The organism is Zafaria sp. Z1313, assembly GCF_050563205.1.
Classification (GTDB): Bacteria; Actinomycetota; Actinomycetes; order Actinomycetales; family Micrococcaceae; genus JAZDCJ01.
On the sequence record NZ_JBNWUK010000010.1, the window covers coordinates 1 to 105,034 of the forward strand.

Genomic DNA, 105,034 nt, shown 5'->3' on the forward strand with positions numbered 1-105,034 from the left:
CACCACGTATGAGCCGGTGGTCGCGGGGTCGTTGACGGCGTCGTTGGCCGCGTTGGATCCGGAGGTCGCTGCGGGGATCGACGCGGAGCTGTCGCGGCAGCGGGGCGGTCTGGAGATGATCGCTTCGGAGAACCACACGGCGCAGGCGGTGATGGCGGCGCAGGGTTCGGTGTTGACGAACAAGTATGCCGAAGGGTACCCGGGGCGCCGGTACTACGGTGGGTGCGAGCACGTGGACGTGATCGAGTCGCTGGCGATCGAGCGGGTCAAGGCGCTCTTCGGGGCGGGTTTCGCGAACGTGCAGCCTCATTCGGGGGCCCAGGCCAACGCGTCGGTGATGCACGCGCTGATCCGTCCCGGCGACACGGTGCTGGGGTTGAATCTGGCCCATGGCGGGCACTTGACGCACGGGATGAAGATCAACTTCTCCGGCCGCTTGTACACGATCGTCCCGTACGGGGTGGACGAGTCCAGCTACGAGGTGGACATGGACGAGGTCGAGGCCCTGGCGTTGGAGCACCGGCCGAAGCTGATCGTGGCCGGTTGGTCGGCGTATCCGCGGCAGCTGGACTTCGCCCGCTTCCGGGCGATCGCGGATGCGGTCGGGGCGTACCTGATGGTGGACATGGCGCATTTCGCGGGCCTGGTCGCGGCGGGGCTGCATCCCTCCCCGGTCCCGCACGCGCACGTGGTGACCTCCACGACGCACAAGACGCTGGCGGGCCCGCGCGGCGGAATCATCCTCTCCAACGATCCGGAGATCGCCAAGAAGGTCAACTCCGCGGTGTTCCCGGGCCAGCAGGGCGGGCCGTTGGAGCACGTGATCGCGGGCAAGGCGGTCGCGTTCAAGATCGCCGCGGGCGAGGAGTTCGCCGAACGCCAGGCGCGGACCCTGGCCGGGGCGCGGATCCTGGCCGAACGCCTCACCCGCCCGGACGTGGCCTCGCGGGGGATCAGCGTCTTGACCGGGGGCACGGACGTGCACCTGGTGCTGGTGGACCTGCGGGACTCGGTGCTCGACGGGCAGCAGGCGGAGGATCTGCTCGCGTCCGTGGAGATCACGGTGAACCGCAACGCGGTCCCGTTCGATCCGCGCCCGCCGATGGTGACCTCGGGGCTGCGGATCGGGACCCCGGCCCTGGCCACACGCGGCTTCTCCGAGGCAGCGTTCGCCGAGGTCGCGGACGTGATCGCCGAGGCCCTGATCGCCGGGACCGACGAAAACGGTGCCGATCCGGAGACCCTGGCCGGCCTGAAGGAACGCGTCGAGGCCCTCGCCACCGCCCACCCCCTCTACCCGGACCTGCCGAACCTCGAAACGATGGGAGCCTGACCATGGCCGACCTGCTTCCGGAGCACCCGGACTTCCTCTGGCGCAACCCCGACCCCAAGCCGGGCTACGACGCCGTCATCGTCGGCGGCGGCGGCCACGGCCTCGCCACCGCCTACTTCCTCGCCAAGAACCACGGGATGACCAACATCGCGGTCCTGGAACGCGGTTGGCTCGCGGGCGGCAACATGGCCCGCAACACCACGATCATCCGCTCCAACTACCTGTGGGACGAATCCGCCGCGATCTACGAGCACTCGCTCAAGCTCTGGGAGCAGCTGCCGGAGGAGCTCGAGTACGACTTCCTCTTCTCCCAGCGCGGCGTCATGAACCTGGCCCATACCCTCGGCGACGTCCGCGAGTCCCAGCGCCGCGTCAACGCCAACGTCCTCAACGGGGTCGACGCCGAATGGCTCACCCCGGAGCAGGTCAAGGAACTGTGCCCGATCATCAACATCGGCGACGACATCCGCTACCCCGTCATGGGCGCCACCTACCAGCCGCGGGCCGGCATCGCCAAGCACGACCACGTCGCGTGGGCCTTCGCCCGCAAGTGCGACGAGATGGGCGTGGACATCATCCAGAACTGCGAGGTCACCGGATTCATCAAGGACGGCAACCGCGTCATCGGCGTCGAGACCTCGCGCGGTCGGATCAACGCCGGCAAGGTCGGCCTCGCCGCCGCGGGCCACTCCTCCGTCCTCGCCGAGTTGGCCGGGTTCCGCCTGCCGATCCAGTCCCACCCCCTGCAGGCACTCGTCTCGGAGCTCTTCGAACCGGTCCACCCCACGGTCGTCATGTCCAACCACGTCCACGTGTACGTCTCGCAGGCGCACAAGGGCGAACTCGTCATGGGCGCAGGCGTCGACACCTACAACGGCTACGGCCAGCGCGGCGCGTTCCACGTGATCGAGGAGCAGATGGCCGCCGCGGTGGAGCTGTTCCCCATCTTCGCCCGCGCGCATCTGCTGCGCACATGGGGCGGGATCGTCGACGTGACACTCGACGCCTCCCCGATCGTCTCCACGACGCCGATCGACGAGCTCTTCGTCAATTGCGGCTGGGGCACCGGCGGCTTCAAGGGCACCCCCGGCGCGGGCTACGCGTTCGCCCACACGATCGCCACGGGCGAGGCCCACCCCCTCAACGCCCCGTTCTCGCTGGACCGCTTCGAGACCGGGCACCTCATCGACGAACACGGCGCCGCCGCCGTGGCCCACTAGGAAGGACGGCCATGCTACTGATCGACTGCCCCCACTGCGGACCCCGCGACGAGGTCGAGTTCCACTACGGCGGCCAGGCGCACGTCGCCTACCCCGCCGCGCCGGAAGAGCTGAGCGACCGCGAATGGGCGGAGTACCTCTTCTACCGCGAGAACCCCAAGGGCCTCTTCGCCGAACGCTGGCAGCACTCCACGGGGTGCCGCAAGTGGTTCAACGCCGTGCGCGACACGGCCAGCTACGAGTTCAAGGCCGTCTACGCCATGGGCGCCGAACGGCCCACCGTCTTCGAAGGAGGAAGCAAGTGAGCACCGCACGCCTGGACGCCGTCCGCGCCGCCGGCCACGGGATCGACCGCACGCGGGAGGTCTCCTTCCGCGTCGACGGCCTGGACTACACGGGGTACGAGGGCGACACGCTCGCCAGCGCCCTCGTGGCTTCGGGCCGCCTTGACTGCGGCCCGTCGATGTACCTCGGCCGTCCCCGCGGCATCATGAGCGCCGGAGTCGAGGAGTCCAACGCCCTCGTGACCGTCCGCTCGCGCTTCCCCGGCCACGTCGACGAGTCCATGCTCCCGGCCACCACCGTGGAGCTCACCGACGGGCTCGAGGCGCGGTTCCTGAGCGGCCTCGGGACCCTCGACCCGCGCAAGGACGAGGCGGTGTACGACCGCAAGTACGTCCACGCGGACGTCCTCGTCGTCGGCGCCGGCCCGGCCGGCCTCGCCGCGGCCCGCGAGGCCGCCAAGACGGGGGCCCGCACGATCCTGATGGACGACCAGCCCTCCGCCGGCGGCTCGCTGCTGTCCTCCCGCGGCGAGTCGATCGACGGCGTGGACGCCCTCGAGTGGGTGTCTTCCACGCTCGACCGGCTGGCCGGGGCGGAGGACTTCACCTACCTGCCCCGCACCACGGTCTTCGGCAGCTACGACGCGAACTACCTCGTCGCCGTCCAGCACCGTACCGACCACCTGCCGGCCCGCGAGCGCCGCGGCGTCTCCCGGCAGCGGATCTGGCACGTCCGCGCCTCCCGCGTGGTCCTGGCCACGGGCGCCCACGAGCGGCCGATCGTGTTCGCCAACAACGACCGGCCCGGCATCATGCTCGCCGGTGCCGTGCGCTCCTACCTGAACCGCTACGCGGCCGCCGCCGGGCGCAATGTCGTGGTCGCGACGACGAACGACTCCGCCTACGCCCTCGTCGAGGACCTGCACGCCGCCGGCCTCGGCACCGCCGTCGTCGTCGACTCCCGCCCGGCTCCTTCCCCCACGGCCGCGGCCGTGCTCGAGGCGACCGGCGTGCGCGGGGTCTTCGGCTCCGCCGTCGTGGACACGGCCGGCGCGGGCACCGCCGGCCGGGTCAGCTCCGTGGACGTGTCCCGGATCGACGACGCCGGCCGGCCGAGCGGTGCGGTCGAGACCGTCGAGGCGGACCTCCTCGCCGTCTCCGGCGGCTTCTCCCCCGTGGTCCACCTGCACAGCCAGCGTCAGGGCCGGATCGTCTGGAACGAGGACATCGCGGCGTTCGTCCCGGGCTCCCCCGTCGCGGAGCAGGAGCTCGCGGGCGCGGCCACGGGCTCCTACTCCCTCCACGAGGCGCTCTCCCAGGGCGCCCTCGCCGGCCACCGCGCGGCCCGGGCCGCGGGACGCCAGGCGCCGCTCGTGGTGCCCTCGGCCCCGGCCGGCGACACCGGCCCCGTCCGGCCCCTGTGGCTGGTCCCGGGGCTGACCGGCGAACCGGCCGGCTGGTCCACGCACTTCGTGGATCTGCAGCGGGACCAGACCGTGGCCGACGTGCTGCGCGCGACCGGCGCCGGCATGCGCTCCGTGGAGCACGTCAAGCGCTACACCTCGATCTCCACGGCCAACGACCAGGGCAAGACGAGCGGTGTCAACGCCATCGGCGTGATCGCGGCCGCCCTGAATGAGCCGGACCTCGGCTCGATCGGCACGACGACGTTCCGGGCGCCGTTCACGCCCGTCGCGTTCACGGCCCTCGCGGGCAGGCAGCGCGGCGAGCTGTTCGATCCCGCCCGGATCACCTCGATCCACCCGTGGCACGTGGCCCGCGGCGCCCTCTTCGAGGATGTCGGGCAGTGGAAGCGCCCCTGGTACTACCCGCGGCCCGGCGAGGACATGGACGCGGCCGTGCTGCGCGAGTGCGCCGCCGTGCGGGAGTCCGTGGGGTTCATGGACGCCACGACGCTGGGCAAGATCGAGATCCGCGGCACGGACGCGGGCGAGTTCCTGAACCGCGTCTATACCAACGCGTTCAAGAAGCTCGCCCCGGGCATGGGCCGGTACGGAGTGATGTGCACCCCCGATGGCATGGTGTTCGACGACGGCGTGACCCTGCGCCTGGACGAGGACCGCTACTTCATGACCACGACGACGGGCGGCGCCGCCAAGGTCCTCGATTGGCTCGAGGAGTGGCACCAGACGGAGTGGCCGGAGCTCGACGTGGTCTGCACTTCCGTCACGGAGCAGTGGGGCACCGTCGCCGTCGTGGGGCCGAAGTCCCGCGCCGTGATCGCGAAACTGGCCCCTGAGCTGGACCTCGACAACGAGTCGTTCAAGTTCATGGCCTTCCGCGAGACGACGCTGGCCAACGGGATCCCCGCGCGGATCTGCCGGATCTCCTTCTCCGGCGAACTGGCGTTCGAAATCAACGTCGAGGCGTTCTACGGGCTGGCCGTCTGGGAGGCCGTCGCCGAGGCCGGGGCGGAGTTCGGGATCACTCCGTACGGCACCGAGACCATGCACGTGCTGCGCGCCGAGAAGGGCTTCATCATCGTCGGCCAGGACACCGACGGCACGGTGACGCCGCAGGACGCCGGCATGGACTGGGTCGTCTCCAAGGCCAAGGACTTCATCGGCAGGGGCTCGTTCGCCCGCCAGGACACCTCGCGCACCGACCGCAAGCACCTCGTCGGCGTGCTCCCCGTGGACGCCGCCACGCGGCTCCCGGAGGGGGCGCAGCTCGTCACGGCGGGCACGCCCATCACGCCGGCGGAGGCACCCGTGCCGATGATCGGCCACGTCACCTCCTCCTACCTCTCCGCCACCCTGGGCCGCCCGTTCGGCCTGGCCCTGGTCGACAACGGCCGCCACCGGATCGGCGAGGTCGTCCAGGCCCCGCTCGACGGCCGGCTCGTCGACGTCGAAATCACATCCCCCGTCCTCTACGACCCCGAAGGGAGCCGTCGCGATGGCTGAGAACACCCTGACCGCAACCGCCGGCACGGCGCGCACCGCCGACCACGGAACCCCCACGACGCCTGACACCGTTCCGGCCCCCGCCCCGGCCTCCGCGCTCGACGCCCTGCGCTCCTCGCCCGCGGCGCACCTGGCCGCCCAGATGGCCGCGGCGGCCGTGGAGGGCGAACGCGCCGTGTCCCTGCGCGAGATCGCCTTCAGCGTCCAGCTGGGGCTGCGTGCCGTGCCGGGATCCGACTCCGCGGCGGCCCTCGAGCGGGCCCTCGGCGTACCGCTGCCGGCCCGCGCCGGCGAGGTCACGGGCGAGGCCTCGGCTCAGCACGTGCTGTGGCTGTCCCCCGACGAGTTCCTCGCCGTCGACGTCTCCCGGCGCCAGCTTCCGGGCGCCGTCGACGGGGCCGCCGCGGCGCTCGAGGGCCTCCCCGGCCAGGCCGTGGACCTCTCCGCCAACCGCACGGTCCTGGAGCTGTCCGGGCCGAGTGCGCGGGCCGTGCTGGAGAAGGGCTGCCACGCGGACCTGCACCCGCGCGCCTTCGCGGTCGGCACCGCCGTCGCGACCCAGCTCGGGCCCGTGCCCGTCCTGCTGCACCACGCGGGTCCGGACGTGTTCCGCCTGTTCCCGCGGGCCTCCTTCGCCGACTACCTGGTGCGCTGGCTCCTGGACGCCATGGCGGAGTTCGCCGGCGACGAGGTGCCGTAGCCATGGACCTCTCGGTCCTGGACCTGTTCTCCATCGGCATCGGCCCCTCCTCCTCGCACACGGTGGGGCCGATGCGGGCGGCACGGCGCTTCACGTCCGAGCTCGCGTCCGCGGGGCTGCTGACCTCGACGGCGCGGGTCAAGGCGGAGCTGTTCGGCTCGCTCGGCGCCACGGGGATCGGGCACGGTTCGGATGCCGCGGTGGTCCTGGGCCTGGCGGGCTGCGACCCGGAGACGGTCGACGCCGACGCCGCGCCGGGGATCGTCGCCGACGCGGTTCACTCGGGCAAGATCAGCCTCGGCGGGGCCCACGAGGTCGCGTTCGAGCGGTCCCGGGACGTTCTCCTGCACCGGCGGCGCAGCCTTCCGGGGCACCCGAACGCCCTGCGCCTGACGGCCTACGGGTACGACGCCGGGGCGCTGGCCGAGCGCGACTACTACTCCGTGGGCGGTGGGTTCGTCGTCGCGGCCGAGGAGGCCGGGGGCCCGGTCCCCGCGGCCTCCGGTGCGGGGGCCGCGCCGGAGCTCCCCTACCCGTTCGCGAGCGGCGACGAGCTGCTGCGGCGGTGCCGCGAATCGGGGCTGTCGATCGCGGACGTGATGCGCGCCAACGAGTCGGCCCGCGGCGACCTCGCCGACATCGAGGCGGGGCTGCTGCGGATCTGGGACGTCATGCAGGAATGCGTCGAGAACGGGTGCACGCGCACCGAGGCGACGCTGCCCGGGGGACTCAAGGTCCGGCGTCGTGCCCCCGCGCTGCGGGAGCAGTTGCGCCGGCAGGAGGCCGAGCGCACGCTCGAGGACCCGTTGTGGGCCATGGAATGGGTCAACCTCTACGCGCTCGCGGTGAACGAGGAGAACGCCTCGGGCGGGAGGATCGTCACGGCTCCGACCAACGGCGCCGCGGGAATCATCCCGGCCGTCCTGCACTACTACACGCGCTTCGTGGGCGGCGGAGAGGAGCAGGTGCTGGACTTCCTCTTCACCGCCGGTGCGATCGGCATGCTGTTCAAGCGCAACGCCTCGATCTCGGGGGCTGAGGTGGGGTGCCAGGGCGAGGTCGGCTCGGCCTGCTCCATGGCCGCCGGGGCGTTGTGCGCCGTGCTCGGCGGGACGCCGGAGCACGTGGAGAACGCCGCGGAGATCGGGATCGAACACAATCTCGGGCTCACGTGCGATCCGGTCGGCGGACTCGTCCAGGTGCCCTGCATCGAACGCAACGCGATCGCATCGGTCAAGGCCATCAACGCGGCCCGCCTGGCCAGGGCCGGGGACGGGGAGCACCGGGTCAGCCTCGACCAGGCCATCAAGACGATGCGCGAGACCGGCGCGGACATGAAATCCAAGTACAAGGAGACCTCGCGCGGCGGACTCGCCGTGAACGTGGTCGAATGCTGAGACGGAAGGACACCACATGCCCAGCGCGCCCGGGGAGCACATCCTCACCTTCGACAGCCCGGAGCGGCCCGGGATCGTCCACGCCGTGACCGGCGCGCTCCTGCGCCACGGCGGGGACATCCGCGAGCTGAAGCAGTTCGACGACCTGCACCACGGCCACTTCTTCCTGCGCGTCCACTTCGCCGCGGACGGCGACGCCGGGCCGCTGCGCGCGGAGCTCGCGGAACTGGCCGGTTCGTTCGAGGCGCGGTGGGAGCTGCGGCCGGCGAGCGCCCGGCGGCGCGTGCTGATCATGGTCTCGAAGTTCGACCACTGCCTCAACGACCTGCTCTTCCGGACCCGGATCGGCGAGCTGCCGATCGAGATCGGCGCGGTCGTCTCCAACCATCCGGACCACCGGCAGTCGGTCGAGTGGCATGGCATCCCGTTCTTCCACGTCCCCGTCACCGCGGCGGGCAAGCCGGAGGCGGAGGCGAAGCTCCTGGAGCTCGTGGAGCGCTTCGAGATCGACCTGGTGGTGCTGGCCCGCTACATGCAGGTGCTCTCCGACGACCTCGCCCGCCAGCTGACGGGCCGGGCCATCAACATCCACCACTCCTTCCTGCCGTCCTTCAAGGGCGCCAAGCCGTACCACCAGGCGTTCGCGCGGGGCGTGAAGACCGTGGGCGCCACGGCGCACTACGTCAACAGCGAGCTCGACGAGGGCCCGATCATCGCCCAGCAGGTGGTCGAGGTGGACCACACCTTCACGCCGGAGGACCTCGTAGCGGCTGGCCGGGACACGGAGTGCAAGGCCCTGTCCAACGCGGTGCGCTGGCACTGCGAGGGCCGGGTGTTCCTCAACGGGAACCGGACGGTCGTACTGCGCTGAGCGGCCGGGGCCCACGGGCCCCGGCCGCCGACTCCGGTCCGCCTCAGGCGGCCCGGTGATGGTGCTCGCGGTACCCCTCCATGCTCGGCTTGAGGGCGAGCCCGGTGGCCACGAGGGCCACGCCGCCGGCGATCCAGGCCGTCATGGCGGGCATCATGGCGGAGGCGAATCCGCCCATCCACGGGGCGGCGACCAGGGCCAGGGCGATCACGGCTTGTGCCCACTCGATGCCCGGCATCGCCACGGAGGCCAGGTTCGCGACGCCCGCGACGACCAGCAGGATGCCGATGGTCATCAGGAGGCCGCGGGAGGCCCCGGCGGGTTCCATCCACAGCACGGACAACGCGGCGTAGAGCCCGCAGGCCACGACCACCCAGTCCTGCCAACGCGTCCACTTCTTCATGGGTTGTGCAACTCCTCGCTGCTGACCGCCGTTCCGCGGCGGCCGGAGGCGGAACGGCAGTCCCGCCGTGCCTTCAGGGTGGATCCGCGGCCACGGGCTGTCCAGAGGGCGGCCCTACAACTCCTGCGCCCGGAAATGGTGCCGGAGGCTACGATGGCCCGATGACACCGGAACCCTCCCACGACCCGGGGAAGCCCTCGGCTCCGACACCCGCGACGCGTGCGTCCGCGGAACGCCGGATGGCCGTCCCGGCGTGGATCGTCGTCTCGCTGGCCCTCGTCGTGGCCGCCGTCTTCGCGTTCCGCCCCGCGTTGGGCCCCTGGCGGTCCCTGGGCACGGTGGCCGTGATGCTGCTGCTCGTCGGGGCGGCCGTCGTCTTCACCCGCCGGCAGTCGCGCCTCATGGACCGGCACGGGCTGGCCACCGCCGCCGGACGCCCGGCCGGGCCCTACCACTGGTGGGCGGGGCTCGCGTTTGTCCTGCTGGTCCCCTTCAGCGTGCTCTTCGACCCCTCGGACCTGGCGGGGATGTCCGTGAAGTTCGTGGTGCTCGGGGCGGGGCTGTGCCGCGCCTGCCTGAAGGCCGACCGGGCGTGGATCCGCTCGGCCTGGGACCAGGCCACGGGTCCGGCCGCGCGCGGCTAGCGGCGCACGGCGGCCGGGCGGAGGACCGCCCCCGGGTCCTCGGCCCCGAAGCGCAGCAGGCCGTACTCCGCCGGCCACTCCGCCCCGCCGCGCAGGGCCTCCCACGCGAGCCCGGCCCCGGCGTCGTCCTCCGCTCCTGCGAGGTCGAGCGCGGGGACGAGCTCCTCGAAGCGGGCGCGCAGCGCCGCGAACGGCAGGGACGAGACGACGACGATGCGCCGGCTCGTCCGCTCCTGTTCCGCCACGGAGGGACCGTGCCCCCGGCCGCCCGGCGGTGCCTCGGCGGGCACGGCTCAGCGGCCCGAGCGCTGCGGGGCGCTCACCTCGAGGCCGCCGGGACGAGCGTCCACAGGACCACCGCCTCCTCGTCGGTCGGATTGATCCACGTATGCGGCTCGCGCCCGGGGAACGTCACCGAGTCGCCGGCCTCGAGCTCGAAGCGGTCGTTGGAGAAGATGATGATGAAGCGCCCGGAGACGACGTGGAGGACCTCGGCCTCGCAGTCCACGGAGTACAGCTCGGATTCCCCCGCCCCGCGGGGCTCGATCACGGCACGGATGACCTGCAGGCGGCGCTCGGAGCGAGCGGTGAGGAGGCGTTCCTCGATGCCGCTGCCGCCGAGCGAAACCCGGGGCGCCTCCGCGAGGCGGACGAGGTGGGTCTCGGGCTGGGCGAAGAGCTCGCCGACCGAGACGGAGAGCACTTGGCACAGCGTCACGAGCGAGGCGACCGACGGCGAGGTCAGGTCGCGCTCGACGCGGGACAGGAAGCCCTTGGTCAGCCCCGTCGACGCCGCGACCTGCTCGATCGTCATCCGCTGCGCATGGCGGGCCGCCCGGATGCGCGAGCCGATCGCGATCGGCGCGTTGCTGGGCTCAACGGGCAGGGCCTTCATGGGCAGCGCCTCCGGCGGGTCGGACGGGTCTTCGGGGATGAAAGACAGCTTAGGACAATTGACCTGTAACTCGAATCACACTAGCCTGTGTGGCAACAGTTGTTTACCAGTGGTGAAACAGCTCACACCGTTCCCCTCTCGAGAAGACACCCTCCCCATGGAAATCATCAACATCGCGATCGTCGTCGCCTACCTCGCCGCCATGCTGGCCTTCGGCTGGTGGGGGAAGTCGCGCACCAAGAACTCGAGCGACTACCTCGTCGCGGGCCGCCGGCTCGGCCCCATGCTCTACACCGGCACCATGGCCGCCGTCGTCCTCGGCGGCGCCTCCACCGTCGGCGGCGTGGGCCTGGGCTACCAGCACGGTATCTCCGGCGCCTGGCTCGTCATCGCCATCGGCGTGGGCGTCATGCTCCTCAGCCTCGCCTTCGCGCCCGTCCTTCAGCGCCTGAAGATCTTCACGGTCTCCCAGATGCTCACGCTGCGTTACGGCAACCACAACGCCACCAACGCCTCCGGCGTCGTCATGCTCGCCTACACTCTGATGCTCTGCGCCACCTCCACGGGCGCGTACGCCACGATCTTCATCGTCCTCTTCGGCTGGGAGCGCGAGGCCTCCATCGCCGTCGGCGGAGCGATCGTGCTCGTCTACTCCACGATCGGCGGCATGTGGTCCATCACGCTCGCCGACCAGGTCCAGTTCGTCATCAAGACCGTCGGCGTCTTCGCCCTCATGCTCCCCTTCACGATCGCCGCGGCCGGCGGCTTCGGCGGTCTGTCCGGCGGAATCGAGGAGCGCGCCCGCCAGGCCTTCTTCAGCTGGGACGGCATCGGAGTCCAGACCATCATCACGTTCTTCGTGGTCTACACCCTGGGCCTGCTGATCGGCCAGGACATCTGGCAGCGCGTCTTCACCGCCCGCACACCGCGCGTGGCCCGCTGGGGCGGCGCCACGGCAGGTTTCTACTGCGTGCTCTACGGCATCGCCGGCGCCGTGATCGGCATGGCAGCCCGCGTGGCACTGCCCGAGATCGACCTCACCCAGGGCGGCAAGGACGTCGTCTACGCGGAAGTGGCCATGAACCTCCTGCCCGTCGCCGTCGGCGGCATCGTCCTGGCCGCGGCCGTCGCCGCCATGATGTCCACGGCCTCCGGCGCGCTCATCGCCGCCGCGACGGTGGCCCGCACCGACGTCACTCCGTTCGTCGCCGGCTGGTTCGGCAAGAAGATCGAGGTCAACTCGGGCACCAACCCCGAGCACGACGTCCGCGCCAACCGCTGGTGGGTCCTGGGCCTCGGCGTCGTCACGATTCTCCTGGCCATCATGGTCAAGGACGTCGTCGCGGCCCTGACCATCGCCTACGACATCCTCGTCGGCGGCCTCCTCGTGGCGATCCTCGGCGGCCTGCTCTGGAAGCGCGGCAACGGCACGGGCGCCGCCTGGTCGATGGCCGCGGGCACGCTCTTCACGCTGGGGACCATGATCATCCTGGAGATCCAGGGCGACGCTCCCTACGACGGCGTCTACGCGAACGAGCCGATCTACGTCGGCCTCGCCGCCTCCATCGTGGTCTACGTCGCCGTGAGCCTCGCGACCCCGGCCACGAGCCGGGACGTGACCGCGGCCTGGGAGGACCGCGTCGCCGGGCGCGTTCAGACCGAGGGCGTGTCCCTCGAGGAGACCGCCGCCCGCTGACCCGGCCCCGCGCGCCGGCCCCACTGATCCGGCCCCGGCCGCCCGGCCGACGCCCGGGCGCCCCGGTCCGTCACGCTCCGTAACCCCGTTCCCGCACCGCGGGGGCGGGGTTACGCTGTGTGAAGCTTCACGAGACGCGGCGCCAAGCTCCGACTGGCCGCGCACCAACCCCAGGTTCATGGGTGGTTCGGATGAGGAAGCGGCCCGCGCCGGCCGGCACGGGCAAGAGTCCAGCGAAAGGCCCGCCGTGGCGTCCAGCCCGATCCCCGTCCTGCCGATCCTGGACACGGAGCTCGGCACCGTGACGCTCTACGTCGCCGGAGAACGGTACCGGTACCTCGCCGAGGACCCCCACGCCCTGGAACGCGCCCTGGCCAACGCCTGCGCCGCGCCGCGCTGGGACCGCGGCGCCCTCCGGCTCGTCGTCCGGACCGCCGCGGCCGGGAAGCGCCGCGGCGTTCCGGCCACGTTCACCCTCACGGAACCGCCGTCGTCGGAGCAGTGCGGACGCCACACGCGTATACTGGTCGGCTGAAGGGGAGTAGTTCCAGCCCCTCCCCCGCCACGGCGGGCGGAGGAGGCAGCGGACTTGTCGACATACTGGCCACGATGAGCGTGGCCCGGCAATCCACCCGGACCACGGTCCGGGCGAGCGAGACCTTCGGCCCGCCGGTGGCGGTCCGAGGTTCGCCGTACCCAGATCCTCGACCGTCGCCCCCAGGCTCCGCCTGGGCCGACCGACCGAACGAGGATCCATGCCCATCCCCGAACAGCGCGGCTTCGAACCGCGCGACACCGTACCCCACGGCCCCGCCCCGACCGCCGTCCACCGCACTCCGTCCCACCGCGACATCCGCCGCTGGCGCAAGTACCTCGCCGACGAGCGGGCCGAGGGCGCCGTCTACCGCGAGCTCGCGGCCAACCGCGAGGGCGAGGAGCGGGAGATCCTCCTGGGCCTGGCCGAGGCCGAGCTCCGCCACGAACGCCACTGGGCGGCCCTGCTCGGCGAGCACGCCGACAAGCGCACACGCCCCTCGCTGCACCGGATCGTGCTGCGCTTCCTCGCCCGCCACGTCGGCTCCGTGTTCATCCTCGCGCTGGCCCAGCGCGCCGAGGGCAACTCACCGTACGCCGACGACCGCGACGCGACGCGCCAGATGGCCGCCGACGAGGCCGTGCACGAGGAGGTCGTCCGCGGCCTCGCGACGCGCGGAAGGCACCGGCTCTCCGGCAACTTCCGGGCCGCCGTCTTCGGCGCCAACGACGGCCTGGTCTCCAACCTGGCCCTCGTCATGGGCATCGGCGCGACCGGCGTCTCCAGCGCCCTCGTGCTCTTCTCCGGCATCGCCGGGCTCCTGGCGGGGGCGCTGTCGATGGCCGCCGGCGAGTTCGTGTCCGTGCGCTCGCAGCGCGAGCTCATGGAGGCCGCCCGCCCGACCCAGGTCACGCTCTCCGCCGCGCCGGACCTGGACCTGGACGCCAACGAGCTCGTCCTCGTCTACAAGGCCCGCGGCATGAGCGCCGAGGCGGCCGAGCACCGGGCGGCCGAACGCATGGGCTACTTCTCCTGCGATTGCGATCCGTCGTTGTCCCTGCAGCCGGAGAGGGCCGCCGAGGAGGAGGACGAGCCGGACACGATCGGTTCCGCGCTCGGGGCGGCCGCCGCGAGCTTCTGCTTCTTCGCCTCGGGCGCGCTGATCCCGATCATCCCGTACCTCCTGGGCCTGACCGGCCTCGCCGCCGTCGCGGTCTCGGTCGTGCTCGTCGGGGCCGCGCTCATGGGCACGGGCGGCGTCGTCGGCCTGCTCTCCGGCGCATCGCCGGCCAAGCGGGGGCTGCGCCAGCTGGCGATCGGGCTCGGCGCGGCGGCCGTGACCTACCTGCTGGGCCTCGCCTTCGGCACCACGGTCGCCTAGGCCCAGGACGACGCCGGGGCCCCGGCCCCGTGCCCGGGCGGGCTCAGGCTCCCGGGGAGGATCCGGCGTCGTCCGCGTCCCCGCGCCCGTCGGCGAAGTGGGCTGCCAGGCGCTCGAGGGTGCGCTCCATGTTGCGCGGCGTCGTCCGGGTGAAGCCGAGCACCCGCAGCAGCCACTTGTGCTTGAGACGGGAGGCGTCCCAGGTCTCGCGGACCAGGGTCCCGCCCTCGGCGGGCTCGAGCTCGTAGCGCCAGCGGTGCCCGCTGAAGTGGCGCCAGGCGATGAGCCGGCCCTCCTCGAACTCCACGACGCGGTTGCTGATCCGGTACGGGACGCCGAGGCGCATGTCCATGCCGAACTCGGCTCCGGGCCCGAGCCGCTCCGGCGCCCCGCCGCGCGTGGCCCGGACCGTCCCGGAGCCGTCGATCACGGGATGCATCGCGGGATCGGCCAGAAGCCCGAAGACCGCGGCGGGCGGGGCGGGAACGAGGCGCCGCCGGGTGACGTGGAAGGGGGAATCGCTCATGAACCGAGCCTAGCCACCAGACCGGCCCCGCGTCCGCCATCGCTTCGCGTGGCGGACGGGGCCGCTAGATCCGTGCCGCGAGAGGATCGACGCGGACGGGGGCGCCGGTGGCCAGGGACTCCTGGGCGGCGTCGGCCACGGCGGAGGCCGCCACGGCGTCCTCGGGCGGACACGGGTTCTCCCGCTCCCCCAGCACGAGCTCCACGAAGGCCGCCATCTCCTCGCTGTAGGCGGGGGCGAAGCGCTCGGCGAAGGTCTCGTGCGGCGACCCGGACGGGAAGGCGGTCCCCGGCTCGGCCGAGCGCAACGCGGCGCGCTCGTCGAGTCCGACGACGAGCGATCCCTTCGAGCCCTGGATCTCGAGGCGGACGTCGTGCCCGGCCCCGTTGTAACGCGTGGCGGTCGCGGTGGCCACGGTGCCGTCGTCGAGCGTCAGGACGGCCAGCGCCGTGTCGACGTCGCCGACGGCGCCGATGGCCGGGTCCCCGTTGTTGGAACCGCGGGCGTAGACCTCGACCACCTCGCGCCCGATGATCCAGCGGATGACGTCGAAGTCGTGGACCGAACAGTCGCGGAAGAGGCCGCCCGAGGTGGCGAGGTACTCGACCGAGGGCGGGAACATGTCCCCCGTGACGGCGCGCAGCGAGTGGATCCACCCGAGCTCGCCGGCCGCGTAGGCCCGCTTGGCCTCGAGGTAGCCGGCGTCGAAGCGCCTCTGATGGCCGATCTGGACTGTACCCCCCGCCTCGCGGATCTCCCGCAGCAACGGCAGCGACGAGGCCGTGTCTCCCGCCACGGGCTTCTCGCAGAACACCGGTACCCCGGCCGCGATGCCGGCGCGGATGAGCTCGGGGTGCGTCTGCGTCCCCGTGGCCACGACCAGGCCGTCGATCCCGCCCGCGAGGAGGGCCCCGACGTCGTCCGCGTGTCCGGCGCCGAGCCGCTCCGCCGTGGCCCGGGCGTGCTCGAGGGCGACGTCCGTGAGGACGAGCCGCAGCCCGATCCCCCGCGCGGCGAAGCGCTCCCGCAGTCCAAGGATGTTCCGGGCATGCATGACGCCGATGCGTCCGACGCCGGCCAGTCCCAGGGTCAGTGTCCTCATGTCGTCCTTTCGTCGTGGAAGCGGCGGATCAGGCCAGGTTGCGGGCGGCGTCCGGCGCGTGTTCCGACGTTTCCCGGGCCTCGGCCTTGACCTCCTCGGCCAGCTCGCTGTGGCCGCCGAGCTGTTCGAGCTCGTGGGCGAGCTCGGCCAGTTCGGCGCCGCCGGCCATCTGCGCCGTGAGCTCCTCGAGGGTGATGTCCTTCTTCTCGTAGTAGCCGATCGAGCGGCCGCGCTTGAGCAGCAGGAAGCGGTCCCCCACGGGGAAGGCGTGGTGCGGGTTGTGGGTGATGAAGATGACCCCGAGGCCGCGGTCGCGGGCCTGGAGGATGTAGCGCAGCACGACGCCGGACTGCTTCACGCCCAGGGCGGCGGTCGGCTCGTCGAGGATCAGCACCTTCGCGCCGAAGTACACGGCCCGGGCGATCGCCACGCACTGGCGCTCGCCGCCGGACAGCTGGCCGATCGGCTGCTCCACGTCGCGCAGGTCGATCCCCATCGCGGCGAGCTCGTCCTTGGTCACCTGCTTCATCTTTTCTACGTCCAGGCGCTTGAACGGGCCGAACCCCGTGGACAGCTCGGAGCCGAGGAAGAAGTTGCGCCAGATCGGCATGAGCGAGACCACGGCCAGGTCCTGGTAGACCGCCGCGATGCCCGAGTCCAGGGCCTCGCGCGGCGAGGAGAGCCGGCGCGGTTCGCCGAGGATGTTGAACGTGCCGTCGTCGTGCTGGTGCAGGCCCGCGATGATCTTGATCAGGGTGGACTTGCCGGCCCCGTTGTCGCCGAGAACGCACGTGACGCGTCCGGCGTCGACCGCCATCGTCACGTCGCGCAGCGCGATGATGTTCCCGTACCGCTTCCCGACCCCGTCGAGCTCGAGCAGGTGCACGGGGGTGTGGGTCAGCGGATCGGCCTGTCCGGCGAGCAGGGCCTCCTGCTCGATGCGGTCCTTGCGGGTGCCGTGGCTCATGGGGGTTCCTTCCGGGGTGTTCCGCGACGGGGTCTCGGGGGTGCTCATTTGGATTCGGCCCTCTTCTTCACGGCGATGTTCACGATCGTGGCGAGCAGGAGCATCAGGCCCAGGAAGAACTTGAACCAGTCCGGGTTCCACTCGGCGTAGACGATGCCCTTGTTGGCCATGCCGAAGATGAACGCGCCGATCGCGCCGCCGACCGCGGAACCGTAGCCGCCGGTGAGCAGGCAGCCGCCGATGACCGCGGCGATGATGTAGAGGAACTCGTTGCCGATGCCCTCGCCGGACTGGACGGTGTCGAACGCGAAGAGGTTGTGCATGCCGAGGATCCACCCGCACAGGCCCACGCCCATGAACAGGCCGATCTTGGTCCGCACGACCGGCACGCCGACCGCGCGGGCAGCGTTCGCGTCCCCGCCCACGGCGAAGATCCAGTTCCCGACCCGCGTGCGCAGCAGGATCCACGAGGCCACCGCGACCAGACCGATCCAGAAGAACACCGTGATCTTCACGTCCACCCCGAAGATCCCGACGGAGGAGGCGAACACTGCGCGGGCCGAGGCGAAGCCGTCCATCCGCGCGATCGACGGGGTCGAGACCGAGCCGCCGATCAAGCGGGTCAGACCCAGGTTCAGGCCGGTCAGCATCAGGAACGAGGCCAGGGTCACGATGAAGGAGGGCAGCTTGGTCTTGATCAGGATCCACCCGTTCACGAAGCCGACCGCGAGCGAGACGAGCAGGGCGACGACGACGCCGACCCAGACGTTGGTGCTGAAGTACCAGGAGAACAGCGAGGCGGCCAGCGCCGAGGAGATCACCGCGACTCCCGTGGAGAGGTCGAACTCCCCGCCGATCATCAACAGGGACACCCCGACCGCCATGATCCCGATCGTCGAGGCCCCGTACAGCACGGTCGCGAAGGAGGACGGCTGCAGGAAGACCGGGGCGACGACCGCGAAGAACGCGAACAGGGCCACCGCGCCCACGAGCGCGCCGATCTCCGGACGGCCCAGCAGCTTCGCCAGCGTTCCCTTCGCCGCGACCCGGTCATCGGTCGCAGGGGGCTTAGGCGTGGTCAACGTTGTAGTACTCATCTCATGCATCACTTTCTCTCGACCAGGGGCGGCGGCGCGGCCGCCGCCCCCGGGGACCCGGAAGGCCTCGGACTAACGAATGCCCTCGGCGGCGAACTCCAGCACGGCGTCGGCGTTCTCCGCGTCGATGATGGTGGGGCCCGTCAGGACGGGCTGCCCTCCACCGATCTGGAAGCCGCCGCGGTGGGCCTGCCAGATGGCGTCGACCGCGCCGTAGCCCTGGAGCCACGGCTGCTGGTCGACCGTGAAGATGACCTCGCCGTCGACGATCTTCTGCGCCAGCTCGGGGTTCATGTCGAAGGAGGCGACCTTGATCTCGCTGCCCGCGGTCTCGGCGGACTTCAGGATGGTCAGGGTGATCGGCGCGCCGAGGCCGATGATGACGTCGGCGTCCCGCGTTGACTGCAGCTTGGCCGTCACGGTGGATTCGACCTGCGTCATGTCCGTGCCCTGCACGTAGAGGATCTCGGTGCCGGGGACCTTGGCCTTGACGCCGGCGCAGCGGTTCTCGAGGCCGACGTGGCCCTGGGCCTGGATGACGCAGATCGGGTGGCCGTAGCCGTCCTCCGCGAGCCGCTCGCCCACGGCCTCGCCGGCCAGCTTCTCGTCGGAGCCGAAGTGCGTGAACGCGCCGAGCTCCTTGAAGCGGTCCTCGCCGGCGTTCAGGCTGACGATCGGGATGCCGGCGTCGGCGGCCTTCTTGAGGGCCGAGGCCATGGCGTCGGGCTTCGCGAGCGTCACGGCGATGCCGTCGACGCCCTGGTCCACGGCCTGCTCGATGAGCTGGGCCTGGCGTCCGCCGTCCTCGTCGTTGAGGTACTGCAGGGAGACGTTGTCCTTGGACGCGGCCTCCTCCGCGCCCTTGCGCAGGATGTCCCAGAAGGTGTCTCCCGCCGGGGCGTGGGTGATGAGGGCGATTTTCAGCTCGGGCGTGGTGACGGCGTTGCCGCCCCCGCCGGCCGCCTCGGCGGCGGGGGCGCGGCCGCCCTCGCTCGAGCAGGCGGCGAGTCCCAGGAGCGGGACGACCAGGGCGGCGGCGGCGATCTTCCGCCAGGAATGCTTCGACGACACGGGAATCTCCTTCGGTTCACGTCCGGGCCGCTGGACGCGGTCCCGGGGTTGGGCCCCGCCCCACGCGGCGCCCCTCCTGACTAGAAATCATGGTGACCGCCATCACAGATGTCAATAGTATGTCAGGACATATTTACATCCTTTCCAAGATGCGTCTACGCTGGGGGCACGCCCTCGCCGGACCCACCACGGGATCCCGGGATGAGGTACGGTCGGGGCGTATCTTTGTCTTATCAATTTGACATCCTGAGGTAGGGCGGAGGAGTTTCCATGACCACCGGGTTGAACATCCCCATCGACCGCTCGTCCCCCGTTCCGCTGTACCACCAGATCGTGCAGGGGATCGAGGCGGCGATCCACGACGGGACGCTTGAGCACGGCAGCCGGCTCGCGAACGAGATCGAGCTCGCCCAGCAGCTGAACCTGTCCCGGCCCACGATGCGCAAGGCCATGGACGAGCTCGTGCGCTCCGGCCTGCTCGTCCGCAAGCGCGGCGTCGGCACGCAGGTCGTGGCCAGCCAGGTCCGCCGCCACCTCGAGCTGACGAGCCTCAACGACGACCTCGAGCGGGCGGGCAAGACCCCGAGCACCGAGGTCCTCCGCTTCGCGCACTCCCCGGCCGACGAGCGCGTCCAGGAGCTGCTCCAGCTGCCCCCCGGCGTCGGCGTGTACCACTTCACGCGCTTGCGGCGCGTCGACGGCGCCCCCCTGGCCGTGATGGAGAACTGGGTGCGCGACGACGTCGCCCAGATGACCGAGGCCGAGCTGTCCCGCGAGGGCCTGTACCGCCTCCTGCGCCAAGCGGGCGTGAACTTCCGGCTCGCCAACCAGCGCATCGGCGCGGTCTCCGCGGACGAGGAGCAGGCCCGGCGGCTCGAGGTCGCCCCGGGGGCGGCCCTCGTCACGATGGAGCGCACGGCCATGGACGACGCCGGCCGCGCCGTCGAGACCGGTTCCCACGTCTACCGCGCCGACTCCTACAGCTTCGAAATGACCCTCGTGCAGCGCTGACGCGCCGCCACCGATCGAAAGGCCCCCATGAGCGACTGGGTGTTCCCCGCAGGTTCCGCCGCCGACGGCCCGTGGGCCGTGTCCCTCGGTGCGCACGACAGCGCGAGGGCCGTCGCCGGCTGGCGCCACACCGGGCTCAAGGTGGCCCACCTGGCCCCGGGCGGCAGCGTCGGGCTCGAGGCCGCTGCGGAGGAGCGCATCGTCGTTCCGCTCGAAGGCTCGTTCACCGTGGAAGCGGGCGGTGCGCGGTACGAGCTCGCGGGGCGCGGTTCCGTCTTCGACGGCCCCTCCGACGTCCTCTACACGGGAACCGGGACCGCGCTCACTCTCTCGTCCGAGGCCGGTGGCCGCGTCGCGATCGCCCTGGCGCCGGCGCGCGAGGAGTACCCGGCCCGCCTCGTCACGGCGGCCGAGACGCCCGTCGAGCTCCGGGGCGCCGGGAACTGCTCCCGCCAGGTCCACAACTTCGGCACGCCGGCCGCCCTCGAGGCGGACCGGTTCATCGTCTGCGAAGTGATCACCCCGGCCGGCAACTGGTCCTCCTATCCCCCGCACAAGCACGACGAGGAGAAGGACGGCGAGACGAACCTCGAGGAGATCTACTACTTCGAGACCCGCACCGCGAGCGGCTCCGGCGCGCCGGCGGAGGCAGACGCCGTCGGCTACGCCCGCGTCTACGCCTCCGACGAGCGCCCGATCGACGTGGCCGCGGAGGTCCGCACGGGCGACGTCGTCCTGGTCCCCTACGGCTGGCACGGCCCCGCGATGGCGGCCCCGGGCTACGACCTCTACTACCTCAATGTGATGGCCGGTCCCGGGCGGGTCCGCGAGTGGCTCATCAGCGACGATCCGCACCACGGCTGGGTGCGCTCCACGTGGGACGCCCAGGAGGTCGACCCACGCCTTCCCTTCACCGCCCCGTAGGCGCCGGCCCCGTGGAGCCGCGCGGCACGATGCGCGGCGCGGCCTGCGGCGGGGCGGAGGGGGAACCGCCGTCGAGCCACTCGAGGAGCACCGCGCCGACGTCGGATCCGACGACGACGCCGCGGTAGTCGACGCTGCTGAGGTCCAGCAGGTGGGACCCGGCCAGGGGCGAGTCGTCGTAGCCCATGAGCGAGACGTCCTCGGGAATCCTCCGCCCGGCCCCGCGCAGGGCCGCGGCCGCGCCGAGCGCCATCGTGTCGTTCGCGGCGAGCACGGCCGTCACCTCGGGCGCGTCGCCCAGGAGTTCGACGGCGGACGCGTAGCCGTCGGGTTCGAGCGTCCCCTCCGCCGCGCGGACGGTGAGCGACGCCCCGGGGTGCGCCTCGACGGCGGCGCGGAAGGCCTCGGCGCGGACCCGGGCCGCCTCGCCGGGCCCGGTCAGGTGGCCGAGGCGGAGGTGGCCGAGGCCGAGCAGGTGCCGGGCGGCCATCTCGGCGCCGAGCGCGTCGTCGCCGGCGACGACGACGGCGCCCGGGTGGCGGACGGCGCGGTTGCCCGCGACGACGACGGGGATCCCCAGGTCGCGCGAGGAATCGGGCGGGGCCTCGGCGGCGATGACGAGCCCGTCGACGTCGAGGGAGAGGAAACCCTCGAGGCTCGCCCGGACATCCGGACCACCCGAGGCGATGTCGCCGAGCAGGACCTTGTAGCCGCGGGGTTCGACGGCGGCGCGGAGCCCCTTGAGCAGCTCGACGAACCACAGGTTCGTGTAGTCGTCGACGAGGACCCCGATGGTCCGGCTGCGGTTGGCCGCGAGCGTCGTGGCGGCCCGGCTGGGCCGGTATCCGAGCGTGGCGATGGCCCGCCGCACGGCGTCGCGCTTGGCCGCGGAGACCTTGTCCGAGCCCTGCAGGACGAGCGAGACAAGGGACTTGGAGACGCCCGCCTCGCGGGCCACGTCGTAGATCGTCGGGCGTTTGGCCGCCACCGCTCCCCCTGGGAAAAGGCCGTCCGCCCGGCCGCTCCGGGCGCTCGGATGACCACACTACCCGAGAGGTATTGACAGGACATACTCTCAAATGGAGAATTCAATGGAGCGCTCCAAATGTGACGCCACCCACCACCATCCCACCCTCCAGACGAAGAGGTACGACATGGCCAAGGCACTTGGCGTCGCCGTCATCGGCGCCGGCATGGCCGGCCGCGGACACGCGGCCGCCTACCACGCAGCATCGACTATCAACAGCCCCACCCTCCCGCCGATCCGGCTCGTGTCGATCGCGGACATCAACGAGGAGTTCGGGACCCTCGCGGCGCGGCGATTCGGCTACGAGCGCTACGACCGCACGTGGCAGGACATCGCCGCGGCCGACGACATCGACGTCGTGAGCGTCGTGGTGGCGAACCACCTGCACCGCGAGATCGTCGAGGGGCTCCTCGCCGCCGGCAAGCACGTCCTGTGCGAGAAGCCGCTCAGCGACTCGCTCGACGAGGCCCGCGCCATGGCCCGCATCGCCGCCGAGGCCGCGCCGCTGGCCCGGATCGGCTTCACCTTCCGCCGCACCCCGGGCATCGCCTACGTCCGCGAGCTCATCCAATCGGGGACGCTCGGCAAGGTGCTGCACTTCAGCGGCCGCTACTGGACCGATTACGCGTGCAGCCCGCAGGCCCCCATGAGCTGGCGCTTCAAGGGTGGCCCGGGCTCCGGCGCCCTGGCCGACGTCGGCAGCCACCTCGCCTACGTCGCCGAGTTCCTGTGCGGCGACATCTCCTCCGTCGCCGGTGGCCGCCTCGCGACCGCCATCACCGAGCGTCCCGTGCCCCTCGGCGCGGTGTTCGGCCACGAGCACACGGAGGTCTCGGAGCAGCTCGAGGCCGTCGAAAACGACGACTACGCGGCGTTCAATGCAGCGTTCGCCGGCGGCGGCACCGGTTCCTTCGAGGTCTCCCGCGTCGCCGCCGGCCACCCGACCACGCTCACGTTCGAGGTCTTCTGCGAGAACGGCGCAGCGGTGTGGGACCAGCGCCGCCCCGCCGAGGTCCAGCTCTTCGTCAACGAGGGACCGGCAAAGTCCAACGGCTACCGTCAGGTCCTCCTCGGCCCCGAGCACCCCTACTTCGGCGGCGGCCTCGCCATGGACGCCCCCGGCATGGGCGTGGGCCAGAACGAGGCGTTCGTCTACCAGGCCCGCGCCTTCCTCGAAGAGGTCGCGGGGATCGAAGACGGGGCGCTGCCGCGCTGCGCGACGTTCGAGGAGGGCCTGCACAACATGGAGCTCCTGGAGGCCGTGACCCGCTCGGCCCTCTCCGGCGGACAGCTGGTGACGCTGTGAAGCTCGGGGTCTACACCGCCATCCTCCACGACCGCCCGCTGGCCGAGGCGCTCGACGTCCTCGCCTCCCTCGGCCTCGACGCCGCGGAGATCAACGCGGGCGGCTTCCTGCCACCCGTCCACCTGCCCGTCGAGCAGATCCTCGCGAGCGGATCCGCACGCGACGACTACCTGGGCCTCTTCGCCGGGAAGGGGATCGAGCTCGCCGGCCTGAACGCGAACGGCAATCCGCTGCACCCCGACCCGGCGATCGGGCCGAAGCACGCCGAGGAGCTGCGCCGGGCCATCCGCGTCGCGGGCGCCCTGGGCCAGACCCGCGTCGTCACGATGTCGGGGCTCCCCGGCGGGGAGCCCGGCGCCACCGTCCCGAACTGGATCGTGAACCCCTGGAGCTCGGGCGCGCTCGACGTGCTCGACTACCAGTGGGACCGGGTCGCCGTGCCGTTCTGGAAGGAGATCGACGAGCTCGCCGGCGAGCACGGAGTCAAGGTCGCGATCGAGATGCACCCGCAGAACCTCGTCTTCAATCCGCCGACGCTCAAGCGGCTCGTCGAGCGCGCGGGCACCGCCAACGTCGGCGCTGAAATGGACCCCTCGCACTTGTTCTGGCAGCACATGGACCCCGTCGCGGCCGTCGACTACCTCGGCGACCTCGTGGTCCACGCCGCCGCGAAGGACGTGCGGATCAACCCGGAGGCCGCCGTCTACGGCGTCCTCGACGACCGCTTCCGCCGCCTCCGCGAGGACGAGGAGCGCACGGGGCTCGGCGGGCACGAGTACGTCAACGAGTGGCCGAAGGACTCCGCCTGGGACTTCGTGGCGCTCGGCCGCGGGCACGACGCCGGATTCTGGACCCGCTTCCTCGCGGCACTGCACCGCGTCGACCCCGACATGGCCGTCCACATCGAGCACGAGGACACTTCCCTCGGCCGCATCGAGGGCCTCGAGGTCGCCGCGGGCGTCCTGCTGGAGGCAGCCGGGAACGCCGGGCTCCGCTGACGCGGGCCGGGCCCCGCACTCCGACGGCGTACTGGTTCCCGGAGGTGCGCCCGGCGCCACACCGGGGGCAGAATGAGAGCGGCGCGCCCAGGCGGGACACGATTGACGCGGGACCCGCCCGGGCACGCCGGGCATGAGGCAGCGGCACGGTCCCCCACACCGTGCCGCTGCCGCTCTCAGGCGGCGTGGTGGGGACCCACCGTGCCGCTGCCGGGACGGGCCAGGGCGGCCCGGTCGCCGGCACGGAACTCCTCCTCGAGCTCCTCGAGCGTCTTGCCGCGGGTCTCCGGGAGGTAGAGCTTCACGAAGACCACCGCGCCGACGCCGAGGACGGCGAAGAGGTAGAAGGTATTGGAGATGCCCATCGCGTCCACGAGCATCGGGAACGAGAACCCGACGCCGAAGTTCACGATCCACAGGACGAACGTCGCCACGCCCATCCCCAGGCCGCGGATCCGCTGCGGGAAGATCTCGGAGAGCATGAGCCACGTGACCGTCGAGATCGACGCCTGCTGGAAGGCCAGGAACGTCACGGTCAGCGACAGGATCACGAAGCCGCGGGCCGTTCCCTCCGGCAGCACGGAGGAGAAGAAGCCGATCAGCGCGAGCGCGGAGATGGTCCCCAGCTGGCCCGTGATGAGCATCGGCCGGCGCCCCACCTTGCCGAGCAGCCAGATCCCGAAGAAGACCGCGACGACCGAGACCACCCCGTTGGCGATGTTCGCCGTCAGGGCCGCCTGCGTGCCGAAGCCGGCCTGCTTCAGGATCTCCGTGCCGTAGTACATGATCGAGTTCACGCCCGTGATCTGCTGGCAGACCGCGATCCCGATCCCGATCAGGAACACGCCCGCCAGGGCCATGATCATGCGCCGGCGCCCGTAGCGGTCGGCGAGCCGGCCGCCGAACATGGCCCCGAAGGCCGCCCCGAGGAGCAGGGAACTCGTCACGAGCCCCGTCGTGAACGGCGTCAGCCCGAGGTCCTCCTCCATAAACGGCAGGGCTCCGTTGATGACGCCCGTGTCGTAGCCGAACAGGAGGCCGCCAAGTGTGCTCACGGCCATGATGCGCTTGAGGTTCTTGTTGGGTTCTCCGTGGTCCGCCGTCGTGGCGGTGCCGGGTGCAACGGGCAGGGTCATGGGTCGGTTCACCGTTCGTCGTCCTCCGGGGCTGTCGTCGTCCGCGGCCCCGGGCTACTGCGTGCTGGAGACGTACTCCTGCATGGCCCGTAGCTGGTAGCGGGAGACCTCGTGCGCGTTCTCGTTCTCGGCGAAGACCGAGGAGACCATGACGGACTCCTGGCGCCCGTAGAAGCCGTTCTCCGCGAGGCCGCCGAAGAACTCGTCCCAGTTCACGTCGCCGTCGCCGATCTTGAGGTGCTGGTGCACGCGCACCGGGTTGCCCGGCGGGTTGGTGATGTAGCGCAGGCCGTGTGAGGCGTGGTGGTTCATGGTGTCGGCCACGTGGACCACGCGCAGGCGGTCCCCGACGGCGTCCATGATGTCCAGGGGCGCGTCCTTCATGTGGAAGGAGTGCGCGGCGACGTAGACGAACGAGAGGTTCGGCGAGTTCACGCCGCGGATCACGCGCCAGGCCGCGAGCCCCTCCTCGACGAAGTCGTCCGGGTGCGGGTCGATCGCGACGTCGATCCCCTCGCGCTCGATCAGGGGCAGGAGTTCCTCGAGGGAGCGGTAGAACGCGGCCTCCGACGCCTCGGCGTGCTCCGGGCGGCCGGAGAACTCCGTGTTCATCTGCCGCACGCCGAGGTCGACGGCGATCTGGATGGCGCGCTTCCAGTAGCGGACGGCGGCCTCCCGCTCCCACTCGACGGGCGAGGACCAGCGCAGCACGGGCAGCACGGAGGCGATTTCGACGCCGGCGGCGCGGCATGCGTCGCGCAGCCCGCCCACGAGCCGGTCGTCGGCCTTCGGGTGGGTGAAGAACGGAACGACGTCCGCGTGCGGGGTGAGCTGCAGGTACTTGTAGCCGAGGTCCGCCGCGAGCTGTGGGAACTCGAGGACGGAATGGCTGTGGTGGAAGGGGGTGGGATCCAGGGCGATCTTCATGGGCGTCTCTCCTGTCGGTTACGCGTAGAGCGCGGGCTTCTCGTTGAGGACGACGGCGACCTTGCCGCCCGTGCGCTGGGCCTCGACCCCGGCCTCGCAGCACGCGGCCGTGGCGTAGCCGTCCCACGCGCTCGGACCCGCGATCGCGCCGCGGCGCGCGGCGTCCGCCCAGGCCTGGATCTCGACGTCGTAGGCCGCGCCGAAGCGGGCCTCGAAGCCGGGGGCGACGATCCCGCCCCAGCGGCCGGCGCTGCGGACGTAGGGGCCGGCGTCGTGGCCGATGGAGACGATGCCGGTCTCGAGGGTCGCCTGCGTGGCCACCTCGTAGCCGAACTGGGCGTTGACGTAGATCTCGACGTCGGCGAGCACGCCGGACTCGGTCTCCAGGAGCACGTGCTGCGGGTCGTGCTGGCCCTCGGGCGCGTGCCGGGTGGGCTTGCCGAGGCGGACCTGCACCGAGGTGATCTCCTCGCCCGTGAAGAAGCGGACGGCGTCGAACTCGTGGACCACCGAGTCGTTGATGAGCATCTCGTTGGTGAAGCCGGGCGGGGTGTCGGGGTTGCGGTGCTGGTGGTGCAGCATGAGCAGCTCGCCGAACTCGCCCGAGCGGATCGACTCGCGCAGCCGCACGTAGTCGGCGTCGAAGCGGCGCATGAAGCCCACCTGGATGAGCTGGCGGCCGAGCGCGGCCTCCGCCTGGACGATCTCCCACGAGGAGGCGGCGTCGGGCGTCAGCGGCTTCTCGCACAGGATCGGCAGGCCGCGCTCAAGCGCGGCGAGCAGGATGTCCTTGTGGAGGAAGCCCGGGGTCGCGATGAGGACCGCGTCGACGTCCCGGCCCTCGAGCGCCTCGGCGGCGTCGGCGAGCGCGACGGCGCCGGGGATCCCCTCGATGGCCGCGCGGGCGCGGTCCAGGTCGATGTCGACGACGGCGGAGACCTCGGCACCGTTGATGCGGTGGTGCAGGCGCTGGATGTGGTCGGCGCCCATGCGTCCGGCTCCGATGACGGCAACGCGAAGCGTCTCTGCCACGGCTGCTCCTTTCAGGGGTGGGGCCCGGGGACCGGGCGGAGGGTGGAGGGTGTCAGACGCGGGTGCGGGACCCGCAGGAGAGCAGGTGCCGGCGCGTCCGGGTTGCGATCGGGAGCGGGACGGAGAAGTCCGCGACGGGATACATGTCCTGCTCGACGATCCCGTAGACGTGCCTCTCGAGCTTCTCGACGGCGTCGATGACGGCGCCGAGGTCCGGCAGGCCGGCGGGCGGCTCGACCATGACTCCGGCGAGGTTCGCGGCGGCCCAGGTCAGGTTCCGCTCACGGACGGTGGCGAGGACCTGCGGGTCGATCTGCTTCAAGTGCAGGTAGCCGATCCGTTCCGGGTACTTCTCGATGAGCTCCACGGAGGACGCGCCGCCGTACTCCGCGTGGCCCGTGTCCAGGCACAGGGTCGTCAGCTTCGGGTCGGTGTTCTGCAGGAACGTCTCGATGTCCGCCTGGCCGCACACGTGCGAGTCGGCGTGCGAGTGGAACTGCTGCTGCAGCCCGTACTCCTCCTGCAGGATCCGCCCCAGCCGGTCGTGTCCGGCGAAGAGCGAGGACCAGGCCTCGGCCGAGAGGTGCTCGTCCTCGACGGCCTCGCCCGTGACGTCGTCGCGCCACATGGCCGGGATCACGACGATGTGCTGCCCGCCGAGCGCCGCCGTGAGCTCGGCGACCTTGCGGGCCGGCTCCCAGGCCTGTTCCCAGGCGCCCGCCGATCCGTCGAGCCCGCGGTGGAAGGCCGTGAACACGGTGCCGGCGCAGACGTTCAGGTCCCGGGCGGCGAGCTCGTCGGCAAGCCGCGACGGGTCGGTCGGCAGGTAGCCGTAGGGACCCAGCTCGATCGTCTTGTAGCCGGCCTCGGCGACCTCGTCGAGGAAGCGCTGCCAGGGGGTCTGCTTCGGGTCGTCGGCGAACCAGACGCCCCAGGAGTCGGGGGCCGTGCCGATCGTGATGTGCCGCTGGATGTCGTTCATGTCCTGCGTCCCTTTCCTGCGGGGCTAGTTGGACGGGAAGTTGAAGGAGGCCGTGGATTCCTGCGCCGGCTCGGGCCAGCGCTGGGTCACGGCCTTGCCGCGGGTGTAGAAGCGCACGCCGTCGGGGCCGTAGATGTGGTGGTCGCCGAACAGCGAGTCCTTCCAGCCGCCGAAGGAGTGCCACGCCACGGGGACGGGCAGCGGGATGTTGACGCCGACCATGCCCACGCGGATGCGGCGGGTGTAGGTGCGGGCGTGCGCCCCGGACGAGGTGAAGATCGCGGTGCCGTTGCCGTACGGGTTGGCGTTGACGAGCTCGATGGCCTCCTCGAGCGAGTTGACGCGGACCACGACGAGCACGGGGCCGAAGATCTCCTCGGTGTAGGCGCTCATCTCGGTGGTGACCTTGTCGATCACCGTGGGGCCGATGAAGAAGCCCTCCTCGTGGTCCTTCACGACCAGCTCCCGCCCGTCGACGAGCACGGCGGCGCCGGCCTCGCCGGCCTCGCCGACGATCCGCTGGATGCGGGTCTTCGAGGCCGGGGTGATGACGGGTCCCATGTCGGCGGCGGGGTCCGTGCCGTCGGCCACGGTGATGTCGTTCGCCCGGTCCACGAGCCGGTCCAGGAGCGCGTCGCCCGCGGCGCCGACGGCCACGGCCACGGAGATGGCCATGCAGCGCTGGCCGGCGGAGCCGAACGCGGCGGCGGTGAGGTGGTCCGCGGCGAGGTCCAGGTCGGCGTCGGGCATGACGACGGCGTGGTTCTTGGCGCCGCCGAGGGCCTGCACGCGCTTGCCGTGCTTCGTGGCGGTCTCGTGGACGTACCGGGCGATCGGGGTGGAGCCGACGAAGGAGATCCCGTCGACGTCGGGGTGCGTGAGCAGCCCGTCGACCGTCTCCTTGCCACCGTGCAGGACGGTGAAGACGCCGTCGGGCAGGCCGGCCTCCTGGAACAGCCGGGCGATGAGCAGGCTCGCGGAGGGGTCTCGCTCGGAGGGCTTGAGGATGAACGCATTGCCGGCGGCGATCGCGACGGGCGCCATCCACAGGGGCACCATGACGGGGAAGTTGAACGGCGTGATGCCGGCGACGACGCCGAGGGGCTGGCGGAAGGAGAAGACGTCGATCCCGCCGGAGACCTGGTCCGAGTACTCGCCCTTGAGCGACTGGGAGATCCCGCAGGCGAACTCGACGACCTCGAGGCCGCGCCCGATCTCGCCGGCCGCGTCGGAGAGCACCTTGCCGTGCTCGCTCGTGACGATGCGGGCGAGCTCGTCGGTGTGCGCGGCGAGCAGCTCGCGGAACCTGAAGAGGACCGCGGTGCGGCGGGCGATCGAGACCTCGCCCCATGTGTCGGCGGCGGCCCGCGCGGCGGCGACGGCGGCCTCGAGGTCGGCCGGGCCCGCGAGCCGCAGCTCGCCCGTGACCTCGCCGGTCGCCGGGTTGTAGACGGGCTGCGTGGCGGTGCCCTCGCCGGCCGTCTCGGCGCCGTTGATGAAGTGGTTGATGGTCCGCACGCCCGTGGCGGTCGTGGTCTGCGTGGTCATGGCTTCCTCTCGGGGTCTGCTGTCGTGGGGGGCTGGGCGGGCCGGGGCGGCCCGGCTAGCCCAGGTAGTGCTGCTGGATGGACTTCTTCTGCGTGTAGGTCCCGTAGGCGGCGCGGGTCGAGTCGAGCTCGGAGACGGCCGAGACCGGCACGTCCCACCAGGACTCGGAGTCGGGCGCGTCCAGGAGCGGATCGGATTCGATGTGGATCACGATCGGACCGGAGCCCTCGGGCGCGGCCTTGGCCTCGGCCACGGCCGCGGCGAGCGCGTCGATCGCGTCGGGCCCCGGCTCGATCCGGAGGACCCGCACCCCGAGCGACTCGGCGTTGGCGGCGAGGTCGACGGGGAGCTTCTCCCCCGCGTCGAAGGAGTGCCCCTGCCGGTCCAGCACGCGGTACTGGGTGCCGAAGCGCTGGGATCCGAGGGACTCGGAGAGCGAGCCGATCGAGGCGTAGCCGTGGTTCTGGATGAGCACGGTGATGAGCTTGATCCCCTCGGCCACCGCGGTGACAAGCTCGGTATGCATCATCAGGTAGGAGCCGTCGCCGACCATGACGACGACGTCGCGCGCCTCGGTCCCGTCCGCCGCGGCCTCGTCGAGCGCGGCCCGCTTGACGCCGAGCCCGCCGGCGATCTCGTAGCCCATGCAGGAGAACGCGTACTCGACGTGGTAGCCGTAGGCGTCCTTGACGCGCCACATCTTGTGCAGGTCCCCGGGCAGCGAGCCGGCGGCGCAGACCACCACATCGGTGTCCGCCATGGCGCCGCGGACGGCGCCGATGATCTCGTTCTGCGCCGGCAGCGGGGCATGGCGGGTCGTGAACGCCTCGTCGACGGTCGCGTCCCAGCGCCGCTTCTCCTCGGCGACCACGTGCTCGAGGTCCGCGCCGACGCGGTACCCGGACAGCGCCGTCGTCAGCGCCTCGAGGGCCTTGCGGGCGTCCGCGACGATCGGCAGGGACGTCCCGTGCTTGTACGCGTCGAGGGCGGCGACGTTGATGTTGATGAAGGAGGCGTCCGGGTTCTGGAACGCCGTCCTCGAGGCCGTGGTGAAGTCCTCGTAGCGCGTGCCGATCCCGATCACGAGGTCCGCCTCCCGCGCCAGGGCGTTCGCCGCCGTCGTCCCCGTGGAGCCGATCGCGCCGAGGCAGTACGGGGCGTCCCAGGGCAGCGAGCCGACGCCGGCCTGCGTGTAGCCGACGGGGATCCCGGTGGCCTCGGCGAACGCGGCGAGCTGGTCCTGGGCGAACGCGTAGAGCACGCCGCCTCCGGCGACGACGAGGGGGCGCTTGGCCGCGCGGATGCGGCGCGCGGCCTCGGCGATGTCGGCGGCGTCCGGCTCGGGGCGGCGGATCCGCCACTCGCGCTCGGCGAGGAACTCCTCGGGGACCGCGAAGGCCTCGGCCTGGACGTCCTGCGGGAGCGAGATCGTCACGGCACCGGTCTCGGCCGGGTCCGTCAGCACGCGCAGCCCGTGCATGAACGCGGAGAACAACTGCTCGGGCCGGTTGACCCGGTCGAAGTACTTGGACAGCGGGCGGAACGCGTCGTTGACCGTGATGTCGTAGCCATGGGGGTGCTCGAGCTGCTGGAGCACGGGGTCGGCGGCCCGCGTCGCGAAGGTGTCGCTCGGCAGCAGCAGGACGGGCAGGCGGTTGGCCGTGGCCAGCGCGGCGCCCGTGAGCAGGTTGGAAGAGCCGGGGCCGATCGACGTGGACACGGCGTACGTCGCGCGGCGGCGCGTGTGGCGGGCGTAGCCGACGGCCTGGTGCGATTGCGCCTGCTCGTTGCGTCCCTGGTAGTAGGGCATGAGCGTGGGATCGGCGGCCTGCCACTGCTTCAGGGCCTGTCCGACGCCGGCGACGTTGCCGTGGCCGAAGATCCCGAACATGCCGGGGATCAGCCGGCCGCGGTAGTCCTGCCCGCCGACCGAGTCGACGACGTACTGGCGCCCGAGGAACTCGACGACCGCCTGCGCGACGGTCAGGGTGCGCTGTGCCATGTCTTCTAGGACTCCTTCGAGGTGATGCCCGCGGCGGCCGGGGCCGGCGTGGTCTTGAGCAGGGAGGCGGCCGTTGCCACCGCGGCGGCGACGTCGCCGTCGGGAGGATACAGGAGGGTGCGGCCCACGGTCAGGCCCTGGACGCCCGGGAGGGCGAGGGCGTCCGACCAGCTCGCGAAGACCTCGTCGGGGGCGCCGTCGGGGTCGCCGCCCAGGAGCACGGTCGGCATCGTCGTGGCCGCCATGACGCGTTCCATCTCCGCCACCACGGGCAGCTTCATCCAGGTGTAGGCGCTCGTGGCCCCGAGTCCGGAGGCGATCGCGACGGACTTGACGACGGCGTCGGCCGAGAGGTCGTTGCGGACCCGCCCGTCGACCCAGGAGGAGAGGAACGGCTCGACCATGGCGATCAGGCCCCGCGCGGCGAGCTCGTCGATCGCGTGGGCCGTGTTCTCCAGGACCGAGGCCGTCGCGGGGTCCCCGAGGCCGATCCGGGTGAGCATCTTGCCGCCGTCGGCCCCGAACGCCGCGAGCGCCTCGGCGGTGTGACCCGTGAAGCGGTCGTCGAGCTCGTTGACGAATCCTGCGAGCCCCCCGCGGTTCATGGAGCCGAAGACGAGCTTGCCCTCGAGCGCACCGAGGAGCAGGAGGTCGTCCATGACGTCGGGGCTCGCGAGCACGCCGTCGACGGCCGGGTTCTCGAGCGCGGTGCGCAGGCGGTCCAGGAGGTCGCGCCGGTCGGCCATGGCCGTCGCATCGGAACCGACGGCGAGCGCCCCACGGGCCGGGTGGTCGGCCGCGATGATGAAGTTCTGCCGGCCCAGGACGGGGCCCGGGTGGCGCCGGCGGGCCACGGCCGCGGCGGCCACGGCGCCGGGATCCTCGAGCCGGAGCCGCGTGAGCTGCTCGTAGCGCCGGGGGTCCTGCGGGTCGATGGAGTGAAGGCTCACTGGGCGCCCTCCAGTTCTTCCAGGGCCGGGGTCAGGCGCCCGCGCTCGGCGAGCAGGGCGAGGACTTCGGCGGGAGTGGGCATGTCTTCGGAGCAGGCGAGCCGGGAGGCCACGATGGCCCCGGAGGCGTTGGCGTAGTCGAGGACCGTCTCGAGCGGCCAACCGGCCAGGAGTCCGTGGCAGAAAGCGCCTCCGAAGGAGTCTCCCGCGCCGAGCCCGTTGACGGTCTGCACGGGCACGGGGGCGGAGACCACGCGCTCGGTGCGGGTCTTGGCCATGACGCCCTCGGGGCCGAGCTTGACGACGGCGATCTCGACGCCCGCGTCGAGCAGCCGGTCCGCCTGCTCGTCGGGGGTTCCGCGGCCGACGGCGACGGCGCACTCGGTGTCGTTGCCGATGGCGACGCCCACGTGCGGCAGGATGGCGGCGAGCTGCTCGTGGGCGGCCTGTTCCGAGTCCCAGAACATCGGCCGGTAGTCGAGGTCCAGGACCGTGAATGCGCCCTCGCCGAGTCCGGTGCGGGCGGCCAGGGCGGCGAGGTGCGCGGCCCGGCTCGGTTCGCGGCTCAGGCCCGTGACGGTGGACCAGAAGATCCGGGCGCCGCGCACGGCGTCGAGGTCGAGCTCGTCGGCGCGGATCTCCCAGTCCGGGGCGGTGGGCTGGCGCCCGTAGAAGTAGAGCGGGAAGTCCTCGGGCGGCTGGATCGCGCAGAACGTCACGGGTGTCTGCAGCCCGGCGACGCGGACGGCTTGGGCGGCGTCGACGCCGTAGCGCTCGAGCTCGCGCAGGAGGTAGCCCCCGAAGTCGTCGTCGCCGACGCGGGTCACGACGCCGGCCCGGCGCCCGTGCCGCGCCGCGGCGACCGCCACGTTGGTCGGTGATCCTCCGAGGTACTTGCCGAAGCTGCCGACGTCGGCGAGGCCCACGCCGATGTCGTTGGGGTAGATGTCGACGCTGATGCGTCCCATGGTCAGCACGTCGAGGTTCACGCTGATCGACTTCCTTTCATCGCCGGGGCGGCCTGCCCCGGGACACCCTGCGGGTCTTCCGTGTGAGGCAACGCACACAGACACTCTGCACCAGAATCTTTGTCCTGTCAAAGGTTTGTACTGACATACTTACAAGTGGCTTAACCTGGGCGTCTCGGCGCCCCGCCCACAGCCACCCCGCCCCGGTTGGCGGGCACCCGCGTCGTCGTGAAACGATGGGAGGATGCCCGTGCCTTCGCATCCCCTGATCGACGCCCGCGAGATCCTGCGCGTCGTCGGCGGGGCGGCCTTCACGCGCGGCAAGGGCTACGCGAACAGCCAGCACATCCCCGAGCTCCGGTGGGCCCCGCAGGACGCCCTCCTGACGGGCCGCGTCGAGGGCACGGCGGCCGTCCCCTACCGCACGCGCGTGCAGCTGCGCGCGGCCAAGGGGGCCTGGACCATCGCGGATGCCCATTGCTCGTGCCCCGTCGGCGCCGACTGCAAGCACGCGGCCGCGCTCATGATCTACTCCAACACCCTGCACCTGCGCGCCCGCGACGAGGTCTACGAGGGCACCCCGGCCACCGCCGCGGCCCCGGCCTGGCGGGAGAGCCTGAACGGCCTGCTCGGCGCGGGCCAGCGCGCCGCGGCCGCCGCGGGGACGGCGCGCGGCGGCCGGCCGGGTTCCGAACGCGGGGAGCACCCGCCCGTGCAGCCCCTCGCGCTGCAGTTCGAGCTCCAGGACACCACCCAGACCGCGCACCGGCAGTGGGCGCCGGGCTCCGGCGTCGGGCACCAGCGTTCCTCCGGCCACCGCTGGCGCCTCGGCGTGCGCCCCATGGTGCTCTCCGGCAACGGGCGCTGGGTCCGCGGGAACCTGCGCTGGAACACCATCAGCTTCAAGACCTACGGCCTGACGCTGGACCCGGAGCAGCACCGCTGGTTCTGCCAGTTCGTGCCGCTCTACCGCGCCAACGGGCAGCTCTACTTCGGCGAGGACAACGACTGGCTCTACCTCGACGAGTTCTCCTCCCCCCTGCTCTGGATGCTCCTGGCGGAGGCGGGAAGCCTCGGGATCCGCTTCATCGGCGTGCGCGGCGAGACCCGGATCGTCCTCGGCTCGCCGGCCGCCGTGGCGCTCGCGGCGTTCCGGAACGGCGCGGGGACACCGGCCGGAACGGCCGCGGACGCCGGGCTGAGGCTCGTCCCCCTGCTCTCGATCGACGGGCGCCAGCTCGAGCTGGAACCCGGCGCGGCCGTGGGCCCGATCGGCAACCACGGCGTCTACGCCGCGGACGCCGCGCGCGAGCTGATCGTCCTCTCCCCCGCCGAGGGGCGCCTCGACGCGACGGAGATCGAGGTCCTGCGCCACCCCGAGGCCGTCACCGTCCCGGAGTCGGACATCGACGGCTTCCTCTCCACGGTCTACCCGCGCCTCGGCCGCCGCGTCGCGGTGCTCAGCCCGGACCGGTCCGTGGAGCTGCCCCCGATCGAGCCGCCGAAGCTCGTGCTGCGCGTGCGCTACCGCGGCGACGACACGGCCGAGCTGGATTGGGACTTCGACTACGGACAGGTCCCGGTCGACGCGGACACGCGGGATGCCGAGGCGGAGACCGAGCTCGAGAACGCGGCCCTCGAGGTCCTCGAGCGCACCCCGTCCCTCGCGGCGCGCGTCCTCGCCCCGCGCACCCTCCGCGGCCTCGACACCGTGGACTTCGTGCGGCGCACCCTGCCCGCTCTCGAGGCGATCGACGGACTCGTCGTCGTCACCCAGGGCACGCAACCGGACTACCACGAGCTCACCGAGTCCCCCGAGCTCACCGTCACGACCGTCGAGTCCGAACGCCGCGACTGGTTCGACCTCGGCCTCGTGATCGCGGTCGGCGAGCTGCGCATCCCGTTCGCCGACATCCTCCGCGCCCTCTCCCGCGGGCAGACGCGGATGCTCATGCCGGACAAGACGTACTTCTCGCTCGAACAGCCCCTCTTCGACAAGCTGCGCGAGCTCGTCACCGAGGCCGGACAGCTCACGGAGAAGTCCCACGAGCTGCGCCTCACGCGCTACCAGGCCTCGCTGTGGGAGGAGCTCGACGCCCTCGCGACCCACACGGAGGGCCCGGACTCGTGGTTCGCGGGCGTCGGCGCCCTGCTCGGGGCGGCCGAGGGCGAGCCGGCGGAACTACCCGGCACGCTCGACGCCCGGCTGCGCCCCTACCAGCACGAGGGCTTCACATGGCTCGCCCGCTTGTGGCGCAACGGGCTCGGCGGGGTCCTCGCCGACGACATGGGCCTCGGCAAGACCGTGCAGACCCTCGCCCTCATGCTCCACGCCAAGGAGCAGTGGGCGTCCGCCGACCCGGCCCCCGCCCCCGCGGCGCTCGAGGCGGCGGCCGGGGCCCCGGCGTCGTCCTCCGCCCTGGTGCCCGGCCCCTTCCTCGTCGTTGCCCCCACCTCCGTCGTCTCGAACTGGGCCGACGAGGCCGCGCGCTTCGCCCCCTCGCTCACGGTCGCCGCCGTCACCGACACCCAGGCCCGCGCCCCGCGGCGGCTGGCCGAACTCGCCGCGGAGAACGACGTCGTCGTCACCTCCTACACCCTCTTCCGGCTCGACGCCGAGGCCTACCACTCCGTGCACTGGGCCGGGCTCGTGCTCGACGAGGCGCAGTTCGTGAAGAACAAGGCGACCAAGGCCCACCACGCGGCCCGCGACCTGAACGCGCGCTTCAAGCTCGCCATCACGGGCACGCCCATGGAGAACAACCTCATGGAGCTCTGGTCGATCTTCGCGATCACCTCCCCCGGGCTCTTCCCCTCCGCCGTGCGCTTCGCCGAGCAGTACCAGCGGCCCATCGAGAAGCAGGGCCTCGACGAGCCGCTCGCGCGGCTGCGGCGGCGGATCCGGCCGTTTATGCTGCGCCGCACCAAGTCCGCCGTGGTCACCGACCTGCCGCCCAAGCAGGAGCAGGTCCTGCACGTCGAGCTCGCGCCGAAGCACCGGAAGATCTACGACACCCACCTGCAGCGCGAGCGGCAGAAGATCCTGCGCCTCGTCGAGGACATGGACCGGAACCGCTTCACGATCTTCCAGTCGCTGACCCTGCTGCGGATGCTCTCGCTCGACGCCTCGCTCGTGGACCCCGAGTACGACGGCGTGGCGTCCGCCAAGCTCGACGTCCTGTTCGAGCAGCTCGAGGACGTCCTCGCCGAGGGACACCGCGCGCTCGTGTTCAGCCAGTTCACCTCCTTCCTCAAGAAGGCCGCGGCCCGACTCGAGACCGAGGGCGTCGAGTACGCGTACCTCGACGGCTCCACGCGGCGCCGCGCCGACGTGATCGCGGAGTTCAAGTCCGGCCGCGCCCCCGTGTTCCTGATCTCGCTCAAGGCCGGCGGCTTCGGCCTGAACCTGACCGAGGCCGACTACTGCTTCCTCCTGGACCCGTGGTGGAACCCCGCCGCCGAATCCCAGGCCGTGGACCGGACGCACCGGATCGGGCAGACGCGCAACGTCATGGTGTACCGGCTGGTCGCCAAGGACACGATCGAGGACAAGGTGGTGGCGCTGCAGGACGCCAAGCGGAAGCTGATCTCCTCCGTCATGGACGAGGGCGAGGGCTTCGGCTCCGCGATGACGGCCGACGACATCCGCGGCCTCCTGGAGGCCTAGGACGCGTCATCCGGGGTCATCCGGCGGCGCCGAGGGGCGTTGTGCCCCGGAGTACGACGCCGGATGTCGGCCCGGGCGCCGCGGCCTTGCCACGGCTCCGGTACCGGTGCCTAGACTGGTTCCAGCTTCACGAGACATGGCGCCAAGCTCCGACTGGCCATGCACCAACCCCACTGCGAACCGCGGCACGTCCGCGGACCGGATTGTTCGGCGGGTGGTTCGGATGACGAAGCGGCCCGCGCGCAGCCGCGTCCGGGCAAGGACAGTCCGGAAGGAACGCCATGGCGACTCTTCAGCATCCCCTCACCGGCCCCGACGGGCCGGCTTCCCCGGCCTCCCGCGGTGCGGCCGCCGGCGCCACGACCGCCGCCCCGCGCCGGTCCGCCCGCCGCCCCGCGGCCCGCTCGGCGCCGCGCTTCGCGGGCGACTGGGTCTCCGCCACGCTCCGGCTCGACGCCCACCGCCGCATCGTGCGCCTGAATACGGGCGAGGTGGAGTGGCTCCTCGAGGCGGAGGACTTCGACGCCGTCTCCGAGGCCGTCCGCGGGCGCGTGCTCGCGGACGTGGAGTGGAGCCCGGACCTGCGCCGGCTCCTCGTCCCCGGCGCCCACGAGCGGGCCGGGACGTCGTTCTTCCGGCTGCGTCCTACGGGGTCAGCATGACCTTGATGGAACGCCGCTCGTCCATCGCCCGGTAGGCCTCGGCCGCCTCCTCGAGCGGCAGCACCGCGTCGAAGACCCGTCCCGGGTCGATCCGGCCCTCGAGGACGTCCTCGAGCAGCTCGGGCAGGTAGGCGCGCGTCGAGGCCGCCCCGCCGCCGACGGAGATGTTCTTGGAGAAGAGGACCCCGATCGGCAGCTCCGCGCCTCCCGCCGGGACGCCGACGAAGCCCACGGAACCGCCGGGCCGGGTCGAGCGCAGCGCCTGGTCCATGGACTCGGCGCTCCCGACGCATTCGAGCACGCAGTCCGCGAGCACCCCGCCCAGCAGCCCACGCACCCGCGCGGCGGCCTCCTGGCCGCGCTCCGCGACGACGTCGTCCGCCCCGAACTCCCGGGCGAGCGCGGCACGGTCGTCGTGGCGGGACATCGCGATGATCCGCTCGGCACCGAGCCGCTTCGCCGCGAGGACGGCACACAGGCCCACGGCGCCGTCGCCGACCACGACGACGCTCTTGCCGGGCCCGACCCCGGCGGCGACGGCCGCGTGGTGCCCCGTGCCCATGACGTCCGAGAGGGTCAGGAGGGACTTGAGCAGGGCCTCGTCCGGCAGTCCGTCCGCGCCCTCGCGGCGGTCCGCGGGGATCCGCTCGAGCGGGACGGCCACGAGCGTGCCGTCCGCGTTGGGGACACGGACCGCCTCGCCCTGGCCGCCGTCGACGGGCAGCCCGTGCTCGTCCTGACCGCCCCAGGAGGCGCGGTGCTCGCACGCCACGTGGACGCCATCGCGGCACGCCGGGCAGCGACCGCAGCTGTTGGCCCACGGGGCGATCACGAAGTCGCCGGGAGTCAGGGTCTCGACACCGTCCCCGACCTGCTCGACGATGCCGACGAACTCGTGGCCGATCGCCCGGGGGTCCTCCGTGGGGCGCACGCCGCGGTAGGGCCAGAGGTCGGAGCCGCAGACGCAGCTGGCGGTCACCCGCACCACGGCGTCCGAGGCCGCGAGGAGGCGGGGCTCCGGGCGGTCCTCGACGCGGATGTCGCCGGGGCCGTGGATGATGGTCGCGCGCATGGGTCCTCCTGCGGTGGCAGCTCTCGGGGTGTCCGGCGCCTGGATCCGGACCGGAGACCAGCCTATGCCAGACCGGCCCCGGGGGGCTTCCCATTTTCTCGCGGATCCGCCCGGCCGCGCCCCGGCGTGTACCGCCGACACGCCGGAGCGGATCTGCGGGAAACGGGAACCTTTGCAGCGTTGTCAGGCGAAGGCGGCGCGGAACGCCTCGAGCGCCGCCTCGGAGTCGCCGGAGGCGAAGGCCTCCAGTGCGACGACGCCCGTGTAACCGTGGCCACGCAGGGCGCGGGCGATCGCGGCGTAGTTGACCTCGCCCGTCCCCGGTTCGCAGCGGCCCGGGACGTCGGCGACCTGGATCTCGCCGACCCAGGGCAGCGCCCGGCCCACGAGCTCGATCAGGTTCCCCTCGCCGATCTGCGCGTGGTACAGGTCCAGGTTGAGCCTCAGGTGCGGGCTGTCGACGGCGGAGACGAGCGCCAGGGTGTCGCCCGCGGCGCCGAACGGGACGCCGGGGTGGTCCACGGCGCGGTTCAGGTTCTCGAGGGTGAAGACCCGTCCGCGCGCCTCGCCGAGCGCCGCGAGGCGTTCCAGGGTGCGCGCCGCCGCGAGGAAGTCGGCGCCCGTTGTGGCGTGGCGCGGGACGACGGGCAGGCCGCGTGCGTCGAGGCCCGTCCCGTGGAGGTTCAGCCGGGGCACGTCCAGGAGGTCCGCCGCGTCGAGGGATTCGCGCGCGGTGGCCACGAGATCGTCGGCCCCGGCCGGGTCCACGAGGTCGCCCCGCAGGTACCCGGTCATGGAGGAGAACTCCGCCCCCGTCGCGGCCAGGGCGGGAAGGTCCTTCGTGGACCAGTCCCACACTTCCACGAGGAAGCCCGCCTCGCGCAGCCGCTCGGCCCGCTCGACGATGTCGAGCTCGGGGAAGAGCATCTCCGCGCACGCCGCCAGGACGGGGCGGGGCCCCGGGTCCGCGCTCACGCGGGCGTCCCGTCGGCACCCAGGGACACGGGCCGGCCCGTCGAGACGCTGCGGATCGCGGCCAGGGCGATCGCGAGCGCCGCGCGGGCATCGCCGCCGTCGGGCCCCGTCGGCACGCCGGTGCGGACCGATTGCGCGAACGCCGCCAGCTCGTCCGTGTAGGCCTGCGCGAACAGCTCGATGTTCAGGCGCGTCGTCCCCGCCTCCTGACCGGCGGCCCCGTAGTAGCGCATGTTCGTGGCGCGGACGTCCCCGGCGGTCACCATACCGCCGCTGCCGAAGAACTCACCGCGCACGTCGTAGCCGTAGACGGCTTGGAAGCTGGCCTCGGCGACGGCCAGCGCCCCGTTGTCGTAGCGGATGGTGACCACGGCCGTGTCGATCAGGCCGCGGTCCTTGTGCTCCGGCGCGACGAGCGCGTCGCCCATCGCGAAGACCTCGACGGGCCGGGCGCCGGGGTTGAACCAGTTGAGCGTGTCGAAATCGTGGATGAGGGTCTCGGTGAAGATCGTCCAGGGCTTCACGCGGGCCGGGTCCGCGAGTTCCGGGTCGCGGGTCAGCGAGCGCAGCAGTTGCGGGGTGCCGATGCCGCCGGCGGCGACGCGCTCGTGGGCGGAGGCGAAGTCGGCCGCGAAGCGGCGGTTGAAGCCCAGCTGCAGCGGCACCCCGGCGCCTCGGGCGGCGGCGATGGCCCGGTCGGCGTCCTCGAGGGTGTGCGCCATGGGCTTCTCGACGAAGACGGCCTTCCCGGCCTCGGCGGCCTGGACGACGAGGTCGGCGTGGGTCGTGGAGGGCGAGGAGATGACGACCCCGTCGGCCGCGTCCGCGGCCAGGAGCCCCTCGAGATCCGTGAAGACCCCGGCGCCGAACGGGCCGGCCACGCGGCGGGCCGATGCGGTGACGGGGTCGACGACGGCGGAAAGGACGACGCCGGGGAGCCGCTCGGCGACGGTGCGGGCGTGGAAGGCGCCGATCCACCCCGTGCCGACGACGGCGAGGCGGACGGGGGATGCGGGGTTCAAGGAGCGGCCGGCCGTCTGGGCCGCGGGGGATGTCGTAGTCATGCGAACAAGTTAGCACGTGCCAATAGCACGTGCTAGAGGGTCGTGCGAAGATGTTTCCATGCCCCTGAGACCCACCATGCACGACATCGCGGAGCACCTCGGGGTCTCCCGCCAGCTCGTCTCCCTCGTGCTCCGGGACGCCGAGGGGCCCAGCGAGGAGTCGCGCCGCCGCGTCCGGGCGGCCGCGCAGGAGCTCGGCTACCACCCGGACCAATCGGCGCGCCTGCTGCGTGGGCGGCGCAGCCACCGGCTCGGCGTCCTGTTCTCGATGAAGGAGCCCTTCGAGGCCGACCTCGTCGAGCGCCTGCTCACGGCCGCGGCCGCCCGCGGCTACTCCCTCGCGCTCGGCCCGCACGGGCCGTCCCGCCCGCAGGCCGGGGCGCTGGCCGAGCTCCTGGGCCAGCGGATCGAGGCGCTCCTGGTCCTCTCGGGCGACTCGGGGCTGGACACGATCGACGGCCTCCCGGACACCGTGCCGCTCGTCCAGCTGGGCGGCCCGGCCGCCGGTGACGGGCACGACGACGTCCGCGCCGACGACGCCGCGGGCTTCGCACTGCTCGTGGATCACCTCGTGGATCTGGGCCACCGCCGCATCGCCCACGTCTCGGGCGGGTCCGGCCCCAACGCCGCGGCCCGCCGGACGGCCTATGCGCAGCAGATGCGCTCACGCGGCCTCTCCCCGGACACGGTGGAGGCGGCCTACACCGAGGAGGCCGGATACCGCGCCGCCGTTCAGCTGCTGGACCGGGAGGCCTCCCCGACCGCCATCATGGCGGCGAACGACCGCTGCGCCGTCGGCGTCATGGCCGCGCTGGCCTCCCGCGGCGTCGCCGTGCCCGGGCGCGTCTCCGTGACGGGATTCGACGACAGCTCCGTCGCCTCGTGGCCGTTCATGGACCTGACGACGGTGGACGTGGACCCCTCGGCGCTCGCGGAGGCCGCCCTCGAGGCGGCCGTGTACCGTGCCGGCGGGGGAACGGGCGCGCCGGCCGCGGAGCGCGTGGTCCCGCGCCTCGTGGTGCGCTCGAGCACCGGCCCCGCCTGAGCCGGGTACGACGCCGGCCCGCACCCCCGGGTCGGGAGTGCGGGCCGGCGTCGTGCGGTCCGTGGAGCGGGTCCTAGAGGGCCGAGGCCTCTTCGAGGACCGGGTAGACCTCGCGCAGCAGGTGCGCGGTCTCGGACGGGGTCTTGCCGACCTTCACGCCCGCGGCCTCGAGGGCCTCCTTCTTGGCCTGGGCGGTGCCGGAGGAGCCGGAGACGATGGCGCCGGCGTGGCCCATGGTCTTGCCCTCCGGGGCGGTGAAGCCGGCGACGTAGCCGACGACCGGCTTGGTGACGTTGGCCTTGATGAACTCGGCCGCGCGCTCCTCGGCGTCGCCGCCGATCTCGCCGATCATGACGATCGCCTTGGTCTCCGGGTCGGCCTCGAACGCCGCCAGGGCGTCGATGTGGGTCGTGCCGATGACCGGGTCGCCGCCGATGCCGATCGCGGTCGAGAAGCCCAGGTCGCGCAGCTCGTACATCATCTGGTAGGTCAGGGTGCCGGACTTGGAGACCAGGCCCACGCCGCCCTTGCCGGTGATGTTCGCCGGGGTGATGCCCACGAGGGACTCGCCCGGCGTGATGATGCCGGGGCAGTTCGGGCCGATGATGCGGGTGATCTGCTGTCCGTCGGCGTCGACCTTGGACTGGGCCAGGGCCCAGAACTCGGCGGAGTCCTGCACGGGGACGCCCTCGGTGATGACCACGACGAGGCCGATCTCGGCCTCGATGGCCTCGACGACGGCGTCCTTGGTGAAGGCCGGCGGGACGAACACGATCGAGACGTCGGCGCCGGTCTCGGCGATCGCCTCGGCGACCGTGCCGAAGACCGGGAGGTCCACGACGTTGCCGGCGTTGTCCGCGTGGGAGACCGTGGTCCCGGCCTTGCGGGCGTTCACGCCGCCGACGACGTTGGTGCCGGCGTGCAGCATCCGGGCCGTGTGCTTGGAGCCCTCGCCGCCGGTGATGCCCTGGACGATGACCTTGGAATCCTTGTTGATGAAGATAGCCATGTTTGTTTTCCCCTGATCCTTAGGCGTTCGCCAGCTCGGCGGCCTTGTCGGCGCCCTCGTCCATGGTGGTGGCAAGGGTGACCAACGGGTGGTTCGCCTCGCGCAGGATGCGGCGGCCCTCGTCGACGTTGTTGCCGTCCAGGCGGACGACGAGCGGCTTGGTCGCGGCCCCGCCCAGGATCTCGAGGGCCTTGACGATGCCGTTGGCGACCGCGTCGCACGCGGTGATGCCGCCGAAGACGTTCACGAACACGCTCTTGACCTGCTCGTCACCCAGGATGACGTCCAGGCCCGCGGCCATGACCTCGGCCGAGGCGCCGCCGCCGATGTCCAGGAAGTTCGCGGGCTTGACGTTGCCGTGGTTCTCGCCGGCGTAGGCGACGACGTCGAGGGTCGACATGACCAGGCCCGCGCCGTTGCCGATGATGCCGACCTGGCCGTCGAGCTTGACGTAGTTGAGGCCGGCCTCCTTGGCCTTGGCCTCGAGCGGATCGGCGGCGCCCTTGTCCTCGAGCTCCTCGTGGTGCGGGTGGCGGACCTCGGAGGCGTTCTCGTCGAGGGAGACCTTGCCGTCGAGGGCGATGATCTCACCGGCGCCCGTGCGGACCAGCGGGTTGACCTCGACGAGCGTGGCGTCTTCCTTCGTGAAGACGTCCCACAGCTTCAGGATGGTCTCGGCGACCTTGCCGCGCAGCTCCTCGGGGAAGTTCGCGGCAGCGACGATCTCGTCGGCCTTCGCGGCGTCGATGCCGGTGCCCGGGTCGACGGAGACCTTGGCGAGGGCCTCGGGACGTTCGACGGCGAGCTGCTCGATCTCCATGCCGCCTTCGACCGAGCACATCGCCAGGTAGTTGCGGTTGGCGCGGTCCAGCAGGACGGAGAAGTAGAACTCTTCGGCGATGTCGGCACCCTGGGCGATCATGACCTTGTTGACGGTATGGCCCTTGATGTCCATGCCGAGGATGTTGGAGGCGTGCTCGAACGCCTCGTCCGCGGTCTTGGCGACCTTGACGCCGCCGGCCTTGCCGCGACCGCCCACCTTGACCTGGGCCTTGACGACGACGACGCCGCCGATCTTCTCTGCGGCTGCCTTGGCTTCTTCGGGAGTGTACGCAACGATGCCTGCGAGCACGGGAACCCCGTGTGCCTCGAACAGATCGCGCGCCTGGTATTCATACAGGTCCACGGGCTGGTGTCCTTCTACGTCGAAGTCGTTTCTGACTCGGAGCCGGGGGCGCGATGGCCCATGAGGCTCCAAGTGGAACTTTAGTCCCCAGGCGTTGAACGCCGTGCCCAGAGTATCGCTTTCGTGTCCAAGCGCACAGTTCTACAAGTTGTAGACGGGTCATGCGTGCGCTAGGCGCTCAATCGGCCTTGGTCAGCGGCGCGTAGCGCAGCAGGAGGCGCTTCTCGTCCGCCCCGAACTTCACCTTGGCGACCGTCTTGTCCCCCGCCCCCTCGAGCGCGAGCACGGTCCCGGAGCCGAACGAGGAGTGGGAGACCTTGTCCCCCACGGACAGCTGGATGACCTCCTTCTGCGGCTGGACGCGCCCGGCCGCCCGCGCGGTCGGGGCGGTGCGCAGCGCGCCGGACTCGGCGTCGCCGCTCCGGCGGCCGGGAACGGACGCGGCGGCCCCCCAGTGGGAGCCGTTGTCGTAGCGGCTCGTGGCGAAGTCCCGCCGGATCGAGCCCCCGAATCCGCCCGGCGCGGCACGGACCGCGCCTTCCCGCTTCCAGTCCATGAGCTCGGCCGGGATCTCCTCGAGGAACTGGCTCGCCGGGTTGTACTGGGACTGGCCCCACAGGCTGCGGTACTCGGCGCGCGTGACGTAGAGCCGGCGTCGGGCACGGGTCAGGCCGACGTAGGCGAGCCGCCGCTCCTCGGCCAGCTCGCGCGCGTCCACGAGGGAGCGCTGGTGCGGGAAGATCCCGTGCTCCATGCCCGTCAGGAACACGACCGGGAACTCGAGCCCCTTGGCGGTGTGCAGGGTCATGAGCGTGACCATGCCCTCGCGGCGGGCCATGTCCGCCCCCGTCTCGTCCGTCGGCGCGTCCGGGACGGAATCGGCGTCGGCGACGAGCGAGACCTGCTCCAGGAAGTCGCCGAGCGTCCCGTCCGGGTTGTCGCGCTCGTAGTCGCGGACGACGGCGACGAGCTCGGCGAGGTTCTCCACGCGGGACTCGTCCTGGATCTCCTTGGACGTGCGCAGCATCTCGAGGTACCCGGTCTGCTCCAGGACCGCCTCGAGCGAGGCCGCGGCCCCGGAGCCCTCGGCGACGACGGCGAGGTCGTCGATGATCTTCACGAACCCGGCCACGGCGTTGACGCTGCGCGAGGCCATGCCGGGGGCCTCGTCGGCGCGGCGCAGGGCCTCCATGAAGCTGATCCGCTCGCGCTCCGCGAGGGCGGCGACGGCGTACTCGGCCCGGTCGCCGATCCCCCGCTTGGGCTCGTTGAGGATGCGGCGGACGTTGACGTCGTCCTCCGGGTTCACGAGGACCCGGAGGTAGGCCAGCGCGTCCTTGATCTCCTTGCGGTCGTAGAACCGGGTGCCGCCGACCACCTTGTACTGCAGGTCCATGCGCATGAGCTGCTCCTCGAGGGACCGCGACTGCGCGTTGGTGCGGTAGAAGACGGCCACGTCGCCGGGGCGGATGCCCTCCTCGTCGTTGAGCCGCAGGATCTCCTCGGCGATCCAGCGGGCCTCGTCCTGCTCGGACTCCCCGACGTAGCCGGTGATCCTGGCGCCGTCCCCCTCCGCGGTCCAGAGACGCTTCTCGGGACGGTCCGGGTTGCGCGAGATCACGGCGTTCGCCGCGGTCAGGATGGTCTGCGTCGAGCGGTAGTTCTGCTCCAGCTTGATGGTGTGGGCGTCGGGGTAGTCCTTGCCGAACTCCACGATGTTGCGGATGTCGGCGCCGCGGAAGGCGTAGATCGACTGGTCCGAGTCGCCGACGACCGTGAGCTCGCCGCCCGGCGTCGCCCCGTCCGGACCGGTCAGCTCGCGGACCAGGGCGTACTGCGCGTGGTTGGTGTCCTGGTACTCGTCGACCATCACGTGGCGGAAGCGCCGGCGGTAGTTGTCCGCGACGGCGGGGAAGGCCCGGAAGATGTTGACGACCTGGCCGATGAGGTCGTCGAAGTCCATCGCGTTGGCCTGCCGCAGGCGCTGGGTGTAGCCCCGGTAGACCTCGGCGACCGCCCGGCTGAACGGGTCCTGGGCCGCGGTGGAGGCGAAGTCCTCGTCGTCGACGAGCTCGTTCTTCAGGGCGGAGATCTTGTGCTGGATGGCCTTCGGCGCGAACTTCTTGGGATCCAGGTCCAGCCCCTTGGCCACGAGCGTGATGAGCCGCAGCGAGTCCGCGGAGTCGTAGATGGAGAAGTTGGACTTCAGCCCCACGGCCGCCGCCTCGCGGCGCAGGATCTTGACGCACGACGAGTGGAACGTCGAGATCCACATCCGCTCGGCGTCCGGGCCGACGAGCGCCCCGATGCGCTCGCGCATCTCGGCCGCGGCCTTGTTCGTGAACGTGATCGCCAGGATCTCGTGCGGGCGGGCCCGGCCCGTGGCCAGGAGGTAGGCGATGCGGTGGGACAACACGCGCGTCTTGCCGGATCCGGCGCCCGCGACGATCAGCAGCGGGCCGCCGGCGTGGACCACGGCCTGCTCCTGCTCCGGATTCAGTCCCTCGAGCAGCCCGGCGGCGTCTGGCCGGGCGGGGACGGGGCGGGTCTCGGCAAAGTCGTCGAAGAGGAAGTCCATGGTCCCTCCAGTCTACGGCGGGGCACCGACGCCCCGGCCGCCGGGCGGCCGTCCCGTGGACAGGCGCCGGCGCCGCACCACGCCCGCGGAACGGGCGCCGTGCCCGGAGAGGAAGCGGGCCGCGACGGGGACGGCATAATGGAGGCCATGTCGAAGAAGCCGGGCAAACGCCGCCCCTCCGCCCAGCGCGCCTCCGCCCAGCGCCCCCCGGCCCCGCGGCCGGCACCCGCCGGACAGCCCGTCAACCCGACGACGCAGCGCACTCCGGAGCAGGCCCGCGGCAACGCCAACCTGATCCTGGGCGCCGGCCTCGCCGCCGTCTTCCTGCTCTTCTGGTACTACCACCTGCTGACCCTGAACCAGATGACGGACCTCTCGGCCGGCCTCGCCATGCCGGACCAGCTGGCGGGCGGCTACGACGCCGCCCACGTCGAGGCGCTGCGCGCGGCGATGGACGACGACGCCCGCGGACAGCTGAACTACCTGCACAAGACGGCCGGGCTCCTGTTCCCGTTGTTCCTGGCGCTCGTGACCATGCTCGCCGTGGCCGTCCACGTCGAGCGGGGCTGGAAGCGCTGGTCGCTCTGGGCCGTGCCGATGGCGTTCGCCGTCGTGGACCTGTGGGAGAACAACGCGATCGACGCCCTGTTCCAGGCCACCCCGCCCGATGCGTCGGCCGTGGCCCTGGCCAGCACCCTGACGGTCCTGAGGTGGGTCCTGCTGGCGGCGACGGGGGCCGTTGCCGCCGGCGTGCTCGTGGCGGCCTTCATCCACACGCTGCGCTCCAAGATGCGCGAAGCGGGACCGCGGTGACGCTAGGATGGTTGCTGTCCACCGCGCGATGCGCGGGGCGCCCCTGTAGCTCAGTAGGATAGAGCGACCCTCTCCTAAAGGGTAGGCCATCGGTTCGATTCCGGTCAGGGGCACTTTTCGTTATCGGGACCCGGTTCCCCGCGGCACGTGCCGGTCACCCGGCCCCTCCCACGCCGCACCCACCGGACACAGCCACGCCCCGGACACAAGGGAACCGCCGGCCGGTGTTGTATCGGATGGCTCCCTAAAACATCTGATGCACCGGCACGGCGGCCCTGTTGGTACTTCTGCCGCGGCCGCCGAACCGCCGTTCTCCCACCTGCCGCAGCGGCTGCACCCGTTTCCGGGGAGACCTGGCGTGCGACGGTGGGCAGCTCGGTTGCCACCCCACCAACACCTCCATATCTACATCTACTAGAGAATGGAAGTCAAGTCCGTCACGGTCCGGGCGTCGCAAGCCGACACCTGGGCGATTCGCCCCCCGGGCGCGCTGCGGGCGCCGCCGCCCCCCTGGGCTGCGGCGGCCGCAGCGCGTGTCGTGGTGCCGCCGGGCGGCCTCAGCGCAGGAGCAGGGCGCTCGCCTTGGGCGAGAGCGCGGCGTCGAGGACCGCGCAGGCTCCGCCGATCGCGCCGACGTTGGCCCCCAGCGTCGAGGAGACGACGCGCACGCCGTGGATGCTGCGCACGCTGAAGCGCTCGTTGATGATCTCGCCGACCTCGTCGATGTTCTGGTGCCCGACCTCGGCCCAGATGGGCCCGCCGACGATGACCTTGTCCACGTCGAGGACGTTGACGAGCTGCCCGACCATGTCGGCCGTCCGGGCGCAGAAGCCGCGCAGGAGCTCGACGGCCGCCGGCTCCTCCTCGACGGCGAGCCGGACGAAGGTGTTCATTGCCTCGGCGCGCGCGGCCACGCCGGCGTCCTCCCCGGCATCCACCGGGAGGCCGGCCTCGCGCGCCTTGGCCGAGAGGTGGGCGAAGGACAGCACGCCGGCGAGGCAGTCGTCCCGGCCGCACTCGCAGGGCGCGGCCTTCTCGCCGACGGAGAAGTGGCCGATCTCGCCGGCGTTGTTGCTCACGCCGCGCAGGATCTCGCCGCCGACGACCATGCCGACGCCGATGCCCGTTCCCACGTAGACGGAGATGAAGTTCTGGTCCTCTTCCTCGTCGCCGTTCCACAGCTCAGCGATCGCGGCCGCGATCGTGTCCTTCTCGAGGAGCACCTCGAGCCCGAGCTTCTCGGCGAGCGGCTTGACGACCTCGACCTCGGTCCAGCCGTCCAGCAGGGGCGGCCCGGAGACGATGCCCGCCGCGGGGTTGAGCGGGCCGGGGGCGGCGACTCCGACGCCGACGATCCGGTCCCGTGGCTGCCCGGACTCCTCGATGAGCTCCTCGACGGCGGAGGCCATGATGCCGATCGTGTCGGCGGGGTCGCCGACCTCCGGCGCCACGAGGCGCTTGTGCACGGCCACCTCGCCGCGGAGGTTCAGCATGACGAGGCTGATCAGCCCCGGATCCAGGTGGATCCCGATCGCCATGAGGCGGTTGGTCTCGAGCTCCAGGACCGTGCGGGGCTTGCCGGGGCCGGAGACGACCGTGCGGTCCTCCCGGACGAGACCGTCGTCGAGCAGCCGACGGACGACGTTGGAGATGGTTTGCGGGGAAAGTCCGGTCGATTCGGCGAGTTCCACCCTGCTGACGCCGTCCTTCGCACGGCGGATGGAATCGAAAATCACGGCTTGGTTGAAGTCGCCAAGCCTGCCGAGGTTGGTGCCTCGTTGCATCTAGTCTCCAGATCATTCGTTCGAGGGTCGGACCGATGAGACAAGTCCAACGTCATCCAAGGCCGAACGCGCTGCTCCCCATGTCGGCGGCCGCCTTCAACACGATTCTACAGATCAGCTGGCAGATGTAACGCCGAACACACCCTCCCGTGGGACGCATTGTTACGCTGACATGGTGACCGCCGTCCTCCGCATCTCCGCCGTACGCATCCTCGACGCCTCCGGGCGCATCCTCCTCGTCCGCAAGCGCGGGACGGGCCTCTTCATGCAGCCGGGCGGCAAGCTGGAGCGCGGCGAGACCCCGGCCGGGGCGGCTGCCCGCGAACTCGGCGAGGAACTCGGGATGACGGTCGCGGCGGCCGAGCTCGAGCCGCTCGGACACTGGCTCGGCCCCGCCGCGAACGAACCGGACACGCTCATCGACTCGCACCTCTTCGCGGCGCCGCTGAGGGGTCTGCCGCAGGCCGCGGCGGAGCTCGAGGAGCTGCTCTGGATCGACCCCGCGCAGGCCCTGCTCCGCGACGACATCGCGCCGCTGCTGCGCGAGCACGTGCTGCCGGAGCTCCTGGCCGCCCGCGCGAGCGGCTAGGCCGCGCGGCTACTGCTGAGCGAACTGCGTCTCGTACAGCTCGGCGTAGCGCCCTCCGGCGGCGAGCAGCCCGGCGTGCGGGCCGCGTTCGACGATCCGCCCGCCCTCGACCACGAGGATCGCGTCGGCGGAGCGGATGGTGGAGAGCCGGTGGGCGATGACGACGGCGGTGCGCCCCTCGAGCGCCTCCCCCAGGGCCGCCTGGACGGCGGCCTCGTTGGTGGAGTCGAGCGCCGCGGTGGCCTCGTCGAGCACGACGACGCGCGGCGCCGCCAGGAGCAGGCGCGCGATGGTCATCCGCTGCCGTTCGCCGCCGGACAGCCGGTAGCCGCGCTCCCCCACCGTCGTCGCGAGGCCGTCGGGCAGCGAGCGCACGAGCTCCTCGAGCCGGGCCCTGCGCAGCGCGTCCCACAACGCCTTGTCGTCGGCCTCCGGAGCCGCGAGGCGCAGGTTGGACGCGATGCTCTCGTGGAAGAGGTGCCCGTCCTGGGTGACCATGCCCACCGTGGCGCGCAGCGAGGCGAAGGTCGCGTCGCGGACGTCGACGCCCGCGAGCTCAACGGCGCCCGAACCGGCGTCGTACAGCCGCGCCAGCAGCTGAGCGATGGTCGACTTCCCGGCCCCCGAGGAGCCGACGAGCGCGTACGTCCGCCCCGCCGGGACCTCGAAGTCGATCCCGTGCAGGACCTCTTCCCCGGGCCGTCCGTCGAGCACGGAGACCTCTTCGAGGGAGGCGAGCGAGACCTGGTCCGCCCCGGGGTAGGCGAAGCGGACGTCGCGGAAGCGGATCGAGACGGGGCCCTCCGGGAGGGGGCGGGCGCCGGGCCGTTCCCTGATGAGCGGCTCGAGGTCGAGGATCTCGAACACCCGCTCGAAGCTCACGAGGGCGCTCATGACCTCGACGCGCGCGTTGGCGAGGCCGGTCAGCGGCGCGTAGAGCCGGGTCAGGAGCAGGGCGAGCGTGACGACCTCCCCCGCGGCCAGCTCGCCGCGCAGGGCGTAGAGCCCGCCGAGCCCGTAGACCAGCGCGAGCGCGAGCGCGGCCACGAGCGTCAGCGCGGTGACGAAGAAGAACTGCCGCATGGCCATCTTCACTCCGATGTCCCGCACGCGCACCGCGCGGGCGGCGAACTCTGCCGACTCGGCGTCGGGCCGCCCGAAGAGCTTGACGAGGGTCGCGCCGGGGGCGGAGAAGCGCTCCGTCATCTGCGTGCCCATGGCCGCGTTGTGGTCCGCCGCCTCGCGCCGCAGCCGCGCCAGCGTGTGGCCCATCCGCCGGGCGGGGATCAGGAAGACGGGCAGCATGGCGACGGACAGGAGCGTGACCTGCCACGAGGTGTTGACCATGACGGCCGCGGTGAGGACGAGCGCCACGATGTTGCTCACGACGCCGGAGAGGGTCCCCGCGAAGGCGGACTGGGCCCCGATGACGTCGTTGTTCAGGCGGCTGACGAGCGCCCCGGTGCGCGTCCGCGTGAAGAACGCGATGGGCATCCGCTGCACGTGGTCGAAGACCTGTGTCCGCAGGTCGAGGATCACTTGTTCGCCGAGGCGGGAGGACAGCCAGCGGCTCAGCAGCCCGACGCCGGCCTCGGCGACCGCGACCGCGGCGATGAGCGCGGCGAGCCCGAGGACCGTGGACAGGGGGCCGCCGGCGACGATCGCGTCGACGACCCGCCCGGCAAGCACCGGCGTCGCTACGGCGAGCACGGCCGCGAGCACCGAGACCCCGATGAACGCCGCGAGCCGGCCCTGGTAGCGGCGGGCGAAGGCCACGACGCGGCGGAGCGTTCCCGGAGCCACGCGGTGGCGCCCCTTGTCGTCGGAGAGCCGGTAGAGCGAGCCCCAGGCCGCGTGCTCCATGCTCATACGGGCGGCCCCTCAGCCCGTCGTCAGCGAGCGCTCGTCGAACGTCGTCGACGGGGCGCGCTCGTGGGGGACGAAGCGCACCGTCATCGCCTTGTAGCCCGGAGTGTTGGACTCGCGGGCCACGAGCCCCCGGTGGACGAGCGCGTTGGCCTCCGGGAAGTAGGCGGCGGCGCAGCCCCGGGCGGTCGGGTAGGACACGAGCCGGAAGCGGTTGGCCCGCCGCTCGGTCCCGTCGAAGCTGGAGATGACGTCCACGAGCTCGCGGTCCTCGTAGCCGAGCGCGTCGAGGTCCTCGGGGTGGATGAGGATCACGCGGCGCCCGTCGGAGATGCCCCGGTAGCGGTCGTCGACCCCGTAGAACGTGGTGTTGTACTGGTCGTGGCTGCGCACGGTCTGCAGGATCAGATGCCCCGGCGGGGCGCTGAGGTACTCGAGCGGGCTCACGGTGAACCGGGCCCGGCCGATGTCCGTCGCGAAGGTGCGCGTGTCCCGCGGCGGGTTGGGCAGGACGAACCCGTTCCTGCCGCGCACGCGCCGGTTGAAGTCCTCGAATCCCGGGACGACGGCGGAGATGTGCTCGCGGATCACGTCGTAGTCCTCGGCCATGGCCCGCCAGTCCACGGGGTGGTCCTCGCCGAGGACGGCCTGTGCCATGCGCGCCACGATGACCGGCTCGGCGAGGAGGTGCTCGGAGACGGGCTTGAGCCGGCCCTGGGTGGAGTGGACCACGGACATCGAGTCCTCGACGGAGAGGAACTGCGGGCCGCCCGGGTGCTTGTCGTCGCGGTCGGTGCGGCCGAGCGTGGGCAGGATGATCGACGTGCGGCCGTGGACGACGTGGGAGCGGTTGGGCTTGGTGGAGACGTGCACGGTCAGGCCCGCGCGGCGAATGCCCGCCTCGAGCGCCTCGGTGTCCGAGCACGCGAGGGAGAAGTTCCCGCCCATCGACACGAACACGTCGACGTCGCCGTCCTCGAAGGCCTCGACGGTGCGCGTGGAATCGTAGCCGTGCCACCGCGGAGTGGTGATCCCGAACTCGGCGTCGAGGCCGGCGTGGAACCATTCGCCCATCTTCTCCCAGATCCCCATGGTCCGGTCGCCCTGGACGTTGGAGTGGCCGCGCACGGGGCAGGCCCCGGCGCCGGGCTTGCCGAAGTTTCCCTGCAGCAGCAGGACGTTGACGATCTCCCGGATGGTGTTCACGGAGTGGGGCTGCTGCGTCAGGCCCAGCGCCCAGCAGACGATCGTGGCCCGGGAGGCGGCGAGCTTGGCGCCGATCTCGGCGATCCGCATGCGCGAGAGCCCGGTGGCCTCCTCGGTCGCGTCCCAGTCGATCTCCCCGCGCGCTGCGGCGTAGGCCTCGAAGCCCTCGGTCCGGCCCTCGATGAACTCCGGGTCGACGACGGTGCCCGGGGCGCGCTGCTCCTCCTGCAGGAGCAGGTGGCCGAACGCCTGGAAGAGCGCCAGGTCCCCGCCGACCTTGACCTGGAGGAACTCGTCGGCGATGGTCGTCCCGTTCCCGATCACGCCCCCGAGGGACTGCGGGTCCTTGAAGTTCATCAGGCCGGCCTCGGGCAGGGGGTTCACGGCGACCACGGTGGCGCCGCGCCGCCGCGCGTCGGCGAGCGTGGAGAGCATGCGGGGGTGGTTGGTCCCGGGGTTCTGTCCGACGACGAAGATCAGCTCGGCGTGGTCGAAGTCCTCGAGCGAGACCGTCCCCTTGCCGATCCCGATCGTCGGGTTCAGCGCGGTCCCGGAGGACTCGTGGCACATGTTGGAGCAGTCCGGCAGGTGGTTGGTGCCGATCGATCGGGCGAGCAGCTGGTACATAAACGCCGTCTCGTTGGCGGTGCGGCCCGAGGTGTAGAAGACGCAGCGGTCCGGGATCGTGGCGTTGACGTGCTCCGCGATCGTGGAGAAGGCCTCCGCCCAGCTGACGGGACGGTAGCGGTCCTCCCCCTCGCGGATCATCATCGGCTCGGTGATCCGCCCCTGGTTGCCCAGCCAGTACTCGGTCTTGTCCTCGAGGACGGGCAGCGGGTGGGCGTCCCACCAGGCGGGGTCGGCCGTCCGGGTCGTGTTCTCCTCGGCGAGCGCCTTCGCCCCGTTCTCGCAGAACTCGGCGGGCTTGCGCGCCCCCGTGATGGATTCGGGCCACGCGCAACCGGGACAGTCGACGCCGTGGCGCTGGTTCACGCGGAGCATGGAGCGCACGGTGCGGCTGACGCCGGCCTGGGAGACGCCGCGGTCGAGGGCCACGAGCACCGCCTTCACGCCCGCGGCGGACGTCTTGGGCCCGGAGACCTTGAGCTCGTCCTCGTTGATGTCGTTGACAGGAGCCGCCCGTTTCATGGCGCCGCCTCCTCGCTGATCCGTTCCGCATGGGTGTATATGTTCACGCTACTCGTCCTGCTGAAGGCCGCAAGCGTCAGGCCCTCGCGCTCCGCCAGTTCCACGGCGAGGGAGGAGGGCGCGCTGACCGCGGCGAGCACGGGGATGCCCGCGAGCCGGGCCTTCTGCGCGAGCTCGAACGACGCCCGCCCGGAGACCTGCAGCACGGTCCCGGCGAGCGGGAGCCGCCCGTCGCGCAGCGCCCAGCCGATGACCTTGTCCACGGCGTTGTGGCGGCCGACGTCCTCGCGCAGGCACAGCAGGGACCCGTCGGGGGCGAAGAGGCCCGCGGCGTGCACTCCCCCGGTCTTGCCGAAGAGCGCCTGGTGCTCGCGCAGCGTCCCGGGAAGGCCCAGCAGGACGGGCAGCGAGACGAGCGGCGCGGGCGCCTCGAGCGGCAGCCGGGCGGCCTTGGCGACGGCGTCGATCGAGGCGGTCCCGCAGATCCCGCAGGAGCTCGTGGTGTAGACGTGGCGTTCGAGCGAGGGCTCGGGGGCGACGGCTCCGGGACCGAGCCGGGCCTCGACGACGTTGAACGTCTGCCGCCCGTCCTCGTCCTCCCCGGCGCAGAAGCGCAGGCTCCCGAGCTCGTCCGTGGAGGCGATGACCCCCTCGCCGACGAGGAAGCCGGCCACGAGGTCGAAGTCGTCGCCGGGTGTGCGCATCGTGACGCTGAAGGGCCGGGAACCGATCCTGATCTCGAGGGGCTCCTCCGCGGCGAGCGTCTCCTCGCGCGTCCGCGACGGCGCGTCGACGAGCATCCGCGCCACCTTGCGCCGTTGCGTCAATCGTCCCATGGGTTCCTCCCTGCCGTGGACCGCCGTCCCCTGGGACCGACGCTACCACCGCGGGAGGCGGCCGGCGTCCCCCGCGTCAGGGCATCCAGGGCAGCGGGACGCAGCGGGCCGTTCCGCCGTCCGGGACGCCCTCGGGGGGAAGGACGAGGAACGCGTCGGCGGCGGCGAGGCCGCGCATCATGGCGGGACCCGTGTGGTCGGCGGCCTCGAGCGCGCTGCCGGGGCCGTCGGTCCAGCGGGCGGGGACGAGCCGGTGTCGGCGCGGGAGCGGGGCCCAGGCCGCGGCGCTGCGCACCGGCAGGGGGTACGACGCCGGACGCCCGCCCGCCGCGCGCAGGAGCGGTTCCAGCAGGGTCGCCACGGCCGCGAGGGCCGCGAGCGGGTTACCGGGCAGGGCCGCGAGGAGCCGGCCGTCGGGGAAGCGGGCGAGCAGGGCGGGGTGCCCCGGGCGCATCGCGACCTGGTCGACGAGCAGCACGGCCCCCTCGTCGAGCGCGGCGCGGCGCACGTGGTCGGCCTCCGAGCGTCCCGTGCCGCCCGTCGTGACGACCACGTCCCCGCCCCCCGAGATCGCCCGGCGCGTGGCGGTGGCGTCGTCCCCGATGCGCAGGGACTCGAGCCCGCCGGCTCCGAGGGCCGCCAGGCAGGACGGCAGGACGGGGCCGAACGCGTCGCGGACGCGGCCCGGCGCGGGCAGGCCGTGCGTCTCGACCTCCCCGCCCGTCATCACGAGGCGCACGGACGGCCGCGCGGCGACGGGCACCCCGTCGTGGCCGGCCAGGGCGGCGACGGCGACGGCGGCGGGCGTCAGCACGCTCCCGGCGCGCAGGAGCAGCGAGCCCTCGACGGCCTCGGTCGCGGCGGGGCGGATGTCGGCGCCCACGGGGACGTCTTCCGTGGCCGCCAGGAGCCCGCCCGCGGATCCGCCGGTCCCCGCCGTCCCGCCCGGCCCCGCGCCCTCGATCCGCCCGCGCTCGGAGCGCAGCACCGCCGTCGTGCCCTCCGGGAGCGCGCCCCCCGTGACGATCGGCGCGGCCCAGCCCGGAGCGAGCGGTTCGCCCGCATCGTGGCGCGGCCCCGCGGTCGGGCGCACGCGCCACGGCCCCGCACCCGCGACGGCCCAGCCGTCCATCGCGGAGGACGCGTAGTGCGGCAGCGCGTGGAGGGCGCGGACGTCGCGGGCGAGCACGCGGCCCGCGGCCGATCCGAGCCCGAGTTCCTCCGCAGGGGGCAGCCGCTCCCGGAGCCGGGCCCCGGCGTCGTACGCGATCCGGCGCGCGTCGTCCCAGTCCGAGCCGTCGTGGTGCCCGTCCGGGCCGCCGTGGTGCCCGCTCACGCGGTGGCGCCCGGGCCGGTGCCGCCCGGGGCGTCCCCACCCTCGGGAGCGGCCTCCCGGGAGGCGCGCTCCGCGAGCACGGCACGGGCCAGCCGGTCGGCGGCGGCCATCGCCCCGGATTCCGAGGCCATGCCGTGGCCCGCGGCCAGCCCGGCGGCGAAGCCGGCGATGTAGGTGGTCACGGGGGCCGCCGGCCGCACGATCCCGTGGGCGGCGAGCCCGGCGAGGGACAGCACGGCATCGATGTCGATCTCGGTGCCGGCGAGCTCGAAGCGCTCGAGCAGCTCCGCCGCCCACTCCTGAAGTTCGGGATGTCCAGCCACGATCGTCCTCCTGCCGCGGCCGGCGCCGCTCCTAGCTTCCTGGCCGGCCGATGCCCGCCCGGCCGGCGTCCGCCCACGTGTCGACGTCGTCGAAGACGAGGTCCTCGAGGGGAAGACGCACCAACTGCAGACTAGCAAGCAGACGCATCATCGAGGAGTCGGCGAGGCCGCCGGCCGAGGCCTCGGCCGCCTCCACGGCGGCGGCGAGCGCCCCCGTCGCGACCGAGCAGCTCAGGGTCTGCAGCCGCCCGCCCGCGTCAACGGGCACCCACGCGGCGCCCGCGCCTGGCCCGTCGCGCAGCGCCTCCCCGGCGGCGCGCACGACCGCGGCGACGGCGGGGCCCGGCTCCACGAGGTCCGCGGCCAGCACGACGACGAACGGCGGCATCCCCGCGTGGGCGGCGGCCGCGGAAGCGGCCTCGGCGCGGGGCTCCTCGCCGTAGACGCCGGGCGCCTCCTGCAGCGCGCGCAGTCCCGCCGCGACGGCCGCCGCGGGTCCCGCGTACGGAGGGTGCTCGCGGGTCAGGACCACGAGCTGGTCCACGCCGGACTCCTCGACGTAGGCGGAGACCACGCCCTTCAGTCCGGCCGGCCCGACGACCGCCACGCGCTCCGCTCCGGAGACCGCCGCGAGGGCGTGCTCCAGGAGGGTACGGCCGGCATGGACCAGGAGAGGCTTCTCGGCGCCGCCGAGCCGGCTCCCCCGGCCGCCGGCCAGGACGATCGCCCCGTAGCTCATGCCGCGGAGCTGGAGAGGAACTCGCTCCAGGCCGGCGCCGGGCGTTCCAGCTCGGTGATGTACCACTGGGCGCCGCGCGGCGCCCGCGGCGTGATCCGCAGCTTCCAGCCCAGCTGGCGGAGCGTGCGGTTGCCCTTGGCCGAGTTGCACGCGAGGCAGCAGGCCACGAGGTTCTCCCACGTGTCCGCTCCCCCGCGCGAGCGCGGTTGCACGTGGTCCACCGTCGTGGCGTGGCGGCCGCAATAGGCGCAGGCGTGTCCGTCGCGGCGCAGGACCCCGCGGCGGCTCACGGAGGCGGCGCCGCGGTAGGGGACGTTGATGTACCTGTTCAGGAGGATCACGGACGGGCGGCCGATCACCTGGCGGGGCCCCACCACGGGGTCGTCGTCGTCCTGGGCGAGGACGCTCGCCTTGCCCGTGAGCACCAAGAGCAGCGCCCTGCGGAAGGTGACTACCGCGAGCGGTTCGTATCCAGCGTTCAGTACCAGGGTTCGCATGAGCGTTCCTCGTTGTCCTGACAGGGCCGCGGGCCCGGTGAAGCGTTCCTCGCGGCGTTCAGCGTGGGGCTTTCGATTCCTAGCGTAAACCGAGCTCGGGGCCGGCGGTGTGCCCTGGGCCACGCGCCGGGGCGTGTCGGGGCGTGAATTCGCCGGTTCTTCACGCCGGCCGCACTGGGATTTCACCGGGGTCGGGCGGGCGCAGTGGCCCCGAACGCCGCAAGGCCCCTCCGGAGCGGAGGGGCCTTGCGGGAAGAGGCCGGACGCGACGCGTCCGGAAGCGGCGGGTGTTAGCCGCGCAGCGTGTAGTAGCCGTAGAGCGGGCCGTACGGGCTGTTCGCCGGACGCAGGACCGTGCCGACGGACGGGTTCTGGGCGCCGATGATCTGGCCGTTGCCCAAGTAGATGCCGGCGTGGCCGCCGCCGTTCTGGAACACCAGGTCGCCCGGCTTCGGGTTGCTGGTGCGCACGAACTGGCCGGAGCCGAGGATCGCGGAGGTGCCGCGGGCGATGTTGATGCCGTGCTGGGCGTAGACGTACTTGATGAAGCCGGAGCAGTCCCAGCCCGACGGGGTGGAGCCGCCCCAGACGTAGGGGGCGCCGAGGTACTGGCGGGCGGTCGCGGCGATGCCGGTGAGGCCCGCGCTCGGAGCGGAGGCAGCGGCCTCGGCCTTCGCGGGGGCTGCGGCCGCCGTGGTGGCGGTCGAGGACGTGGTCGTCGAGGCGGCGGTGCTGCGGGTGGTGGCCGCGGCGGATGCGCCGGAGTTCACGTTGGCACGCGTGGTGGCGGCGTAACGGGCCTCGCCGGACTGCGACTGGACCGTGTTGGACACGGCCACGACGACGGGCTCGGGCTCGGGGGCCGGCTTGGAGGTGATCTCCGCGCGCTTGACCTCGAACTTGGCCTCGGTCTTCGCGGGAACGGTGACGGCCTTGACGGCGACGCGCTCGGCGGAGAGGGTCTCCGCGGACAGTGCGCCGGCGGGAACCGCTGCGGCCTCGCGGACGGTGGGGGTGGCCTGGGCGGGGACGCCCAGGGTCAGGACCAGGCCGGAAGCGGCAGCGATGACGGCTGCCTGGCGGCCCACGGAGCCGGCGTTGGACGCAACGGCCTTCGAGATGGATTCCAGCGGATTGGTGCGAACAGGAGTCGCGCGGTGGCGACCCAGGGCTTGGCGCTTGGACACGTTGTTTACCTCTCCCAATGCCTGCGAGGTGAGCTGTCGGATTCGAGTGGGAGTCACTCGGCGTCCAACCGGTGGAACCGGTCTGGGCGCTTAACCCCAAGGATCCTTGCGGACCCGTAAGTTGGTTCCCCCGCCACTGCCATGCGATCTTTGCGAACGGACCTCGGTCAGTGGCAGTGTTCGGCACTCTGCCCGAGGGTGTCGGACCTAGGACCGGTCCGGCACTTGATCAACGATATATGAAATGTTTGTCAATGTCACGTTCAGGTCACGGAATGATATTTTTCCGGTGACGTCGGACGTCCGGCCCCTACAGCCAGCCCGCGGGATCAACCGCCGTGCCGTCCACGAGGACCTCGAAATGCAGGTGGCAGCCGGTCGAGTTCCCGGTGGTTCCGCTGAGCGAGACGACCTCGCCGCGCTCGACCTTCTGGCCCACCGCCACCCGCAGGCTCGTGTTGTGGTTGTAGGTCGTCTCCAGGCCGTTGCCGTGGTCGATGCGGACGCGGTTGCCCGAGTGGCCGGCCCAGCCGGCCTGGACCACGGTTCCCGCGGCGGAGGCCTTCACCGGGGTTCCGCACTGGATCCCGTAGTCCTGCCCGATGTGGTTCACGAGGCCGTAGCCGGTCACGGGATTCACGCGCGTCCCGAAGCGGGAGGTGATACGCACCTGGTCGAGCGGCTGCGCGAGGATGCCGCCCGTCTCCACGGCCGTGACGTCGCCGCCGGAGGCCGACATGAGGTAGTCGAGCTGGTCGTCCTTGCTGAAGGAGCTGGTCAGCTTGGTGCGGACGATCTCGTAGTCGTCGTTGCCGGGAACGCTGACGTCGGAGACGGCGCTGCCGGCGTGGGCGACGCGCTCGTCCGGCGCCGGGACGGCCGCGGAATCCGGGTAGACCGCGGCGAGGGCGAGCCCGGACACGGCGGCGACGGCTGCGAGGGAGTGTCCGACGACGGCGCGGCGCCGGGGGCGTTCTCCGGCGGCCGCCGGGGCGCGGTCCTCGAGGAAGACGGGGCGGCGGTCGCCTCGGAGATCCCCGACGGCAGCGGACACGGGGGCGGGAGCGGGGGCAAGCGCTGCCGCGACGGGCGCCGGGACGGGAGCGGCGGACGGCTGGGGGCCGGTGGGCTCGACGAGCTCGGGGGTCGCGCCATAGCGCATGCCCACCGCGTAGCGGCGGCCGGCGTACGGCCCGGCCGGCTCCTCGGCGGGCGGGGGGACGGGGCGCAGCGCGCTGCGTCGTCCGCTGATCTTCTGCTCGGTCAATCGACACCTCTCATCGCGCCTGCGAAGTTAGCTGTCGGATTCGGGCATGAGACGCGCCCGGCCGGGTCTTGCTGACAAGGAACCGGCTTCACCCCGAGGCGGCCGGGGAACGGCCGCCGGAAAAGGTTGGGTCCTCCACCCCCGCCGGTTCTTCGATGAACGGGCCCGGTCCGCCAGCGGGGTTCGGCGATTCGGATCGGGCGGATCGGACGAGTCCGATCCGTTACCCACGATACCCGAGCGTATACAAAGTAACAATTTCGTGATCTTTGCCTGTGGACGGCCCGCATCGGCCCGGGAACGCCGAAGGGGCGGTCCGGCCGTCGGGCCCGGGACCGCCCCCTCGCTGCGCGGCGTCGGCCGCGGGAGTCCTAGTTCGCGCGGTCCACGAAGACGTGGGCGCTGACCTCCGAGGGGAGCTCGAGCGCGCCCTCGATGCCCTCGACCCGGACGACGACGTACTCGCCGGCGCGCTCGAGCGTCACGACCGCGCCGGGTCGGATGCCGCCCTCGTCCAGCTGGCCCAACAGCACCGGGTCGACCTGGATGGTCTCGGCGAGGCGCTGGATGCGGACCGGGCCCGTATTGCCGTCGACGACCGCGTGGTCCAGGTTCTGCACTCCTGCCGCGAAGCCGACGGCCTCCGTGCCTCCGAGCCCGGACAGGCCGGGGATCGGGTTGCCGTACGGCGAGTCCGTCGGGTGCCCCAGCAGTTCGTAGATGCGCCGCTCGACGCGCTCGCTCATGACGTGTTCCCAGCGGCACGCCTCGTCGTGGACGTACTCCCATTCGAGGCCGATGACGTCGGAGAGCAGCCGTTCGGCGAGGCGGTGCTTGCGCATGACCTCCGTCGCCAGCTGCCGTCCCGCGTCAGTCAGCTCCAGGTGGCGGTCCTCGGAGACCACGACGAGTCCGTCGCGCTCCATCCTGGCGATCGTCTGCGAGACGGTGGGACCCGAGTGGCCGAGGCGCTCGGCGATGCGGGCGCGCAAGGGGGTGATCTCTTCTTCCTCGAGTTCCAGGATGGTCCTCAAGTACATCTCGGTGGTATCGATCAAGTCCGTCACGAAAGGGGCTCCTGTGGGCTCGCTGGGTGGAAGAGGGAACCAGTGGTCACAACTCTACCCGGGTTAACAATCTCCTCCCGGTTCTGGATTCCCTCCAGCGTGCGCGACCACGGAACCCGGACGGCGGCCGCGCGGCCGCCACCTCCTCGAACCGTTCCCCGACCCCAGAACGCAGGAGCCCAGATGAGCAAGCCCCCCGTCATTCCCGAACACCTGCTGCCGCAGGACGGCCGCTTCGGCGCCGGCCCGTCCAAGGTGCGCGCCGCGCAGCTCGACGCCCTGGCCGCGGCGGGTCCGGCCCTCCTGGGCACCTCCCACCGCCAGGCTCCCGTGAAGAACCTCGTGAAGTCGGTGCAGGAGGGCCTCGCCGAGTTCTTCGGCGCGCCTCAGGGCTACGAGGTGGTCCTCGGCGTCGGCGGCTCGACCGCGTTCTGGGACATCGCGTCGTTCGGGCTCGTCGAGCGCAAGGCGCAGCACCTCTCCTTCGGCGAGTTCGGATCGAAGTTCGCCGCCGCGACGGACAAGGCCCCCTTCCTCGAGGCCTCCTCCATCCTCAAGGCCGAGCCCGGCACGCGCCCCGAGCCCGCCGCCGAGTCCGGGGTGGACGTCTACGCGTGGCCGCAGAACGAGACCTCGACCGGCGTCGCGGCCCCCGTGCGCCGGGTCGACGGAGTCGACGAGGGCTCCCTCGTCCTCGTCGACGCGACCTCCGCCGCCGGCGGACTCGACGTCGACGTGGCCCAGTCCGACGTCTACTACTTCGCCCCGCAGAAGAACTTCGCCTCCGACGGCGGACTGTGGCTCGCCCTCTTCTCCCCCGCCGCGATCGAGCGGGCCGACCGGATCGCGGCCTCGGGCCGCTGGGTGCCGGACTTCCTGAATCTCAAGACGGCGATCGACAACTCGCGCCTGAACCAGACCTACAACACGCCGAGCCTGTCCACCCTGGTCACGCTCAATGCGCAGGTCGAGTGGCTCAACTCCCACGGCGGCCTGTCCTGGGCCGCTGCGCGGACCGCCGATTCCGCGGGCCGCGTCTACGCGTGGGCCGAGGCGTCCAGCGTGGCGACCCCCTACGTCGTGCGGCCCGAAGACCGCTCCAACGTCATCGCGACGATCGACTTCGACGACTCGGTCGACGCCGCCGCGGTCGCCAAGGCGCTGCGCGCCAACGGGATCGTGGACACCGAGCCCTACCGCAAGCTCGGCCGCAACCAGCTGCGCATCGCCACGTTCGTGGCGATCGAGCCCGACGACGTCTCCGCGCTCACGGCGAGCATCGACTACGTGCTCGAGAACCTCTGACCCCTCCGCAAGCGCCAAGGGACCGCCCCCTCGAGGGGGCGGTCCCTTGGCTTTCCCAGGCCGTTCAGCGGGATCTGGGCCCCGGGCGGCCGCGCCTACCCGGCCGCGACTACCGGGCCGCGGCGGCCGGCGAGGACTCCGCGGAGGAGGCCCCGGCGTCGTCCTGCGCCTCCGCAGGGGAGGCACCGGCGTCGTCCCCGGAAGCGGCGGACTCCTGCTCGGCCTTCTCCTGGGCCGCCTGCTCGGCCAGCTCCTCCGGAGCCACGCGCTCGGACCAGGGGACCCAGTCCGGGGCGAGCAGGGCGCCGTCGCCGGGCAGCAGCCCCAGCTCGCACACCGTCGCCGTCTTCCCGCGCGGGACGCGGGCCAGGCTCACGTACCACTCCCAGCCGGCGTAGCCGTCGAGGACGGCGGCGAAGCGGTGCGTCACGAGGCGCTCGCCGTCCGCCGCGGCCCCGACGTGCTCCCCGAGCTGCGCGGCCGGAACGGACTCGAGCAGCGCCTCTCGGGCGGCATCGACCATGCCGGCCAGGGCCGCGTCCAACTTCGGGGTGCGTGCCATGGGCCTAGGCCTCCAGGTCGTCGGCGACGGCCCGGAGCACGGCCGCGATCTTCGCGCCGCGCTGCTTCTCCGGGTAGCGGCCCTTGTGCAGGTCGTTGGAGACGCCGTCGAGCCACTTGATCAGGTCCTCGATGAGCACCGCGGTCTCCTCGGCCGGGCGGCGCTTGGCCCGGACGACGGAAGGAGCCGACTCGACGACGCGGGCCGAGAGCGCCTGCGCCCCCTTGCGGCCCTGGGCGATGCCGAACTCCATGCGGGTCCCCGGGCGCACCTCGGTGACGCCGCGCGGCAGCGCGGTGCTGGGCAGGTGGACGGACTCGCCGTCGTCCGTCACCAGGAAGCCGAAGCCCTTGTTGGCGTCGAAGAACTTAACCTTGCCGAATGGCACGTCTCTCTACCTCGTTCTCACATCGGGTGGGCCGGGGCCGTGGGCCGGGCCGCCACCTCAAGCTGGGTTTCCCGGAAGGCGCCGGCGCCGCCATGCGGGCGTGCGCGCTCCCGGGGAAGTCTCTCCATCTAGGGTACGCCACGGCCCGTCCGGCCACGGACCCCGCGGCCCCGCGCTTGGTGGGCTTCCCGCCCGCTGTTAATGTGGGGGCGTGAACTCCAAGCAACCCTCCGCCCTGCGCCGCGCCCTTCCCGTCGCCGCGGCGGTCGTCGCCGTCGTCTCCCTGGGCAGCATGGCCGCGATCCTGGGGCTGTATGCCGCGGGGCAGCCCGGGGTCCCGGCACTGTTCGCGATCGGGCTCTTCGGGCTGCCGCTCGCCTTCGTCCTGCTCGTGGCCCACGTCCTGCTCGGCTGGCGGGAGCGCCGCCGGGCCTGAGCCCCGCACCCGGCGGTCCGTGCCCTTCGCCCCCCGCCCGGCGCCCCGCCGGGCACAGCGGACGTCCAGAAAACTCCCAGACTCCGGGGCCAGACTGGACCCATGCACTCCAAGAACCCCGAGGCCAAGCTGCTCGTCGTCGACGACGAACCCAACATCCGCGAGCTCCTGTCGACGTCCCTGCGCTTCGCGGGCTTCGAGGTGGTCGCGGCCGCGAACGGGCGCGAGGCGCTCGACGCCGTCGAACGCGAGCAGCCCGACCTCGCGGTCCTGGACGTCATGCTCCCGGACATGGACGGCTTCACCGTCACGCGCCGCCTGCGCGCCGCCGGGCGCCACTTCCCCGTGCTCTTCCTGACGGCCCGCGACGACACCGAGGACAAGATCACCGGCCTGACCGTGGGCGGCGACGACTACGTCACCAAGCCCTTCAGCCTCGACGAGGTCGTCGCCCGGATCCGGGCCGTGCTCCGGCGCACGCAGCCCCTCGACGGCAGCGAGGCCGTCATCCGGGTCGACGACCTCGAGCTCGACGACGACGCCCACGAGGTCCGCCGCGCCGGCGAGGTCGTGGACCTCTCGCCCACCGAGTTCAAGCTCCTGCGCTACCTGATGATGAACCCGAACCGGGTCCTGTCCAAGTCGCAGATCCTCGACCACGTCTGGGAGTACGACTTCAACGGCGACGCGTCGATCGTCGAGTCCTACATCTCCTATCTCCGGCGCAAGATCGACGCCCGTGACGAATGGCCGGCGATGATCCAGACCAAGCGCGGCGTGGGCTACCTCCTGCGCACCGCGGACCGGCGATAGGCGGCGCACCACCGTGCAAGGACTGACCCGGTTCCTGAGGAAGATCTCCCTGCGCACCAAGCTGGTCGCGCTGATGGCGGTCCTCATGGGCCTGGGCGTCGTCGCCACGGCCTACACCGCGGCCGTCTCGCTCAAGGTCACGCTCGTGGACCAGGTGGACACCGACCTGAAGTCGAATGCCTCGGCGATGTCCAACCTCATCTGGATCGTCTGGCGGGACAGCATCGACAACAGCGCCCAGGCCAACCGCAACTGGGCGAGCCTGGACCTGAACCGCTTCTACGGGACCCTCAGCGACGCCGACGGCGACGTCGTGCACACCCTCCCGCTCGTCGAAGGCGACGAACCGGTCCTGGACCCGGTGCCCATCGAGGACGTCGTCCTCCTCGAGGGCCGGCCGCAGACCGCGCCCGGCACTGCGCCGGGCTCCGACGGCTGGCGCGTCGTGCGGGCCCCCTTGGCGAGCGGCCAGGGCTACGTGACCGTGGGCCTGCCGCTCGAGGACGTCGAGGAGACCATCAAGAACGCCACGGTCCTGATGATCAGCAGCGGCATGGCCGCGACACTCGTCATGTCGCTCATCGCGTACGGGGTCACGGGCCGCACCTTCCGCCCCCTCGTGCGTGTCGAGCGCACGGCCGCGGCGATCGCGGCCGGGGACCTGTCCCGGCGCGTCGAGGAGTTCCCGCCCGACACCGAGGTGGGGCGCCTGTCGCGCTCGCTCAACGCGATGCTGACCCACATCGAGCACGCCTTCCGCGGCCGGGCGGCCTCGGAGCGCAAGATGCGGCGCTTCATCCAGGACGCCTCACACGAGCTGCGCACCCCGCTCGTGACCATCCAGGGGTACTCGGAGCTGTACCGGCACGGCGGGCTGCAGGACGACGAGCAGCTCACGAGCGCCATGTCGCGGATCGAGGGCGAGGCCAAGCGGATGGGCCAGCTCGTCGACGACCTGCTGACGCTGGCCCGGCTCGACGAGCACCGGCCGCTCGAACGGCGTCCCGTGGACCTGCTCCTGCTCGCGGGCGACGCCGTCGAGGACGCCCGCGTCGGCGCGCCGGACCGCTCCGTGAGGCTCGTCGGGATCGACGGCGGCCCACCGCGCCCGTCGCCGACGAGCGGAGACGAGGCCAAGCTGCGCCAGGTCGTGGCCAATCTGATGACCAACGCCCTGCGCTACACCCCCGCCGGGAGCCCGCTCGAGGTCGCCGTGGGCGTCCTGCCCGTGATCGACGGGAGATCCGACGCCGTGCTCGAGGTCCGCGACCACGGCCCCGGCATCTCGGAGGAGGACGCGGCCCGGGTCTTCGAACGCTTCTACCGGGCGGACAGCTCGCGACAGCGCGAGACGGGCGGGACGGGCCTGGGCCTGGCCATCGTGGCCGCCATCGCGGCGCAGCACGACGGCTCCGTCCGCCTCACGGAAACGCCCGGGGGCGGGGCGACGATGTCGATCCACTTGCCGTTCGTCGCCGCCGATTCCCCCTCACACGCCCATGCCGCGGACGGGTTTTCCACAGACTAGCGCCGTCCCGCCCACGCGGACCCCGGGGCTCCTAGGCTCGGAAGCAGGCACCGCCCGGTGCCGCCGGCCGCGGGACGCACCGCCGGCCGGCGTCGAGAGCAAGGGGAAACCATGGGCAACTTCGCCGCCAACACCACCGAGATGCGCAACAAGGCCCTGGCCGTCCAGGGGACCATCGAACGCCTCCGCGCTGAGGTCAACACCATGCAGGGCAGCCTGCGCGAGCTGGAGTCGACGTGGCAGGGCGCCGCGGCCGCGAACTTCCAGTCCGTGATCGCCGATTGGCGGGCCACCCAGCTCAAGGTGGAGGAGTCGCTCACGGGCATCAACACCGCCCTGGCGCGCGCCTCGCAGCAGTACGACGACGCAGAGGCCGCCAACGCGAGCATGTTCACCTACTAGCCGCGCTTCCGCCGCGGCCGCCCGTTCCCGGCCGCGGCGGGGACTACTCTGGCCTCCATGGCCATCCTGATCGATCCGCCCCTCTGGCCCGCCCACGGGACGATGTTCTCCCACCTCGTCTCCGACGCGTCCCTCGAGGAGCTGCATGCCTTCGCGCTGGCGGCCGGCCTGCCCGAGCGCGCGTTCGACCGCGACCACTACGACGTCCCCGAGCGGCGCCACGCGGGGCTCGTGGAGCTCGGCGCCGTGCCGGTGACGGCCACGGAACTCGTGCGCCGCCTCGTGCGCAGCGGCCTGCGGGTCCCGGCCCGCCAGCGTCCCGAGAGGCTGGATCCGGTGTTGCTGGACCACTGGGAGCGGCTCCTGCCCGGCGGGAGCGGCGTCGGGGAACAACTGCTGGGACGCTGGGCCGAGCCCCACCGCCACTACCACGACCGCACCCACCTGATGTCCGTGCTGCGCGGCATCGAGCGGCTTGCCGGCGCCGGCGAGCCCGAGGGCCCCTTCCCGCGCGCCGTCCGGCTCGCGGCCTGGTTCCACGATGCCGTCTACGAGGGCGTCCCGGGCCGGGACGAGGAGGACTCGGCCGACCTGGCCGCGCAGCTGCTCGGCGGGGCCGGCCTCCCGGCGCGCGAGGTCGAGGAGACGGCGCGCCTCGTGCGTGCCACGGCCTCCCACCGGCCGGAGGCGGACGACGCCGCCGCCCGCCTGCTGTGCGACGCCGACCTCGAGGTCCTGGGGCGGGATCCGGCGGCCTACCTGCGCTATGCCGACGCCGTGCGCCGGGACTACGCCCACGTCGAGGACGCCGCGTTCCGCACCGGCCGGGCCGCCGTCCTGCGCACGCTCCTGGCGGCGCCCACCCTGTACTCCACGCCGAGCGCACGCCGGTGGTGGGAGTCCGCGGCGCGCCGGAACCTTGCCGACGAGCTCCGCCGCCTCGAGGCGCCGGCCGGCTGAAGGATTAAACGGCCGCGCCGCAGCCCCCGTGGAAGGGGACCGCGGCGCGGCACTGGTCTGCGCGGGGCGCGGACGGGCTAGAAGCCGCCCATGCCGCCCATCTCGTCGCCACCCGGGGCCGGAGCGGCCTTCTCCGGCTTGTCGGCGACGACGGCCTCGGTGGTGAGGAACAGGCCGGCGATCGACGCGGCGTTCTGCAGCGCGGAGCGCGTGACCTTCACCGGGTCGTTCACGCCGGCGGCGAGCAGGTCCTCGTAGACGCCGGTGGCGGCGTTGAGGCCGTGGCCGGCCTCGAGGCCCTTCACCTTGTCGGCGACGACGCCCGGCTCCAGGCCGGCGTTGAAGGCGATCTGCTTCAGCGGGGCCTCGATGGCGACCTTGACGATGTTCGCGCCCGTGGCCTCGTCGCCCTCGACGGCGAGCTTGGCGAAGGCACGCTCGCCGGCCTGGATGAGGGCCACACCGCCACCGGCGACGATGCCCTCCTCCACGGCGGCCTTGGCGTTGCGCACGGCGTCCTCGATGCGGTGCTTGCGCTCCTTGAGCTCGACCTCCGTCGCGGCACCGGCCTTGATGACGGCGACGCCGCCGGCCAGCTTGGCGAGGCGCTCCTGCAGCTTCTCGCGGTCGTAGTCGGAATCGGAGTTCTCGATCTCGGCGCGGATCTGGCTGACGCGGCCCGCGATCTCCTCGGCGTTGCCGGCACCCTCGACGATGGTGGTCTCGTCCTTGGTCACGACGACCTTGCGGGCCTGGCCCAGGAGGTCCAGGGTGGCGGTCTCGAGCTTGAGGCCGACCTCCTCGGAGATGACCTGGCCGCCCGTGAGGATGGCGATGTCGGCCAGCATGGCCTTGCGGCGGTCGCCGAAGCCCGGGGCCTTGACGGCGACGGACTTGAACAGGCCGCGGATCTTGTTCACGACGAGCGTGGCCAGGGCCTCGCCCTCGATGTCCTCGGCGATGATCAGCAGCGGCTTGCCGGACTGCATGACCTTCTCCAGGACCGCGACGAGGTCCTTCACGTTGGAGATCTTGGAGTTGACGATCAGGATGTACGGATCCTCGAGGACCGTCTCCTGGCGCTCGGCGTCGGTGACGAAGTAGGCCGAGATGTAGCCCTTGTCGAAGCGCATGCCCTCGGTGAGCTCGAGGTCCAGGCCGAAGGTGTTGGACTCCTCGACCGTGATGACGCCTTCCTTGCCGACCTTGTCCAGCGCCTCGGCGATGAGCTCGCCGATCTGGGTGTCGCCGGCGGAGATCGACGCGGTCGCGGCGATCTGCTCCTTGGTCTCGATCTCCTTGGCGGAGGAGAGCAGCTCGGCGGTGACGGCCTCGACGGCCTTCTCGATGCCGCGCTTGAGCGAGAGCGGATCGGCGCCGGCGGCGACGTTGCGGAGGCCTTCCTTGACGAGGGCCTGCGCGAGGACGGTGGCGGTGGTCGTGCCGTCGCCCGCGACGTCGTCGGTCTTCTTGGCGACCTCCTTCACGAGCTCCGCGCCGATCTTCTCGTACGGGTCCTCGAGCTCGATCTCCTTGGCGATGGAGACGCCGTCGTTGGTGATCGTGGGGGCGCCCCACTTCTTCTCCAGGACGACGTTGCGGCCGCGCGGGCCCAGGGTCACCTTCACGGCGTCGGCCAGGGTGTTCAGGCCGCGCTCGAGGCCGCGGCGTGCTTCCTCGTCAAATGCAATCAACTTGGCCATGGTGGCTTGTGGTCCTTTCGGGACGGTCATGCGTGTGGGTGGACCTGAGGCAGCGCCCGCGACGGACGGAGACCGGCTGGCGTCATCCGGACGCCGCCCCGTCTCCTCGCTGCGAAAGATCCGATGCTCACCCGAGGCGTCCGCGGTGCGGCGTGCGGCGGCTGGGCCGGCACAACACTTAGCAGTCGCGACGTCCGAGTGCTAAACCAATTATTGGCACTCTCCGCCGGAGAGTGCAAGCCCGTTGCGGCTTATCGTGGGAACCGGCGGCTACCGGCCGTAGTTGGAGCCGAGGACGGCGCTGATCTCCACGGGGATGTTCTCCGTCTGGAAGACCGTGGTGATCCCGAGGGCCGCCGCGACCTGCTCCGCGGTGGCCCGGGAGGAGTCCGTCCGGTAGTAGACGGCCGAGAAGCCCTCCTGCCGGACCCAGTTCGACGCGCTGACGCTCGTGAACCCCGCACCGCGCACCGTGGCGGCGCCGGAGGCGGCCAGGCCTCCGCGGCCGGAGCCGTTGTAGACGCCGACGGCCAGTGAGCGGTCCACGACGGACGGCGTCTCGGACGCCTCGTCCGTCGGCTCGCCGGAGGGGTCGGCCGGCTCGGAGCCCTCGTCGGAGGGATCGGCCGGGTCGGTGGATTCGTCCGCGGGCTCGCCGGTGGCGTCCGAGGGCCCGGGTTCCGCGTCGGACGGATCGGCGGAGTCGGTGGGCCCGTCCCCGGCGCCGTTGCCCTCGTCCGTCGATTCGGCGGCGCCGGTGCTGCCGGGCGCGCTTGTGCCGGAGCCCGGGGCCGCGGCCTGCTGCCCCACGAACTGCGGCAGGATGGTGAAGGAGAAGACGCCGACGAGGAGCGCGAGGAGGCCGACGCCGAGGAGCAGCGCCAGGCCGGAACGCCCCGGGCGCGTACCGGCCACGTCGGCGCGGTGGACTCCCTGGCGTTCGGCGAATTCGGGAACCCTGTCGAACTCGTCGCTGGGGTACTTGCTCATGCCCGTCCTTGGTGGTCGTCGGTCCTCGGGGCTCCTAGGCCTCGGAGGCCAGCCTGCGCGCGCTCCGGGCCCGGTGCCGGGTTGAACGTAGTCTACGCAATCTCTTGACCAGCATCGGGTCGTGCGCGAGCGCGGCCTCGGTGTCGATCAGGGCGTTGAGCAGCTGGTAGTAGTGGGTCGCCGAGAGGCCGAACAGCTCGGAGACGGCCTGCTCCTTGGCACCGGCGTACTTCCACCACTGCCGCTCGAGGGCGAGCATGCGCTGTTCGCGCTCGTCGAGGGTGCTCGACTCGTCCAGCGTGAACTCGAGCTCGATCGCCTGCGCGGCCATGCTGCACCTCTCTCCCCGTGTCCGGTCCGGGCGCCCCGACGGGGCACTGCCCTCCATGGTAATGGCGAATCACATTGATGTCATTTGCCGCGCGGGCGGCCCGGGCCCGCAGAATGGGAGCCATGACCCACACCCCTCAGGACCCTCCCCTGCCCCTCCCGGAGTGGCTGCCGCCCGGCCCGCCCGGCTCCTCCGCGGCGGACGAGGCGTTCGGCCTGGCCGCGGACTGGGAGGCCGCGCTCGCGCCCGTCGCGGACGAACTGCGGACGGTCCGCGAACTCCTCGACGGGCGCCGGGCGGCCGGCGAGCAGGTCCTCCCGCCCGGGGGGCTCGTCCTGCGGGCCTTCTCCCGCCCCCTCGCCGACGTCCGCGTCCTCATCGTGGGCCAGGACCCGTACCCGACGCCGGGCCACGCGATCGGCTTCGCCTTCGCGTGCGACCGCCACGTCCGCCCGCTGCCGCGCAGCCTCGCAAACATCTACCGGGAGCTGGAGGACGACGCCGGGGTCCCGGCCCCGCCGCACGGGGACCTGTCCGCGTGGGCGGACCAGGGCGTGCTGCTCCTGAACCGCGTGCTCACGGTCGCCGCGGGCGGGGCCGGGTCCCACCGGGGGCTGGGCTGGGAGCGGATCACCGACGCGGCCGTCGCCGCCCTCGCGGCGCGGGGCGGCCCGCTCGTGGCCGTCTTGTGGGGCCGGCAGGCCCAGGAGCTCGCTCCCCTGCTCGGTACGACGCCGGTGCTCGCCTCCGCGCATCCCTCGCCGCTGTCCGCGCGGCGGGGATTCTTCGGCTCGAAGCCGTTCACGCGGGCGAACGCCTTGCTCGCGGAACAGGGCGCGGATCCCGTGGACTGGCGCCTGCCCGCGTAGTCCGTCCGCGGACCGCGCCGGCGGCGCCTCCCGAGGCGGCGCTCCGTGCCGGGCCCGGCCCGCGGTCGATCCAGCAGCTCAGCGGCGGCGGATGCGCCGGCGCTCGTGCGAGTTCCAGCCCTTGGTCAGCGGGCGGGCCACCGTGTCGCCGAGGACGACGCCGCCGGCGATCGCGAGGATGATCGTGAAGGCGTTGAACATGCCGATCAGGCCCTCGGACATGTCGGCCGCGTCGATCGTGATCCCGTACATGGCCCGGAAGATCATCAGGCCGGGGAGCAGGAACACGACCGCCGGGACGGCGACCACGAGTTGCGGGGCGCCCATGCGCAGGGCCACCCAGCGCCCGGCCGCGCCGACCACGGCGGCGGCGATGGCGGGCGTGAGCCGGTCGCCGACGCCGAGCGCCTGCACGCCGAGCATCGCGAGGTAGCCGAGCAGCGCCACGCCCGCGGTCGGCAGCAGCAGGTTCCGCGCGGTCTGCTCGAACACCGCCCCGCAGAGCACCGCCGCCCCGACGAAGAGCACCAGGAGCCACCAGGGATAGGCGACCCGGTCGATCTGCGTCACGTCGAGGTCCTCGACGCCGGCCATCGAGCCCAGGACCAGGGCGGTCATGATGCCGGAGATGATGGCGGCGTAGATCAGCAGGGCGGAGAAGAAACGGCCTGCCGCCGTGACGGGGAAGCCGTTGATGGCGTCCTGCACGGAGGAGACGAACCGCGACGACGGCAGCAGCAGCATGATCCCGCCGGCCACGACGATCGCCGGGGAGATGGGGACCTTGAACGCCCACAGCACCATGGCGATCGCGGTGATCACGAGCGAGCCGAACGCGATGGAGAAGAACTCCGGCACGCGCCACTTCGCCGTCGTCTTCATCGCCTGCGCCACGAGGCCGAACGACGCGAACGCCACGAGCGCGCCGACCCAGGAGCCGCCGATGAACATCACGAACATCGCCGAGAAGCCCCCGCCGGCGGCCGTGACCATCCAGCGCGGGAAGGGCTTGGGGCGCCGCGTGATGTCCTGCAGCCGGTCCACGGCCTGCTGCCGCGTCACGCCGCCCGCGACGATGTCGGAGACGAGCTGGTGCAGGAGCGCGAGCCCCGCGTAGTTGCTCGTCCAGGAACGGACGACGCGCAGGATGCTGATGGGCACCTGGTCCGCGGGGGCGTAGTTGAGGTGGATCGACTGGTTGGTGATGTCCACGTCGACGTTGCGCAGCCCGAGCGAGGCGGTGACGGCGATGATGCTCGTCTCCGCCTCGAGGGCGCCGGCGCCGTAGCGGAACATGGCCTCGGCGAGGTCGAGCGCGAACTCGAGCGTCTTGCGGGCGCTCGCGTCCTGGGCGCCGACCTGGATCGTGGGGTTGGCGTAGGGGCTGCCGACGAGCCGGTCCACGATCGAGAACGCCTGCGTCGGCGGGGCCTCGGTCTCCATGAGCCGGGCCAGCATGCGCCGCGCCCCGGGGGTGGGCCGCGGCCCCGTCCTCGGGGCCGCGTCGACCGGAACGGTGGGGGCGGTGCCGGTGCCGGGCCGGCGCGGGACCTGCCGGAGACGGCCGGTCTTGGGGCGCGCCTTGGGGGGACGGCCGGCGCGGCCCGCGCGCCCGGCGGCCGGCGCGTCGACGATCGGCAGGGCGGTCGAGACCGGTTCGGCCGTCTGCGCGGCGGCGCGGCGCGCGGCGTCGGGGAGGTTCGGGTCGCTCGGCGGGGCCGCCGAGAGGTCCACGGCGCCCGTCCCCCACTGGGCCGCGGCGAGGGCGGCGGCCTCCGCGGAGGCGGCTGCGGCGTCGTACTCCGCGTTCCCGGAATCCGGCCCCGGGGAAGCCGCTGCCTCGGCGCCGTCCCAATCGGGCTCCGTCTTGGACCGGTCGTCGGGCGAGCCGGGCAGCTCGGCGCTGCCGCCCGCCAGGACGGCGCCGCCCGCGGGGCGCGGCAGGGGCCGCTTCATCTCCGCCGTGGTGATCCGCGGCATCGAGACGGCGTGCGGATCCGGATCCGCCGCGGCGCCGTCGCCGTGCGTCTGACGGGGTGCGTCCGGGTGGGACACGAGCGCTCCTCCTCCGGTCCGTTGCGGGCGCTGGCTCACTCCACTGTACCGCCGGAAACCCGGCCGCCCCGGCCCGGTGATAGCCACCTCACACGAGCCCTCAACCGTTCGGTTGATCCGCGCCCGGCGGCCCCCTCATAGCGTCGAAAACGACGCTTCGACAACCACCGGAAAGGGCCCCATGACCACCCTCGAATCCACCGCCCCGCCCCGCGGGACCGGCTCGCCCCGGCCGCACGCGGCCCACGGCCCGGCGCGCTGGCTGCGCGTCCTCGTCCCCGCCGTGCTGATCGTGGCCTGGCTCGTCGTCCTGGCGCTCGGCGGCCGCGCCTTCGGCCAGGCCTCCGCGGTCTCGGTCAACGACCCTGCCGAGCACCTCCCGGCGAGCGCCGAGGCGACCCTCGTCCACGGGCTGCAGGACTCCTTCCGGGACGTCGACGCGCTGCCCGCCACGCTCGTCTTCCACGCCCCGGACGGGCTCGGGACGGACCAGCGCGCCGGCATCGCGGACGTCCTGGCGGGCGTGCAGGGGCTCGATGTCGTCCTGGAGGGCGCCGTGTCCCCCGCCCGGCCCAGCGAGGACGGGCTCGCCGCCGTGTCGTCGGTGCCGCTCGAGACGGCCGCCGCGGACGGCACGGAGCTCAAGCCGCGGGAGACGGTGGAGGCGCTGCGCGCGTTCCTCGCCGACCACCCCGTGGACGGCGTCCAGGTGTACGTGGCCGGGCCCGCGGGCCTGAGCGCCGACATCGGCGGCGCGTTCGCGGGGCTCGACGGGCTCCTGCTGCTCACGGCCCTCGGCGTGGTGCTGCTGATCCTCGTGGCCGTCTACCGCTCGCCGCTCCTGCCCCTCATGGTGCTGGGGACATCGGTCGCGGCGCTCACGGCGGCGATGGCGGTCGCTGTCGCTCTCGCCCGGGCCGACGTCCTGACCCTGAGCGGGCAGACGCAGGGCATCCTGATGATCCTCGTGGTCGGCGCGGCCACCGACTACGCCCTGCTCTACGTGGCGCGCTACCGTTCCGAGCTCGCCCGCCACGCGCGTGGCTGGGAGGCCACGAAGGCCGCCTGGCGGGCCGTGGTCGGCCCCGTCGCCGCCTCCGGCGGGACCGTCATCGCGGGGTTGCTGTGCCTCATGCTCTCCCAGCTGAACTCGCACCGCGCCATGGGCCCCGTCGCGGCGCTCGGGATCGGGTTCGCGATGCTCGCCGCGCTGACCCTGCTGCCGGCCCTGCTGCTGTGGGCAGGGCGCACCGCCTACTGGCCGCTCGTCCCGCGCCCGGACGCCGCGGCCGCGACCCGGGACGACGCCGGGGCCGCGCCTTCCGCCCTCGACGGCACCGCGCGCCGGGGGACCCCCGGGACCGGCACCCCGGCCGGAACCTGCACTGCGCCCGCGGCAGGCGGCGCCCGCCGGACGGCGGCCGGGCGCGGGCTGTGGGCCGGCGTCGCGCGGCTCGTGGCGCGCCGGCCGCGCACCGTGTGGATCGCGACCGCCCTCGTGCTGTTCGCGGGCTGCCTCGCCGTCCCGCAGTTCAAGGCCGACGGGATCGCCCAGACGGACTTCGTCATCGGCGCGACGGATTCTGCGGCGGGCCAACAGGTCCTCGCCGGACACTTCCCGGCCGGCACCGGCAGCCCGACGCTCGTCGTCGCGCCCGAGGACCTCGGCACCGGGGTGGGCTCCGCACTCGAGTCCGACCCCGGCGTCGCACTGGTCTCCGGCCCGCTCGAGGCCGACGGCCGGCTCCTGTTCACGGCCACCCTGCTCGACGCGCCCCAGTCCCCCGCCGCCGAGGCGACCGTCGAGCGGCTGCGCGACGCGTTCGACGCCCCGGCCTACGGCGGCGAGGTGCTCGTCGGCGGCGAGACCGCCGTCGCTCTGGACACGCGCGACGCCGCCATGCAGGACCGGTGGACCATCATGCCGCTCGTGCTCGGCGTGATCGCGCTGATCCTCGTGGTGCTCCTGCGCTCGATCGTCGCCCCGCTGCTGCTCGTGGCCAGCACGGTGTTGTCCTTCGGCACGGCGATCGGCGTCTCCGCCCTCGTCTTCAACGGAATCCTCGGCTTCCCGGGGGCCGACGCCTCCGTGCCGCTCTACGCGTTCGTGTTCCTCGTGGCCCTCGGCGTGGACTACAACATCTTCCTGATGCACCGCGTCCGCGAGGAGGCGCGGACCCACGGGACGCGGCCCGGGATCCTGCGCGGGCTGCGCGCCACCGGCGGGGTCATCACGTCCGCGGGGCTCGTCCTCGCCGCGACGTTCGCGGCGCTCGGCGTGCTGCCGGTGCTGTTCCTGGTCCAGCTCGGGTTCATCGTGGCGTTCGGCGTGCTGCTGGACACGATCGTCGTCCGCAGCCTCCTGGTCCCCGCTCTCGCCTACGAGCTCGGCGACCGGCTGTGGTGGCCCGCGAAGCCGCTGGGCCGCGCCGGCTGAGCGGGGCGGGGCCCCGGCGTCGTCCTGTTCGGGAATAGTTCCGCGGAACCCGCAGTTATCCATGCAAACGCATACAAACCGGCGCTGGCCGGAGCATGGAAGGCAGGGAAGCGGCATGGGCGGAACACTGGAGCTCGGGGTCGAGACGTTCGGGGACATCACGGCCGGAGCCGACGGCACGCCGGAGAGCGACGCGCAGGTGCTGCGAGACGTCGTCGAACAAGGCGTCCTCGCCGACCAGGCGGGGCTCGACTTCTTCGGCGTCGGCGAACACCACCGTCCGGACTACGCCGTGTCCGCCCCCGAGGTGGTCCTGGGCGCGATCGCCTCGCGGACCTCGGCGATCAAGCTCGGCTCGGCCGTCACCGTGCTCAGCTCCGACGACCCCGTGCGCGTCTTCCAGCGCTTCGCGACCGTCGACGGGATCTCCGGCGGCCGGGCGGAGCTCATCCTCGGCCGCGGTTCCTTCATCGAGTCGTTCCCGCTCTTCGGTTACGAGCTCTCCGACTACGAAGTGCTCTTCGAGGAGAAGCTCGCCCTCATGGCCAAGCTGCTCCGGCCCGGCCCGACGACGTGGAGCGGCTCGACGCGTTCCGCCCTGCACGCGCAGGAGGTCTACCCGCGGACCGAGCACGGCATGCGCGCGTGGGTCGGCGTCGGCGGCAGCCCCGAATCCGTGGTCCGCGCCGCCCGGCACTCGCTGCCGCTGATGCTCGCGATCATCGGCGGCGACCCGCTCGCGTTCAAGCCCTTCGTCAAGCTCTATGGGCGCACCCTCGAGGAGTTCGGCCACGCGGCGCAGCCCGTGGGCGCGCACCTGCACGGCTTCGTGGCGGCGAGCGACGAGGAGGCCAAGGAGGCGCTGTGGCCCCACTACCGCGCGCAGATGGACAAGCTCGGCCGCGAGCGCGGCTGGCCCGCGTACTCGCGCGGCCGCTTCGAGGCCGCGGCCTCGCCCGAGGGCAACCTCGTGGTCGGGGGCCCGGAGACCGTGGCGCGGAAGATCGCCGACATCGCCTCGGGCCTGGGAGTGCAGCGGCTGGACCTGAAGCTCAGCGCCGGGACGCTTCCCCACTCGGCCATCATGGGCAGCATCGAGCTGCTCGGGACCCGGGTCAAGCCCCTCGTGGACGAGCTCCTGGCCGAGCGCGCCACGGCCGAGTAGGTCCCCGGCCGCCCACTCCCAGCGCACCTTTGGGGCGTCCTGCGCGTGTTTGCGCGCCGGAAATGAGCCTGACCAGGCCTTTTCTGGGTTGTTGAACCTAAAAGTGCGCTGGGGAGGGGTGTGGAAAAGGCCCCCGGATTCCGGGGGCCTTTTCGTGGGGTGGTTCCTACTGGACTCGAACCAGCGACCTCTCGCGTGTGAAGCGAGCGCTCTAACCAACTGAGCTAAGGAACCGCGCGTGCGCCGCGCAGGCGTACCACGCAAGGTTACCGGAGGCGGCGCGGAGCCGCCAAATCAGCGCCCCCTACGCCGACCCCTCCTCGGCGACCGCGCCCGTGGACGCGTCGATCCGGACCGTGCGCACCCAGGTGCGTCCGCCGGCGACGACTCCGGCCCGCACCACGACCTCCCCCGACGCCGCCTCGGACTCCGTCACCGTGTGCAGGGGCGTGAAGTAGAGCAGCTCCCCGTCCGGCGGGCACCCCCGGTCCTCGAAGCCGGCCACGCGTCCGTCCGCGCCGCGCCCGTCGAAGTCCCCCGTGAAGACGGCGTCCACGGCGTGGGCGCGCCGGTTCCGGAACCGCGCGGTGAAGGCCAGGATGTCCCCCGCCCTCAGCCCCGGGGCGGGCGGGCCGTAGTTGGCGTCCTGCGCCTCGCGCGTGCCCAGGACCTGCGGTTGCTCCCCGTAGCCCTGGCCGATCTCCTTCCACGTGTGCACGCCCCACTCCCCCGGGCCACCGCCCAGGACGTGGGACTCCCCGACATCGGTCCACCGTGCCGGACGCCCCGGGGTGATCGAGCGCAGGACCAGCGTGAACTCGCCGCCGTCGTCGTCCACGTAGTCCCGCGCGGCCGCCGCGAGCGCGGCGGGCTCCAGCGCCGCGGCCGGCAGCCGGGCGAAGACGATCTCGCTGTAGCCGTGCCGCTCGTACAGCACGCCGAGCGATCCGTCGGCGAGGACGGCCGCCGTCGAGTACCCGGACGAGCCCGCGCACACGGTGGCGACCGGCGCCCAGGAGGCCCCGGCGTCGTCCGAGGCGCTCAGGACGGTGTTGCGCCGCAGGGCCTCATCCCGGTTGTTGGTGGCGAGCAGGACGTCCCGGCCGGGGCCGCCGGCGCGCAGGCGCAGTACGGAGCCGTTGTCCCCGGGATCCGGCAGGGTCCCGATCGCCGCGGGCGGCGAGTAGCTCCGACCGCCGTCGGTCGAGACCGCCCCGAGCCGCCGCCCGGGCGCGCGGGAATGGAGCAGGACCGTGCCGTCGGAGAGACAGACCGCCTTGTTCTCGTTCGCCTCGCCCGGGATCGGCTCGCCGAGCTCCCACGTCTCGCCGCCGTCGTCCGAGAACGCGCTCGCCGCCCGGATGACGCCGTCGAGCAGGAGGACCATCTGCTGCAGGAGGCGGCCGGCGTGCGGCCCGGCGTCGAGCTGGATGCCCGCCCCGGCGGCCGCGAAGATCCCCGTGATCCCGGGCCGCTTGAGCTGCGCGGTGAGGCGTCGGTGGGTCCACGTGGCCCCGTCGTCGTCGGAGACGGACACGTCCACGTGCTGCACGGCGGCCTCCGGCTCGAGCCCCTCGACGGCCTCGAAGAAGCCGGCGTGCGTGCCGGCCGCGTGGAAGCAGAAGATCCGCCCGGTCCGCCGGTCCACGAGCAGGCTCGGGTCGCCGAAGCCCTGCAGCCCGGTCCCGGTCCGCAGGGTCTGCTGCGCGCCCCACGTGCGTCCGTGGTCGGTGCTGCGCCGCAAGAGCAGGTCGATGGTGTTGGGCAGGTCGTCGAGGTTCGGGCGCCCGTCGTACGCCGCCAGGACCGTGCCGGCGTTGCTGACGGCGAGCGCGGGGATCCGGTACTGCCGGTGGCCGCCGACGCCGCGGGAGGCCAGGACCTGCTGGGCGAAGACGGGCGCGGCGGGAGGTAGGACGTCTGTCATGTCTCAGGTCTACCCGCGCCCGCGCGCTCCGGCAATTCCGTGACGCCGCCCGACCACCCTGCCCCTTCTGCGGCGGCGACGTGGCCCCTAGTCTGGGGGCATGAGCAGCTCGGCAGACCTGACCACGTCCCTCCTCGACGACGCCCGCGCCCTGGGCCCCGGCATCACAGATCTGCGGCACCGCCTGCACCGCGAGCCCGAGCTCGGCCTCGAACTGCCGCGGACGCAGGAGAAGGTGCTCGCGTGGCTCGACGGGCTCGGCTTCGAGGTCTCCACCGGGCGCGGGCTCAGTTCCGTGACGGCCGTGCTGCGCGGGACCGGGCGGATGTCCGGGGCGGCGGAGGCGTCGGCGGACGCCGTGCCTCAGGGTGCCGCGGACGACGCCGGTGCGGAGCCGGGGACGGCAGCGGAGGCGACGGGCGGGGCGGGGGCCGGCCCCGGCGTCGTCCTGCTGCGCGGCGACATGGACGCCCTGCCGGTCCAGGAACGCACGGGCGTGCCCTACGCGTCCCGGATCGAGGGGCGGATGCACGCCTGCGGGCACGACCTGCACACCGCGATGCTCGCCGGGGCCGCGAGCCTCCTCGCCGCTCGGCGGGAATCCCTGGCGGGGGACGTCGTGCTGATGTTCCAGCCCGGCGAGGAAGGGCACGACGGCGCCGGGAAGATGATCGCCGAGGGCGTCCTCGGGGCCGCCGGACCGCGCCCCCGCGCGGCGTTCGGCCTGCACGTGGCCAGCGCGCTCGCCCCGGGCGGGACGCTGCTGTCCCGGCCCGGGACGCTCATGAGCGCCTCCGACGGCCTGTTCGTCACGGTGCGCGGCGCCGGCGGCCACGGGTCCACGCCGCAGCGGGCCAAGGACCCCGTGGCGTGCGCCGCCGAGATGGTCACCGCGCTGCAGACCCTGATCACGCGCCAGTTCAACGTCTTCGATCCCGTGGTGGTCACCGTCGGCGTCTTCCAGGCGGGCACGCAGCGCAACATCATCCCGGACTCGGCGCGGTTCGAGGCGACCGTGCGGACGTTCTCGCGCGAGGCGCGGGAGCAGCTGCAGTCCGCCGTGCCGCGCCTGCTCGAGGGGATCGCCGCGGCCCACGGGCAGGACGTGGAGGTGGAGTACCGGGAGGAATACCCGGTGACCGTGAACGACGCCGGACGGCTGGAGGCCGCGCGGTCGAGCGCCGCGGAGCTGCTCGGGCCGGAGCGCTACGTCGAGATGCCGCATCCGCTGGCCGGGAGCGAGGACTTCTCCCGCGTGCTGGCCGAGGTGCCCGGGGCGTTCCTGTTCCTCTCCGCCGTCCCCGCCGGGGCGGACCACGAGGCGGCGGCGTTCAACCACTCCCCCTACGCGGTGTTCGACGATGCCGTGCTCGCCGACGGCGCGGCGCTCTACGCGCGGCTCGCGATCGACGCCCTCGCCGCGGGGTAGGTGGCCGGGGCGGCCGGGCGCCTCCTCGGGGACCCGCTCCCACCGGACCGCGGCGCCTGGACGAAACCGCGTCCAGTGGACGGCGAATCGTCCAGAAGCCGCGGTTTCGCGCGGCAAGGTCCCGACGGCGGGAAGGAAGGCCGCCGCTCCCGCGGAACCGGAGTGGAGCCCCCTACCGGATTCGAACCGGTGACCCCCTGTTTACAAGACAGGTGCTCTGGCCAACTGAGCTAAGGAGGCATGCCGGGCCTCGCGGTCCGGCGTCACCAAGGGTATCCGACGCCGCGGCCGCCGCGGAAACGGCGGGGCCGCCCACCGGTGCTCCGGTGGGCGGCGCCGCGGGTGCGGCGGCGGCTAGCCGTCGATCAGGCCCTGCGCCCAGGCCTGGAAGTCGGGCTCGGCGTTGGGGTCCCAGACCTGGCCGGCGACCCACACGCTCGGGGTGCCGGGGATCTGCTCGACCTGCGCCAGGTGCGTGGTCTGGGCGACGAACGGGCGGAAGGTGCCGTCCTTGACGCAGGACTCGATCTCGGCCCCGTTGTCCCGCGCGAGCTGGGTGAGCTCGTTGTTGCTCATCTCCCCCTCGCTGTGGTGGGCGAACACGGCCTGGGCGAAGGAGAAGTACGACGCCGGCGCCTCCTGGGCGACGCAGGCCAGGGCGTTCGCGCCGCGCGAGGAGTAGTTCGTGGGCGAGCTGCGGTCCAGGAAGGCGACGTTGCGGTACTCGACGGTCGCCTCGCCGGAGGCCGCCCAGGTCTTCAGCTGCTCGCCGAAGGCGCCCTCGAAGTCGGCGCAGTGGACGCAATTGACGTCCACGTAGAGCACGATCTGCGTCGGATCCGCGTCGGCATCGAGCCCGGACGGATCCGGTGCGCCCTGCTCGTCCGGCAGCGGGGGCAGCGCCGTGGTGTCCGCGGTGCCCCCGGCGGTGTCCGCGACGGCCGTGTCGGAGACCAGCGTGATGCCGCCGTGCTCGTTGCCGCCGGCCGGGATCGGGCCGGAGTCGGCGACCTCGTTGACGCGGTTCTGGATCACGATCGCGGCGACGATCGCGATGATGACGACGACGGCCGCGACGACGCCGAGCTTGACCAGGAGGGACTTGCGCTTCTCGGAGGCGGCCCGCTGCTCGGCCATCCTGCGGGCCTGCTCGCGCGCATCGGCCGTCCGCTGCACCTTGGTCGGCCGGGGTCCATTCGCTGCCATGGGTGGTGGTCCTTACTGTGTCGCGTTCCGCGGTTGTCCTCGTGCCAGCTTAGTCCAGCGTCCGGACCGCGGCGCCGGGCGTGGCCGGTGGATACGTAATAGGCTCGGGATCACAGAGGTAGGTCCGTTCACTCCAGGAGGCACCGGTGCCACGCAAGGAATCCGCCCCATCCACGAGCCCCGCACCCGGCGGCTACGACTTCGTCGTGGTCGCCAACCGGCTCCCGGTCGACCGGGTCGCCCCCGGCGGGGACGGCGGCGAGTGGAAGCGGTCCCCCGGCGGGCTCGTGACGGCCCTGGCCCCGGTCATGGCGAGCGCCGACGGCGCGTGGGTCGGCTGGCACGGCGCGCCCGACGAGGAGCTCGAGCCCTTCGACGAGGCCGGCATGCACCTGGTCCCCGTGCCGCTCTCCCATGACGACGTCCAGCTCTACTACGAGGGCTTCTCCAACTCGACCCTGTGGCCGCTCTACCACGACGTCATCGCCGCTCCGGAGTTCCACCGCACGTGGTGGGACCGCTACCGCGAGGTCAACCGGCGCTTCGCCGACGCGACCGCGGCGACGGCCGAGGAGGGCGCCACGGTCTGGGTCCAGGACTACCAGCTGCAGCTCGTGCCCCAGATGCTCCGCGCGGACCGCCCCGACCTGAAGATCGGCTTCTTCAACCACATCCCCTTCCCGCCGCTCGAGATCTTCGCCCAGCTGCCGTGGCGGCGCCAGGTCCTCGATGGCCTGCTCGGCGCGGACCTGATCGGCTTCCAGCGCCAGTCCGACGCCAACAACTTCCTGCGCTGCGTGCGCCGCTACGTCGGCTACACCGTGAAGTCCCAGACCATCCACGTCCAGGACGAGGACGGCACCCCGCGCCGGACGGCCCGGGCCGAGGCGCACCCGATCTCGATCGACTCCTCGCAGATCGCCCGGCTCGCCGAGGACCCGGCCGTCCAGGCGCGTTCACGGGAGATCCGGACCGAGCTCGGGAACCCGGAGACGATCCTGCTGGGCGTCGACCGCCTCGACTACACCAAGGGCATCCGGCACCGCATCAAGGCCTATGGCGAGCTGTTGGCCGACGGCGACCTCGCGGTCGGCGAGGCCACGCTCGTCCAGGTCGCGAGCCCCTCGCGGGAGCGCGTGGACCACTACATCGCCCTGCGCGAGGAGGTCGAGCGCACCGTCGGCGGCATCAACGGCGAGTACGACACGATGAGCCACACCGCGGTCCGCTACCTCCACCACAGCTACCCGATCGAGGAGATGGTCGCCCTGTACCTGGCCGCCGACGTCATGCTCGTCACGGCCCTGCGCGACGGCATGAACCTCGTGGCCAAGGAGTACGTGGCGGCCCACGCCGACAACCGCGGTGCCCTGGTCCTCTCCGAGTTCGCCGGCGCCGCGGACCAGCTCAAGCACGCCATCGTGGTCAATCCGCACGACATCGACCGGCTCAAGGCCGCGATCATGGAGGCCGTGCGGATGCCGAAGGCGGAATCGGCCCGCCGCATGCGGATCATGCGCCGACAGATCGTCGCGAACGACGTCGACCGCTGGCAACGCACGTTCCTCGACTCCCTCGCGGGCGGGGGCGAGTGATGACGCTGCCCGCGGATCTCGCCCAGGCCATCGAGCGCCTCGGCGACGTCACCCACCTGCTCGTGGCCATGGATTTCGACGGCACCATGGCCCCGTTCGTGGACCGCCCCGAGGACGCGCGGGCCCTCCCGGCCGCGGCGGCGGCGCTCGAGGAGCTGGCCGGGGCCCCGGGGACGACGGCGGCGCTGCTGTCCGGACGCGACCTCGCGAGCCTGCGCCACGCGGCCTCCCCCGGCCCGGCGGTCCTGCTCGTCGGCAGCCACGGGGGGCAGCGCTGGGCGCCCGACTCGTACGGGGCCGACGGCGGCGGACTCGAGCTCTCCGACGGTCAGCACGAGCTGCTCCGCGAGGTCCGCGCCCGGCTCGGGGAAGTCGCCGCGCGCCACCCCGGGGCCGCGCTGGAAGCCAAGCCGGCCGGCGTCGTACTCCACGTCCGCACGTGCGCACCCGCGGTCGCCGCAGCGGCCCTCGCCGAGGGGCGGACCGCGCTCGAGGAGCTCGACGGGGTCGTGCTGACCGACGGCAAGGCCGTGCTCGAATCCTCCGTCATCCACGCCACCAAGGGCGCCGGCCTGGAGTGGCTGCGACAGCTCGCCGGGGCCGACGCCGTCCTCTTCGCGGGGGACGACGTCACCGACGAGCGCGCGTTCGAGGTCCTGCGGCCCGGCGACGTCGGCGTGAAGATCGGATCGGGCGAGACGGCGGCCCGATTCCGGCTCGACGGAACCGGGGACGTCCCGGCCCTTCTCCAAACGGTCCTTCGTGTGCGAAGATTGTGACACCATTCACAACGGACCGTCGGGCACGTACCTGCCCGTGAAGGGATTGATCATTCATGGCCTCTGTCACTTTTGACAATGCAACCCGCCTCTACCCCGGCACCCAGAAGCCGGCCGTCGACGCGCTGAACCTGGACATCCAGGACGGAGAGTTCCTCGTCCTCGTCGGCCCCTCCGGCTGCGGCAAGTCCACCTCCCTGCGGATGCTCGCCGGGCTCGAGGACGTCAACTCCGGCCGCATCCTCATCGGCGACCGCGACGTCACGGACGTCCCGCCGAAGGACCGCGACATCGCGATGGTCTTCCAGAACTACGCCCTCTACCCGCACATGTCCGTCGCGGACAACATGGGCTTCGCCCTGAAGATCGCCGGCGTCGACAAGGACGAGCGCCGCCGCCGCGTCGAGGAGGCCGCCAAGCTCCTCGACCTCGAGCAGTACCTGGACCGCAAGCCCAAGGCCCTCTCCGGCGGCCAGCGCCAGCGCGTCGCCATGGGCCGCGCGATCGTCCGCTCCCCGCAGGTCTTCCTCATGGACGAGCCGCTGTCCAACCTCGACGCCAAGCTGCGCGTGCAGACCCGCACCCAGATCGCCTCGCTGACCCGCCGCCTCGGCGTCACGACCGTCTACGTCACCCACGACCAGGTCGAGGCCATGACCATGGGCGACCGCGTCGCGGTCCTCAAGGACGGCCTCCTGCAGCAGGTCGACACCCCGCGCAACCTCTACGACCGCCCCGCGAACGTCTTCGTCGCCGGCTTCATCGGCTCCCCCGCCATGAACCTGCTCGAGCTTCCGCTGGTCTCCGGCGGCGTGCAGTTCGGCGGCACCGTGTACCCGGTGGAGCAGTCCACGCTCGCCTCGGCGCACGGCAAGACCGTCACCCTGGGCGTCCGCCCCGAGGACCTCGACGTGTCCGGGGAGGGCCTGCCGGTCGAGGTCGACGTCGTCGAGGAGCTCGGCGCCGACGCCTACGTCTACGGGCACACGACCCTGGACGGCACCGAGCACAACATCGTGGTGCGCGTCGACGGCCGCAAGCCCCCGTTCAAGGGCGAGACCATCTACGTCACCCCGACCCCGGGCCACGTGCACCTGTTCGACACGCAGACGGGCCTGCGCCTCGGCGACGAGTCCCCGGCCGGCACCCCGCAGGCCTCGCTGTCCGACGTCGAGGCGCTCGTCGATGAAGAGCCGGCGCCGGCCGAGTAGCGCACCACCACACCGACAGGGCCGCCGGCCCTGACCCGCAGCCGACGGCGGCCGCGCCTCCCCCGAGCGGGAGGCGGGGCCGCCGCCGTCGTACTGGGCGCAGCAGCCGCCATGAGGGAGCATTGGATCCATGACCCGCCACAAGGCCACCTGGCACAACGAGCCCACCGACTACGCCCAGCGCGGCAAGCTCCCCCGCGAGCGCGTCGTCGAGGAGCCGCCGACCGGGCTGACCGGCTCGCTGAACATCACCGCCGCAACCTCCGATCCGGCCCTGCTCGACCTGCCGTGGCACATCCGGCTCGAGGACTGGCCCGCCCGCAACCTGGCGGCGCTGCCCCGCGGCATCTCCCGGCACATCGTCCGCTTCGCCCTGCTCGGCGACTCCGTGATCGCCGTCAAGGAGACCGGCGAACACGTCGCCCGGCACGAGTACCACATGCTGCGCAAGCTCAACCGGCTCGGCGTGCCCTGCGTCGAGCCCGTCGCCGTCATCTCGGGACGGACCGCGCCCGACGGCAGCGAACTGGACCCCGTGCTCGTTACCCGGCACCTGAAGTACTCCCTGCCCTACCGCGCCCTCTTCTCGCAGAAGCTGCGACGCTCGACCCTGACCCGGCTCATCGACGCGCAGGCCCTCCTGCTGGTCCGACTGCACCTCGCCGGCTTCTACTGGGGCGACGTCTCGCTGTCCAACACGCTCTTCCGCCGCGACGCGGAGGCCTTCGCCGCCTACCTCGTCGACGCCGAGACGGGAGAGCTGTACCCGGAGCTGTCCATGGGCCAGCGCGAGTACGACCTCGAGATCGCGCGCGTGAACATCGCCGGGGAGCTCATGGACCTCATGGAGGCCGGGCTCATCGAGGACACCGTGGACCCGCTGGCCACGAGCGAGCAGATCATGGACAGCTACCGTGGGCTGTGGACGGAACTGACCCAGCAGGAGGACTTCGACCCCGGCGAGCGCTGGCGCGTGGACGAGAGGATCCGGCGGCTCAACGCCCTCGGCTTCGACGTCGACGAGATCTCCCTGCGCACGACGCCCGACGGCGGCCAGCTGCAGATCCAGCCGAAGGTCGTCGACGCGGGGCACCACCAGCGCCGCCTCATCCGGCTCACCGGGCTCGACGTCGAGGAATGGCAGGCGCGGCGGATGCTCAACGACATCGACGCGTTCCGTGCGCGCCGGCACCCGGAAAAGGACGAGGAGCTGGCCGCCGCGATCTGGGTGCAGGACGTCTTCGAGTTCATCACGGGCTCGATCCCCAAGGAGCTGCACGGCAAGCTCGAGCCGGCGCAGATCGTCCACGAGGTCCTGGAGCACCGCTGGTACATCTCGGAGCAGGGCGGGAAGAACGTGCCCATGAAGGACGCCGTGTCCTCCTACATCGAGAACCACTTGCGGCACCGGCGCGACGAGGCCGCGATCATGCTCAACCCACCGACCGAGGTGCTCGACGTCGTCGACCTGCGCCCGTCCGAGGACTGAGGCCCCGGCCGCCGTCGCCTCCGCCCGACCCAGCGCATCGCCGTCGTGCCTGCCCCGACCCAGCGCCCCGCCGTCGTGCCCGCCCCGACCCAGCGCACCTTTTGGCCGTCCTGCGCGGTTTAGCCCGGCCTCAATCGCGCTGACCAGGCATAACGCGGGAACTTGAAGCTAAAAGTGCGCTGGGGGCTGCGAGGGGTCAGGGGGCGGGGGCCTGGATGCCGTCGAGGGCGTACGCCGCGGCCGCCGGACCGCTGCCCTCGAGCACCAGGACGTCGCCGCGCACCGCGGCGTGGATCCCCCCGCCGACGTGGACCAGCGGCGCGAGGGCCGCGGCGTCCGGGCCCGCGGGATCGACGCCCGCCGGCCGCCCGACGAGGCCCAGCGGCAGCTCGACCCCGCTGAACGGGGCGCGCGCCGCCACCACGAGCACCGAGCCTCCGGCGTGCTCGCGCACGAAGGCCAGGACGTCGCCCTCGGCGTGGACCCAGCGGATCCCGCCGTCGACGAGCGCGGGGTGCCCGCTGCGCAGCCCGGCCAGGTCCGCGTAGAGGGGACGCAGGTCCTCGAGGACGCGCGCGGGGTCGTCCCACGGCATCGGCGTCCGCGAGTCCTCGCCGTTGAATCCCTTGAGCCCGAACTCGTCGCCCATGAACACCATGGGGATCCCGGGCAGCGTGAACTGCAGGAAGACGCCGACGCCCTGGCCTCCCGGGACCATGGCGGACGCGGCCCGCGCGGTGTCGTGCGTGTCGATCGCGTTCATGTTGCACTGGCGCACGGTCCACGGGAAGCCCGCGGCGAAGTCCAGGTGCGTCGCGAGGAAGTCCTCGGCCTCGATCCGGTCCGGCCCGGCCTGGGGCAGCCCGAAGTACCACGGCCGGCGCACGCCGTCGGAGCCCTCGGGCGCCTCGCCGCTCGCGAGCCACTGCCACAGCGGCCGCGTGAAGTTCGTGTACGTCATGGCACCCTGCCACGTGTCGCCCTGGAAATCGGCGGAGGCGTCGGACGTCGACTCGGCGAGCAGCATGGCGTCGGGCTTGATCTCGTGGATCCGCGCGCGCAGCAGGGCCGCGACCTCGTGGTTCAGGTCGTCGGCGCCCATGCGCCCGGTCATGTTGCCCACGTCGATCCGCCAGCCGTCGAGGTTGAACGGGGGCTTGAGCCAGCGCGCGGCCATCGAGTCGTCGTCGAGCACGAACCGCCGCCGGAGCCCCTCCGAGTTCCAGTTGAACTTGGGCAGCGAGTCCACGCCGAGCCAGGCGACGTAGTCCTCGTTGCCCTCCCCGTAGTAGTAGTACTCGGACTCCGGGGCGCCCGGGTTGCGGTGGGAGTTGCGGAACCACTCGTGGGCGTCGCCGGAGTGGTTCGTGGTGAGGTCGCCGATGACCTTGAGCCCGCGGGCGTGGATCTCCCGGATGAGCTTGACGAACTCCGCGTCCCCGCCGAGCAGGGGGTCCACGCCGGAGAAGTCGGAGGCGTCGTAGCGGTGGTTGGAGCGGGCCGGGAACATCGGCGTCAGGTACACGACCGTGGCGCCGAGGGCCTCGATGTGGTCCAGCTTGGAGCGCAGGCCGGGCAGGTCGCCGCCGTAGAACTGGTAGGGCGTCTGGGGCCCCTGGCCGATGACGGGCGTCGTGTTCCAGTCGCACGCGAGGGCCCACTCGGGCACGGGGTGCGCGTCGGCCTGCTCCGAGCGCGCGAAGCGGTCCGGGAACACCTGGTACATGACCGAGCGCCGCACCCACTCGGCGGGCGCGCCGTGCGTCCCGATCCGGAAGTCGCGCACGTCCGGGACGTCGCGCGTGGAGTGGCCGGCCGCGTTGATCCAGTGGTTGCGCCCCTCGGAACGGACGAGCCAGCGGTAGTTCTGCACGGGGTTGACGATCGTCAGGGGGGCCTGCCACCACTCCCAGCCGTCCTCGGGAACGGAGGGTACGACGCCGGGGCCCGGCTCCCGCCCGTCCGCCCCCGGGTGCCCCGCGGCGGAGGCGGGGTGCGCGCCGAGGCGGACGGCGGCGTCGTAATGGGGCTCGGCGTCCCGCACGCTGCGCAGCCACACCCCCTCGACGGGGCCGAAGCCCGCCGGGATCCGCAGGCGGACGCCGACGATGTCGCCGAGGCCCGGCGCGGGATCGTCGACGTACAGGACCGAACCGTCGTGGTGTGGCTGCGTGTTCACTGCGTTATCCCCCATCTGTGGTGGCTCCCCCGGCCCGGGACCGGGATGCGCCCCGGTGCCCTCGAGGCCGATCCTAGCCCGGCCGGGCGGTGCGGGCCGTGACCCGCGTGACGTTCCGCGACGCGGCCCGCCTATCCCTTGACGCCGCCGGCGGTCAGGCCGGAGGTGATGTAGCGCTGCAGGAACAGGAACAGGGCCATGACCGGGATCGCCGCGAGCACGGCGCCGGCGGCGAACACGCCCCAGTTCTCGCTGCGCTGCTGGGCCACGTAGGAGTAGAGGCCCACGGCGAGGGTCTGCGAGTCGGGGTCGGTGAGCACCACGGAGGCGATCACGAACTCGCTCGAGATCCCGATGAACGCCAAGAGGCCGACGACGGCGAGGATCGGCGTCACGAGGGGCAGGATGATCCGGAAGAACACCTGCACATGGCTTGCGCCGTCGATGCGGGCCGACTCGTCGAGCGACTGCGGCACGGTGTTGAAGAACCCGTACATGAGGTAGGTGTTCACGCCGAGCGCGCCGCCGAGGTAGACCATGATGAGGCCGAGCTGGCTGCCCAGGCCGATCGCCGGGATGATGTCGCCGAGGTAGTTCAGGAGCAGGAAGATCGCGACGACGGTCAGCAGCTGCGGGAACATCTGCAGCAGCAGGAGCGAGAGCAGCCCCACGCGGCGGCCGGCGAAGCGCATGCGGGAGAACGCGTAGGCGGCCAGGGCGCCGAGGAACACGGTCAGGGCGCTCGTCGTGATGCCGATGACGAGGGTGTTCATGAACCACTTGGCGAACGGGCGCTCCTGGTTGGCGAAGAGCTCCTCGAAGTTGCCCGTCCCGATGGAGGTGAACAGGGTCGCGGACCCGGCCATGGTGCCCGTGGGGTTCAGCGCGGCGGAGAGCACGTAGAGCAGCGGGAAGATCGAGAAGAGCGTCGCGAGGACGGCCACGAGGTGGCGCCAACCCTTCTCGCGGAACCAGCGGCCGAAGCCCATCCGCGGCTGGCCGTCGGCGCGCAGGCGGGGCGCGGCGGGCGGGACGGAGCGGGTGGAGGGATGCGTCGTGGTGCTCATCAGTTGATCTCCTCCAGGGCGCGGGTCTTGCGGAAGCTGATCGCGGACACGGTCGCGACGATGACGAAGATGATGATCGCCAGGGCGCTCGCGAGGCCGTAGTCGCGGCCCGTGCCGGTGCCGAACGCGACCTTGTAGACCATGGTGATCAGGATGTCGGTCGCGCCGATGTCGAACGTCGTGTCGGCGAAGCGCGGGCCACCGCCGGTCAGCATGTAGATGACGTTGAAGTTGTTGAAGTTGAACGCGAAGCTCGAGATGAGCAGGGGCGCCAGGGAGACGAGCAGGAGCGGCAGCTTGATGGCGCGGAAGACGGTCCACGGGCCGGCCCCGTCCATGCGGGCGGCCTCGTCCACCTCTTCCGGCAGGGACTGCAGCGCGCCGGTGCAGACGAGGAACATGTAGGGGTAGCCGAGCCAGAGGTTCACAAGCAGCACGGAGAACTTGGCGAGCCACGGGTCGGTCAGCCACGGGATCGCCGCGCCGCCGAGCAGTGCGTTGTTGATGAAGCCGAACTCGGGATTGAGCAGGCCGGACCAGACCAGGCCGGAGAGGAACGCGGGGAACGCGTAGGGCAGGATCATCAGGACGCGGTAGATGCGCTTGCCCTTGAGGTCGGCCCGGTTGAACGCGATCGCCAGGAAGAGGCCGAGCGCGAACGTCGTCAGGACGGACAGGACGGCGAAGCCGAACGTCCACAGCACCACCTGGAAGAGCGGGCCCTGCAGGTTCGGGTCGGTGAAGGCGCGGACGAAGTTCTCGAAGCCGACGTTGATCTTCCAGCCCGTGGACAGTTCTGAGCCGTCGGGCGCGGCGAAGGTGCCCTCGCCCGAGTCGGTGTAGACGACGCCCGTGACGGTGTCCGTGAAGGAGTCCGTGGCGGAGTCGTAGGAGAGCTTGGGCTTGAAGACGAACGCGGTGGAGCCGTCGGGGGTGCGCAGCGAGCCGTCCTCCGGGTCGTCGCTGAAGGGCACGGAGAGGGTGGACATCTCCTGCTGGCGCTGCAGGAGCTCGGCGAACTGCAGGGTCGTGTAGCCGTCGACGCCGGTCGCGGCGCCCGTTGGCCCGGTCGCGTTGGGTACGGCCTCCTCGAGGGGCTGCTCGTTCCCGCCGAGCCGGACGTTGCCCTCGGGGTCGGTGACCAGGAGGAACAGCTCCCCGTCGCGGTCCAGCACGCTCGCCGCGTATTGCGGCGAGTCCGGGACGCGCTCCTGCGCCGAGAGCTGGATGGAGGCGATGGCGTCCTCCTTGGAGGAGTTGTGCCCGTCGCCGTAGTTGGTGAACGCGATGTAGGTGGAGAACACCATGACGAACACCTGGAAGACCAGGAGGAAGAAGATGCCGGGCGCCAGGTACTTGGCGGGCAGGCCGCCGCGGCGCAGGTAGATCCAGTTGACCACGAGGGTCACCGCGAGGCTGATGCCGAACACGAGCCATTCGCCGGCGACGGCCAGCTGGAACAGCACGAACACCGCGATGGCGTCGACGAGGCCGAGCAGAACGATCTTGGCGAGGATTCCGACGACGGAGTCGGGTCCGCGCGGGGTGCGGCGCTTCGGCGCGGGTCGGGGTGCGGGGGCCGGAGGCCGGGTGGCGGTGCCTGTCGCTGCCATGGGTTACGGGACTTTCTGCGCGTCGAGGGGGTGGGCTGCCCGGGGCCGCGGACGACGCCGGACGGCGCCCGGCCGGGCACGCTGCCCTCCGGGCGGGCCGGCGGCCCGCCCGGAGGAAGCGCGTGGTGCTAGATCTTGGCCTCGATGTTGGCGGCCATCTTCTCCCAGGCCGCGGCCGGATCCGATTCCTGGCCCTTGATGAGGCTCAGCTGCGCGCCGCCCCAGTCCGCCCAGACGGCGCCCATCTCGGGGACGGCCGGCATCGGGACGCCGTTGGCGCCGATCTCGCCGAACGCCTTGACGACCTCGTCGGAGGCCGCCTTGTCGAAGGACGCGGTCAGTGCCGGCGGGCGTCCGCCCTGCTCGAACAGCGCGTCCTGGGCCTCCTCGAGGCTCAGGTAGTTCACGACGAACTCCGTCGCGGCGAGGGTGTTCTCGCTCTTGGCGGAGATGAAGAAGCCGTTGACGCCGATGAACGGCTGGGCGTCCTCGCCGCCGGCCGACGGCAGCGGGTCGACGGCGAACTTGATGCCCTTCTCGGCGATCGGCGGCACGTTCCACGGGCCCGTCAGGTAGTAGGGGGACTCGCCGGCGAGGAACTTCTCCTTGGCGATGTCGCCCGTGATGGCGGAGCGGAAGACCTTCTCGCCGCCGTCGCCCATGTCGGCGAGGAACTGGGCGAACTTCTTGCCGCCCTCGTTGTTCATGGCCAGCTTGGAGGCGTCGTAGGAGCCGTCCGCGGCCTGCTCGAAGACGGGGGCCCCGAAGGACGTCTGCAGCGGGTACATGTGGTAAGGATCCGCCTGCTTGGGATCCAGGCCCACGAGGAAGGGGAACTCGGCCTTGCCGTCGGCGACGGCCTTCTGGCCCGCGGCGACGACGTCGGCGAAGTCCGCATGGGCCTCGGCGACGAGGTCGGTGTTGCGGATCAGGGCGACGTTCTCGATGGCGTAGGGCAGGCCGTAGACCTGGCCGTTGTAGGTCATGGCCTGGATCGAGGACTCGGCGAACAGGCCGGCCTTGTCTCCGAGCTGGACGGGGGCGACGACGCCGTTCTGGACGAGCGTGCCCAGCCAGTCGTGCGGGCCGATGAGGATGTCCGGGCCCTTGCCCGTGGGGGCCTGTGTGATGAAGTCGTCGCGCACGGCGGCGAAGTCCTTGACCACGAGGCGCACCTCGATGCCCTTCTCGGTCTTGAACTTCTCGGTGATCTCCTTCAGCGCCGGCGAGCGCTCGGCGTCGGTCCACAGCGTGAGCGTGGTGGTCGACGCGGCCGGGGCGGAGGAGGATCCCGCGGCGGCGGAGGTCGTGGGGGCCGTGGTCCCCGTGCCGGAGCCGCACGCGGCGAGCATCATGGCCGCGGTGGTGCCGAAGGCACCGAGGGTGAAGGCACGGCGGGTCACAGCGCCGTTGCCGGTGGAACGCACCTGCATGGGTGAGGCCTTTCTCGGGTCGGGCCCGTCCGGCGGCGACCTGCGGATCGCAGGCGGACCGGTCCCGGAAGGGCCCTGTGTGATGTATGCCACTAGTGTAAGCGTTTGCACCCAGTGTGTCCAGACCATCCTGAACACCCCACGTCAGGTCAGTTTGGCACCCTGAAATCGCTTGATGCCGCAGGGCTCCAGGCGATTCATGTGACTGGCGACGCCACGATGTAACCGCTTTCAGTTCGGCGAGGACCGCGGCTAGGATGAGGAACATGTCTTCCTCCTGCGGCCTGGCCGCCCCTGCCGGCTCCGCCACCCCCGGTCCGCTCCTGCACGTGCCCTCGGGCACGTCCGAGTGGTGGCGCCGGGCCGTCATCTACCAGGTGTATCCGCGCTCCTTCCGCGACACCACGGGCAACGGGATCGGAGACCTCCCGGGGATCACCCGCGAACTGCACCACCTCGCCGGTCTCGGCGTCGACGCCGTCTGGCTCTCCCCGTTCTTCCGCTCCCCGCAGCGCGACGCCGGATACGACGTCTCCGACTACTGCGACGTCGACCCGCTCTTCGGCACGCTCGCCGACTTCGACGCGCTCATCGCCCGGGCCGACGCGCTCGGCGTGCGGATCATCGTGGACCTGGTCCCCAACCACTGCTCGGACCAGCACGCCCTTTTCCAGGCGGCGCTCGCCGCAGCGCCCGGCGCGCCGGAGCGGGAGCTGTTCGTCTTCCGCGACGGATCGGGCCCGGACGGGTCCGCGCCGCCGAACAACTGGCAGTCCCACTTCGGCGGCAGCGCCTGGACCCGGACGGCCGGCGCGGACGGCGCGCCCGGCCAGTGGTACCTGCACCTCTTCGACTCTAGCCAGCCGGACTTCAACTGGGACAACCCGGCGGTCCACGCGGAGTTCGAGCGGATCCTGCGGTTCTGGCTGGACCGCGGCGCCGGCGGCTTCCGCGTGGACGTGGCCCACGCGCTCGTGAAGGAACCCGGACTGCCGGACTGGGGCGGCAGCCCGGACGGCTACCCCGTGGAGGGCTACCCGTTCGCGGACGCCCCGATGTTCGGCCGCGAGGGCGTGCACGCGGTGTTCCGCCGCTGGCGCGAGGTCCTCGAGGAATACCCCGGGGAGCGGATCCTCTGCGCGGAGGCCAACGTGCACCCCGTGGAGGCCATGGCGGACTGGGTGCGCCCGGACGAGATGCACCAGGCGTTCAACTTCCCCTACCTCGGCACCGGCTGGGACGCCGCCGCGCTCAAGGCCGTGACGGAGCGCTCCCTGCGCGCGTTCGACGCCGTGGGGGCGCCGACCACGTGGGTCCTGTCCAACCACGACGTCGCCCGCCACACCACGCGCTTCGGGACCGTCGGCGTCGAGACCCGGGTCGGCGACGGGCTCGGCCCGGACGATCCCCAGCCGGATGAGGACCTGGGCCTGCGCCGGGCCCGCGCCGCGACCCTCTTTACGCTGGGCCTGCCCGGCGGGGTGTACCTGTACCAGGGCGAGGAGCTCGGGCTGCCGGACCACACCCTGCTGCCGCACGAGTTCCGTCAGGACCCGACCTTCCACCGCACGGGCGGGCAGCGGACGGGCCGCGACGGCTGCCGCGTGCCCCTGCCGTGGACCACCGCCGGCGGGGCCTTCGGCTTCTCCGACGCCGGCGCGTCCTGGCTGCCCCAGCCCGGCTCGTGGGCCCGGTACGCCCGCGACGCGCAGGACGGGGCGCCCGGCTCGACCCTCGAGTTCTACCGCGCCGCCCTGGCCTTGCGCCGCGCGGAGGACCTGGGGCTCGGCTCGCTCGCCTGGCTCGATGGGCCCGGTTCCGCGGCCGCCGCGGACTCCGGCGCCCCGGCGTCCGGGACCACGGCGGCCGACAGCACGGCGCCCAGTACCCCGGCGTCCGGCCTCGTCGCGTACGCGAACGGGGGCATCGGCGTCGTCCTCAACGCGGGCGCGGAAGCCGCCGCGCTGCCGGCGGGCGCGGACGTGCTCCTCGAGAGCTTCCCGGGCTCCGTCGAGGTCCGCGGCCAGGCGGCGTTCCTCGCCCCCGACGCGGCCGTGTGGCTGCGGCTGCCCGGAGGCACGGCCCACTCCCGAAGCGTGGGCTCGCCCGACGGGCCCCAGGGCGCCGGCCCGGTGACACGGACTACGCCGGACGCCGGCCCGGGCGCGGAAGGCTAGGGAACGCCGTGGCCAGCATCAAGGACGTCGCCCTGGCCGCCGGGGTCTCCGTGGCCACGGTGTCGCGCGCCCTGAGCGGGCACGGAAAGGTCTCGGAGGCGAGCCGGGAGAAGGTCCGGAGGGCGGCCGAGGAGCTCGGCTACGTCGTCTCCTACAACGCCTCCTCGCTCGCCTCGGGGCGCAGCCGGAACATCGGCCTCGTGGTGCCGAGCGTGGCCCGCTGGTACTTCTCGACGGTGCTCGAGGGCGCCGCGAGCGCGCTGATCGACGCCGGCTACGACCTGACGCTCTACAACACGAGCGGGCAGGACCGTCACCGGCAGTCCGTCTTCTCCGAGCTCCTGCTGCGCAAGCGGCTCGACGCCGTGATCACGCTGACCCTGAAGCTGAGCCCGCAGGAGGTCCAGCAGCTCGACTCGGTGGGCAAGCCCGTCGTGGCGATCGGCGGCCTGATCCCGGGCATCGCCACGATCCGCGTCGACGACTTCAACATCGCCGCGCTCGCCGCGGAGCACCTGATCAGCCTGGGCCACCGGGACATCGCGTTCCTCGGCGGGACCGAGGAGTTCGAGGTCGACTTCAAGCTCGGTTCCGCCCGCGAGGACGGCTACGAGTACGCCATGGACCAGGCGGAGCTGCCGGTGCGGCGCGAATGGATCGTGAACGCCGACTTCACGACGCAGGGCGCCTACCAGAAGGTCCGCAACATCCTCGCGAACCCGCGGCACCGGCCCACCGCGTTCGTGTGCGCCTCGGATGAGATGGCCTTCGGCGCCATCCTCGCGGCCCGCGACCTGGGCCTGGACGTGCCCGGGGACCTGTCCGTGGTGGGCATCGACGGCCACGAGCTGGGCGAGCTGTTCGGGCTGACGACCATCGCCCAGAACGCCGCCCGGCAGGGGGCCTCGGCGGTGGCCAAGGCCCTCGCGCTGCTGGGCGGGACGGAGCTGGAGCGGGATCCCACCGTGGGGTTCTTCCCGACCGAGTTCGTGGCGCGTTCCTCCACCTCCCCGCCGGCCTGAGCACGGGCTGCTTCTAGGCCGCGGACCCGTGCGGCTCGCCCCCGCCGTCCTGCGCCAGCAGATCGAGCGCCAGCCCGATCGCGGCCTGCGCCGCCTCCGGATCGATGCGCGCCATCAGGAGGGCGTTCGCGTTGAGCGCGGCGAGGAGGCCGGCCGTCCTCGTCAATTCCTCCTCCGGGCGGTCCGGCCACCGGGCCGCGACGCCGGAGCGGAGCGCCGCGGCGAGTTCGCGGCGGTAGCCGGCGACGACGCCCCGGACCTCCGCGTCCCGCCCGATCGGCGCCGTGGCCGCGTTGACCAGGAGGCAGCCGCTCCCGTGCGCGATCGAGTCCGGATCGTCCAGCGCCCGGCCCAGCCGGCGGAAGTACACGGCCACGGCCCCGGGGTCAGCGTCAGGATCGACCAGGGGGCGCAGAAGCGGGCGGATCACGTCGTCGAGGTAGCTCTGGACGGCGGCATCGAAGAGGCCGCGCTTGCTGCCGAACGCATGGTAGAGGCTGGAGCGGTTCAGCCCCGTCGCCGCCTCCAGCTCGGGCAGCGAGGCCGCCTCGAAGCCGCGGTCCCAGAAGACCGCGCGCGACCGGCGCACCACTTCTGTGGTGTCGAATGACTGCGTGCGACCCATCTCCCACTCCCCGCTCTTTTCCGAACTGTCCGATCCAGTATATATTGGACTGGTCAGTTCAAAACATGTCCGGCCCCGCCGGCACCTCACACAGGACGTGGTCCCCTTGATCGTTGCAGCACTCGCCGCCGCCGGCCTCGCCGCGCTGATCCACGTGTACATCTTCGTGCTCGAGTCCCTCCGCTGGACGGCCCCGTCGACGCGCCGGGTCTTCGGCGTGCGCAGCGAGGAGGAGGCGCGGATCCTGCAGCCCATGGCGTTCAACCAGGGCTTCTACAACCTCTTCCTCGCGCTCGTGGCCGGTACCGGCATCGCAGCCATCGCGCTCGGCGCGACGGCGGTCGGAGCCGCGCTCGTCTTCGCGGGCACGGGGTCCATGGCCGCCGCGGGCCTTGTCCTGCTGGTCTCGTCGCCGGACAAGGCGTCGGCCGCGCTCAAGCAGCTCGTGCCGCCGCTCGCCGCCGTCGTCCTCCTGGCCCTGGGCCTGGCCCTCTGACGCCACTGCGCCCGCCCGCCAGCGCTCCGCGCCAACCGGCCCGAAGGTCCTCCAGGGCCAGGCGTCCCAACCCACTGCTCGCAGTATCGACTAGTCGCCTCTTCAGCCTGTTTTCCGATCGGAAGGAATCCGCATGTCCACCGCCCTCAGCACCCAGATCCAGCTCGCCGCCCGCCCCTCGGGCTGGCCCACGCCCGGGGACTTCACGACGGTCCGGGTCGAGTACGGCCCGCCCCAGGAGGGGCAGGTCCGCGTCGAGAACGAGTTCATCTCGGTCGATCCCTACATGCGCGGCCGGATGAACGACGTCAAGAGCTACACGCCTCCCTACCGCCTCGGCGAGACGATGACCGGCGGGGCCGTCGGGCGCGTCGTGGAGTCCCGCTCGGACGCGCACCCCGTGGGCGCGCTCGTGCTGCACCAGTACGGCTGGCGCGACATCGCCCAGGAGGACGCCACGGGCTTCCGGGTGCTGCCGGAGCCGCCGGGCGTCCCGGCGTCGCTCTATCTGGGGGCGCTCGGCATGACGGGACTGACGGCCTACGTGGGGCTCACGGCCATCGCAGGGCTCAAGGAGGGCGACACGGTGTTCGTCTCCGGCGCCGCCGGCGCCGTGGGCAGCATGGCCGGACAGCTCGCCCGGCTGCTGGGCGCGGGCCGCGTGGTGGGCTCGGCCGGTTCGGAGGAGAAGGTGCGGCTCCTGACCGGGAGGTACGGGTACGACGCGGCGTTCAACTACAAGGACGGGGATCTGCGCACGCGCTTGGCCGAGGTCGCGCCCGGCGGAGTGGACGTGTACTTCGACAACGTCGGCGGCGAGCACCTCGAGGCCGCGCTGGCCCGGATGAACGACGGCGGGCGCGCCGCCTTGTGCGGGGCGATCTCCGCCTACAACACCACGGAGCCGGCGCCGGGACCGCGGAACATGGCGAACCTCATCACGCGCGGCCTGACCCTGAAGGGGTTCACGCTCGGCGGATACCTCCAGCACGCCCCCGAGTTCAACCGCCGGGCCGCCGGCTGGCTCGCCGAGGGCCGGATCGCCTACGACGAGACCGTGGTCGACGGCATCGAGAACGCCGTCGACGCCTTCCTGCAGATGATGCGGGGCGCCAACACGGGCAAGATGGTGGTCCGCACCTCCGCGAACCGCTGACGCAGGAGCCCGCACGGGGCGCTGCCCGGGACGGGCGGGACACGGCAGAGGCCGGTTCGAATCTCTTCGAACCGGCCTCTGGTGATGGTCGGGGTGACAGGATTTGAACCTGCGACCTCGTCGTCCCGAACGACGCGCGCTACCAAGCTGCGCCACACCCCGTTGGGTTATCAACCTCAACGAGTTTAGCGGTTCGACGGCCAGAACACTAATCGGAAAGACCACGGCCCGCGGCACCCCGGCGGCGGGTGACGCGGGCCACGGGGCCCGGGCCCCGGCGTCGTCCTCCGGGACTTGGCCGGAGCCCGACAGGGGCTCCTCCTAGATCGCCTTGCCCGGATTGAGGATGCCCAGCGGGTCGAAGAGCTCCTTGACCCGGCGCTGCAGCTCCATGACCTCCGGCTGCTGCTCCCACCCCAGCCAGCGGCGCTTGTACTGCCCCACACCGTGTTCGCCCGTGATGGTCCCGCCGGCCGCGAGCGCCGCGCGGATCGACGCGTCCAGGGCGTCGTCCAAGCGGCCGATCCCGGCCTCGCCCTCCACGGGATCGACCCAGAACGTGGGGTGCAGGTTCCCGTCGCCGGCGTGCGCGACGACGCGCAGGAGGACCTGGTGGCGCTCGGCGATCCGGCGCAGCTCCTTGATGTAGCCGACGAGCTGCGAGCGCGGGACGGCGACGTCTTCCCCGACCCGGTAGGCGTCGTCCTGCTCGTCGCCGCGGCTGTTGCGGCGCATCTCGATGAGCCGGGCGGCGAACCCGTCCCCCGGCGCGCTGAGCTCCGCGCCCAGCTCCGCCAGCGCTCCACGGATCAGCTCCTCCTCGATGAGCGCGCCGTGGCCGTCGGTGCGCACCAGGAGCAGCGCTCCCCCGCGGCTCGCGAGGTCCGTCCCGTGGACCGTGTCGATCACGGCCATGGTCCCGGCGTCAAGCATCTCCGTGATGGCCGGTTGGACGCGGTGCCGCGCGATCGCCAGGACCCCGGCCGCGGCCGCGTCGACGTCGGGGAACAGGGCGGCGATGCTGCGCTGCTGCTCGGAGAGGTAGCGCAGGCGGACCGTCACCGAAACGACGATCCCCAGCGTCCCCTCGGAACCCACGAAGAGCCCGGTGAGGTCGTAGCCGGCCACTCCCTTGAAGGTGTTGCGGCCCGTCCGGATCAGCGTGCCGTTCGCGAGGACCACTTCGAGGCCCAGCACGGACTCCCGCGTCACGCCGTACTTGGCGCAGCGCAACCCGCCGGCGTTCGTGGCGACGTTGCCGCCGATCGTGGACTGGCGGTAGCTCGCGGGGTCCGGGGCGTACATGAGGCCGTGCCCGGCGACGGCGTCGTTCAATGCGCCGTTCACGACGCCGGGCTGCACGACGGCGACCTCGTCCTCCGGGCGGATGTCCAGGATGCGGTCCATCCGTTCCAGGGACAGGACGATGCAGTTCTCGGTCGCGTGCACTCCCCCGGAGACACCCGTGCCGGCGCCGCGCGCGATCACGGAGACGCCGAGTTCGGCGGCGATCCGGACGGTCGACTGGACGTCGCCGACGGTCTCGGCGAAGACGACGGCCAGCGGCGTCGCCGGCGCGGACACGTGTCCGTAGTCGTGGCTATAGACGGCCAGGATCGCCGGATCGGTGGCAACGCGGTCCGCGTCAAGGGCCGCCTCGAGGCGTTCGACGATCATTCGACCGCGCCCCCGCCCATAAAGCGTGCGTAGTAGCCAAGGATCTCGGGCCAGCCGTCGTACTTGCGGTACTGCTCCCATCCGGCGGCTCCCCCGGCCCAGCCGGCATGGTCCAGGACCATGCGGGTCGAGCCGTCGCCCTCCGCCTGGAAGGCGAGGACGAGCGCGCTCGGCGGGTGCTGCTCGAGCGCCATCTGGAAGCTCAGGCTCAGCCGCGTGGGAACCGTGAAGTCCTCGACCGTGGCCCAGACGTACCGCCGGCCGTCCTCGCCCTCCTCCGCGACGACTCCGTCCTCGAACGCCGGGTGGGTGCCGCTGCCAAAGGCGGAATACCTGGCCACGGGCCACCAGAGGTGCAGGTACTCCGTGAAGCCCTCGAACGCCTGCTCAGGAGCCACCGGCAGGAGCACCTCGTGGTGGCGCGCCGGTGGGGTGCCGGCGTCGTCTCCGGCCGGTTCGTCGTCGCCGCGGGGTGCGTGGGAGAACAATGAATCCATGCCCTTCACCCTACCGGCGCGGCGGCACGGCGTAGTCGTGGGTTAAATGGGTCAGGGCCCCAACCGTGTGGTTGGGGCCCTGGCCTGAATGTGTGTCCGGCGGTGTCCTACTCTCCCACACCCTCCCGAGTGCAGTACCATCGGCGCTGTGGGTCTTAGCTTCCGGGTTCGGTATGGGACCGGGCGTTTCCCCCACGCTATGACCGCCGTAACCCTTGCTCCGCGACCCCCGTGGTGGGGGTGGGAAATCTTGTGGGTCACGTGGTTGTTTCCGTGACAGTGGTTCTATTTGATTGTAGCGAAACTGGTTGTTGTTTCGGTACCGCATAGTGGACGCAGCATGCTTGCCACACACGTGGTGTGGTGTTTGTGGTGTAAGTTGTCGGCCTATTAGTACGGGTCGGCTTCACGAGTCTTTGGTCCTCGCTTCCACGTCCCGCCTATCAACCCAGTGGTCTGGCTGGGGGCCTCTCGCCATCTAGTGGCATGGAAATCTCATCTTGAAGCGGGCTTCCCGCTTAGATGCTTTCAGCGGTTATCCCATCCGAACGTAGCCAATCAGCGGTGCACTTGGCAGTACAACTGACACACCAGAGGTTCGTCCGTCCCGGTCCTCTCGTACTAAGGACAGCCCTTCTCAAATTTCCTGCGCGCGCAGCGGATAGGGACCGAACTGTCTCACGACGTTCTAAACCCAGCTCGCGTACCGCTTTAATGGGCGAACAGCCCAACCCTTGGGACCTACTCCAGCCCCAGGATGCGACGAGCCGACATCGAGGTGCCAAACCATGCCGTCGATATGGACTCTTGGGCAAGATCAGCCTGTTATCCCCGAGGTACCTTTTATCCGTTGAGCGACGGCCCTTCCACGAGGTGCCGCCGGATCACTAGTCCCGACTTTCGTCCCTGCTCGAGCTGTCGCTCTCACAGTCAAGCTCCCTTGTGCACTTACACTCGACACCTGATTGCCAACCAGGCTGAGGGAACCTTTGGGCGCCTCCGTTACTTTTTGGGAGGCAACCGCCCCAGTTAAACTACCCATCAGGCACTGTCCCTGACCCAGATCATGGGCCGAAGTTAGGAATCCGGTACGGCCAGAGTGGTATTTCAACGACGACTCCACGGCCACTGGCGTGTCCGCTTCACAGTCTCCCACCTATCCTACACAAGCCGCACCGAACACCAATACCAAACTATAGTAAAGGTCTCGGGGTCTTTCCGTCCTGCTGCGCGTAACGAGCATCTTTACTCGTAGTGCAATTTCGCCGAGTTCATGGTTGAGACAGCGGGGAAGTCGTTACTCCATTCGTGCAGGTCGGAACTTACCCGACAAGGAATTTCGCTACCTTAGGATGGTTATAGTTACCACCGCCGTTTACTGGGGCTTGAATTCCCGGCTTCGCCTTGCGGCTGACCGGTCCTCTTAACCTTCCAGCACCGGGCAGGAGTCAGTCCGTATACATCGTCTTGCGACTTCGCACGGACCTGTGTTTTTAGTAAACAGTCGCTTCCCCCTGGTCTCTGCGGCCCCGATCCCCTCACACACGCGTGGCGTGCTCAGGGTTGGGGCCCCCCTTCTCCCGAAGTTACGGGGGCATTTTGCCGAGTTCCTTAACCATGATTCTCTCGATCGCCTTGGTATTCTCTACCTGATCACCTGTGTCGGTTTGGGGTACGGGCGGTTGGAACCTCGCGCCGATGCTTTTCTTGGCAGCATAGGATCACCGGATCACCCACCAACGTGGGCGCCTATCGGGTCTGAGCCATGTAACGGGGAACGGATTTGCCTATTCCCCGGCCTACGCCCTTGGACCAGGTCGATTCCATTGCCTGGCCCGGCTACCTTCCTGCGTCACACCTGTTAATACGCTGACCTCGCCGGCTCGGTTCCCGCGCCGCCCACCCGGTGGGAGCCCCGAAGGGATCCCGGTGGATGGTTGGGGCGGTTAGCATCGCCGGTCCGGTAGGGACGGTTCTTCACCGGTACGGGAATATCAACCCGTTGTCCATCGACTACGCCTGTCGGCCTCGCCTTAGGTCCCGACTTACCCAGGGCAGATTAGCTTGACCCTGGAACCCTTGATCATTCGGCGGACGGGTTTCCCACCCGTCTTTCGCTACTCATGCCTGCATTCTCACTCGTGCCGGCTCCACCACTGGTTTCCACCGCGGCTTCACTGCCGGCACGACGCTCCCCTACCCACCCGGACGGCTGGACCACGAAGGCCTGCCTGGTATCCGGATGACGCGACTTCGGCGGTGTGCTTGAGCCCCGCTACATTGTCGGCGCGGAATCACTTGACCAGTGAGCTATTACGCACTCTTTCAAGGGTGGCTGCTTCTAAGCCAACCTCCTGGTTGTCTGGGCAACTCCACATCCTTTCCCACTTAGCACACGCTTGGGGGCCTTAGTCGGCGTTCTGGGCTGTTTCCCTCTCGACCATGAAGCTTATCCCCCACGGTCTCACTGCTGCGCTCTGACTTACCGGCATTCGGAGTTTGGCTGACGTCAGTAACCTGGTCGGGCCCATCGGCCATCCAGTAGCTCTACCTCCGGCAAGAAACACGCAACGCTGCACCTAAATGCATTTCGGGGAGAACCAGCTATCACGGAGTTTGATTGGCCTTTCACCCCTACCCACAGCTCATCCCCTCCATTTTCAACTGAAGTGGGTTCGGTCCTCCACGCGCTCTTACACGCGCTTCAACCTGGCCATGGGTAGATCACTCCGCTTCGGGTCTAGACCGTGCCACTGAATCGCCCTATTCAGACTCGCTTTCGCTACGGCTCCCCCACACGGGTTAACCTCGCGACACAGCACTAACTCGCAGGCTCATTCTTCAAAAGGCACGCCGTCACCCCAACAAGGAGGCTCCGACGGATTGTAGGCACACGGTTTCAGGTACTGTTTCACTCCCCTCCCGGGGTACTTTTCACCTTTCCCTCACGGTACTTGTCCGCTATCGGTCATTGGGTAGTATTCAGGCTTACCAGGTGGTCCTGGCGGATTCGCACGGGATTTCTCGGGCCCCGTACTACTTGGGATGCCACCACAGGACGGCGGAACGCATTACGGCTACGGGACTCACACCCCCTCTGGTCCGGCCTTCAAACCGGTTCGCCTATACGCCCGCACCTCGCCCCACCAGCCCGGCAGAACTGGTATGGATGGTCCCACGACCCCGGCCATGCAACGCCCGCCGGCTATCACACATGGACCGGTTTAGCCCCATCCGCTTTCGCTCGCCACTACTCACGGAATCACTGTTGTTTTCTCTTCCTGCGGGTACTGAGATGTTTCACTTCCCCGCGTTCCCCCCGGACAGCCTATGTGTTCAGCTGCCGGTCACACAGACACTCGCGCGCTGTGCGGGGTTTCCCCATTCGGAAATCCTGGCCTCAACGTCCGGTTATCGACTCCACCAGGCTTATCGCAGATTCCCACGTCCTTCTTCGGCTCCCAATGCCAAGGCATCCACCGTGCGCCCTTGAAAACTTGACCACAAACAGGCCAAGCAAGAGCACTTACTTACGAACAATCGAGAAAACCACGCCCACCCACACCGGGGCGGACAGGGTCTTCCATCATCAAAGAAATTGCTATTGCACTCCACCACCCACAGGGACAAACCCCGAAGGCGATGGCATACAAGATGCTCGCGTCCACTATGCAGTTCCCAAACAACAACCCCCATCACACCCACCACCAACCCCCCACCCCCGCAACACCAGCA

General features: G+C 71.7%; 87 protein-coding genes, 4 tRNA genes, 2 rRNA genes and 4 riboswitches. Of the genes, 39 read left to right on the forward strand and 54 right to left on the reverse strand.

Annotated features, from left to right (window positions below; genetic code table 11):
• The 7 genes from glyA to purU all read left to right on the forward strand — a co-directional run.
• The coding region (glyA, locus tag ACQ3I4_RS10645) for a serine hydroxymethyltransferase (protein ID WP_329863080.1) at positions 1-1,333 on the forward strand (1,333 nt) is incomplete at its 5' end.
• 2 nt (positions 1,334-1,335) lie between these two features.
• Complete coding sequence (locus tag ACQ3I4_RS10650; RefSeq protein ID WP_329863082.1) at positions 1,336-2,553, forward strand: sarcosine oxidase subunit beta family protein; 1,218 nt, start codon at positions 1,336-1,338, stop codon at positions 2,551-2,553.
• A gap of 11 nt (positions 2,554-2,564) precedes the next feature.
• Entirely contained in the window at positions 2,565-2,858 is a 294-nt protein-coding gene (locus ACQ3I4_RS10655; RefSeq protein ID WP_329863084.1) for a sarcosine oxidase subunit delta, read from the forward strand.
• Positions 2,855-5,764, forward strand: coding sequence for a sarcosine oxidase subunit alpha family protein (locus ACQ3I4_RS10660; protein WP_430633523.1), 2,910 nt, complete (start codon positions 2,855-2,857; stop codon positions 5,762-5,764). Before ACQ3I4_RS10655 ends, ACQ3I4_RS10660 begins: the two co-directional genes overlap by 4 nt.
• A gap of 142 nt (positions 5,765-5,906) precedes the next feature.
• A complete protein-coding gene (locus ACQ3I4_RS10665; protein WP_329863122.1) occupies positions 5,907-6,464 on the forward strand; it encodes a sarcosine oxidase subunit gamma in 558 nt (185 codons plus the stop codon).
• 2 nt (positions 6,465-6,466) lie between these two features.
• A complete protein-coding gene (locus tag ACQ3I4_RS10670) occupies positions 6,467-7,861 on the forward strand; it encodes an L-serine ammonia-lyase (RefSeq protein ID WP_329863087.1) in 1,395 nt (464 codons plus the stop codon).
• A 16-nt stretch (positions 7,862-7,877) separates the two neighbouring features.
• Positions 7,878-8,732 carry a formyltetrahydrofolate deformylase gene (purU, locus tag ACQ3I4_RS10675; protein WP_329863089.1) on the forward strand — a complete coding sequence of 285 codons (855 nt, stop codon included), beginning with the start codon at positions 7,878-7,880 and terminating at the stop codon, positions 8,730-8,732.
• A gap of 43 nt (positions 8,733-8,775) precedes the next feature.
• Here purU and ACQ3I4_RS10680 read toward each other — a convergent pair whose 3' ends face one another.
• Positions 8,776-9,135 carry an SPW repeat domain-containing protein gene (locus tag ACQ3I4_RS10680; protein WP_329863091.1) on the reverse strand — a complete coding sequence of 120 codons (360 nt, stop codon included), beginning with the start codon at positions 9,133-9,135 and terminating at the stop codon, positions 8,776-8,778.
• A 161-nt stretch (positions 9,136-9,296) separates the two neighbouring features.
• Here ACQ3I4_RS10680 and ACQ3I4_RS10685 point away from each other — a divergent pair, with 161 nt between their 5' ends.
• Positions 9,297-9,779, forward strand: a complete 483-nt coding sequence (locus ACQ3I4_RS10685; protein ID WP_329863093.1) for a hypothetical protein — start codon at positions 9,297-9,299, stop codon at positions 9,777-9,779.
• Here ACQ3I4_RS10685 and ACQ3I4_RS10690 read toward each other — a convergent pair.
• Positions 9,776-10,024: a hypothetical protein gene (locus ACQ3I4_RS10690; protein WP_329863095.1), complete on the reverse strand. Its 249-nt coding sequence runs from the start codon at positions 10,022-10,024 to the stop codon at positions 9,776-9,778. The genes ACQ3I4_RS10685 and ACQ3I4_RS10690 overlap by 4 nt on opposite strands.
• 74 nt (positions 10,025-10,098) lie before the next feature.
• Positions 10,099-10,674, reverse strand: coding sequence for a helix-turn-helix domain-containing protein (locus ACQ3I4_RS10695; RefSeq protein WP_329863097.1), 576 nt, complete (start codon positions 10,672-10,674; stop codon positions 10,099-10,101).
• A 157-nt stretch (positions 10,675-10,831) separates the two neighbouring features.
• Between ACQ3I4_RS10695 and ACQ3I4_RS10700 the strand changes: the two genes are divergently transcribed.
• From ACQ3I4_RS10700 to ACQ3I4_RS10710, 3 genes are all read left to right on the forward strand, one after another.
• Positions 10,832-12,370, forward strand: coding sequence for a sodium:solute symporter (locus tag ACQ3I4_RS10700; RefSeq protein WP_329863099.1), 1,539 nt, complete (start codon positions 10,832-10,834; stop codon positions 12,368-12,370).
• Between the two features lie 125 nt (positions 12,371-12,495).
• Positions 12,496-12,605, forward strand: a riboswitch (SAM riboswitch).
• A gap of 12 nt (positions 12,606-12,617) precedes the next feature.
• Positions 12,618-12,905, forward strand: a complete 288-nt coding sequence (locus ACQ3I4_RS10705; protein WP_329863100.1) for a hypothetical protein — start codon at positions 12,618-12,620, stop codon at positions 12,903-12,905.
• A 220-nt stretch (positions 12,906-13,125) separates the two neighbouring features.
• Complete coding sequence (locus tag ACQ3I4_RS10710; protein ID WP_329863102.1) at positions 13,126-14,286, forward strand: VIT1/CCC1 transporter family protein; 1,161 nt, start codon at positions 13,126-13,128, stop codon at positions 14,284-14,286.
• A 43-nt stretch (positions 14,287-14,329) separates the two neighbouring features.
• Here the strand turns inward: ACQ3I4_RS10710 and ACQ3I4_RS10715 are convergent, their stop codons facing one another.
• The 5 genes from ACQ3I4_RS10715 to ACQ3I4_RS10735 all read right to left on the reverse strand — a co-directional run bounded on the left by ACQ3I4_RS10715 (position 14,330) and on the right by ACQ3I4_RS10735 (position 19,049).
• Positions 14,330-14,812: an SRPBCC family protein gene (locus ACQ3I4_RS10715; protein WP_430633524.1), complete on the reverse strand. Its 483-nt coding sequence runs from the start codon at positions 14,810-14,812 to the stop codon at positions 14,330-14,332.
• A gap of 64 nt (positions 14,813-14,876) precedes the next feature.
• A complete protein-coding gene (locus ACQ3I4_RS10720) occupies positions 14,877-15,914 on the reverse strand; it encodes a Gfo/Idh/MocA family oxidoreductase (protein WP_329863106.1) in 1,038 nt (345 codons plus the stop codon).
• A gap of 28 nt (positions 15,915-15,942) precedes the next feature.
• Entirely contained in the window at positions 15,943-16,881 is a 939-nt protein-coding gene (locus ACQ3I4_RS10725) for an ATP-binding cassette domain-containing protein (RefSeq protein ID WP_329863108.1), read from the reverse strand.
• Positions 16,882-16,925: 44 nt separating this feature from the next.
• On the reverse strand, positions 16,926-17,978 hold the full coding sequence (locus tag ACQ3I4_RS10730) for an ABC transporter permease (protein ID WP_329863110.1): 1,053 nt from the start codon (positions 17,976-17,978) through the stop codon (positions 16,926-16,928).
• Between the two features lie 72 nt (positions 17,979-18,050).
• Positions 18,051-19,049, reverse strand: coding sequence for a substrate-binding domain-containing protein (locus ACQ3I4_RS10735; protein ID WP_430633525.1), 999 nt, complete (start codon positions 19,047-19,049; stop codon positions 18,051-18,053).
• A gap of 270 nt (positions 19,050-19,319) precedes the next feature.
• Between ACQ3I4_RS10735 and ACQ3I4_RS10740 the strand changes: the two genes are divergently transcribed.
• Both ACQ3I4_RS10740 and iolB read left to right on the forward strand, forming a co-directional pair.
• Entirely contained in the window at positions 19,320-20,060 is a 741-nt protein-coding gene (locus ACQ3I4_RS10740) for a GntR family transcriptional regulator (protein WP_430633526.1), read from the forward strand.
• Positions 20,061-20,087: 27 nt separating this feature from the next.
• Positions 20,088-20,984 carry a 5-deoxy-glucuronate isomerase gene (iolB, locus tag ACQ3I4_RS10745; protein ID WP_329863116.1) on the forward strand — a complete coding sequence of 299 codons (897 nt, stop codon included), beginning with the start codon at positions 20,088-20,090 and terminating at the stop codon, positions 20,982-20,984.
• Here iolB and ACQ3I4_RS10750 read toward each other — a convergent pair.
• Positions 20,971-21,972, reverse strand: a complete 1,002-nt coding sequence (locus ACQ3I4_RS10750; protein WP_430633527.1) for a LacI family DNA-binding transcriptional regulator — start codon at positions 21,970-21,972, stop codon at positions 20,971-20,973. The two genes, iolB and ACQ3I4_RS10750, sit on opposite strands and share 14 nt — an antisense overlap.
• A 166-nt stretch (positions 21,973-22,138) precedes the next feature.
• Here ACQ3I4_RS10750 and ACQ3I4_RS10755 point away from each other — a divergent pair, with 166 nt between their 5' ends.
• Complete coding sequence (locus ACQ3I4_RS10755; protein ID WP_430633528.1) at positions 22,139-23,317, forward strand: Gfo/Idh/MocA family protein; 1,179 nt, start codon at positions 22,139-22,141, stop codon at positions 23,315-23,317.
• Positions 23,314-24,315, forward strand: a complete 1,002-nt coding sequence (locus tag ACQ3I4_RS10760; protein ID WP_430633529.1) for a sugar phosphate isomerase/epimerase family protein — start codon at positions 23,314-23,316, stop codon at positions 24,313-24,315. The genes ACQ3I4_RS10755 and ACQ3I4_RS10760 overlap by 4 nt, the downstream gene beginning before the upstream one ends.
• 176 nt (positions 24,316-24,491) lie before the next feature.
• Here ACQ3I4_RS10760 and ACQ3I4_RS10765 read toward each other — a convergent pair whose 3' ends face one another.
• Genes ACQ3I4_RS10765 through iolC form a run of 8 tightly spaced genes read right to left on the reverse strand, consistent with a single transcriptional unit; the run spans position 24,492 to position 33,881 of the window.
• On the reverse strand, positions 24,492-25,451 hold the full coding sequence (locus ACQ3I4_RS10765) for an MFS transporter (protein ID WP_430633530.1): 960 nt from the start codon (positions 25,449-25,451) through the stop codon (positions 24,492-24,494).
• 54 nt (positions 25,452-25,505) lie between these two features.
• On the reverse strand, positions 25,506-26,378 hold the full coding sequence (locus ACQ3I4_RS10770) for a sugar phosphate isomerase/epimerase family protein (protein ID WP_329863126.1): 873 nt from the start codon (positions 26,376-26,378) through the stop codon (positions 25,506-25,508).
• A gap of 18 nt (positions 26,379-26,396) precedes the next feature.
• Positions 26,397-27,410: a Gfo/Idh/MocA family protein gene (locus ACQ3I4_RS10775; RefSeq protein ID WP_329863128.1), complete on the reverse strand. Its 1,014-nt coding sequence runs from the start codon at positions 27,408-27,410 to the stop codon at positions 26,397-26,399.
• Between the two features lie 52 nt (positions 27,411-27,462).
• Positions 27,463-28,392, reverse strand: coding sequence for a sugar phosphate isomerase/epimerase family protein (locus ACQ3I4_RS10780; protein ID WP_329863129.1), 930 nt, complete (start codon positions 28,390-28,392; stop codon positions 27,463-27,465).
• Between the two features lie 24 nt (positions 28,393-28,416).
• Positions 28,417-29,940, reverse strand: coding sequence for a CoA-acylating methylmalonate-semialdehyde dehydrogenase (locus ACQ3I4_RS10785; protein ID WP_329863130.1), 1,524 nt, complete (start codon positions 29,938-29,940; stop codon positions 28,417-28,419).
• 55 nt (positions 29,941-29,995) lie between these two features.
• A complete protein-coding gene (gene iolD, locus ACQ3I4_RS10790; protein ID WP_329863131.1) occupies positions 29,996-31,942 on the reverse strand; it encodes a 3D-(3,5/4)-trihydroxycyclohexane-1,2-dione acylhydrolase (decyclizing) in 1,947 nt (648 codons plus the stop codon).
• A gap of 5 nt (positions 31,943-31,947) precedes the next feature.
• Positions 31,948-32,892 carry a Cgl0159 family (beta/alpha)8-fold protein gene (locus ACQ3I4_RS10795; RefSeq protein WP_329863132.1) on the reverse strand — a complete coding sequence of 315 codons (945 nt, stop codon included), beginning with the start codon at positions 32,890-32,892 and terminating at the stop codon, positions 31,948-31,950.
• The gene (iolC, locus tag ACQ3I4_RS10800; RefSeq protein ID WP_329863134.1) at positions 32,889-33,881 is read right to left on the reverse strand and encodes a 5-dehydro-2-deoxygluconokinase; all 993 of its coding nucleotides are present in this window, start codon (positions 33,879-33,881) and stop codon (positions 32,889-32,891) included. Before iolC ends, ACQ3I4_RS10795 begins: the two co-directional genes overlap by 4 nt.
• A gap of 229 nt (positions 33,882-34,110) precedes the next feature.
• Here iolC and ACQ3I4_RS10805 point away from each other — a divergent pair, with 229 nt between their 5' ends.
• Complete coding sequence (locus ACQ3I4_RS10805) at positions 34,111-37,527, forward strand: DEAD/DEAH box helicase (RefSeq protein ID WP_329863136.1); 3,417 nt, start codon at positions 34,111-34,113, stop codon at positions 37,525-37,527.
• Positions 37,528-37,652: 125 nt separating this feature from the next.
• Positions 37,653-37,796, forward strand: a riboswitch (SAM riboswitch).
• Between the two features lie 12 nt (positions 37,797-37,808).
• On the forward strand, positions 37,809-38,189 hold the full coding sequence (locus tag ACQ3I4_RS10810) for a hypothetical protein (protein WP_329863138.1): 381 nt from the start codon (positions 37,809-37,811) through the stop codon (positions 38,187-38,189).
• Here the strand turns inward: ACQ3I4_RS10810 and ACQ3I4_RS10815 are convergent.
• The 3 genes from ACQ3I4_RS10815 to ACQ3I4_RS10825 all read right to left on the reverse strand — a co-directional run bounded on the left by ACQ3I4_RS10815 (position 38,173) and on the right by ACQ3I4_RS10825 (position 41,300).
• Positions 38,173-39,261 carry a zinc-dependent alcohol dehydrogenase family protein gene (locus ACQ3I4_RS10815; RefSeq protein ID WP_329863140.1) on the reverse strand — a complete coding sequence of 363 codons (1,089 nt, stop codon included), beginning with the start codon at positions 39,259-39,261 and terminating at the stop codon, positions 38,173-38,175. The two genes, ACQ3I4_RS10810 and ACQ3I4_RS10815, sit on opposite strands and share 17 nt — an antisense overlap.
• Positions 39,262-39,444: 183 nt before the next feature.
• On the reverse strand, positions 39,445-40,188 hold the full coding sequence (locus tag ACQ3I4_RS10820; protein ID WP_329863188.1) for a TIM barrel protein: 744 nt from the start codon (positions 40,186-40,188) through the stop codon (positions 39,445-39,447).
• A gap of 44 nt (positions 40,189-40,232) precedes the next feature.
• Positions 40,233-41,300, reverse strand: a complete 1,068-nt coding sequence (locus ACQ3I4_RS10825) for a Gfo/Idh/MocA family oxidoreductase (protein ID WP_329863142.1) — start codon at positions 41,298-41,300, stop codon at positions 40,233-40,235.
• A gap of 58 nt (positions 41,301-41,358) precedes the next feature.
• Here ACQ3I4_RS10825 and ACQ3I4_RS10830 point away from each other — a divergent pair, with 58 nt between their 5' ends.
• The gene (locus tag ACQ3I4_RS10830) at positions 41,359-42,345 is read left to right on the forward strand and encodes a LacI family DNA-binding transcriptional regulator (RefSeq protein WP_329863144.1); all 987 of its coding nucleotides are present in this window, start codon (positions 41,359-41,361) and stop codon (positions 42,343-42,345) included.
• Positions 42,346-42,418: 73 nt separating this feature from the next.
• Here the strand turns inward: ACQ3I4_RS10830 and sucD are convergent, their stop codons facing one another.
• From sucD to pcrA, 3 genes are all read right to left on the reverse strand, one after another.
• Positions 42,419-43,354 carry a succinate--CoA ligase subunit alpha gene (sucD, locus tag ACQ3I4_RS10835; protein ID WP_329863146.1) on the reverse strand — a complete coding sequence of 312 codons (936 nt, stop codon included), beginning with the start codon at positions 43,352-43,354 and terminating at the stop codon, positions 42,419-42,421.
• Between the two features lie 19 nt (positions 43,355-43,373).
• Positions 43,374-44,540 carry an ADP-forming succinate--CoA ligase subunit beta gene (gene sucC / locus ACQ3I4_RS10840; protein WP_329863148.1) on the reverse strand — a complete coding sequence of 389 codons (1,167 nt, stop codon included), beginning with the start codon at positions 44,538-44,540 and terminating at the stop codon, positions 43,374-43,376.
• A 178-nt stretch (positions 44,541-44,718) separates the two neighbouring features.
• On the reverse strand, positions 44,719-47,118 hold the full coding sequence (gene pcrA / locus ACQ3I4_RS10845) for a DNA helicase PcrA (RefSeq protein WP_329863150.1): 2,400 nt from the start codon (positions 47,116-47,118) through the stop codon (positions 44,719-44,721).
• Positions 47,119-47,265: 147 nt separating this feature from the next.
• Here pcrA and ACQ3I4_RS10850 point away from each other — a divergent pair, with 147 nt between their 5' ends.
• Together ACQ3I4_RS10850 and ACQ3I4_RS10855 are read left to right on the forward strand one after the other, a co-directional pair.
• A complete protein-coding gene (locus tag ACQ3I4_RS10850; RefSeq protein ID WP_329863152.1) occupies positions 47,266-47,931 on the forward strand; it encodes a hypothetical protein in 666 nt (221 codons plus the stop codon).
• 39 nt (positions 47,932-47,970) lie between these two features.
• A tRNA-Arg gene (locus ACQ3I4_RS10855) sits at positions 47,971-48,044 on the forward strand.
• Positions 48,045-48,488: 444 nt separating this feature from the next.
• On the opposite strand, the gene ACQ3I4_RS10860 is transcribed toward ACQ3I4_RS10855, so the two are convergent.
• Positions 48,489-49,715 (reverse strand): ROK family transcriptional regulator, encoded by a 1,227-nt coding sequence (locus ACQ3I4_RS10860; protein WP_329863154.1) that lies wholly within the window; start codon positions 49,713-49,715, stop codon positions 48,489-48,491.
• A gap of 175 nt (positions 49,716-49,890) precedes the next feature.
• On the opposite strand from ACQ3I4_RS10860, the gene ACQ3I4_RS10865 reads away from it, so the two are divergent.
• Positions 49,891-50,304 (forward strand): NUDIX hydrolase, encoded by a 414-nt coding sequence (locus ACQ3I4_RS10865; protein ID WP_430633531.1) that lies wholly within the window; start codon positions 49,891-49,893, stop codon positions 50,302-50,304.
• A 9-nt stretch (positions 50,305-50,313) separates the two neighbouring features.
• Here the strand turns inward: ACQ3I4_RS10865 and ACQ3I4_RS10870 are convergent, their stop codons facing one another.
• From ACQ3I4_RS10870 to ACQ3I4_RS10915, 10 genes are all read right to left on the reverse strand, one after another.
• Positions 50,314-52,173, reverse strand: a complete 1,860-nt coding sequence (locus ACQ3I4_RS10870; protein ID WP_329863157.1) for an ABC transporter ATP-binding protein — start codon at positions 52,171-52,173, stop codon at positions 50,314-50,316.
• A 12-nt stretch (positions 52,174-52,185) separates the two neighbouring features.
• On the reverse strand, positions 52,186-54,525 hold the full coding sequence (locus tag ACQ3I4_RS10875; protein WP_329863158.1) for an FdhF/YdeP family oxidoreductase: 2,340 nt from the start codon (positions 54,523-54,525) through the stop codon (positions 52,186-52,188).
• Entirely contained in the window at positions 54,522-55,361 is an 840-nt protein-coding gene (gene fdhD, locus ACQ3I4_RS10880; protein WP_329863159.1) for a formate dehydrogenase accessory sulfurtransferase FdhD, read from the reverse strand. Before fdhD ends, ACQ3I4_RS10875 begins: the two co-directional genes overlap by 4 nt.
• A gap of 76 nt (positions 55,362-55,437) precedes the next feature.
• A complete protein-coding gene (locus ACQ3I4_RS10885; RefSeq protein WP_329863161.1) occupies positions 55,438-56,697 on the reverse strand; it encodes a molybdopterin molybdotransferase MoeA in 1,260 nt (419 codons plus the stop codon).
• Positions 56,694-57,020 carry a DUF6457 domain-containing protein gene (locus tag ACQ3I4_RS10890; RefSeq protein ID WP_329863163.1) on the reverse strand — a complete coding sequence of 109 codons (327 nt, stop codon included), beginning with the start codon at positions 57,018-57,020 and terminating at the stop codon, positions 56,694-56,696. The genes ACQ3I4_RS10885 and ACQ3I4_RS10890 overlap by 4 nt, the downstream gene beginning before the upstream one ends.
• Positions 57,021-57,051: 31 nt before the next feature.
• The gene (gene mobA, locus ACQ3I4_RS10895; protein ID WP_329863165.1) at positions 57,052-57,759 is read right to left on the reverse strand and encodes a molybdenum cofactor guanylyltransferase; all 708 of its coding nucleotides are present in this window, start codon (positions 57,757-57,759) and stop codon (positions 57,052-57,054) included.
• Complete coding sequence (locus tag ACQ3I4_RS10900) at positions 57,756-58,256, reverse strand: HNH endonuclease (RefSeq protein WP_329863167.1); 501 nt, start codon at positions 58,254-58,256, stop codon at positions 57,756-57,758. The genes mobA and ACQ3I4_RS10900 overlap by 4 nt, the downstream gene beginning before the upstream one ends.
• 290 nt (positions 58,257-58,546) lie before the next feature.
• The gene (locus ACQ3I4_RS10905) at positions 58,547-59,443 is read right to left on the reverse strand and encodes a C40 family peptidase (RefSeq protein WP_329863169.1); all 897 of its coding nucleotides are present in this window, start codon (positions 59,441-59,443) and stop codon (positions 58,547-58,549) included.
• A 4-nt stretch (positions 59,444-59,447) separates the two neighbouring features.
• A riboswitch (cyclic di-AMP (ydaO/yuaA leader) is annotated at positions 59,448-59,615 on the reverse strand.
• Between the two features lie 138 nt (positions 59,616-59,753).
• Positions 59,754-60,710 carry a M23 family metallopeptidase gene (locus ACQ3I4_RS10910; protein WP_329863171.1) on the reverse strand — a complete coding sequence of 319 codons (957 nt, stop codon included), beginning with the start codon at positions 60,708-60,710 and terminating at the stop codon, positions 59,754-59,756.
• Between the two features lie 2 nt (positions 60,711-60,712).
• Positions 60,713-60,909: riboswitch (cyclic di-AMP (ydaO/yuaA leader) on the reverse strand.
• Between the two features lie 172 nt (positions 60,910-61,081).
• On the reverse strand, positions 61,082-61,777 hold the full coding sequence (locus ACQ3I4_RS10915) for a metal-dependent transcriptional regulator (protein WP_329863173.1): 696 nt from the start codon (positions 61,775-61,777) through the stop codon (positions 61,082-61,084).
• A gap of 183 nt (positions 61,778-61,960) precedes the next feature.
• Here ACQ3I4_RS10915 and serC point away from each other — a divergent pair, with 183 nt between their 5' ends.
• Entirely contained in the window at positions 61,961-63,082 is a 1,122-nt protein-coding gene (gene serC, locus ACQ3I4_RS10920; RefSeq protein WP_430633532.1) for a phosphoserine transaminase, read from the forward strand.
• Between the two features lie 109 nt (positions 63,083-63,191).
• On the opposite strand, the gene ACQ3I4_RS10925 is transcribed toward serC, so the two are convergent.
• A complete protein-coding gene (locus tag ACQ3I4_RS10925) occupies positions 63,192-63,644 on the reverse strand; it encodes a DUF3027 domain-containing protein (protein WP_329863176.1) in 453 nt (150 codons plus the stop codon).
• 4 nt (positions 63,645-63,648) lie between these two features.
• Entirely contained in the window at positions 63,649-64,032 is a 384-nt protein-coding gene (locus ACQ3I4_RS10930; RefSeq protein WP_329863178.1) for a cold-shock protein, read from the reverse strand.
• A gap of 211 nt (positions 64,033-64,243) precedes the next feature.
• Between ACQ3I4_RS10930 and ACQ3I4_RS10935 the strand changes: the two genes are divergently transcribed.
• From ACQ3I4_RS10935 to ACQ3I4_RS10955, 5 genes are all read left to right on the forward strand, one after another.
• Positions 64,244-64,468, forward strand: a complete 225-nt coding sequence (locus tag ACQ3I4_RS10935) for a hypothetical protein (protein WP_430633533.1) — start codon at positions 64,244-64,246, stop codon at positions 64,466-64,468.
• 102 nt (positions 64,469-64,570) lie between these two features.
• Positions 64,571-65,281 (forward strand): response regulator transcription factor, encoded by a 711-nt coding sequence (locus ACQ3I4_RS10940; RefSeq protein WP_430633534.1) that lies wholly within the window; start codon positions 64,571-64,573, stop codon positions 65,279-65,281.
• A gap of 13 nt (positions 65,282-65,294) precedes the next feature.
• A complete protein-coding gene (locus ACQ3I4_RS10945; RefSeq protein ID WP_430633535.1) occupies positions 65,295-66,809 on the forward strand; it encodes an ATP-binding protein in 1,515 nt (504 codons plus the stop codon).
• 111 nt (positions 66,810-66,920) lie between these two features.
• Entirely contained in the window at positions 66,921-67,211 is a 291-nt protein-coding gene (locus ACQ3I4_RS10950) for a WXG100 family type VII secretion target (protein WP_329863184.1), read from the forward strand.
• 57 nt (positions 67,212-67,268) lie between these two features.
• On the forward strand, positions 67,269-68,171 hold the full coding sequence (locus tag ACQ3I4_RS10955; RefSeq protein ID WP_430633536.1) for a DUF4031 domain-containing protein: 903 nt from the start codon (positions 67,269-67,271) through the stop codon (positions 68,169-68,171).
• A 77-nt stretch (positions 68,172-68,248) separates the two neighbouring features.
• Here the strand turns inward: ACQ3I4_RS10955 and groL are convergent, their stop codons facing one another.
• The 3 genes from groL to ACQ3I4_RS10970 form a co-directional block, all read right to left on the reverse strand.
• On the reverse strand, positions 68,249-69,874 hold the full coding sequence (gene groL / locus ACQ3I4_RS10960; RefSeq protein ID WP_329863498.1) for a chaperonin GroEL: 1,626 nt from the start codon (positions 69,872-69,874) through the stop codon (positions 68,249-68,251).
• 270 nt (positions 69,875-70,144) lie between these two features.
• Positions 70,145-70,864 (reverse strand): LytR C-terminal domain-containing protein, encoded by a 720-nt coding sequence (locus tag ACQ3I4_RS10965; RefSeq protein ID WP_430633537.1) that lies wholly within the window; start codon positions 70,862-70,864, stop codon positions 70,145-70,147.
• Positions 70,865-70,898: 34 nt separating this feature from the next.
• Positions 70,899-71,195 (reverse strand): DUF3263 domain-containing protein, encoded by a 297-nt coding sequence (locus ACQ3I4_RS10970; protein ID WP_329863495.1) that lies wholly within the window; start codon positions 71,193-71,195, stop codon positions 70,899-70,901.
• Between the two features lie 122 nt (positions 71,196-71,317).
• Here ACQ3I4_RS10970 and ACQ3I4_RS10975 point away from each other — a divergent pair, with 122 nt between their 5' ends.
• Positions 71,318-72,064, forward strand: a complete 747-nt coding sequence (locus tag ACQ3I4_RS10975; RefSeq protein WP_430633538.1) for a uracil-DNA glycosylase — start codon at positions 71,318-71,320, stop codon at positions 72,062-72,064.
• Between the two features lie 78 nt (positions 72,065-72,142).
• Here the strand turns inward: ACQ3I4_RS10975 and ACQ3I4_RS10980 are convergent, their stop codons facing one another.
• The gene (locus ACQ3I4_RS10980) at positions 72,143-74,119 is read right to left on the reverse strand and encodes a threonine/serine ThrE exporter family protein (RefSeq protein WP_430633539.1); all 1,977 of its coding nucleotides are present in this window, start codon (positions 74,117-74,119) and stop codon (positions 72,143-72,145) included.
• A gap of 181 nt (positions 74,120-74,300) precedes the next feature.
• Here ACQ3I4_RS10980 and ACQ3I4_RS10985 point away from each other — a divergent pair, with 181 nt between their 5' ends.
• Positions 74,301-76,556, forward strand: coding sequence for an MMPL family transporter (locus ACQ3I4_RS10985; protein ID WP_430633540.1), 2,256 nt, complete (start codon positions 74,301-74,303; stop codon positions 76,554-76,556).
• A 115-nt stretch (positions 76,557-76,671) separates the two neighbouring features.
• Positions 76,672-77,721, forward strand: a complete 1,050-nt coding sequence (locus ACQ3I4_RS10990) for an LLM class flavin-dependent oxidoreductase (protein ID WP_430633541.1) — start codon at positions 76,672-76,674, stop codon at positions 77,719-77,721.
• Between the two features lie 160 nt (positions 77,722-77,881).
• Here the strand turns inward: ACQ3I4_RS10990 and ACQ3I4_RS10995 are convergent.
• Positions 77,882-77,955: transfer RNA gene (locus ACQ3I4_RS10995), tRNA-Val, on the reverse strand.
• Between the two features lie 70 nt (positions 77,956-78,025).
• On the reverse strand, positions 78,026-79,648 hold the full coding sequence (locus tag ACQ3I4_RS11000) for a sialidase family protein (RefSeq protein ID WP_430633542.1): 1,623 nt from the start codon (positions 79,646-79,648) through the stop codon (positions 78,026-78,028).
• A gap of 100 nt (positions 79,649-79,748) precedes the next feature.
• Here ACQ3I4_RS11000 and ACQ3I4_RS11005 point away from each other — a divergent pair, with 100 nt between their 5' ends.
• Entirely contained in the window at positions 79,749-81,077 is a 1,329-nt protein-coding gene (locus ACQ3I4_RS11005; protein ID WP_329863484.1) for a M20 metallopeptidase family protein, read from the forward strand.
• Between the two features lie 163 nt (positions 81,078-81,240).
• Here the strand turns inward: ACQ3I4_RS11005 and ACQ3I4_RS11010 are convergent.
• Positions 81,241-81,317: transfer RNA gene (locus ACQ3I4_RS11010), tRNA-Thr, on the reverse strand.
• A gap of 114 nt (positions 81,318-81,431) precedes the next feature.
• Positions 81,432-82,283: a DsbA family protein gene (locus tag ACQ3I4_RS11015; protein WP_430633543.1), complete on the reverse strand. Its 852-nt coding sequence runs from the start codon at positions 82,281-82,283 to the stop codon at positions 81,432-81,434.
• A 146-nt stretch (positions 82,284-82,429) separates the two neighbouring features.
• Here ACQ3I4_RS11015 and ACQ3I4_RS11020 point away from each other — a divergent pair, with 146 nt between their 5' ends.
• From ACQ3I4_RS11020 to ACQ3I4_RS11035, 4 genes are all read left to right on the forward strand, one after another.
• Entirely contained in the window at positions 82,430-83,878 is a 1,449-nt protein-coding gene (locus tag ACQ3I4_RS11020) for an alpha,alpha-trehalose-phosphate synthase (UDP-forming) (RefSeq protein WP_430633544.1), read from the forward strand.
• Positions 83,878-84,657: a trehalose-phosphatase gene (otsB, locus tag ACQ3I4_RS11025; RefSeq protein ID WP_329863476.1), complete on the forward strand. Its 780-nt coding sequence runs from the start codon at positions 83,878-83,880 to the stop codon at positions 84,655-84,657. Before ACQ3I4_RS11020 ends, otsB begins: the two co-directional genes overlap by 1 nt.
• Before the next feature lie 56 nt (positions 84,658-84,713).
• Positions 84,714-85,868: an ABC transporter ATP-binding protein gene (locus ACQ3I4_RS11030; RefSeq protein WP_329863474.1), complete on the forward strand. Its 1,155-nt coding sequence runs from the start codon at positions 84,714-84,716 to the stop codon at positions 85,866-85,868.
• A gap of 130 nt (positions 85,869-85,998) precedes the next feature.
• The gene (locus ACQ3I4_RS11035) at positions 85,999-87,357 is read left to right on the forward strand and encodes a DUF4032 domain-containing protein (protein WP_329863473.1); all 1,359 of its coding nucleotides are present in this window, start codon (positions 85,999-86,001) and stop codon (positions 87,355-87,357) included.
• A gap of 196 nt (positions 87,358-87,553) precedes the next feature.
• Here ACQ3I4_RS11035 and ACQ3I4_RS11040 read toward each other — a convergent pair whose 3' ends face one another.
• The 4 genes from ACQ3I4_RS11040 to ACQ3I4_RS11055 all read right to left on the reverse strand — a co-directional run bounded on the left by ACQ3I4_RS11040 (position 87,554) and on the right by ACQ3I4_RS11055 (position 93,649).
• Positions 87,554-89,536 (reverse strand): glycoside hydrolase family 13 protein, encoded by a 1,983-nt coding sequence (locus ACQ3I4_RS11040; RefSeq protein ID WP_430633545.1) that lies wholly within the window; start codon positions 89,534-89,536, stop codon positions 87,554-87,556.
• A 131-nt stretch (positions 89,537-89,667) separates the two neighbouring features.
• The gene (locus ACQ3I4_RS11045) at positions 89,668-90,525 is read right to left on the reverse strand and encodes a sugar ABC transporter permease (protein WP_329863482.1); all 858 of its coding nucleotides are present in this window, start codon (positions 90,523-90,525) and stop codon (positions 89,668-89,670) included.
• 77 nt (positions 90,526-90,602) lie between these two features.
• Positions 90,603-92,216 carry an ABC transporter permease subunit gene (locus ACQ3I4_RS11050; protein WP_430633546.1) on the reverse strand — a complete coding sequence of 538 codons (1,614 nt, stop codon included), beginning with the start codon at positions 92,214-92,216 and terminating at the stop codon, positions 90,603-90,605.
• 128 nt (positions 92,217-92,344) lie between these two features.
• The gene (locus ACQ3I4_RS11055) at positions 92,345-93,649 is read right to left on the reverse strand and encodes a sugar ABC transporter substrate-binding protein (protein WP_329863467.1); all 1,305 of its coding nucleotides are present in this window, start codon (positions 93,647-93,649) and stop codon (positions 92,345-92,347) included.
• A 266-nt stretch (positions 93,650-93,915) separates the two neighbouring features.
• On the opposite strand from ACQ3I4_RS11055, the gene ACQ3I4_RS11060 reads away from it, so the two are divergent.
• Complete coding sequence (locus ACQ3I4_RS11060) at positions 93,916-95,826, forward strand: glycoside hydrolase family 13 protein (protein ID WP_329863465.1); 1,911 nt, start codon at positions 93,916-93,918, stop codon at positions 95,824-95,826.
• An 8-nt stretch (positions 95,827-95,834) separates the two neighbouring features.
• Entirely contained in the window at positions 95,835-96,848 is a 1,014-nt protein-coding gene (locus ACQ3I4_RS11065; protein WP_329863463.1) for a LacI family DNA-binding transcriptional regulator, read from the forward strand.
• Positions 96,849-96,861: 13 nt separating this feature from the next.
• Here ACQ3I4_RS11065 and ACQ3I4_RS11070 read toward each other — a convergent pair whose 3' ends face one another.
• Positions 96,862-97,473 (reverse strand): TetR/AcrR family transcriptional regulator, encoded by a 612-nt coding sequence (locus ACQ3I4_RS11070; RefSeq protein ID WP_329863460.1) that lies wholly within the window; start codon positions 97,471-97,473, stop codon positions 96,862-96,864.
• Between the two features lie 97 nt (positions 97,474-97,570).
• Between ACQ3I4_RS11070 and ACQ3I4_RS11075 the strand changes: the two genes are divergently transcribed.
• On the forward strand, positions 97,571-97,969 hold the full coding sequence (locus tag ACQ3I4_RS11075) for a DUF1304 domain-containing protein (RefSeq protein WP_430633547.1): 399 nt from the start codon (positions 97,571-97,573) through the stop codon (positions 97,967-97,969).
• 133 nt (positions 97,970-98,102) lie between these two features.
• Positions 98,103-99,125: an NADP-dependent oxidoreductase gene (locus tag ACQ3I4_RS11080; RefSeq protein WP_329863457.1), complete on the forward strand. Its 1,023-nt coding sequence runs from the start codon at positions 98,103-98,105 to the stop codon at positions 99,123-99,125.
• An 85-nt stretch (positions 99,126-99,210) separates the two neighbouring features.
• Here the strand turns inward: ACQ3I4_RS11080 and ACQ3I4_RS11085 are convergent.
• The 5 genes from ACQ3I4_RS11085 to ACQ3I4_RS11105 form a co-directional block, all read right to left on the reverse strand.
• A tRNA-Pro gene (locus ACQ3I4_RS11085) sits at positions 99,211-99,287 on the reverse strand.
• A gap of 159 nt (positions 99,288-99,446) precedes the next feature.
• Positions 99,447-100,802 carry an FAD-binding oxidoreductase gene (locus ACQ3I4_RS11090; RefSeq protein WP_329863456.1) on the reverse strand — a complete coding sequence of 452 codons (1,356 nt, stop codon included), beginning with the start codon at positions 100,800-100,802 and terminating at the stop codon, positions 99,447-99,449.
• Complete coding sequence (locus ACQ3I4_RS11095) at positions 100,799-101,299, reverse strand: SRPBCC domain-containing protein (RefSeq protein ID WP_329863453.1); 501 nt, start codon at positions 101,297-101,299, stop codon at positions 100,799-100,801. The genes ACQ3I4_RS11090 and ACQ3I4_RS11095 overlap by 4 nt, the downstream gene beginning before the upstream one ends.
• 94 nt (positions 101,300-101,393) lie before the next feature.
• Positions 101,394-101,510, reverse strand: a 5S ribosomal RNA gene (gene rrf / locus ACQ3I4_RS11100).
• Between the two features lie 158 nt (positions 101,511-101,668).
• A 23S ribosomal RNA gene (locus tag ACQ3I4_RS11105) occupies positions 101,669-104,802 on the reverse strand.
• Positions 104,803-105,034 lie beyond the last annotated feature (232 nt).

Coding starts and splice junctions, on each gene's coding strand:
- ACQ3I4_RS10670 (WP_329863087.1), top strand. CDS start 6,467: ATGGACCTCTCGGTCCTGGACCTGTTCTCCATCGGCATCGGCCCCTCC.
- ACQ3I4_RS11070 (WP_329863460.1), bottom strand. CDS start 97,473: ATGGGTCGCACGCAGTCATTCGACACCACAGAAGTGGTGCGCCGGTCG.
- ACQ3I4_RS11060 (WP_329863465.1), top strand. CDS start 93,916: ATGTCTTCCTCCTGCGGCCTGGCCGCCCCTGCCGGCTCCGCCACCCCC.
- ACQ3I4_RS10740 (WP_430633526.1), top strand. CDS start 19,320: ATGACCACCGGGTTGAACATCCCCATCGACCGCTCGTCCCCCGTTCCG.
- sucD (WP_329863146.1), bottom strand. CDS start 43,354: ATGGCTATCTTCATCAACAAGGATTCCAAGGTCATCGTCCAGGGCATC.
- ACQ3I4_RS11035 (WP_329863473.1), top strand. CDS start 85,999: ATGACCCGCCACAAGGCCACCTGGCACAACGAGCCCACCGACTACGCC.
- ACQ3I4_RS11005 (WP_329863484.1), top strand. CDS start 79,749: ATGAGCAGCTCGGCAGACCTGACCACGTCCCTCCTCGACGACGCCCGC.
- ACQ3I4_RS10950 (WP_329863184.1), top strand. CDS start 66,921: ATGGGCAACTTCGCCGCCAACACCACCGAGATGCGCAACAAGGCCCTG.
- mobA (WP_329863165.1), bottom strand. CDS start 57,759: ATGAGCTACGGGGCGATCGTCCTGGCCGGCGGCCGGGGGAGCCGGCTC.
- ACQ3I4_RS10825 (WP_329863142.1), bottom strand. CDS start 41,300: ATGACTACGACATCCCCCGCGGCCCAGACGGCCGGCCGCTCCTTGAAC.
- ACQ3I4_RS10725 (WP_329863108.1), bottom strand. CDS start 16,881: ATGAGCCACGGCACCCGCAAGGACCGCATCGAGCAGGAGGCCCTGCTC.
- ACQ3I4_RS10975 (WP_430633538.1), top strand. CDS start 71,318: ATGACCCACACCCCTCAGGACCCTCCCCTGCCCCTCCCGGAGTGGCTG.
- ACQ3I4_RS11055 (WP_329863467.1), bottom strand. CDS start 93,649: ATGCAGGTGCGTTCCACCGGCAACGGCGCTGTGACCCGCCGTGCCTTC.
- ACQ3I4_RS10700 (WP_329863099.1), top strand. CDS start 10,832: ATGGAAATCATCAACATCGCGATCGTCGTCGCCTACCTCGCCGCCATG.
- ACQ3I4_RS10680 (WP_329863091.1), bottom strand. CDS start 9,135: ATGAAGAAGTGGACGCGTTGGCAGGACTGGGTGGTCGTGGCCTGCGGG.
- ACQ3I4_RS11030 (WP_329863474.1), top strand. CDS start 84,714: ATGGCCTCTGTCACTTTTGACAATGCAACCCGCCTCTACCCCGGCACC.
- pcrA (WP_329863150.1), bottom strand. CDS start 47,118: ATGGACTTCCTCTTCGACGACTTTGCCGAGACCCGCCCCGTCCCCGCC.
- fdhD (WP_329863159.1), bottom strand. CDS start 55,361: ATGGGACGATTGACGCAACGGCGCAAGGTGGCGCGGATGCTCGTCGAC.
- ACQ3I4_RS10765 (WP_430633530.1), bottom strand. CDS start 25,451: ATGACCCTGCCCGTTGCACCCGGCACCGCCACGACGGCGGACCACGGA.
- ACQ3I4_RS10940 (WP_430633534.1), top strand. CDS start 64,571: ATGCACTCCAAGAACCCCGAGGCCAAGCTGCTCGTCGTCGACGACGAA.
- ACQ3I4_RS10715 (WP_430633524.1), bottom strand. CDS start 14,812: ATGAGCGATTCCCCCTTCCACGTCACCCGGCGGCGCCTCGTTCCCGCC.
- ACQ3I4_RS10870 (WP_329863157.1), bottom strand. CDS start 52,173: ATGAGCATGGAGCACGCGGCCTGGGGCTCGCTCTACCGGCTCTCCGAC.
- ACQ3I4_RS10695 (WP_329863097.1), bottom strand. CDS start 10,674: ATGAAGGCCCTGCCCGTTGAGCCCAGCAACGCGCCGATCGCGATCGGC.
- ACQ3I4_RS11015 (WP_430633543.1), bottom strand. CDS start 82,283: ATGGCAGCGAATGGACCCCGGCCGACCAAGGTGCAGCGGACGGCCGAT.
- ACQ3I4_RS10830 (WP_329863144.1), top strand. CDS start 41,359: ATGCCCCTGAGACCCACCATGCACGACATCGCGGAGCACCTCGGGGTC.
- ACQ3I4_RS10990 (WP_430633541.1), top strand. CDS start 76,672: ATGGGCGGAACACTGGAGCTCGGGGTCGAGACGTTCGGGGACATCACG.
- iolD (WP_329863131.1), bottom strand. CDS start 31,942: ATGGCACAGCGCACCCTGACCGTCGCGCAGGCGGTCGTCGAGTTCCTC.
- ACQ3I4_RS10860 (WP_329863154.1), bottom strand. CDS start 49,715: ATGCAACGAGGCACCAACCTCGGCAGGCTTGGCGACTTCAACCAAGCC.
- ACQ3I4_RS10780 (WP_329863129.1), bottom strand. CDS start 28,392: ATGAACGACATCCAGCGGCACATCACGATCGGCACGGCCCCCGACTCC.
- ACQ3I4_RS10710 (WP_329863102.1), top strand. CDS start 13,126: ATGCCCATCCCCGAACAGCGCGGCTTCGAACCGCGCGACACCGTACCC.
- ACQ3I4_RS10665 (WP_329863122.1), top strand. CDS start 5,907: ATGGCCGCGGCGGCCGTGGAGGGCGAACGCGCCGTGTCCCTGCGCGAG.
- ACQ3I4_RS11080 (WP_329863457.1), top strand. CDS start 98,103: ATGTCCACCGCCCTCAGCACCCAGATCCAGCTCGCCGCCCGCCCCTCG.
- ACQ3I4_RS11045 (WP_329863482.1), bottom strand. CDS start 90,525: ATGGGCTTCGGCCGCTGGTTCCGCGAGAAGGGTTGGCGCCACCTCGTG.
- purU (WP_329863089.1), top strand. CDS start 7,878: ATGCCCAGCGCGCCCGGGGAGCACATCCTCACCTTCGACAGCCCGGAG.
- groL (WP_329863498.1), bottom strand. CDS start 69,874: ATGGCCAAGTTGATTGCATTTGACGAGGAAGCACGCCGCGGCCTCGAG.
- ACQ3I4_RS10785 (WP_329863130.1), bottom strand. CDS start 29,940: ATGACCACGCAGACCACGACCGCCACGGGCGTGCGGACCATCAACCAC.
- ACQ3I4_RS10820 (WP_329863188.1), bottom strand. CDS start 40,188: ATGCTCTTCCCCGAGCTCGACATCGTCGAGCGGGCCGAGCGGCTGCGC.
- ACQ3I4_RS10755 (WP_430633528.1), top strand. CDS start 22,139: ATGGCCAAGGCACTTGGCGTCGCCGTCATCGGCGCCGGCATGGCCGGC.
- serC (WP_430633532.1), top strand. CDS start 61,961: ATGAGCAAGCCCCCCGTCATTCCCGAACACCTGCTGCCGCAGGACGGC.
- ACQ3I4_RS10850 (WP_329863152.1), top strand. CDS start 47,266: ATGTCGAAGAAGCCGGGCAAACGCCGCCCCTCCGCCCAGCGCGCCTCC.
- ACQ3I4_RS11095 (WP_329863453.1), bottom strand. CDS start 101,299: ATGGATTCATTGTTCTCCCACGCACCCCGCGGCGACGACGAACCGGCC.
- ACQ3I4_RS11090 (WP_329863456.1), bottom strand. CDS start 100,802: ATGATCGTCGAACGCCTCGAGGCGGCCCTTGACGCGGACCGCGTTGCC.
- ACQ3I4_RS10900 (WP_329863167.1), bottom strand. CDS start 58,256: ATGCGAACCCTGGTACTGAACGCTGGATACGAACCGCTCGCGGTAGTC.
- ACQ3I4_RS10970 (WP_329863495.1), bottom strand. CDS start 71,195: ATGGCCGCGCAGGCGATCGAGCTCGAGTTCACGCTGGACGAGTCGAGC.
- ACQ3I4_RS10815 (WP_329863140.1), bottom strand. CDS start 39,261: ATGCGCGCGACCATCATCCACGGCCCCGGCGACATCCGCGTCGAGGAC.
- ACQ3I4_RS10650 (WP_329863082.1), top strand. CDS start 1,336: ATGGCCGACCTGCTTCCGGAGCACCCGGACTTCCTCTGGCGCAACCCC.
- ACQ3I4_RS11000 (WP_430633542.1), bottom strand. CDS start 79,648: ATGACAGACGTCCTACCTCCCGCCGCGCCCGTCTTCGCCCAGCAGGTC.
- ACQ3I4_RS11050 (WP_430633546.1), bottom strand. CDS start 92,216: ATGGCAGCGACAGGCACCGCCACCCGGCCTCCGGCCCCCGCACCCCGA.
- otsB (WP_329863476.1), top strand. CDS start 83,878: ATGACGCTGCCCGCGGATCTCGCCCAGGCCATCGAGCGCCTCGGCGAC.
- ACQ3I4_RS10720 (WP_329863106.1), bottom strand. CDS start 15,914: ATGAGGACACTGACCCTGGGACTGGCCGGCGTCGGACGCATCGGCGTC.
- ACQ3I4_RS10730 (WP_329863110.1), bottom strand. CDS start 17,978: ATGAGTACTACAACGTTGACCACGCCTAAGCCCCCTGCGACCGATGAC.
- ACQ3I4_RS10985 (WP_430633540.1), top strand. CDS start 74,301: ATGACCACCCTCGAATCCACCGCCCCGCCCCGCGGGACCGGCTCGCCC.
- iolB (WP_329863116.1), top strand. CDS start 20,088: ATGAGCGACTGGGTGTTCCCCGCAGGTTCCGCCGCCGACGGCCCGTGG.
- ACQ3I4_RS10810 (WP_329863138.1), top strand. CDS start 37,809: ATGGCGACTCTTCAGCATCCCCTCACCGGCCCCGACGGGCCGGCTTCC.
- ACQ3I4_RS10770 (WP_329863126.1), bottom strand. CDS start 26,378: ATGAAGATCGCCCTGGATCCCACCCCCTTCCACCACAGCCATTCCGTC.
- ACQ3I4_RS10655 (WP_329863084.1), top strand. CDS start 2,565: ATGCTACTGATCGACTGCCCCCACTGCGGACCCCGCGACGAGGTCGAG.
- ACQ3I4_RS10925 (WP_329863176.1), bottom strand. CDS start 63,644: ATGGCACGCACCCCGAAGTTGGACGCGGCCCTGGCCGGCATGGTCGAT.
- ACQ3I4_RS10685 (WP_329863093.1), top strand. CDS start 9,297: ATGACACCGGAACCCTCCCACGACCCGGGGAAGCCCTCGGCTCCGACA.
- ACQ3I4_RS10955 (WP_430633536.1), top strand. CDS start 67,269: ATGGCCATCCTGATCGATCCGCCCCTCTGGCCCGCCCACGGGACGATG.
- ACQ3I4_RS10875 (WP_329863158.1), bottom strand. CDS start 54,525: ATGAAACGGGCGGCTCCTGTCAACGACATCAACGAGGACGAGCTCAAG.
- ACQ3I4_RS10965 (WP_430633537.1), bottom strand. CDS start 70,864: ATGAGCAAGTACCCCAGCGACGAGTTCGACAGGGTTCCCGAATTCGCC.